Origin of the sequence: Anaeromusa acidaminophila DSM 3853, assembly GCF_000374545.1 — a bacterium.
Taxonomy (GTDB): Bacteria; Bacillota; Negativicutes; order Anaeromusales; family Anaeromusaceae; genus Anaeromusa; species Anaeromusa acidaminophila.
The window spans coordinates 1-115,343 of sequence record NZ_KB894589.1; the positions used below are offsets into that span (position 1 = coordinate 1).

Below are 115,343 nucleotides of genomic sequence, written 5' to 3' on the forward strand. Positions count from 1 at the left end.
GGGAATACTGAAGCGCGAGATGTACTATGGCCGGAAATTTACCAGTAGAATGGAATTGATACATGCAATCCGCAGCTATATCCACTACTACAACTTTGACCGATTACAACGAAAGCTGGGCGTTATGACACCTTATGAATACCACGAACACTACAGCGCTGCATAAGAAAAACAGCTCATCCAAACGGATGAGCTGTAAAGGAACTCTTTATATTGTTTGATTGTCCTATTGACGGGGAGCACACCAGCATTTCTATGCAGCGGGCTTTTTTGTTGGCAGGAAAAACGAAGGAAATGGCGAATTTCCATGATGTGGCATATAGATTGCTTTGAATTTAGCCGTAGAATCACCTATAATAAAGCGTATAGTGAATATTTCTGTAAAGAACAAAAGACAGGAGGGCTGTGCCATGGAAGAAGTTCAAGTCAATCAAGAACTGAAGCTCGATGAATTACAGATGGTGATCTTCCGTTTGGCCAATGAGGAATATGCTTTACCCATTACCAAAGTGCAAGAGATCAATCGTTTAGTGCCGATTACCAAAATGCCGCAGACTCCTTCCTTTGTGGAAGGAATCATTAATTTACGAGGACGCATTATTCCTGTTTTGGACATGCGCAAGCGATTTCAGTTGGAAGCAGGAGCCTATAATGACGATACTCGTATTATTATCGTGGAAGTATCCGGGCAGACTATTGGCGTAATTGTTGATGCGGTAGCCGAGGTAATTCGCCTGTCGCAATCGGAAATTGAACCGCCGCCGCCATCCTTTGTGTTAGATGCGAAATATATACAAGGCGTTGGCAAAGTGGATGGACGACTACTCATCTTACTGGAAATTGACAGCATCATTACCTCTGATGAAGAAATAATGCTGAAGCAAATTAACGCATGAGCGAAGCCATGATTCTTCACGGAAACGCCAAGATCAATCTTTCTCTTGATGTGTTGGGTAAGCGTCCGGACGGGTATCATGAAGTGTCTATGATTATGCAAAGTGTTAGTTTGGCGGATGAAATCATTTTGCAAGAAGCACAAGATATTTCACTGCAGGTAAACGTCCCCGGATTGGAAGCGGACTCAAGAAACTTGGCTTGGCGCGCGGCGGAGCTTGTGCGGCAGAAATGCGCTATTACGAAAGGCGTAGCTATTACCTTGAAAAAGAAAATCCCCTTAGCGGCTGGCTTGGCTGGAGGCAGCGCTGATGCGGCGTCTGTCTTGCGCGGTGTGAATAAGCTATGGCAAGCGGGGCTGACGCAGCAGGACCTTTTGGAATTAGGAGCTCAGTTGGGTTCGGATGTTCCCTTTTGTTTGCTAGGCGGCACACGTCTTGCAACTGGCAGAGGGACGGAACTCGAAGAATTGCCGGCAATGCCTGAATGCGGCGTCGTATTGGCAAAGCTGCCTGTGGCTGTTTCAACAGCTTGGGTGTACGGGCATTTTGCAGCGACGAAAGTAAAGAAAAGGCCGGATTTGACAGGCTTAAAAACAGCGCTGCAAAAGGGGAGCTTAGAAGGCATAGCTTCGCGATTGTGCAATGTTTTAGAATCGGTTACAATTAGCGAACACCCGGAGATTCAGAAACTGAAAGAGGATATGCTGCGCCAGGGTGCGATGGCTTCCTTAATGTCCGGCAGCGGACCTACAGTATTTGCTTTGACGGAAAATGAAGAGGCAGCGGGTGACGTAGCAGAGCGGCTCCGTCGTAGCTGGGGCGATAGAGTCTCGATTTTTACAGCAAAGACAGTGAGGAAAGTGGATGGTGAGTGATATGGAACGGAGATTGTTGCCGGTAAAATTAGACAGCTACCAACCTTTGCGGGAAGTGGTGTGTGAAACATTACGGGAAGCGATTATTAGCGGTGTATTGCGCCCGGGAGAACGTTTAATGGAAATTCAGTTGGCCGAGGAGCTGGGTGTAAGCCGGACTCCGGTTCGCGAAGCAATTCGTAAGCTGGAGCTGGAAGGTTTTGTGATTATGATTCCGCGCCGAGGCACCTATGTGGCGGATTTGTCCATTAAAGACATCAATGAAGTATTCGAAGTGCGTTCCGCGTTGGATTCGCTGGCCAATGGCTTGGCGGCGGAACGCATTACAGAAGAAGAACTAGAGCAGATGGAACGCTTGTTGGTGCAAATCAGCGCTTGCGTAGATAATGGCAATATGGAAAAAATCGTGGAACTAGACGGTCAGTTTCATGATATTTTGTACCGAGCCAGCCGCAATGACCGCCTAGTTGGCATTATCAACAACTTGCGAGAGCAGCTAACACGTTTCCGGACTATCTCCATGGCCTATCCGGGACGTTTGAAAAAAACAATCGAAGAACATACGCAGTTGGTGGAAGCCATTGCGGCGCGCGATGTCGATTTGGCTCAGCAATTGGCAGTGGAGCATATGGCTAACTCAGAGCAGACGCTGCTACAGGATATCAATGAGCGTCGGCAGCAGCAAAACAAAGATCGCTAAGTAGACTTGAAAAGCATGGCATTTTGATGCCATGCTTTTTTGATACACCATTATAAGTTTTGAGAGGCTAAGACAGGAGGAATAGAGCGGGTTTGTGAGAACGACAAATCAAATTTCGCGATTTTCGCGGTTGGATAATAAAATCGAGAAACGTTGCTAACGAATCACGAAATACACGAAAGACGCGAAAGGGGGGCAAGATTATGTGGTATGAACGGAGGCATAACTGTATTTGAGACAAGATTTTCGCGCGCCTCGCCAAAACAGGAGTCGACAGCAGTTCCGCGAACTCACTGGCGCTTAGACATACGGAACTTTTCTCCGCCGCCTCCTGCTTTTGCGTCCCGCGGACCGTCTTGCTTCCCAAAAGTCTCAAATACAATCACGGCCGCCGTGGCCTCATTCATTCCCACATGTTACTCCTTTGGCTTTTCTCTGTTGTTCTGTGTGTTCCCCCTTCTAAGAAAAATTTTCCCAAGACGATGAAAAAGCGTAAGATGAATGGTATAATTGAACTTAATATTCGGGAATAAATGCGAATGGGAGGAACCGTAGTGGAAAAAGTACGGAGGATTGAGAGGGTGGTGGCATTAACCAAGCTTCTCGTGGATATGCCAAGCCGTCTTTTCCCGTTAAGCTATTTTAGTGAACGCTTTGGCACCGCCAAATCAACGCTGAGCGAGGATATGGTGACGATCAAGCAGGCGTTGCAGCAGTTTGGTTTAGGAACGCTGGAAACCGTTGCTGGCGCAGCCGGAGGCGTGCGCTTCTTGCCTCGTCGCGAAGGCGAGCGAGAACAGGCTATTTTGCAGGAACTGGCTTTGCGTTTGAAAGAACCGGAACGCATTATTGCAGGCGGTTTTTTGTATATGACTGATTTGCTGTTTCAACCGGCTTTGATGGCGCAGATCGGCGAAGTTTTTATGACTAAGCTGGCTCATTTGCGGCCAGATTATATTATGACGGTAGAGACCAAGGGAATTCCGCTGGCTTTTATGACGGCTCGAGCATTTGATTTGCCCTTGGTCATTGTGCGTCAAGGAAGCAAAGTAACTGAAGGGCCTTCGGTGAGCATTAACTATGTCAGTGGCTCTACACGACGCATTCAGACTATGTCGCTGCCGAAGCGCGCTTTGCCTGTAGGAGCGCGCGTTCTTTTAATTGATGATTTTATGAAAGCTGGCGGTACGGCTAAAGGCATGGCTGATTTGGCGATGGAAGTAGGAGCGGAGGTAGTTGGCACTGGCGTGCTGATTGCCACAGCCGAGCCGCAGCGCAAGCTTGTGGAAGGCTATACAAGCTTACTTATGCTTCATGAAGTAGACGAGTGGAGCAAGAAAATAGATATTCGTCCTATTGAATGAAAGATGTAAAACGAAGCATCCTTGCCGAAAAAAAGAGATATTGCTACTAAAGAGCGAAGAATGCTTGTTTTTATTATAATATACGGGCGGCTTTGACTTGCTTTTTCCGCGAAATTCGTGTAGCTTTTTTACCATGGGCTTTTTTGCGCTGGAACTGGCGATACATAGAGAGACTAACATGGTTGTAAAACAAGTGTTGGTCGAGGAGAAATGGGGGTAAAACAATGGGGGAATTGGTAGCTGTAATTTTGGCAGCTGGCAAAGGGACCCGGATGAAATCCGCTTTACCAAAGGTTTTGCACGAAGTAGGCGGCAAACCTATGGTGCAGCATGTGCTGGATGCAGCTCGCAAGGCTGGGTGTTCACGCAGCGTAGCGATTATCGGGTTCGGCAGTGAAAAAGTGCAGACCTTACTGGAAGGTCAAGCGGAAACAGTGCTGCAAGAAGAACAATTGGGAACCGGTCACGCGGTATTGCAAGCGCAAGGGCTGTTGGAAGGGCATCGAGGTTCGGTACTTGTATTATGCGGCGACACGCCGTTGGTTACGGAAGAAATGCTGCAACAGCTTTGCGAAGCGCATGCTTCCGCAGGAGCAGCAGCGACGGTTTTGACGGCCATCATGCCGGACCCGACTGGTTATGGGCGGGTGATTCGCAATGCAGCTGGCGATGTGGTGAAAATTGTCGAGCAAAAAGATGCGAATGCAGACGAATTGGCAGTGAATGAAATTAATACAGGCATGTATTGCTTTGATAGCACGTCTTTATTTCAGGCGTTGCAGCAGGTAAATTGCCAGAATCAGCAAGGCGAGTATTACTTGACAGATGTCATTGGCATTTTAGGCGGTCAAGGAAAACGCGTTTGGGCCTATAGTACAGAGGATCATGAAGCGACGCTTGGTATTAATTCCCGGCAGCAACTAGCGCAAGCGGAAAAAATCCTGCGTCGGCGCAAAGTAAATGAGCTGATGGTTGCCGGTGTGACGGTGATGGATCCGGACAGCACCTTTGTGGATGCAGAGGTTAGCGTCGGCGCGGATACCGTATTGTACCCGTTTACCTGGTTGGAAGGAAAAACGGTCATCGGTGGCAACTGTACTATCGGCCCGAATACGCGGCTGACGGATGTACAAGTTGGCGATGGCAGTACGGTGCACTTCACCTACGCCCATGAATGTGCCATGGACGAAGGCGTGACAGTGGGGCCTTATGTGCATTTGCGGCCGCATACACAGTTGCAGGCAGGCGTCAAAGTAGGGAACTTTGTGGAAGTCAAAAATTCGGTGATAGGACCTGGCAGCAAGCTGCCGCATTTGAGCTATATTGGCGATACCGATATGGGCGGTGGCGTAAACATCGGCTGCGGTACGATTACAGTAAATTACGACGGTAAAAAGAAGCATCGTACGACCATTGAAGACGAGGCTTTTGTCGGCTGTAACAGCAATCTGGTGGCGCCAGTGACGGTGGGAGCCGGCGCTTATGTGGCGGCAGGCTCTACGATTACAAAAGACATTCCTGCCAGTGCTTTGGGCGTGGCCCGGGCGCGACAGGCGAATATTGACGGTTGGGCGGCAAAACGTAAATAGCGCAAAGACGCAGGAAAGGCAGGAAGAAAAAACATGGTATTGCAAGGCAGTGAAGACATTTGTTTGTTTGCGGGGAATTCCCATCCGGAGCTGGCTCATGAGATGGCCAGCTATATGGGGATTAAGGTAGGGGATGCCTTTGTCGGGCATTTTAACAATGGAGAAACGCAGGTTATGATTGACCAAAGCGTACGAGGTAAATCGGTTTTTATTGTACAACCTACTTGCGGACCCAACATTAACGATCATGTCATGGAACTGCTCATTATGGTAGATGCGGTGAAACGCGCCTCGGCTCGCTCTGTGACGGCCGTCGTGCCGTACTATGCATATGCGAGACAAGATCGCAAAACCAGAGGCCGGGAACCTATTTCGGCTAAATTGATGGCTAATTTGCTTACGACAGCCGGAGTAGATCGGGTCATTACCATGGATCTTCATGCTGGCCAAATTCAAGGGTTCTTTGATATCCCCTTGGATCATTTACCAGGTGTGCCGATTTTAGCAGACTACTTGAAAACAAAAAACCTACAGGATTTGGTAGTCGTTTCACCAGACTTGGGTGGCGTAACGAGGGCGCGCCAACTGGCGGATCGCTTGCATGCGCCGATCGCCATCATTGAAAAGCGCCGTCCGATGCCGGGCGTAGCGGAAGTAATGAATCTGATTGGCAATATTGACGGCAAAAATGCAGTCATGGTTGACGATATTGTCGATACAGCCGGCTCGCTGACGGAAGGCGCTAGAGCACTGCAGCGTTTGGGCGCTAAGTCGGTTTTGGCTTGCTGCACCCATGCCGTGCTGAGCCCCCCGGCGGTACAGCGTATTAAGGACTCTAACATTGAAGAATTAATTATTACTAATACAATTCCCTTGCCTCCGGAAAAGAAATTAGATAAAATCAAAGTATTATCGGTGGCGCCTATGTTTGGAGAGGCCATGATTCGTATTTACAAGCAGCTTTCAGTCAGTTCCTTGTTTGACTGAGAAAAAACTCTTTCAATAAGAGAAAACAGAGTTGGCAGAGGTGAAGCGGATCCTCTGTTTACTCTGTTTTCTCTATATCTTATTCAATTTCTATTTTGCGTATGGCGGCTAGTCATGCAGGAGGCAAGAGTGTGGACGGTTTTTTTTGGCGTATGGAAGATTTGGCCGGTTGGTTCACTGTGCTTATTGTGCTCGGCTTGGTCTTAGAGTATAAAGGGTGGGGGAAAAAGCGGCTGCGCCATGGCGGTCTAGTGCTGGCAGGGCTGGCATGCGTCGCTCTTATGGGGACGTTCGCTTGTACTATACTGCCGGAGGCAGACTTTTTTCATACGGTTTGCTCGCAAAAAGGAACATCCGATAAATTGGTGGCGTTGACCTTTGATGATGGGCCGGATGCGGTCTTTACGCCGCAAGTGTTGCAAATTTTACGCGAATATGGCGTAACGGCGACCTTTTTTCTTTTGGGGCAAAATGTAGAGCGCTACCCGGAACTAGCGGCTTCTTTAGTCCAAGATGGGCATCAACTGGGAAATCATACGTTTCGTCATTCGGACTTGCTAAAATCCAGCCGGGAAGAGTTGGCTGAGGAGCTGGATCATACCAACCAGGCTATTTTTGCGGCTACCGGGGTCAAACCGACAGTCTTTCGCCCGCCTCATGGTTTTCGCGATGCAGCGGTTCTGCATGCCGTCAATCAACGGGGCATGCGTATTATTGATTGGTCCGTTATGAGCTGGGATTGGGAGCGAATTAATGCGGAAACTATTGCCAGGCGTACCTTGGAGCAGGTCAAGCCGGGGGCGATTATTTTGCTTCATGACGGTGAAGGCTTGAGTAGTAAGGCAGACCGCTCGCAGACCATAGCGGCGCTGCGGCGTATTATTCCGGAGCTCCAGGCGCAGGGGTATCACTTTGTGACAGTAGAAACTTTATTAGCTCGATCGGGGGAAGCGCGTTGAAGTTGATTGTCGGCTTGGGAAATCCAGGCAGAGAATATAGCGAAACTAGGCATAACATTGGCTGGCTGGTATTGGATGAGCTGGCTAAGCGGTGGGAAGGAAACTGGCGGTTCAAGGACAATGCAGAGGTCTTGGAAGCGCGTTGCGATGGAGAGGCGCTGCTTCTCGTTAAACCGCAGACCTATATGAACCTCAGCGGCGAGGCGGTGGCGCCTTTGGCCCGTTTTTATAAAGTGGCGATGGAAGACATCATTGTAATCTATGATGATATGGATTTGCCTACCGGAAAGCTGCGTCTGCGGATGAAGGGCGGCAGCGGCGGACATCGAGGAATTGAATCGCTCTTGTGTCATTTGGGACAGGATGCGTTCAATCGAGTTCGTCTGGGCATAGGACGTCCCCCGGCTGGCTGGGCGGTGCCGGACTATGTATTGAGCCGCTTTCACCAAGAGGAACAAGAAGAGCTAAAAGCTGTATTGGAAAAAGCGGCGGATGCTGTAGAGGGAATTTTAAAATTGGGTATGTCGAACGCCATGAATCGATTCAATCGCTAAAAGCTGGGGTTAGCCCAGCTTTTTTTCATAGGCTTCGCCAGCGGCGGTAACGTGCGCTTGGGATAAATCCACTCCGGCAGGGTAGGGATTATCCTCCTCGTAGGTATAGATAACGCCTTCCAGATGCCCTTGCTTTTCTAAGTGCTTTAAGGCCATGGAGAAGATGCGAGGATCAAAGCCCAAGGCAGCGGCGGTTATGGCTGAAAAATCTTGCTGCTTTTGCTGAGCTTGGCAAAGGCGAATTAAAATGAGATCATGGGGGCCGGTGAGGGACACGTTTTCCCAAGGGCCGTCTTGGTTTTCTATATGAGTTTGTGTGAGCTTTAACAGTAAATCCGAACGCATAATTGATCCTCCTTAATTCCTCATGTAAATGTTTTGTAAAAAAATAGGCTTATTTTGCAATACTGCAGGAGATGACTGACCAAGGGCGAATCCAATGAAAAGACAGAAAAAACTGTCTGATTCTAAGTGCATAACCTGAAGGAGGGCATGACTGTGAAAAAGATTTTACTCTTGGCGGGAGATTGTGCGGAAGATTACGAAGTAAAAGTTCCGCAGCAGGCGCTGCAAATGCTGGGGTACGAAGTGGTTGTTGTGGCTCCTAATAAAAAAGTAGGCGAAACGCTGCAATTGGTTGTACATGATTTTATCGGGCTGGATACATACGTGGAACTGACTGGCCATCGTATTCCAGTTGACGCAGCCTTGGAAAGCGTAAAGGCTGCCGATTTTGTGGGCCTCGTAGTTCCTGGAGGACGCGCTCCTGAGTATGTGCGCATGTATCCTCAGGCTATTGCCATTGTGAAAGAATTTTTTGCGCAAGGTAAGCCTGTGGCTGCCATTTGTCACGGACCGCAGCTTTTGGCGGCTTGTGAAGTGATGAAGGGTAAAAAAGTAACGTCCTATCCGGCTTGCGCCGCAGAATGTCGCTTAGCAGGCGCTTCTTGGGAAGACGCTCCGGTTGTGACGGACGGGCAGTTGGTTACCGCCCAAGCTTGGCCTAACCATCCGGAATGGCTGCGCTCTTTTGTAGAACTTTTGGGCGCTAAAATCAGCATCTAATAGCAGTACTTGCTCAGCAGGCCGTCGGCATTTGCCGGCGGCCTGCTGTTTTAATCTGTACTTTTTTCGTTTTTCTTCTTAGATAAGGAGACCAATGGTTTCATGAACACTCCGGCAAAATGAAGAGTTTTTTCGTCAGGAGAGAAAGGAAACACAGGATAGCAGAGCTTTTCCGAGTCTTTCAGACGATGTATGGCAGAAAAAGAATCGTTTTGTCGAGAGATGTGAATGGACCGGTGGTTCCCTAAATTATTTTACGATAAGCACCGGGATCGGCGAATAGGTCACAAGCTTGTGGGCTACGCTGCCGAGCAGCAGGCCTTCAAAGCCGCCGGCGCCGCGGGTGCCGCTGATTAAAAAGGTAAAACCGCCTTCGCTGGCATGCTCAATTAAGGTATCGACAATATGTCCTTCCAAAAGAGCGGTAGTAGCCGTTTGGCCTCGTTCTTGGCAGTGGGCGGCTGCTTTTTCCAGCATAGTTTGGCCGTTTTTACGATTGACCTCCATCAGCGCGTACGTATCTGTCGGAAAATCGGCGAAGAGGCTGGGGAATGGAGGAATTACCGTGACGATTTCCAATTCGTACAGTAATTGCGCATTGAGGTCCAGCGCCCAATCTAACGCACGCTGGCTGTGTTCGGAACCGTCATAAGCTAACATCAATTTTTTGTTTGCCATGTGTATCCACCTCGCATTCAAAATTCCTTGCTTTATTTAATTGTAACGAATGCTATGAAAAAAGAAAAGGAAAAAGACGCAATACTCGGGCGGTAATTATGCAAGGCAAAGTCATGCTGCAACGAGTGGAACATGATATAATGGCTGCAGAACCAGATAAAGGAGAACGAAAGCATGCTTACAGCATTATATGCCGCTCCGGACGGGGAAATCTTTGATGCGCCGGGGCAGGCGGCGGTGGCTCGCCATGGTCAGCGGCAGCGATTACTCAGAGAAGACGAAGTCATGCCGCTGCCGGAGGGTGCGGAATTGTGCCTTTTGCCAGGACGGCGGGCGGTTACAATGAATGAGGCTGGTCAAGTGGAGCGCCTAGGTCCGGGCTTATTGGCGGTTGCCGCCATTTTGCCGATGGGCTATACGCGCACTCTTGTGCCCGCTTTTGAACGGGAGGAGAAGGCGCCGCTATTGCCGCTTTTTGGCTATGCGGCGGTAGCGCTAAAGGGCGAAGAACTGGTTGTGGCGGCGGTACCGGGCGACGATAATGAGAAATGGCATCCATATCGCTACAATACTAAAGACTTACGAAAAAAAGTAAAGACCGTTACGGCAGCGCTGCCGCAAAACCGAATTGTAAAACAATTAGGAGACTGCTCGCTGAAATGGCATTGCTGTACGGCGCAGAATTTGTTTTACCGCCGCTGGGAAGCGGGAATTCCCACTTCGCCCACGTGCAATGCGCAGTGTCTGGGATGCATCTCGCTGCAACCGGCGGAGTGCTGTCCTTCGCCGCAAAGTCGTATTGCTTTTGCTCCTACAGCAGAGGAGATTGCCCAGGTTGGTTTGTATCATTTGGAAACGGCGCCTGACGGGATTATCAGCTTTGGTCAAGGGTGCGAAGGCGAACCGGCTTTGGCCTATGAACGTATTGCGCCGGCTATGCGGCAGATTCGAGCGCAATGCAGCAAAGGTCAGATCAATATCAATACCAATGCCGGTTGTACGAAAGGCATTAAGGCGCTTGTCGACGCGGGCCTTGACAGTATGCGCGTCAGCATTATCAGCGCTCGCGAGGCGGTCTATCAGGCATACTATCGGGCGGAAAACTACACGCTGCAGGATGTGGAGGAATCTATCCTATATGCGAAAGCGCATGGCGTCTATGTATCTCTAAATATGCTGTTTTTTCCGGGCCTTAATGACAGACCCGAAGAAGTAGAGGCTTGGGAAGGATTTCTAGAACGAACCGGCGTGGACATGATTCAACTGCGCAACCTTAATATTGATCCGGACTGGTTATTGGAGACGCTGCCGCCGCAGCAAGCAGAGCCAATCGGCGTACCCGCCTTTTTACAACAAGTGGCGAAACGGTTTCCAGCCTTGGTATTGGGCAGCTTCAGCCATTATGTGAAAAGCGAAGAAGATTGACATGGAAAAATAGAGGGAAGGATCTTGCAGTTTCTCTATTGACTATGCTATACTAATCGGGTACAATCAGCTGATTTTTGTTTGGCGATGAGTCAATCCCTAGGGTAAAGAGAGGTGTATGCTTCGATGAAAGAACAAATTCATCCGGATTATCAGGAAGTGAAAGTGACCTGCGGTTGCGGGAACACCTTCATGACCGGCTCGGTGAAAAAAGAATTGCGCGTGGACGTTTGCTCCAAATGCCATCCCTTTTACACCGGTCAGCAGCGTAATATTACGGCTGGCGGTCGGATCGAAAAATTCAACAAGCGTTACGGAAAGTAATAGGACGCAATTCTGTAGCAGAGCAGCGATGCTCTGCTACAGTTATAAGTAGCACCTGTTTGCATAAAGGAGATTCCTATGAGCAAGAAGCCGACAATTGGCGGTCAGGCAGTCATTGAGGGCGTGATGATGCGCGGGCCGGGGTATCTGGCTACGGCAGTCCGGCGGCCTGACGGCGGTATTGAGTTAAAAAAAGAGCCTTTTTCTTCTATCAACGAGCGGTATCCAGTTTTAAAGCTTCCTTTTGTACGAGGCACGGTAGCGCTGGTGGAATCCTTGGTTTACGGGTTGCAGGCGTTGTCTTTTTCGGCGCAAGCTGCCGGTGAGGAAGAAGAACAACTGAGCACCAAAGAATTGGTGCTGACGATGCTGGTTTCCTTTGTACTGGCCATTGGCTTATTTGTCGTACTGCCAACCTTTGCGGCCAAATATATTCATGAAGCCGTGACTGATCCGGTTTGGCTTAATTTGCTGGAAGGCGCTTTGCGGTTGATTCTGTTTTTCGGCTATGTAGCGGCTATTTCTTCGATGAAAGACATTCAACGCGTGTTTCAATACCATGGTGCGGAGCATAAGACCATTTACGCCTATGAAGCAGGCGAAGAACTGACTGTAGAGAATGTGCGGAAACATAGCACGCTGCATCCGCGATGCGGAACGAATTTTCTTTTAATCGTTATGGTGGTCAGTATCTTGCTTTTTGCTTTCTTAGGCTGGCCGGATTTATGGCTGCGTATTACTTCGCGCATTGTGCTGCTGCCGGTGGTAGCTGGAATTGCTTATGAAATCATTCGCTATGCCGGGCGTCATGTGGGCGAACAGGCGCTGATGAGCGCCATTGTATTGCCAGGCATGTGGCTGCAAAAGCTGACTACTCGTCAGCCGGATGACTCGCAGATTGAAGTAGCCATTGCAGCGTTGCAAGCGGTGCTTCCGGAACAAGAACCGACAGTAAAAGAAAAAGAGAACGAGCCTGCGGCAGGCTGAAAAGCGCAGATTGCGTAAGAGTTAAGGAATAGAAGGAGCGAATGCAGGTTCATGCTGGAAAAATTGCAGGCAATTGAAGATAAATATCAGGAATTGGAAGCCATGATCAGCGATCCTAATGTGATGGCGGACATGCAGCGGTGGCAGCAGCACACTCGGGCCCATGCCCGACTGACTCCCTTGATTACGGCGTTTCGTACGTATAAGGAGACGTTGCAGGCGGTGACGGAAGCCCGGGAAATTTTGGCGGAAGAAAGCGATGCGGAAATGCGGGAGCTGGCCAAGGCTGAACTGGAGGAACACCAGGATAAGCTGCCGGAGATGGAGCAGGAACTCCGCGTACTGATGCTGCCCAAGGATCCCAATGACGAAAAGAGCGTTATTGTGGAAATTCGCGGCGGCGCTGGCGGGGATGAGGCAGCGCTCTTTGCGGGCGATCTGTTTCGCATGTATACACGCTATGCTGAAGGCCGGGGCTGGCGCACAGAGGTCTTGGACGGCAATCCCTCGGACTTGGGCGGCTACAAGGAAATCGTTTTTGTCATTGACGGCGACGGCGCTTACAGCCGCCTGAAGTTCGAGAGCGGCGTGCATCGGGTGCAGCGTGTGCCTGTGACCGAGTCTGGCGGTCGTATTCATACTTCAACTGTGACGGTGGCGGTTTTGCCGGAAGCGGAAGACGTAGATATCGATGTGAATCAAAACGATTTGAAAATTGACACCTATTGCGCCAGCGGCGCCGGCGGTCAGCACGTTAATAAGACGGAGTCGGCCATTCGAATTACCCATTTGCCTACGGGCGTAGTGGTTACCTGTCAGGACGAAAAGTCTCAGCTTAAAAATAAAGAAAAAGCGATGCGGGTGCTGCGCGCGAAACTGCTGGAACAGGCACAAGCAGAGCAGCATGCGGCGGTGGCGGCGGACCGGAAAAGCCAAGTTGGCACAGGTGACCGCAGCGAGCGCATTCGAACGTATAATTTCCCCCAAGGGCGCGTGACCGATCATCGCATCGGCCTGACGCTGCATAAGCTGGATTTTGTGCTCAACGGCGAGTTGGAAGAATTGATTGAGGCTCTCATTGCAACGGAGCAGAGCGAGAAATTGAAACAAATGGAGTGAGAATGGACGTGGACAAAGATCGCTGGACTATCGGCCGCGTTCTGTCCTGGACCAAGCAGTACTTTGCGGACAAAGGCGTCGAACAGGCGCGTTTGGATGCGGAAGTACTGCTTTCCCATGTCCTCGGCATGGACCGGTTACACTTATATGTGCGTTTTGATCAGCCTTTGCTGCCAGAGGAACTGGCTACTTTTAGGGCTATGGTGCTGCGCAGGGCGGCAAGAGAGCCTGTAGCGTACATTTTAGGTTGTAAGGAATTCATGGGCTTGGAATTTTTTGTTTCCCCTGATGTATTGGTGCCGCGACCGGATACGGAACTATTGGTAGAAGCTTGTGAGACTAGGCTGCAGGAAACGCAAGAAGCGAGCATTTTGGAGATTGGGCCTGGGAGCGGCGCAGTGGTGATCAGCTTATTGAAGCGACAACCTCAGTGGCAGGCTGCAGCGGTGGAGTTGTCGCCGCGAGCCGCGCAAATGGTGCGGAAAAATGCCAAGCGCCATGAAGTGGAAACAAGGCTGCAACTTTATGAGGGAGATCTATTCGCCCCTGTGGCAGGGCGGCAATTTGACGCGGTTGTTTCCAATCCGCCGTATATTCCCGAAGCGGACTTGGAGGGTTTGCAGCCGGAAGTGCATTGCGAGCCCCGAATGGCGTTGGCTGGCGGGATTGATGGGCTGGATTTTTATCGAAGGCTGGTGCAAGAAGGCGGCGACTATGTGCGCCCCGACGGCTGGCTGCTTCTGGAAGTCGGTATTGGACAAGCTAAAGAGGTAGCGCAACTGGGAGCGCGGTCCGGGTGGCTGGTCGAGGCTATTTTGTCTGATTACGCCGGTATCGAGAGGGTTGTGGCTTTGCGCAAGCAAGGGAGTTGAGCAGATATGGATAGCTTAAAAAAAGAAACAGTATGGTGGCGTGTGGATGCCGAAAAACCAGACGTGGAAATTATTAAGTCAGCTGCGAAACTGCTTCGAGAGGGAAAACTAGTGGCGTTTCCTACAGAGACTGTATATGGCTTAGGCGCTAACGGTTTGGATGCGGAGGCTTCCGCTTCGATTTACCAGGCAAAAGGGAGACCCTCGGATAATCCTTTGATTTTGCATATTGCCGATTTCGAAGCTTGGGAGCCATTAGTGCAGCAGATTCCGCCAGTAGCTAAAACACTAGCGGAGCGTTTTTGGCCGGGGCCGTTGACAATGATTTTACCGCGGAGCTTCCGCGTTCCTGATGTGGTTACAGGCGGCTTGGAAACAGTGGCAGTGCGTATGCCGGCTGCCGCTGTAACGCGCGAATTGATCCGCCAGGCGGGCGTGCCTGTGGCAGGTCCGAGCGCTAATACCTCCGGCAAGCCTAGTCCGACCACAGCGGAGGCTGTCTGGGAGGACTTACATGGTCGTATTGATGCCATTTTAGACTGCGGCCCCTGCGCGGTAGGATTGGAGTCTACGGTAGTGGATCTTAGCGGTGAGGCGCCGATGCTCCTGCGCCCGGGCGGTTTGACGGTGGAAGCGCTGCGCGAGGTCATTCCCAATCTGCAATTGGACCCGTCCTTGGCTGGAGCTAAGGTTGCGATTCCCAAGGCGCCGGGTATGAAGTATCGCCATTACGCGCCGAAAGCGGCTGTGGAGGTATGGGAAGGTCCGGAAGATCTGGTTGCTCAGGCCTTTTTGGAGGCTTGGAAGCAGGATATCGCTGGGGAAACTGGCTTTTTGGTAACGGAGGAGTTGGCGGAACGATTGCCGCCTTCGTCTAGAGTGATCATCTATGGGCAGCGCAGGCGGCCTCAGAGTTTGGCGGCAGGTTTATTTGCCGCGTTGCGGCGCTTTGACTCGTTGCCAGTTCGCAGCATTTTGGCGGAAGGCGTAGAGGAAGCTGGTTTAGGACAAGCCGTGATGAATCGGCTGCGCAAGGCCGCCGGTCAGCGCGTGCGCCGTTTTGCAAAAGGAGAGCAGAAATGCGAGTCTTGATGGTTTGTACGGGAAATACTTGTCGCAGCCCCATGGCGGCGGCGCTGTTGCAAGAAAAGATACGCCAAGCCGGAGCCGAAGGTTTAGTTACCGTGGCATCCGCCGGCTTAATGGCGGCGGCGGGAGAGCCTATGTCAGCGCCGGCGCAAGCTGTGTTGAGGCAAAAAGGCTTGTCTGGTCAAGAACATCAAGCGACGCTTTTGACTAGGCCGGAGCTCGCGTCTTATGATTTGATTTTAACCATGACCATGCAGCATAAGCGATTGTTGCTTGCTGCGCCGGAAGCAAAGCGGGAGCGTATTTATACGTTGCGCGAGTATGCGGGAGAAACTGGCGATATTAGCGATCCGTACGGCGGCGATGAAAGAGTATATGCTGCTTGCGCTTTGGAATTAGAACGGCTTTTAAACAAGGTGTGGGAGAAAATAAATTTTTTGGCAGGAAAAAAGCAAGTATTGGCGAAGAAAAACGAATGATTATTGGCAGAAGGAGGGAATGAATTTGAAAATTGCGATCGGCAGCGATCATGGCGGATTTCGGCTTAAAGAGGAGATTAAGGATTACCTGCGTCAGCAGGGGGTAGAGCATACGGATTTTGGGACGTATTCCACCGCCTCTGTGGATTATCCGGATATTGCCCAGACCGTGGGTGAAAAGGTGGCGGCCGGAGAATTTGAACGCGGTATTTTAATTTGCGGTACTGGGATTGGCATCTCCATTGCAGCTAATAAAGTTCCCGGCGTCCGTGCGGCTTTATGCGGCGATGTATTTTCCGCGCGCATGTCGCGGGAGCACAATGACGCAAACATCCTGGCTCTTGGCGAGCGGGTGCTCGGTTCCGGCTTGGCTCTGATGATCGTTCAGACCTGGCTGGAAACGGAATTTGCCGGCGGGCGTCATGCGCGGCGGGTGGAAAAAATCGGCGCTCTGGAGAAATAGTAGTTAGCGTTGTTTCAAAGCTTATAGGCAGGCGAGGATGTACAGGAGGCGGAGCATATGGAGGCGGCCATAGAGGAGCAGGCTGCAGCGGCGTTGCAGGAACTGATTGTCCAAGGAGAAGTGCGGCAAGGCTCACTGATTGTGATTGGCTGCAGTACCAGTGAGGTAATTGGCCGCACTATTGGGACTGCTGGTTCACAGCCGGCGGCGCAGGCACTACTGGCAGGGCTGCGCCGAGTAGCTGCAAGGGAAAAAATAGCGTTGGCAATTCAGTGCTGCGAACATTTGAATCGAGCTTTAGTGGTGGAACGGAAAATGTTGCAACAACTGGGTTTAACGGAGGTTTCCGTCTTTCCGGTACCCACAGCTGGCGGCGCTTTAGCGGCGCAGGCTATGCTTCAATTTGCAGAACCGGCTGTGGTGGAGGAACTCCAGGCGGATGCCGGATTGGATATCGGCAATACCTTGATTGGCATGCATTTAAAACGTGTAGCCGTACCCTTGCGGTTGCAGAACAACCGTATTGGCGAAGCAAATGTAGTGGCTGCCCGGACGCGGCCCAAACTGATTGGCGGCTGCCGGGCTGTATATAGCCGTCCTGTAGACGGAATGGACAAATAAAGGAGGCAAAAATCATGAACTATTTGCAGACAGTAGATCCGGAAATCGCCGCAGCCATTGCGCTAGAAAAAGGACGGCAGCAGAACAAACTGGAACTGATTGCTTCGGAAAACTTTGTTTCTCCGGCAGTGATGGAAGCCCAAGGATCCGTGCTGACTAACAAATATGCTGAAGGCTATCCGGGCAAGCGTTATTACGGGGGCTGTGAGCATGTAGATGTGGTGGAGCAGTTGGCGATTGACCGAGCTAAAGAGCTCTTTGGCGCTGAGTTTGCCAATGTGCAGCCGCATTCAGGGGCGCAGGCCAATACGGCTGTTTATTTCGCGCTGCTTAAGCATGGCGATACTATTTTGGGTATGAATTTGTCTCATGGCGGCCATTTAACCCATGGCAGCCCGGTGAATTTGTCGGGCGTGTATTTCAATGTAGTTCCGTATGGTGTTGATGCCGAGAACCATCGCATTGATTATAATGAACTGGAGAAGCTGGCAAAAGAGCATCGCCCTAAGATGGTTGTCGCTGGCGCCAGCGCATATCCTCGAATTATCGACTTTGAACGGATGGCGGCCATTGCTCACAGCGTAGATGCGCTGCTCATGGTGGACATGGCTCATATTGCCGGCTTGGTGGCGGCGGGTGAACATCCGTCTCCGGTGGGGCATGCCGATATTGTGACGACGACGACCCATAAAACACTGCGGGGACCGCGCGGCGGCCTAATTCTCTGCAGCGCCGCTATGGGGCCTGTCATTAACAAAGCCATTTTCCCTGGCATTCAGGGCGGCCCGCTGATGCATGTCATTGCGGCTAAAGCGGTGGCTTTCAAAGAAGCGATGAGCGACGAATTCAAGACGTATCAGAAGCAAATTGTAAAAAATGCTAAAGCGTTGGCGGCGGAACTGATGGCCCAAGGCTTTACCTTGGTATCTGGCGGCACGGACAACCATCTGATGCTGGTGGATGTGCGCGCGCAGAACCTGACTGGCAAGGTAGCGGAGCAGCTGTTGGACGATGTGGGAGTAACGGTGAATAAAAACACCATTCCTTTTGATCCGGCCAGTCCTTTTGTAACCAGCGGCGTACGGATCGGCACGCCAGCGTTGACCAGCCGCGGCCTGCTGGAAGCCGACTTCCGTGAAGTTGGCGCAATTATTGCGTTAGCCCTGCAAAATCCTGACTCCGAAGAGAGCAAGGACGAAGCGCGGCGGCGCGTTGCGGCGCTTTGCGCCAAATATCCTTTATATGCAGAGTAATAAGGAGGACCATTCATGCAAGTAAAAGTTATTGATCATCCCTTGATTCAGCACAAACTGACCCATATTCGCGACGTGACGACTGGAACTAAGGAATTCCGTGAGTTACTCGATGAAATTGCGATGCTAATGACCTATGAGCTGACACGCAATTTGAATCTGGAAGAAGTGGAAATACAGACGCCGGTGGCGAAATGCAAAGCCAAAGTGCTCGCAGGCAAAAAGATGGGGGTTATTCCGATTTTGCGTGCTGGCTTGGGCATGGTAAACGGCGTACTCAAAATCATTCCCGCCGCTCGCGTGGGCCATGTAGGCCTGTATCGCGACCCGCAGACGCTGCAGCCGGTGGAATACTACTGCAAGCTGCCTACGGATGTGCAGGACCGGGATATGATCGTGATTGATCCGATGCTGGCTACGGGCGGTTCGTGCGTGGCGGCAATTGATTTGGTGAAAAAACATGGCGCTCGTAACATCAAGCTCATGTGCTTGGTAGCTGCTCCAGAAGGCGTACAAGCTGTGAATGATGCGCATCCGGATGTGGAAATTTACGCCGCTTCCGTAGATGAATGCCTGAATGATCATGGCTATATTATTCCTGGTCTCGGCGATGCCGGGGATCGCATTTTCGGAACCAAATAAAATGACGGCTGCTTCTTATAGGAATACCTATAGGAGGCAGCTTTTTTCTGTTCCCCCTATTACGCTGGATTCCGTTCTCTATTCTTCTTCGTTTGAAAAGATGAGCGTAAAGTTGGCAGGAAAGAGCCGATGGTTTGGAGAATGTAAGGATGCTATAAGAGAATTGGAAAATAGGGGAAATACATAGTATGAAGCAATTACAAAGACCCAATTGGGATGAATATTTTTTAGAGATGGCTCAAGTGGCGGCTAAGCGGTCTACTTGCCTGCGCCGACAGGTAGGCGCCGTTTTGGTGAAGGATCGGCGCTTGCTGGCTACTGGTTACAATGGAGCGCCGCAAAAATTAAAGCATTGCGGCGAGATTGGCTGTTTGCGAGAAGCGATGGGCATTCCGTCGGGCGAGCGCCACGAGCTTTGCCGCGGTTTGCATGCCGAACAGAATGCGATCATTCAAGCGGCAGTACATGGCGTGGCTATTGAAGGCGCCACGTTATATTGTACCCATCATCCATGTTCTGCTTGTACGAAGATGCTGATCAATGCAGGAGTTTTAAGGATTGTTTATTTGGATGGCTATCCGGACGAACTGTCGGCAGCTTTGCTGACGGAAGCGCGAGTGCCAACCGAACAGGCAGTGAAGCAGGAAGAAAAATAAAGTATAGATAGGCATGGCCGGGGGACAGAAGAATCGGCCTGAATTTTCAAAGGAGGTGCAGGCATGTTTCTTTCCGCAACGTCATTACAACAATTATTGGCTTCCATGGGCGACGGGGTTTGCATGTTAGATATGGAAGGAATCTTAATTCACTGGAACAGCAGCGCGGAAATTTTGAGCGGCTATCAAGGTAATGAATTGTTGGGGCGGCCATGTCCGGGCCCGTTATTGCAGGGACTTTTGGGTATGGAACGCACGGTGGAATTATCGCGTTTAGCCGGGTTGTTGTTGCAGCGAAAAGAGAGCCGTGTGGTGCAAGGAACGCTGCCTCATAAAAAAGGACACTTGCTGGCAGTGGAAACAACCGCTTTTCCCCTTTACGATCCCTTGGGCTTGCAATTGGGGGCGTGTTTGTTATTTCGCCAGAAAAATCAAGGTTACAATAAGGAACAAGTAGTGCAATTAGCCAAAATGGCGTACTTTGACAGCGTGAGCAGCACCTTTAGCCGACCTTACGGGGAAATGAAACTCGGGGCGGCTTTGGCGGAGATGCAACAAACCAATGTGCCTGCAGGCATGCTGTTAGTGCAACTTCATAATCTAAAGGAAGTAAACGATTCATATGGACACATCGCAGGCGATCATCTTTTGCAGGTAGTAGGAAAAACGGTTTCGTCTTTACTGGAAGGAACCGATATTGTGGTTCGCTGGCAAAGCGCTACGTTCTTTATTCTTTGCTATAACGGCAAGAAGAGCCTGCTTCTGCTTTTGGCCGAACGGATCCGTACCTTGTTGGCTCAAATTCAGCCAACTTTTAATGGTCAAGAACTTCCGTTAGAAGTAATTGTTTGCGGGGCGGTGGCGGATGTGAACGACACAATAGAATCGTTGGTGGGGAAGGCGGAGCGAGCGTTGCTGCAAACAGACACCAATCGAGTGTTGGTGGCCGATGCCAAATAAGGAGGCGGCTATGGTAACTACAATTGCCTTGCCGAAGCTGGATGGGCTGCAGCCAACTCCGCATTCCACATTGCTGAAGCTGGTGGAGGAAGCTGGCGAACTTTCGCGGGCTATTTTGCAGTTAGGACAAAATCCGGATGACCCATCTTTGCTGACGGAAGTGGTAGGAGAACTGCTGGATGTAGCTCAAACCTGCGTGACTATGATTTTTGTGATGGAAGAATTGCAAGGCGTGTATATTGATTCGCTGATTGACGCTCATTTAGAAAAATTGGATGCGAAAGGCTATGCCTTTGATCATACCTTGAGCTATGCGATTTTTACAAAAGGACGTTTTAAGTACATGGCGTTGCCGCAGTTGGAGCTTCCGGAAGTGGATCTTTTGCGAACGGTTTGCAAGATTCAAGAAGAACTGGGAGAATTGACGCAATTCCTTGGTAAGCGCCAAGGGGCGTCAGGAGAAAACGCGGATCTGTCTGGAGTGGAAGCGGCGCGCGGCTGCGCCTTAGAACTTTTAGATGTGGCGCAATGCTGCTTTACCATGATGTATCTTTTAGCTGCGCGCTATCAAGTGGACCTAAAACAAGCTGTGGATCAGCATGTGCGCAAGCTTTGCCGCAAAGGCTATTGTCGCATGTAGAAGCTATTTGACAAGGTGCAGTGGCTGGGCTACAATAGAAAAAGATTGTGCAAGTGTAAGAAAAAGAGGTGCATATATTATGCCGACATATATGTTGGCTTTTGTGGTCGCTTTGTTTGTTACCTATCTCTTGACGCCTCAGGTAATGAAGCTGGCAGTGAAGGCGGGCGCTATGGATGCGCCGGATGCTCGTAAGGTGCACACAAGTCCGATTCCGCGGATGGGCGGCTTGGCCATTTTTGCGGGATTCGTATTTGCCGTGTTGGCTAGCATGCATGTGAGTCGTGAGATTTTAGGCTTATTAGTTGGCGGCACGGTGATCGTGATGGTTGGTATTGTCGATGACATGAAACCGCTTTCCGCTAGGGTTAAACTGATAGGGCAAATAGCGGCGGCTTTGGTTATGGTCGGCTTTAATGTGCGCATTGATTGGCTTAGTAATCCATTTGGCGAGGAAATGCTGTATTTGGAGATGTTTTCGGTTCCTTTTACGGTATTGTTTACCGTCAGCATGATCAATGTTGTGAATCTGATTGATGGCTTAGACGGACTGGCCGCTGGGGTTTCCAGTATTGCAGCGGTGACCATTCTGCTGGTGGCTTTGCAACAGAACATTTGGGTTGTTGCAATTTTAACAGCGGCTTTGGCGGGCAGCTCTCTTGGTTTTTTACATTATAATTTTAATCCGGCTCGGATTTTTATGGGCGATACAGGCAGTATGTTTTTGGGCTTCATGCTGGCGGGAATTTCTGTTCTGGGAACGGTAAAAAGCGCTGCTACGATTGCCTTGATTGTGCCGGTTGTGGCAATGGGTTTGCCTATATTGGATACTGCTTTTGCAATTATTCGTCGTTATACTAATGGCCAACCGATTTTTAAGCCGGACAAAGGACATTTGCATCATCGTCTTCTGGCGTTGGGGCTTAGCCAGCGGCAGGCGGTGCTACTGATGTATGCCATTAGCGGTTGCTTAGGCGTGAGCGCGATAGTCTTGACAGAAGTTAGTTATGTATTGGGTGTTGCAATTGTAGTTTCCTTGCTCGGAATCGCCTGCTACGGGGCTCGTCGCCTAGGGGTGCTTTCTTCGGGAGAGTCGTCGCACAGTCATTCCTAAAAATTGCATGGTTTTATTATTGTGACGGGCTTTCGAGCCCGTCTTCGTTTGTCGGATTGCGGCGGTAGGCGCGAAAAGCGTTGGTGCCGTCTAAACTGAGGTATAAGGAGCTGGACTATGTCACGCATCAAGGTAATGACCGTATTCGGCACGAGGCCGGAAGCCATAAAAATGGCGCCAGTAGTGTTGGAATTGCAAAAGCATTCGGAGCACATTGAGCCGGTGGTAGCGGTTACCGCTCAGCATCGGGAGATGCTGGATCAAGTTCTTGATTTATTTGCGATTAAGCCGGATTATGATTTGGATATTATGGCGCAAGGACAAACGCTTTTTGATATTACCGGGCGGGCATTACAGGGCTTAAATACAGTGCTGGCGGAAGCGAAGCCGGATTTGGTGCTTGTACATGGCGATACGACAACTACCTTTGTGGGGGCGTTGGCGTCGTTTTATCATCAAATTGCAGTCGGTCATGTGGAAGCGGGCCTGCGGACGCGCAATAAATATTCGCCGTATCCGGAGGAAATGAACCGCAAGCTGACCGGTTCGTTGGCGGATATGCATTTTGCTCCTACGAAAACGTCTGCAGCAAACTTGCAGGAAGAAGCAGTAGCAAAAGACGATATTTTTATTACCGGCAATACGGTCATTGACGCCTTGCTGAACACGGTGCAAGACGATTATGTCTTTGAGGATGAGCTGTTGTCTCAAATCGACTATCAACGTCGACGGATTGTGTTGCTGACGACGCATCGCCGAGAAAATTTGGGAGAGCCTATGCGGCATGTATATCAGGCGTTACGGCAGATTGTAGAAGAATTTCCGGATGTAGAAGTAGTATTTCCGGTGCATCGCAATCCTAAAGTGCGCGAAGTAGTAAGCCAAGAGCTAGGCGGAATTGCAAGAGTGCATTTAATTGATCCTTTGGAATACCAGCCTTTTGCTAATTTAATGGCTCGCTCCTACTTGGTGCTGACCGATTCCGGCGGTATTCAGGAAGAGGCTCCGTCCTTAGGCAAGCCTGTATTGGTACTGCGGGATACAACGGAACGTCCGGAGGCTGTGGAAGCGGGGACGGTCAAACTCATTGGTACGGAAAAAGATCGGGTGTACAGCGAGACGCATAGTTTGCTAGCGGATACGGAAGAATACCGGCGCATGGCGACGGCCTGTAATCCTTACGGAGACGGGTTTGCGGCGAAGCGGATTGTACAGACCATTCTTTGGAGACATGGGTGTTTCGCTCAGATGCCGACTATGTTTGGTCAAGACGGAAAAAACTGCAAATAGCGCCTTGGTAAGCTGTGAAAAATGGTTAAACCGTTTTTCACAGCTTTTTTATTCGTTTTTCTTAATTTTATTATTTTTGAAGTAATTTAGGCATTTAGCATAGCTAATTGTCATAAGAATACAAGGTAAACAGCAGGAGATCTTGGGGCTTTGGAGAATTACTTTACTTATGCGGTAGGAGGGATTCTGCATGGCCGGGAAACAAGAATGGTGGCAATTTTTGTCCTATGCGAGTTCGCTGGGGCTGCAAATGGCGGCTTGCGTAGTCGTTGGCGTCTTTAGCGGCAGGTTATGGGACGATTGGATGGAAACAGCGCCTTGGGGGACTGTTTTCGGTATTGTTCTTGGCTTTTTGGCGGGTATGTGGTCTATTTACCGTAAGATTGTCAACAGACAGGAGTGAGGCATGGAGACGGTTTTTTCCATTCGACGCACCTTGACCGGTATGTTTGTCTGGGGAACGTGCTTTACGGCGCTGACTTGGGTTGCTGGCGAGGAAGATTGGGCCAGAGGATTTTTGCTGGGCTGGCTGGGGAGTTTGGTATACTATCTGTTATTATGTCGCCGGGTGCAAAAAGCAGTGGATTTACCGGTGGCGCAGGCGGTGCGTTCCATGCGCGTAGGCTGGCTGGTTCGTTTGGCCTTCTTAGTGTTACTATTGCTGCTTTCGCTAAAAGTGCAGGGTGTTTCTTTTTGGGCTTCCGTTGTGGGGCTGTTTTCCTTGCAAGGAGTGCTGGTTCTTTTTTTTGTTTTCTTTGCAGTGAAACGAGGATCTTAGAGACCTATGCACAGGAGGAAGTGTTCGAAACCTATTGAGGTAGTCATAATGCTGCGCCGGAGTGGCGCAAAAGAAAGGAGGGAATACAATGGAACATGGCGGCGGCGCCCACGAGATTGGCGTGCATCAACTGGGAAGCTTCTTGGGAATGACCGTAAATATTGATACTCTGTATATGACTTGGCTGACCATGGGCCTAGTGTTGCTTTTAGCAGTTGCAGCGACACGAAGTTTGTCACTGGTGCCGCGGGGCTGGCAGAATCTGTTAGAATTGATAATCACAGCCTTGCTTGAGCAAATTGAAGCCAATATGGGCCCAAAAGGGAAAAAATTGGCTCCTTTGTTGATTTCACTTTTTCTTTTTATTTTGGTGTCAAACTGGCTGGGGCTGATTCCGGGCTTTACCTCGCCGACTAGTGATCTCAATACCACATTAGGCTTGGCATTGATGATTATTGTCCTAGTGCATGTCCTAGGAGTGATGAATCGAGGCCTCGGCTATTTTAAGCATTTCTTCGAACCGTATATTCCTTTTGTGATTATCAACGTTATCGAGGAATTGGCGAAGCCGATTACGCTTTCTTTCCGTCTATTCGGGAATATTCTTGCCGGTGAAGTGTTAATCATCATCTTGGGTCTGCTGGCTCCGTATGTTGTGCCGACAGCGTGGTTAACTTTTAGCGTCTTTGTAGGCGCGGTTCAGGCATTTATTTTTACCATGTTGTCCATGTCATACCTAGCTAACTCGATCAGCAATGATCATTAAAAAACAAAATACGAATTGATTTTGAGAGGAGAGTTTTGAATATGGAACATGCAATTATGGTTGCGGGAGCTTTTATTGGTGCAGGTTTAGCGATTGGTCTGGGGGCGGTCGGCGCAGGTATTGGTGACGGTTCGGTTACGGCGAAAGCGGTAGAAGGTATTGCGCGTCAGCCGGAAGCTAAAAACACGATTTTGATTAACATGCTGATTTCGGTTGGCTTGATCGAGTCGATCCCGATCATTGCGGCAGTTATTGCTATTGTATTGCTGTACGCAAATCCCTTCTTGAAATAATCCCGGCCTGTTGTTAAAAACAAAACCGTTACATCCGTTTGGCGGTGTGCGGAGTCATTTTGCAGATAGGAGGTGCCGGGATTGATTGATTTGAACGCGACGCTGCTAATACAGATTTTCAACTTTCTTTTGTTAGTGGCTTTGTTGACGAAATTTGCTTATAAACCGCTTATGTCCATGTTGGCGGAACGGGAGCAGCGCATTGCAGGCAGCTTGGAAGCAGCTGAGCAAGAACGTCAGGAAGCAGCTAAGCTGAAAGAAGAATACTTGAAAGAGCTGGCTGCAGCTAGAAATCAGGCCCAGCAGATTGTAGAGAAAGCCAACCGTTTAGCTGAGCAAAACAAAGAAGAACTGCTGCGTGCGGCTAAGGAAGAGCATGCGCGTCTTTTGAAAGCGACCCAGGAAGAATTGGCTCGGGAGCGGGAAAAGGCGCTGCAAGATTTGCGCAGCGAAGTAGTTGCGTTGTCGGTGGCTGCGGCGGGTAAGATTCTTTCGCAGCAGTTGGATGAAGCAGCTCATGCCCAATTGGTAGACGATTTCATCGGAAAATTGGATCGTGAAAAAACAGGTGGTTTGCCATGCTGAATGCAAGGCTAGCGCAAAAATATGCGCAGGCGCTGTATGAATTGGCGCAGGAACAAAACTGCCTGACGGAAACGTTGCAAGAATTGGAAAGTGTGGCCACTAGCGTGCAGGCGCAAAAAGAGCTTTCCGTATTTCTTTTTCACCCGCGTGTAGACGGGGCAATCAAAAAAGAGACGTTACAACAGGTGTTCGGTGAAGTAAGCGAGCTAGTGCATAAGTTTATCTCTTTGTTGATTGACAAGCGGAGAGAATCTTTGTTGCCAGCTATTGCCGCTGAATTTCGCCTGTTGGCGCATGCGGCGCAGAATATGGTAGAAGCGGACGTTGTGACGGCGGTTCCGTTGCAGGAAAAGCAAAAAGAAGCCTTGGCTGCGCGTTTGGGCCAATTGACGGGTAAAACGGTGCTGCTTCGTCAGCGCCAAGATGCATCACTGATTGGCGGTTTGATGGTATATATTGGCGGCAAACGCATTGACGGCAGCGTCAAAGGGCAATTGGAACGTCTGAAGCGCAACCTGGCCATTCAGGACGCGATGAAGAGTGGGGTGAGCGAACGGTTATGAAAATGAGACCCGAAGAAATAACATCAATAATTAAACAACAAATTGAAAAGTATCAAGTGGACCTTAATGTGGATGACGTCGGCAGCGTTATTGAAGTTGGCGACGGTATCGCCCGTATTCATGGCCTCAATCAGGCTATGGCCGGGGAATTGCTGGAATTTCCTCACGATGTGCAGGGAATGGTACTTAACCTAGAAGAAGACAATGTGGGCGCCGTACTGCTGGGCGGTGAAGGTTCCATCAAGGAAGGCGACACCGTACGTCGTACAGGCCGAATCATGGAAGTGCCTGTTGGCGAATGCATGCTGGGACGCGTTGTGAACGCTCTGGGCCATGCCATTGACGGTAAAGGAGAGATTCAGGCAACTGAGTTTCGTCCTGTAGAACGTCGGGCCCCTGGGATTGCAGACAGACAGTCTGTAAAAGAGCCGCTGCAAACCGGCATTAAGGCGATTGACGCCATGGTGCCCATTGGCCGCGGACAGCGCGAGCTGATCATCGGCGACCGCGGTACTGGAAAAACAGCTATTGCTGTTGACACCATTCTGAACCAAAAAGGCCAGGGCGTTATTTGTATTTATGTGGCCATTGGACAAAAAGCTTCTACCGTGGCTCGCGTAGTGCGTACATTAGAAGAAAATGGCGCTATGGAGTATACCATTGTTGTTGCGGCTTCCGCTTCGGATAGTGCGCCGCTGCAATATTTGGCCCCGTACTCCGGTGTAGCCATGGGTGAATACTTCATGGAAAAAGGCGGCCATGTGCTTTGCGTGTATGACGATTTGTCAAAACAAGCGCAGGCGTATCGTGCTATGTCCTTGCTGCTGCGGCGTCCGCCAGGTCGTGAAGCGTACCCTGGCGACGTTTTTTACTTGCATTCTCGCCTTTTGGAGCGGGCTGCAAAGGTTTCGGACGAATTGGGAGGCGGTTCTATTACGGCTCTGCCGATTATCGAAACGCTGGCCGGAGATTTGTCCGCCTATATTCCGACAAACGTTATCTCCATTACGGACGGTCAGATTTTCTTGGAGAGCGAGTTGTTTTATTCTGGTGTGCGTCCTGCCATTAACCCGGGCCTTTCTGTGTCGCGCGTAGGCGGTTCGGCACAGATCAAGGCGATGAAGCAGGTAGCCGGCCGGTTGCGCTTGGAGCTGGCTCAGTATCGTGAACTGGCGGCGTTTGCTCAGTTCGGCTCGGACTTGGATAAAGCGACCAAGGCGGTTCTGGACCGAGGGCAGCGAACCATGGAAGTGCTAAAACAGCCTCAATATCGGCCAGTGCCGGTAGAAGAACAGGTTATGGCTATCTACGTCGTTATCAACGGCTATGTAGATGATGTGGCGGTTGAACATGTGACTGCCTTTGAAGAAGACTTCCTCAAGTTTATGCGTACGAACTATGCGGAAGTAGGGAAAGCCATCGTCGAAAAGAAAATGCTGGACAAGGATACCGAGGCGGCATTGCAGAAAGCCATCAAGGATTTCAAGGACACGTTTGATCCCGGGGCGAGGTGAGTAGGGTATGGCTAGTGCACAAGATATTCGGCGCAGAATAAAAAGCGTACGGAGTATTGAACAAATCACCAAAGCCATGAAGATGGTGGCGGCCGCGCGGTTGCGCAAAGCCCAGGAACGGGCGTACGCCAGTCAGCCCTTTACGGAAAAGATTCAAGAAGTGCTTGCAACGGTAGCGAACAGCCGGCTGGACGTGACGCATCCGCTACTGGCTAAACGGGAAATTAAAAAAACGGCCTATCTTATTCTTAGCGCCGATAAAGGTTTGGCTGGCGCTTATTCGTCAAATTTGATGAAAGAAGCGCTGGCGGCTATGGAAGGCAAGGCCAAAGAAGAAATTTCCATAATAGCCGTAGGCCGCAAGGCTAAAGAATACTTTTCTCGCAGAAACTACCAGATTGAACGGGAATATCTCGGCTTTTCCGAGCGTCCCACGTATGAGCATGCGGCTCGTATTGCAGCTGAGGTTTCGGCAGATTTTACCGCCGAACTTTATGATGAAGTGTATTTAGTGTATACGTATTTTCATTCGCCGATCAATCAACAACCGACGCATTTGAAGCTGCTGCCGGCGCAGGCGCCAGCGGCAACGGAAGAGACGACGCGGGATTTTATTTTTGAGCCTTCGGCGGAATCCGTACTGACGGTACTGTTACCTCGTTATCTGGAAACGGTTATTTACGGCGGCCTGATGCAGGCTGCCGCCAGTGAACTGGGATCCAGAATGACGGCGATGGGATCGGCGACCGATAATGCGGAAGAACTGATTCATAAGCTTGTGCTTAACTATAACAAGGTGCGTCAGGCTACGATTACCCGCGAGATCAGTGAAATTGTGGGCGGGGCGGAAGCTCTGAAATAGCACAATGTAAAAGGAGGGGAATGGACCCCGTGAATACAGGAAATGTTATTCAAGTCATTGGCCCGGTGGTAGATATTGAATTTCCGCCGGGACAGTTGCCAAGCATTTTTAACGCCATTCATATTGACGGCAAAAGCGGCGACGTTACCATTCATTTGACCGTAGAAGTCATGCAGCATTTAGGGGATAATCTGGTTCGTTGTGTTGCTATGTCGTCTACAGACGGTCTCACAAGAGGCATGCAGGCTACTGATACGGGTAGCCCTATCAGCGTACCTGTAGGCGAGGGTACCTTGGGCCGCGTATTCAACGTATTAGGCGAAACTGTAGACAATAATCCGGAAGCTGTCAAGGCGGCGGATCATTGGCCTATTCATCGGCCGGCCCCTAAATTTGAAGAACAGGAAACCTCTACGCAGATTTTGGAAACCGGGATTAAGGTAGTCGACCTGATCGCTCCTTATTCTCGCGGCGGCAAAATCGGCTTGTTCGGCGGCGCTGGCGTAGGCAAGACCGTGTTGATCATGGAATTGATTCGTAATATCGCAACCGAGCACGGCGGTTATTCCGTTTTTGCCGGCGTGGGCGAGCGGACGCGTGAAGGCAACGACCTTTGGATGGAAATGCGCGAGTCTGGGGTTATTGAAAAAACGGCGCTGGTTTACGGTCAGATGAACGAGCCGCCGGGAGCGCGTATGCGCGTCGGTTTGACCGGCTTGACCATGGCGGAGTATTTCCGCGACGTGGGCGGCCAGAATGTGCTGCTTTTTGTTGATAATATCTTCCGCTTTATCCAGGCAGGTTCGGAAGTATCGGCCCTTTTGGGCCGCATGCCGTCAGCTGTTGGTTACCAGCCTACGCTGGCGAATGATGTTGGCGCCTTGCAGGAGCGGATTACCTCGACGAAAAAAGGTTCGATTACCTCGGTCCAAGCGGTATATGTACCTGCGGATGATTTGACCGATCCGGCGCCGGCGGCGACCTTTGCTCATTTGGATGCGACTACTGTATTGTCGCGGCAAATTTCCGAGCTGGGCATCTATCCGGCGGTCGATCCTTTGGATTCGACCTCGCGGATTGTGGACCCTAACATTATTGGCGAAGAGCATTATCAAGTAGCGCGGGGCGTGCAGGAGATTCTGCAGCGCTATAAAGAGCTCCAAGATATTATTGCGATTTTGGGTATGGAAGAATTGTCGGAAGATGACAAAACCATCGTTTCCAGAGCCCGGAAGATTCAGCGTTTCCTCAGTCAGCCTTTCTTTGTGGCGGAAACCTTCACAGGTACTCCTGGGAAATATGTTCCGCTCAAGGAAACCATTCGCGGCTTCAAAGAGATCCTCAGCGGCAAGCACGACGAACTGCCGGAAGGAGCTTTCTACATGGTAGGCACCATTGAAGAAGTGGTGGAAAAAGCCAAGAAAATGAAAGGGGAGTAACTCCATGGCGAAAACCATCCGCCTGGAAGTGGTCAGCCCCGAACGTCTGGTCTTCCAGGAAGACGTGCAAATGGTCATTGCCAGAACGACTGGCGGCGACATTGGTGTGCTTCCCGGCCATGCCCCGCTTTTGGCGGGCTTGGAAATCTGGCCTGTGCGTATCATGCGTGAAAGCGGGGAGTTTTCCCTTGCTGTTTGCGGCGGTATTATTGAGGTGCTGCCGGAACGCATTACGCTGTTGGCCCAGTGTGCCGAGCTTCCGGAAGAAATTGATTTGGCACGGGCGGAGGCGGCTAAAGAACGGGCTGTCTGCCGGATCCGGGAAACAGGAGCAGACATTGATCATGTACGTGCTGAACTGGCTTTGAAACGGGCCATTATGCGTATTCGCGTAGCCCAGCACAAATTATAACTCACACTTTTATACGTATTAAAAAGAGACTGCGGTTTAATTGGCCGCAGTCTCTTTATGCTTGTGTAACGGTTCTTTCTTGGTTGCAACCTATATCTCGGAACCCTATGATGTATCCTCGGTTTCTCCGCCTTTTGGCCTTATCTTCATTTGAAAACCAATTTTTTTCTGACAGATGCGCTGAGCCTCTTGCGAAGGAGGAAAGGAGGATGATAAACTATAGGATAGTCAGAAATAGATCGCACTACCATGAAAAGAAAGAATGCGCAGGCATTCCGGCTGGAGGAAAAAATGGAGAAACTGGTCATTCGCGGTGGTAATCCCTTGCGAGGTACTGTAAAGGTAAGCGGAGCAAAAAATGCAGTCCTGCCTTTGATTGCAGCTACTCTTTTGGGACAAACACCGAGTGTTATTGAAGAAGTGCCGAACCTAGAGGATGTGCGGACGTTTGCTTTGGTGTTGGAACGGTTGGGCGTTCCTGCGCATCGTGATGCGGAAGGACGGCTGGCAGTAGACAGCACAATCATAGGAAATCATGATGCGCCGTATGAGTTGGTGCGCAAAATGCGGGCGTCTTTTTTAATTATGGGACCCCTTTTAGCTCGTTTGGGAAAATCTCGCATTTCGCTGCCTGGCGGCTGCGCCATTGGCACGCGGCCGATTGATTTGCATTTAAAGGGTTTTGAAGCTCTTGGGGCGCAAGTGGAAATTGGACACGGGTATGTAGAAGCCACGGCTCCCCATGGTTTGAAAGGCGCTAGAATTTATTTGGATTTTCCCAGCGTAGGCGCGACGGAAAACATTCTAATGGCTGCTTGTATGGCAGAGGGGCAGACTATTTTAGAGAATCCGGCTCATGAGCCGGAAATTATCGACTTGGCCAACTACTTGAACATGATGGGGGCTAAGATTCGAGGCGCCGGAACGAATGTGATTAAAATCGAAGGCGTTCCGGCATTGAAGGGCTGTACCTATACGGTAATTCCGGATCGTATTGAAGCGGGAACCTATATGGTGGCGGCTGCTATGACCGGCGGCGACGTGTATGTAGAAGGCGCGTTAACGGAGCATTTGAAACCAGTGGTAGCGAAACTGAAAGAAGCCGGTGTTGGCATTGAAGAAGACGTGAATGGCATTCGCGTCTTTAGTACTGGCCGCGTAAAGGCTGTAGACGTTAAAACGCTGCCCTACCCTGGCTTTCCGACAGATATGCAGGCGCAGTTTATGGCTTTAATGACAGTGGCGGAAGGTACTGGCGTAATTACGGAGACTGTATTTGAAAACCGCTTTATGCATGTAGATGAGCTGAAGCGCATGGGCGCTAATATTAAAATCGAAGGGCGAAGCGCCATTGTCGAAGGGACCCCCTGTTTGACTGGCTGCCCGGTTAAGGCGACTGATTTGCGTGCTGGTGCGGCTTTAGTGCTGGCTGGCTTAGTGGCGGATGGACAGACGGAAGTCGGCTATTTGCACCACATTGACCGCGGCTACGAAGATTTGGTAGGCAAGCTGCGCAGCTTGGGAGCGCAAATTGATCGTGTTCCTTCGTGAGTTGAAAGCTTAAAAACAGAGTAACCGAGTGACCAGAGGGGAGTAGAGTCGGAAAGTTTCTAGAACCCCCTGATCACTTTGTTACTCTTGTTCCGTCATTGGGTCTTTTTCAGTGCCGGGATGGAACGCATCTGTTAATGGTCCTCGTTACCTAGGAGTCTTTTCTCTTGTTTTTCTTACAAGAAAAGCAGGATTTTTTCAAATTTTGTGGAACAAATTTATTTTAGTGTGTGCCTATTGAAAGGAGTATATCTATGTTTTTTGGAATGTCTACCGATATCGGTGTTGATTTGGGAACGGCCAATGTGCTGGTATATGTAAAAGGAAAAGGAATTGTACTGCGGGAGCCATCCGTAGTCGCTATTGATAAGGACAGTAATCGGGTTTTGGCGATTGGTGAAGAGGCGCGCCGCATGCTGGGACGTACGCCCGGGAATATTGTTGCCATCCGTCCCTTGCGGGAAGGCGTTATTGCCGACTATGACACGACGGAGAGCATGCTGCGTCATTTTATTCGTAAAGTGGCAGGGAAGAGCCTTTTCTTTAAACCTCGCATCATGGTCTGCATTCCGTCAGGCGTGACAACTGTGGAAAAGCGTGCTGTTTTAGAAGCCGCTATGCAGGCGGGGGCGCGAAAGACCTACCTTATTGAAGAACCTTTAGCGGCCGCTCTTGGCGCAGGACTCGATATCGCCGAACCTTGCGGAGCTATGGTGGTGGATATTGGCGGCGGTACTACTGATGTTGCCGTTTTGAGCTTGGGCGGGATTGTCGTAAGCGAGTCTTTGCGTATTGGCGGAGACCGTTTTGACGAATCGTTGGTGAGTTTTGTGAAAAAAGAATACAAAATTATGATCGGCGAGCGCACGGCCGAAGAAATGAAAGTGCAGATTGGCACGGCATTTCCGAATAGCCGCAATGAGACCATGGAAGTCCGCGGCCGGGATTTGTTATCTGGTTTGCCGAAAACCGTTCGGATTACTTCGGAAGAAACGAGAGAGGCGCTGGCGGAACCGGTGTCGCTGATTGTGCAGTGCGTTAAATCGGTGCTGGAGAATACGCCTCCCGAATTGGCGTCGGATATTATGGATCGTGGGATTGTCATGACTGGCGGCGGTTCGCTGTTGCACGGCTTGGATCGTTTAATCCAGGAAGAAACCGGCATTCCTACTTATTTGGCGGAAGATCCGCTGTCCTGCGTGGCTTTGGGGACGGGGAAAGCATTAGAGTCTTTGGAAAGCTTAGAAGAAAGTCTGCTGACGTTAAATAAAAACAGCGTTTTGCAGGAACGATGAGCTAAGTTGGGACTAATGGTCTGCCGAAGAAGCCACTATTCTCCCTGATGAAAAGAAAAAGTTTTCACGATATATATGAAGACGTAAAGTTTCATGATTAAAGGAGAGACGGTATGATTCGAGGGATCTATGCAGCAGCATCCGGCATGATTGCGGAAGGTCTGCGTACCGATGTTACAGCGAATAACCTGGCCAATGTCAGTACGATGGGATTTAAGAAAGAGATTGCCGTCAATAAAGACTTTGAAAAAATGCTATTGTGGCGCATTAACGATGGCATGGAGACGCCACAAATCGGTTCGGTCGGCGCTGGGGCGGCAGTCGATCAGATTGTGACCGACCATAGCCAAGGAGCGACGCGTAGTACGCAAGGCTCGTTGGATGTAGCCATTGAGGGGGACGGCTTTTTCGTTGTGCAAACTCCCCAAGGACAGCGATATACCAGGGCGGGAGCTTTTGCAATTGGACCGAACAATCAACTGGTGACAATGCAAGGGTATGCAGTATTAGGAACAGACGGACAGCCAATCACTATCGAAGGCCCCGGCGGAGCTAGCCGTATTAATATTACCAGTGATGGCATAGTAGAGCTGAATCCTACGGAAGCTGGCGGTGTTCCTACAGAAGCAGGACGGTTGCAGGTGGTTTCTTTTGCTGATGCTAAGCGCTTGGCGAAAGAGGGACAAAACTTGTTTACCGCTCCAGGAGGAGATCGCCCGCAGCCCATGGCAACGCCAGCGCTTCGGCAGGGATATTTGGAAATGTCTAATGTTAATGCGGTGCAGGAAATGGTGAATTTGATTACAGCGTACCGCGCTTATGAAATTGATTCCAAAGCAGTGCAATCAGAGGACTCATTGCTGGATAAAGCGGTCAATGAAATTGGCCGGGCGTAAAGAAGGGGGTAAACGCGTATGATGCGGGCACTTTGGACGGCAGGTACGGGCATGCGGGCCCAACAGAGTAATTTGGATGTAATCTCTAATAACTTGGCAAACGTGAATACTACCGGCTTTAAAAAACAGCGGGCGGAGTTTGAAGATTTAATGTATCAAACAGAGCGTCAGCCTGGCATGACAAGCAGCGGTAATAACAATATGCTGCCAACAGGCGTGCAACTCGGTCATGGTGTGCGTTTGACGGCAACGGCTCGTGATTTTTTTCAAGGGAACTTTCAGTCGACAAGCAATCCAATGGACATGGTTATAGAAGGAGACGGATTTTTCCAGATTACCATGCCGGATGGAACGTTGGCGTATACACGTAATGGCGCGTTTAAGCTAGACGGCAATGGCAATGTGGTTACTTCCGAAGGCTACCTGCTGGAACCGGCGATTCAAGTACCGGAAGGCTCTACTGACTTTGGCGTATCTCGTGACGGAATTGTAACGATTACGCCTGCTGGCCAAACAACACCGCAGGAAATCGGACAAATTACGATTGCTCGCTTTATCAATAATGCAGGTTTGAAGAGTATAGGCAAGAATTTGTATACCGAGACGGTCGCTTCTGGAGCGCCGGTAGTCGGCAATCCGGGAGATAATAATTCCGGCACGATTGTTACAAATTTTATTGAAATGTCCAACGTTCAGGTTGTAGATGAAATGGTGAATATGATTGTGGCGCAGCGCGCTTATGAAATGAATTCTAAAGCCGTGACCACTGCCGACTCTATGCTGGAAGTGGCCGCTGGGTTGAAACGCTAGGTAATAGGGCTATGAAACGCCTACTAAATTGGATGTTGGCAGGGGCTTTTTTTCTCCTGCCTTTTTGTTCCGTAGCAGAAGCTCGCATAATTGATGCGAGCGAAGTTGCAAGCGCAGCAGTGGGGGAAGTATATCGCCAGGCAGATGTACAACCGGGAGATGAACGCTTGCAGGTGCGTGTGGTTTCGTTGCCGGAACGATTGGAAGTTCCAGATGGCGAAATCAAACTGCAGGTGGATTTGCTCTATGGGCTGCGTTACAATGCGCCGACCGTGGCGCGGGTAGTAGCCATGCAAGATACGCAAAAAGTAGGTCAAACAATTTTGCGCTTGGATGTGCGGCAGTATCAAGAAGTGGTTGTGGCATCGCGTATGTTGCCGGGGAAAACCTTGTTGCAGTCGAGTGACTTGAAGCGGTTGCGCCTGGAAACGGGGCGCTTGCCGGACGGTTTTTTAGTAGATCCGGCAAAAGCCATTGGGCAGCAGTTGCAAAGGCCGCTGCGGAGCGGGGACATACTTATGGAGTCGATGTTGTTGCAGCCCATTATCATGCGGCGAGGAGCGGCTGTAACCCTTCAGGTTCGGCAGGGTGAAATGCTTATCAGTGTTGCTGGAGAAGCGTTGCAAGATGGGAGTATTGGGCAGCGCATACGTGTGAAAAACTTGTTGTCGAAGCGAATCGTTACAGCGAAAGTAATTGATGAGGCTACAGTGGAAGTAACTGCATCCAGGAGGTAAGGCAATGCGGAACACCAAAAAATGGTTGCCGGCAATGGTAGTAGTGCTATTGTCTTGCTGGCTGATTCCCGCGGTTCATGCGGATTCATTATGGAATGACCGTTCCATGTTTGCCGATCGGCGAGCGCAGGCGGTAGGGGACATTTTGACGATTGTTATCAGCGAAAATTTTAGCGCCACTCGTTCTGATTCCAACTCGAACGGCAAGAAGAGCAGTGGTTCGGCTAGTGCTGGAAGTGGCAGTTTTTTGAGCTGGATTACGGCGCATAGCTATGACATGAAAGATAGCTTTTCGGCAAATGGCAGTATTACGAATAAGAATGTTGTCACGGCCAGAATGACGGCAACGGTGACCGCAGTGCAGCCGAATGGCAATTTGGTCATCAAAGGGACGCAATCAATCAAGCAAAACAATGACGAACAGATCATTAGCTTGGTAGGGACTATTCGTCCAGATGATATTACGACAAGCAATACGGTTGCTTCCTCAGCCATGGCGGATGCGCAAATATTTGTGAATGGCAAAGGGCCGCTTGCGCAAAAGCAGAAACAGGGTATTTTGAGTTCCATATTTGATTTCCTGTTTTGAGTTCGATATAGGGGGAACGTTGATGAGACGATTAACGGCTCTGCTGCTTTGCTTTTGTTTTTTGTGTTCCTTGGCGCCATCCATGAGCGAGGCGGCTTGGGGCGGCAGCGCAGCGACACGAATTAAAGATGTGGCTAAAATCCAAGGCGTGCGCAATAATCAATTGGTAGGCTACGGCTTGGTTGTTGGTTTGGCTGGGACTGGTGATTCGGATAAAATCAGCCAGACGATCCAATCCATAAAGAATATGTTGATGGGTTTTGGCGTTATGCCTTCTACAACACAAATGAAACCGAAAAACGTGGCGGCAGTTATGGTAACGGCTACATTGCCGGCATTTGCTAAGCCTGGTGATACAATTGACGCGACCATCTCATCGATGGGGGATGCAAAAAGTCTGCAAGGCGGAGTGCTTTTGCAAACACCTTTGAAAGCGGCTAACGGGCAGGTCTATGCGGCTGCGCAGGGACCTGTTTCTACAGGCGGTTTTGTAGCTGGCGGCGGCGGCGCCAGCCAGCAAAAGAACTTTCCTACTGTCGGCATGACGCCCAATGGAGCGATTGTTGAAAAAGAAGTTGCCTTCAATTTAGGTGGGAATGGTACGTTGACTCTTTCCTTGGCTCAACCTGATTTTACAACGGCAAGCCGAATTGTAGAGGCTTTAGATGGACGGTTTGGTTCTATAAGCCGAGCGAGGGATGCTGGTACCATTCAGATTCAAGTCCCGCCATATTATGACAAAGATTTGGTTAGTTTTATTGCTTCGGTGGAGGAACTGCCCATTGTGCCGGATGCGATAGCTAAGGTCGTTATTAATGAGCGCACCGGAACGGTTGTTATGGGATCTAATATCACCGTTGACGAAGTTGCAGTAGCGCAGGGCGGCTTGAGTATAAAAATTACCAAGAGCGCTGGCGTATCTCAACCTCCGCCGTTTTCCGGCGGCAGTACTGTAGTGGTACCCAATACAACTGTGGATGTAAAAGAGGAAAATCGCAATATGCTGCTGTTGCCTGCAGCCTCTAGCGTGGGAGATGTGGTGAATGCCTTGAATTCCGTAGGGGCGACTCCGCGGGATGTAATTTCGATCTTGCAAGCTATGAAAGCATCCGGGGCGTTGCACGCAGACTTACAGATCATCTAAAGGAACCACTGATTTATTTACATCTCACACAGAAACAGATCTTTTTCTGTCAGGCTTTGTCAGAAAGCCTCGGCATAGGAGAGAAATTGGACGGAGGGTTACGGAACTTGTCTTTGAAGTCTGTTACTTTTCTAACTAGGAGGCTGGTCAAATGCGGATAGAACCAATTGGACAGAGCGGCGTTCAAGCGGGCCTGGGCGCTAATGCGCAGACGACGGCGGCTGTGGCTGGAGATGCGGTATTTGCCGATCAACTGCGGCAAGCGGAAAGCGCGGCAAAACTCAAAGGACAGTCAGGCGACGAGGCGAAGCTGAAACGCGTGTGTCAGGAAATGGAATCTGTGTTTTTGAATATGCTGCTGACAACGATGCGTTCGAGCGTGCCCAAAACCGGTTTGACTGGCGAAGATTCTCATGGAGAAGAGATTATGCAATCCATGTTGGATCAGGAATTGAGCAAGAACATGTCCCAGGCGGGGGGCATTGGCTTAGCAGATATGATGTATAGGCAATTAAGCATGACTAATAGCGCCAGTGTGAAAGCAAACAGCCAGCCATCCCGTTAGGGGAGGCTGGCTGCCACTTTTTCGTTGTTTGGGGAGGATTATCATGAAACAGATAGCTCGAATTTTTCTTATGCTGTGGCTGGGATTATGGGTGGCGACAGCGGCGGTTTGGGCTGGAGCGGCGCAGCCAGCGCCTGTTGTGAGCGGAGTTCGCTATAGTTCGGGAGCGGATTTGTTGCGAGTCGTTGTAGATGCAGATCGTCCCATGACGGCGGATTGGAAGGTAGACGAAGCCAATAACTTGCTGATTGTCTCGTTTCCAGGTCGCTTGGGGGCGAATGCGCCCAACAACGTAGATTTTAAAGATGATGTTGTGGGGGATTTGAAACTGACGGCTTTGGCTGGCAAGGTTGAATTAAGGCTGCCGTTGAATACGGCCACTGTCGAGAAGGTATTTTCGTTGCAGGGGCCGGATCGTTTGGTTATTGATATTCGTAAAGCCAAAGATACAAAACTTGAGCAAACGTTGCAGGACGGAGTAATCTATCGCTTTTGGCAGCGGGCGACAGCTAGAGGGCCGGTGAGTATTTATATGTTAGAGATGGATACTAAGAAGGCTAAGCTGCAAGCTGTTTTATCACAAGACCAAATTCCTGGGCTGGAAACGGTTTCTTCTATGACGGCACGAACCGGGGCATTGGCCGCCGTGAATGGCGGATATTTTGAACCGGATGGGGAAATTATTGGTTTGATGAAAATGAATCAAGAAATGGTCAGCCTTTCTTACATACCGAGGACGGCGGTAGGCCTTTATAATGATGGCATGGTGCGAATCGGTAAACCGGACGATTACGTCGGTACGGTGAAGCTGCCTAATGGCATGCTGGTGGCGGTTAGCGGCATTAATCAAGAGCGAACGGAAGATAGCTTAATTTTATATAATCATTTTAACGGCGATTCAACAGGAACCAATGATTTTGGAGCCGAATATGTGCTTGTCAAAGGGAAAATTGTAAAAATCAATAAAGATAAAGGCAATACGCCAATTCCTGAGGGCGGTGTCGTTTTGTCAGCTCATGGCAAGGCCATGGCAGCTTTTGGCGGCTTGAAAGTTGGAGACGCAGTGGAGTTAAAGCAGAGTTTAGGCAATCTGTGGGATCGGGCGGATGATGTGTTAGGAGCTGGACCGACGCTTGTTCAAGGCGGTCAAGTGTATGTTACAACCAAATTAGAGAAATTTGGAGATGACGTGGCGGCCGGCAGAGCGCCTCGGACAGCCATTGGCCGGACTAAACAGGGCAAGGTACTCTTGGTGGTAGTTGACGGCAGGCAGCAGAAAAGTATTGGTATGACATTAACTGAGATGGCAATCTTGATGCAGGAACTGGGAGCGGAGGATGCTATGAATTTAGATGGCGGCGGTTCCAGCGAAATGGTAGTAGGAAATGAAGTGATAAATCGGCCGTCGGATGGTCGGGAACGCTCTGTAGGGGCGGCATTGGCCATTTTTCCTAGAAAGTGAATGTTTTATAGGAACATTTGCAGATAAGCGGAAATAAGGTATAATACAGATAAGGTAACCGTAAACGGTTTTTAAGGCACAAGGAGGTGCGTGAAGTATGATAAAAAACAACAGAAAGTGGCTTTGCTGGACAACGTTGGCATTAGTGCTGTTATTGGCGGTAGGGACTGTTTTTGCAGCAGGTGTGGTAGATCATAAGGCCGTATTGTCGGGGCGCGTTTCAGGACAGGATTTAGCCAGCGCAGGACAGGATGTTCGCGAGGGAGATGTTCTGGTACGTGTTGAGACAGTGGCAGGTGCGCAGCCTGCTGTAAGGGCCGCTGTGAACGGGGTTGTCAGGGAGGTATTGGTGCGACCTGGCGATACGATTCAGGCCGGCAAAGTGGTTGTGCGAGTTGAACGCAGGTAAATAAAGAGAGTGAGAGGACTCAATTATGGTGATTACCTTTAAAAAAATGGGAGCGGCCCTGGCGGCCGCCTTTTTCTTCTGGAGCTTTTCCGCATTGGCGCTGGCCGCAGATATTATGCCTGTAGGCGATGTGCGTCCAGGTATGCAAGGCATTGCTAAAACAGTAGTGGCTGGGACGGATATTGAAGAATTCGGCGTAGAAGTTATCGGCGTACTGAAAGACAAGGGGCCGTCTGGAGATCTGATTTTAGTACGTACTTATGGCGATGTCATTGATCGCACCGGGGGCATTGTGCAAGGGATGAGCGGCAGTCCAGTCTATATTGACGGTAAGCTGGTTGGCGCTATTGCTTATGGATGGTCCTTGACGGATCATCGGGTTGGCATGCTGACTCCCATTGGGGACATGTTGAAATTGTGGGATTCGAAGCCGACTCCCCAAGTGAATCAGGCGACTACTGAAGAAAAAAAGAACAAATTGTCTGGAGAAACGGGCAAAGCGGGTGAAGAGCAAGCCTTGGCGATGAGCGGCTCCTTACGTCCTCTGGATACGCCGTTGATGGTAGCTGGCTTTACGCCGCAGGCGCTTAAATGGCTGGGTGAAAAGGTGAAGCCTTTGAACTTGGTTCCTTTTGCTGTCGGCGCTTCGCCTGAAAATGCCGCCTATGGCTCTTTGCAGCCTGGCAGCGCTTTAGCTGCGGAACTGGTGCGCGGCGATGTTAGCGTTGGCGCTATTGGTACGGTGACTTATGTAGAAGATGGAAAAATACTTGCTTTTGGCCATCCTTTTTTGCGCCGTGGCGGCAGCAGCTATTTTTTAAGTCAAGCTTACATTTTTACTACTGTTCCTAGCTTAGAAAGCGGTTTTAAACTGGGATCCGCCGGTCCGATGGTTGGGAAAATTGCTCAAGACAGAGGCGCTGGCATTGCGGGTGAGGTAGGGGCGTATCCCAATATTGTACCTGTACGCGTCCATGTATTGGATAAAGATTTGCAACGGCAGCAGGATGCTGGCTTGCAAGTCGTGCAGGATGAAAAGCTGACACCGCTTTTGACTACGGCTGCCGTGTACAATGTAGTGGATAAAACCTTGGACCGTCAAGGAGCGGGTACGGCTAAAGTGAAATTTGAAATTTCTGCGCCTGGGGTTCCAGGAGACGTAGTGGTGCGCGAGAACATGTTTTATAGTCCGGCTAATATTGGTGAAACCGCCATGGGAGAGCTCTTTGAAGGGTTGAATTTATTGGCTGGAAACTCATTTCAAGCATTGACTTTATTTGATGTAAACGTGCAAATTGAAGTGGAAGAAGAACGAAAAACAGCGGTGATTATGCAGGCTAAAGCTGTACAGCCTACGGTAAAGCCCGGAGAAAAAGCGCAGATTCAAATTACGTTAAAACCGTATCGAGGCGAAAATATTGTTCGTACCGTCAATTATGAAGTTCCTAAAACGCAGCCGGAAGGAAATTTGTCGTTGTTGGTGCGTGGAGGCGGTTCCATTCCGATCGCGAAGCTTATGGAGGGACAAGGGAACCTGTTGCTGGAACTCCTGCAGAAAAAGCGCACTCGCACTTTGGAAGAAGAAGTGAAACGTTTTACGGAAAGCGATCGAAATAACGATATTGTTGTGGAACCCGCTCCGTTGGAAGAAGACATGTCTAAACAGGGGCCCGGATCCATGCAGGCGAAGAAACCGCAAAACAAGGCAGCCAAAGCAGAAGAACCGATCGTGGAGAAAAAAGACAATAAATCCCAAGGAAAACCAGGCTTGCTCGGAGGGAAAGAGAAGAAAGACGACAAAGGCAAGTCTAAAACCATGACAGACTATATTATTGACGGCGATACTATGGTGACGTTGCAAGTTAAAAAATAATATCAGAGGCTCCTAGTGTGATCAGCAGATAGCTGGCTTGCGCTAGGAGCCTTTTGTATGGTCCGGAACGGAACGCCGAGAATAGAACAAAAGTCTTGAGTAGAAGCGGGGAGCATGAAATGGGGAGATTTTCGTATTTTCCTTTTCTCTTCCCTAAAAAATTCACCGTGTTGGCAGGGAAGTGCGCCTTCTATATGGAATTATAAAAAATTGGCAAGTAGGCAAAAAGGAGGCTGCGCATGGTCGAAGAATTTTTTGGGGCGGTTGGTCGGTCCGTGTTAAGCGCGTCCGCGCGTTGCGGCCGTTTTAGCCTATTGGCGCTGGATGCGTTTGGACAACTGGTAAAGCAGCGACCTAGCTTACGACATACGCTGCAGCAAATGGCGCATTTGGGAGTGAACTCTTTGCCGATTGTCATGTTGACGATGCTGTTTACGGGCATGGTTATGACGGTTCAGACGGCTAGTGAGTTTATTAAGTATGGAGCGCAATCGTCGGTTGGGGGCGTCATTGCCATTGCGATGGGACGCGAACTTTCACCGGTTTTGACCGGCGTAGTGGTAGCTGGTCGTGTTGGCGCGGCCATTACGGCGGAAATCGGCTCTATGAAGGTAACCGAGCAAATTGACGCTTTACGAGTGATGGCGACAAATCCAGTGGCTTACTTGGTCGTGCCCCGGCTATTGGCGATGGTTGTCATGCTGCCGATGCTTGTGGTATTTGCAGATTTGATTGGAACGATTGGCGGTTATTTAGTCGCTACTTTCTATGCGGGCATTGGTTCACAGACGTTTTTGAATTCTATCAAAGTTTTTGCAGTGGTAAATGATGTTACCGGCGGTTTGGTGAAAGCAGCTTTTTTTGGCGTGATTATCTCTTTGATGGGATGCTATAAGGGGTTGCATGCAAAAGCTGGCGCCGAAGGAGTCGGCAAGGCGACGACCGGTTCGGTTGTCAATTCGATTATCTTAATCTTTGTGAGCAATTATTTTCTTTCACTGCTTTTGTATCGCTGAAACGAGGTGGCCTGTGGGCGTAGGAGAACCTATAATTCGCATGGAAGATGTCAATGTCCAGTGGGATGGGCGACATATTTTGCGCGATGTTAACTTAGAAATTCATAAAGGTGAGATTTTTGTCATTATCGGCCCTAGCGGGTCCGGCAAAAGCACGCTGCTGCGTTTGATTATTGGCTTGGCTAAGCCGACGAGCGGTCGTATTTTTGTATTAGGAGAAGATGTAACGCAACTGGACGAAGAGGCTATGAATCAGGTTCGTTTGCGTATGGGGATGGTCTTTCAGTATTCAGCTCTATTTGACTCGATGACCGTTGGGGATAATGTAGCTTTTGGGTTGCGCCAGCATACGGATATGGGAGAAGAGGAAATTGCCAAGATCGTCAGCCGCAAGCTGCGCATGGTAGGCTTGGTTGGGCGGGAGGATCTGCTGCCAGGTCAACTGTCGGGGGGCATGAAGAAACGGGTTAGCTTGGCTAGGGCTATTGCCAATAATCCGGAAGTCGTTTTGTATGATGAACCGGCAGCAGGCCTGGACCCCGTGATGACGGAAAAGATAGATCGGCTCATTTTAGGGGCGCGGCGTATGACGGGGGTAACGTCGGTGGTTGTTACCCACTACATGAACAGCGCTATGAGGATTGCAGATCGAATTGCCATGTTGCATGAAGGAAAAGTTATTGCTATTGATACGAAAGAGCGTATACAGGAAACGACAGATCCTGTGGTATATCAGTTTATTCATGGAATGAAACGGCCAGGGACGGCCGCCATGAGGAGGATGTTGAGTGAAGGCAAGTACGAATAACACGGAAGTGAAAGTAGGGGCTGCTACGATAGCGGCCGCGGTATTGCTGGCCTTGATGATTATGTACTTGGGCGGCTTCAGTCTGACGACGAAAGGCTATCCGATTCAAGCCGTATTCAGCCAGGTTGGGGGTCTTAAGGACGGAGCTATTGTTCGGTATGCCGGCGTAGATGTAGGACGCGTGCAGTCAGTAGAAATGACAGCCACCGGCGTTACTGTCAATTTGCGTATTTTTGATCATGTGCGCATTCCCAGGGGATCCGTGTTTACCATTGCGTCGGAAGGGCTTCTGGGGGAAAAATACATAACCATTTTGCCGCCGAATCAGCCCAGCGAGCACAATTTACGCCCTGGTGAAGTGGTAGTGGGCGCTGAGGCCCAGGGGATTGATTCGGTTATGGCTTCCGCCGATAAAACGATGGCGGAAATGAGGACGTTGCTGGCCCATTTTAATGACTTAGTGGGGGATCCGGCGGTAAAAGATTCTTTAAAGCAAGCGCTTTTGCGTTCAAAGGCAATCGCTCAAAATATGGAAGAGCTTACTGCTGCGCTTGCTCGGATGGCGGTGCAGAATGAAAGTGATATTCGTACTATGGTTGGAAACCTACAGGTAATGTCGGAAAATCTTCGCAATTTGTCTGCCCGCGTAGATACCATGGTGGCTACGCTGGATAATAACGGTGAAACCGCTAGAGATGTACGAGAAATGCTGCACAATATGAAAAATGCCAGCGCGAGAATTGAAAGTATTGCCACCTCACTGGACGGGATTGCAAGTGATCCGGAAACAAGTCGTAATATCAAGGCAACCTTGCGTAATGCCAGAGAAGCCAGTGAAAAGGCTAATCGGATGCTAGGAAAATTTGACTCGATGAAGATTGGCGGGGATGTCGATTTCTTTTACAACCCGGAACAGCGGAAGTATCGCACCGATATTGATTTTCGCCTAGATACTTCGGAAAAGGATTTTGCTTTGCTTGGATTTTCCAATTTGGGAGAAGGAACGAAGACTACCTTGCAAATGGGACGGCGAAATGGCGAGCTTGATTTTCGGGCAGGTTTGATGGATAGTAAGATGGGAGTGGGTGTCGACAATCATTTGAGTAAAAACTGGATTGTTTCCGTGGATGCCTATGATCCTAATGACTTGCGCTGGAAGCTGCGTAGTCAATGGCGGATTGCGCCGCAGACTTGGCTGGTTGGGCAGACCGATAGCGCTGGTAAAAACACGAGAGAGAGCACCTATGTTGGCGTTAGGACTTCTTTTTAAAGAAGGTTCTTCCAGAGAGAGCATTGACAAGCACGGAAAAACCTTCATATAATGAGGAAGTTACATTTTGACTGGTCAGTCAAAATGTAAAAAATAAAGGAAATACAATTTGGTTTATAACGCGGCTTGGGATATAAAGGAGGATGCAAGGTGCAAAAAAGGAGAAAATGGAAAAAAGTTATGGCGGCAATAGTTATGAGCGGCTTGTTAAGCGGGCAATCGGTTTGGGCCGCTGATGTCGATTTGACACTGCAGGAAGCGATTGAAAAGGCGCTAGCTACAAATCCAACAGGACAAATGGCCTTAGCGGATCAGAAAAAGGCTGAAGGGTTGTTACGGCAGGCGAAAGCTGGGCGGATGCCGGTCTTGAGCTATACGCATCTTGATAGCCGCCGGGGCGGCAATTATAGCGCTGGTTATAATGAATACTTGTATGACAACACAGTTACCTTATCGTTACCTCTTTACACCGGCGGACAAGTGGAAGGATCTATTGATCAAGCGAAGGTGGGGGTGCATTCTGCGAATGTAGGCGTGGAACAGGCTTGGCAGCAGATGAAACTTGACGCAACAACTGGATACTATGATGTGTTGCAAGCCAGCAATATGGTTCAAGTGGATAAAGAATCGGTAGATCGTTTGGAAGCGCATTTGAAAAATGTGCAGGCCCAGTTTAATGTCGGTACTGTGGCTAAGTCTGATGTTTTGCGTTCTGAAGTAGAACTGGCTAATGCAAAGCAGACACTGATTAAAGCGGATAATACCTATGAGGTAGCTGTGTCCTCTTTGAATAATGTAATTGGCTTGCCATTGGAAACAAAAATAACGTTAAAAGAAGAACTGACCTATCAGAAGTATGAACAGTCTATGGTTGACTGCATCGACTATGCTTTAAAGAATCGCCCGGATGTACTGCAGGCTAAAGATTCCTTGACTTCAACTGTTAAGGGAGTGCAAATTGCGCAAAGCGGCAAGAAGCCTACGGTAACATTGTCTTCTTTATACGATTTTAACGATGAATCTTTCCCCGGGGACAACAATACCAATTGGCGCGTTTACTTTACGACGAACTGGAATGTATTTGATTCCGGCTTGACGGATGCAAAAATTAGTCAGGCTAAGGCGTCGGTAGAAAAAGCGCAAGAGCAACTGCGTAAGACGCGCGATGCCGCTCACTTGGAAGTGCGCCAGGCTTACTTAAATATGCAAGAAGCGGAAAAACGCATTGATACGACGAAGGTGGCAGTTGTACAAGCCGAAGAGGATTATAAAATTGCCCAAGTTCGTTATAGCGCAGGCGTAGGCACCAATTTGGATGTAATGGATTCACAGGTTGCGTTAACCCAGGCGAAAACTAACTATATTCAAGCTTTGTACGACTATAATACCAGTAAGGCGAAATTGGAAAAAGCCATGGGGATTCCAGTGGTTCGTAAATAAAGGCAACGATGTTGACTACGTCTGGCGGCAATTGAAATACCTAATGTCGGCGAAGATGTGGATAATATGATGATGTTTGGAAAGGAGGGGACGAGTGTGAACATACGTCGCTTGGCAAAAGGGGCGAGTGTTTTAGCTGCGGTGACCCTCCTCTTTTTTGGAGCAATATACCAGTGGAGTGCCGCCTGGCTAGAGGAGGCTCGCCCTGAAGTCGTGCAACAGCTCAATGCGTCATTAGGGGGAGAATTGTCGGTAGGTTCTATTTCCCTGGAAGCTCCATTCTCGGTGGTCTTGCGGGATGCCGAGTTGCGAGCGGCCCAAGGAGGGGCGGTTTTATTAACGGCCCAGAAGATTGAGGTCAAGATAAATCCGCTGCGAGCGTTGGGGCAGTTGGAGCCGATTAAAGCGGTTTCAGAGATAAAAGTAGTACAGCCTCTCGTGTTGATTGAACAAGACGCACAAGGGAAATGGCCATGGGAAGAGTTTTTGCGCCAACGTCCTGAAGGAAAAAGTCGGTTGGATGCCGATGTCTTCTTGGGAGAAGGGAATATACATATTTCATTGCCCCGAGGGGCATGGAATTTGGAGAACTTGGCTGGCTCGGTGCATATTGGCGAAGAATCCAAAACGGTATTGGATTTGAAGGCCGTCTTTGACGGACGGGAGCTGACGGCGCAAGGACGCTGGAATGATGAGGGACAGGGGCTGGTAAACCTCCAGGTCCCCCAACTGGCTCTTTCTCAATTGGCGCCGCTTCTGTCTGCGGAAGCTCAGGTGAAAAATCTTACCGGCAGTATTTCGCAGGTTGGTATTTTTCTGCGCCAGGAAGGCAGCGGCCGGCCCGCTGTCAATCTGAATGCGCAGCTGGAACATGTATCTGCCGAGATTGCCGGCGTGCCCGTGGAAGATGTAAGCGGCATGGTGACGTTGGCTTCTCTGCATAAAGAAAATGAGCACAAGGCTTATGTGGCTTTGCGAGGCAAAGCGGCAGGGCAATCGGCGTTGATACAAGGCTATCTTCATTTACCGCGAGGAGCTGCAGGGGAATTTGGCAAACTGGATCAGTTAACTTTTGAATTGCAAAGTAAAGCGGATCATGTGGATCTGGCAAGCGTGAAATCGTATATTCCGAAACTGCCGATAGAAGTAGCTGGCGATGCTGGTTTTGATTTGCAGCTGAGCGGTTCTCTCAATCAGCCTCAGATAGCAGGAACGGTGACAGTGCATACCGCAGATATTGGCGGAATCTCTATAGAACGCGCTGAAGCAAAGTTGCAAGCAGATGCAGAACAGCTAACCGTAGCGTCTTTTGAAGGGGATGTAGCAGGGGGCTTGCTGAAAGGAAGCGGCTGGCTGCAATGGAAGGATCAACGTTATCGACTGGCTTGCCAGGGACGAAATTTGTCTTTAAATTCGTTAGCTTCGCTGCTTCCTGAACTGGGCGAGCAAGGCGTACAAGGCATGCTCAGCGTAGATGGTTACCTGGAAGGGAAAGGGTGGCAGGCGCGCCCGAACGTACTGCAAGGAACGGTGGAAGTGCGTGAGGGAAGCTGGCAAGGTGTTGCGGCGGAAAGTCTTACTGTGGTGCTGGTTCAACGCGACGGCGGCCAAGATGTGCAATTGCAGGGAGAGATCGGGGGCGGCAGTCTAGCTGGCGCAGGGAAGCTTCGGGGTGAAGAAGGGGAACTGCAGCTTTTTGGCAGTCAACTGCCGCTGGAACGACTGCAACCGCTTCTGCAAGGGAAGGCGTTTTCAGGCCGAGCCGATATAGCCTTGCAGCTTGCTGGCAATTGGAGACAGCCACAGGGCGTATTGGAACTGAAAGCTAGCTCCGGCGAACTGGCTGGTATGCCTTATGATTCGGTATTTGCACAAGCTGATATTGTCGGCGACCGGCTGGAATTGCGGCAAGGTATGTTGCAGCGGGGCCAAGCGGAGCATGTACTGCGAGGAAGTTTGGAATGGAGAGGCCAACGCAGGCTAGCTTTGGAAGTGATAAGCAAGGAAGCTCGTCTTGAAGAAGTGTTGCCGATAACGGGTGTGTCCGCCTTGGTAACGGGGAAATTGGAAAACACTATGCAGCTTAGCGGCACTATTGCGGCGCCTATTGTGCGAGGACAGTTTGTTTTGCGTGATGGGTCTTTCCGGACGGAACCTGAGGCGGCGCCGTATTTCTTTTCACGCTTAAGCGGAAAATATGCTTTGCATGAAGATGGAAGCATAGACTTGGATGAGTTACTGCTAAACATTTTGCGCGCTCGACTTAGGGCAAAAGGGTCTATGGATGCACAGGGCAATTTAGCATTTCGAGTAGAAGCCAACGATTTGGAGCTGGCGCAAATTCAAGTGCATTATCCTTATGCGGTGAGCGGCTTAGTTAGCTTTAGCGGTACTATTGGCGGGACGAAAAATGAACCAACCTTTTACGGAGAACTGTCTGTACCGGAGTTAACCCTCAACGGACAAAAAGTTAAGAATGTGCAAAGCCATGTGGAGAGTATTGGATCTTATGTGAATATTCCCCGGTTTTCCGCGCAATTGGGAAAAGGGAATATTTCATTTAAGGGAGACACGAATTTAGAAAATGGCGTGATTGACGGTATTTTGGAAGTTAACCACGCTCAACTAGCACATTTGCTGCCTATTTTAAATGTTACCGATTCCGGTGTTGACGGTCGTTTAGACGGTGTTGTGCGCATTGGCGGCGAGGTTGGCGTGCCCAGCTTGGATTTATATGGTCGTTTGCAAGACGGATTGCTGAGAGGGTATCCGCTGGAAGCAGCAGATATTCATGTTAGCCAGATTGGCAGCTTGATCACGATTCATCGTTTCGAGGCCAAACAAGGCGTGAATGGCAAATTGGTGGCGCAAGGGACTGCTGACTTGCGCGGAGAATACCAATTGGAGGTTGGCGGAACCAATCTGGATGCAGGGCTTTTGACTACTTGGTTTTTTCCAAAACTGCCTGCGAAAGGGAGCTTGGATTTTGTCGCGCAGCTATCCGGTCCGGCGGACAAGCCCTTTGTGAACTTGTCGATAGGAGTTTCCAAGGGGGTACTTGGCGGCGTATCCTTTGATTCTGCTACGGCGCTTCTCTTGATCGATCAGAAGAAGATTGAAGTGGAACAGGCGGCGTTAGCCAGCGGACAGTATCGAGCGCGGGTTCGTGGGACGGTTCCAGTGGCGGCGCTGCGCGGCGATGGCGCCGATGGTCCTATGGATTTACGCTTAGATTTGAACGAAGCCAATTTGGGCATGTTGCCGTTAATGTTGAAACAAGTTGCCTGGGCGGAAGGGCCGATAAAGGGAGAAGTTCGTTTAGGCGGAACCTGGTCGCAGCCATTATTGTACGGCGAAGTGGAAGTTCCTAAAGGAGTTATAAAACTAAAAGGTCTCAAGGAACCCTTGGCTGATGCACATCTTAAAATGAGTCTTGAAGGAACGACGTTGTCTCTGGCCGATTTGCGCGGTAAATTGGGAAGTGGCACAGTTACAGCATCAGGGCAAGCTCGTTTGCAAGGGCGTGACCTTGTTGATTATCAAGTACTGTTGAATTTGGATAAATCCCAAATCGACAGTGAGTACTTTAAAGGACCGGTATCTGGAAAGTTGCAGTTGCTTCCGGATCATGGATCGCCTCAGTTGAAGGGGAATGTCAAAATAGGCAAAGGAAATAGCATTAACATTCCTCTTGTCGACAGCAATACTGCTTGGGACTGGGATTTAGGCTTAGATGTGGACTTTCAAATAGAGCGTGGCGCGCGGCTGTATAATCCGTTATTGTATGACATGGAACTAGAGGGAGCTGTCCATGCCGGAGGTACGCTGAAGGAGCCGTATCTGCAAGGCGAAGTGCATGCGACAAGAGGCACTGTGAAATATTTAAGAACGCCCTTTAAGGTGAACGTGGCCAAGGCCGAATTTGGGCGCCGAGGGACATTCTTGCCTGTGTTGCATTTGCGAGCTGCAACTGTTTATCAGCAAAATCTTGTGCTTTTGGGGATTACAGGACCGGCGGAGAATATGGAACTGCAGCTTCGGTCCGAACCAGCAATGAGTCAAGACGAAATCATCAAAATGCTGACGCTCCGAGGGCGTAATACCGGATTGGCCTCCGGGGGACGAGTTAACAGTTCTCTTGGTACGGAGCAGGTATATGATCTGTTCAGCACCGGCTTGGAAGTTCGGCTGGTCAGCGATGTGGAAGACTCACTCCGTGACTTACTGGGGCTGGATGAGTTCCGAATGGTACGAGGCTATGCGTTAGGAAATATCTGGCTGACTCGTAAAGAAACGACTGAAGAAGACATTGAAAAAAGTTATAATGTTCGTTTAGGCAAGTATTTAATGCCGCAGCTGTATGTAGCTTATACGACCAATCAAGATAGAAAGCTGTATACATGGGAGGCTAAATACGAATTAAATCGTCAAATCAGTTTTTTTGCTGCAACAAATGAAGAAAAACGTAAAATTGTTGGCATTGAGACAAAAATCCGATTTTAAGAGAATCGCAAAAATGATATACTAAATTGAATGTGGTAAAATAAAGAAAATTTGGCAGAGAGGAGGGATGACATGAAAGAGTACTTAGAGGCCTTGCAGCAAGTGCGTCTTTTGGAGCCGGAAGAAGAAAAACATTTATGGCGAAAATGGCGCGACGAGGACGATGAATCTAGCCGCAAAGTATTGATTGAAAGCTACCAACCCTTGGTTTTCAAGACGGCCATGTCATTTCAAGTCTCGGCTGAATTAAAGATGGACTTGATTCAGGAAGGAACGGTAGGCTTGATCGAAGCGGCGGAACGGTTTGATGCCAAGCGAGGAATAGCCTTTAGCTTGTTTGCAGTACACCGCATTCGAGGCCGCATGTTAAACTATTTGGAAAAAGAAGGGCGTCAAGTGGCTGCCTCCATTGATTTGCCCTGGGTGGATGCGGATGGAGCTACCTTGGCGGAGCAATTGCTGGATATCGGTCCGGCGGTGGCGGCGCAAGTGGAACAGCGATTTTTAGTCGGCCAAGTGCAACAGGCGTTAGGACGTCTTCCGGAAAAAGAACAACAAGTGGTCAGCGGGATTTTTTTACGGGATTGCGAAGCAAAAGAATTGGCGGAAGAATTAAATGTGACTCTTTCGCACATATATCGTTTGCAGAAGCAAGGGGTGCGGAGAATTCGAGGCATGCTTTCTCGTTTTATGCAGCACTGGTAAATGGAAAGCTGGAGGAAGAAAAGAAGTATAGAATCGAATAAAAATTGCCAATAACTACTGTTTTTGCTTGTTCAATCTGTTTTTTGCTTGTTTTTTAGAGATGAAAGAAGGATGCTTTTTGGGGACTATATAGTCGCATGTGAAGGCAGGTGGAAAAGATGCAATCGAAAACTCAGTTATGCCATCGCTTAGCAACCGCTAGACAGTGGTTGCATCAAGCGGAAGAATCCTTTGGAAAAAAGAAAGAAATGCAGGGAGAGTTAAACTTGCTTTTGGCACAGGCGGAATTGCAGCATGCGCGTGAAAGCAGAAAGCTTCCCTTTTGGTTGCAACCGCGCTGGGGATGGCAAGGATTGGCCATGGCTTTTGCCGTACTATTGTCTTTATCCGCAGGAGCTGGAATTTTTTTGGCGAAACAACATGCGACTGATTCTACAGTAGTAGGTACAGAGAGCATTGTTCCTTCGCGTACTAGTAATTTGGAAATAGGTAAAATACCAGAACACCTAGTTGTAGTTAGCGCGGCCCAACAACCTCGACTCAATGTGGAAACGGCTCCAGTAGTTTTGGCAAAGCCGAAAGAAGCAGCGGTTATTCAAGAAGAGAAGAAATCGGAGGAAGCGACTAAACCGGCTAAAGCCGAAAGCGTTTCTTCGGAAGAAATGCAAAAAGCGTTGCGAGCCGCCGGCAAGGCGCTACGCGGCGCGGGTCAATAGACGGATAGGGGGACATATATGAATAAAAAGCATAAATATAGTAAAATCCTTTTGGCGGCATGTTTGTCAGGAGGGCTGTGGATGGTTGATGGAGAGGTAGCACAGGCGGCTACCGAAGCGGTTGCTCCCGAGGCGACCGCGCCTGCGAAACCGGCGGATTATACCGGCAGAACAATTAGCGCTGTGAAAATTCATGGCAATCAAGTGGTAAAGGACAATGAATTGTTGCAGTACATTCAAGTGAAACCGGGAGATTCCTGGAAAGCGGCATCAATTCAAAATGACTTAAAAAGCTTGTATGAAAGCGGTTGGTTTGCAGATGTAACAGCAACCTTTGTAGAAGCGCCGGAAGGCGTACAGGTTGTCTATGTGTTGCGGGAAAATCCCGTGCTGAATAAGATTAACATAGTAGGTAATACCAAGATTGCTACAGACAAGCTGCGAGCTTTAATGACGGTGCCGGAAGGGAAAGTACTGAACGCGAAGCAATTGCAAGAGAATGCTGCGGCCATTGAGGAGTTGTATAAAACCGAAGGCTACATATTGGCAAAAGTCAGCGATCTGTCTTTAGATAAAGATGGCGTATTGAAAGTAAGCATTAATGAAGGTATCGTGGAAGATATTATTGTCAAAGGCAACGAAAAAACAAAAAGCTATGTAGTGACTCGGGAAATGAAGTTAAAGAAAAATGAGCCTTTTAACAGCAAATTGGCAAAACGAAGCCTGCAGCGCATTTATAATCTCGGCTTTTTCGAGGATGTGAATTTCAAGCTCAATCCTGGGCGTGAACCTAATGCGGTAATTATTGAAATTGATGTAGTGGAACAAAAAACAGGCGTTTTTACCATCGGTGCTGGTTACAGTAAAACAGACGGGACCATAGGAATTTTAGAAGTTGGCGACAATAACTTCCGAGGGACTGGAGATAAAATTAAGATTCACTGGGAAATTGGGGGCAAAGGAGCCAGCAATACTAACCGGAAAAATAAGAATTATGAATTCAGTTACACTCGTCCCTGGGTGGATGATAAAGAAACGTCTCTTAGCTTTACTTTATATGATATGACTAACGAGTATACGGATTACTATGATAATACCGATACGAAACGGTCTACGTATGATAAGCGGCGTAAAGGGGTAGAGGTGACGTTGGGACGTCCGGAAGGGGAATATGTTCGTAATTATGTGACTCTTAAGCATCGGACGGATACGTACATGGGGTATCAAGAAGGACCAGTTGATTATCAAGCTACGATTGGTTCGTCTACGTATGATCAAAACTTTAATGCCGACTACTTGGTGCGCAACTATGGGACGACTAACAGCGTAACTCTCCAACGCGTTTTTGATAATCGAGATAATATTTTCAACGCGACCGAAGGACGTCGTTTTTCGGTGTCAAGCGAATTTGCTGGCCTGGGAGGCGACTTTTCATTCAAAAAGTACAGATCGGAATTGCGCACCTATCGTAAGGTGGGACGCGACCATGTATTGGCCTTTCGTGGCATGGTTGGCTGGGCGAACGGAGAATTGCCGGATAGTCAGCGTTTTGCTCTTGGAGGTTCGGATACCCTGCGCGGTTATTTAGATGATCAGTTTAAGGGAAATAAGATGTGGGCGGCGACGTTGGAATATCGAGTGCCTATTGCCAAGAAAGTGTATGGCGTAGTCTTTGGAGATGCTGGCCGCGCGTGGTCCGGCGTTGGCGGAGATAATACATGGAAGAAGAGTGTTGGCGTGGGGCTTCGCGTGAATACACCGCTAGGCGCTGTGCGTTTAGATTATGGTAAAGGTGATGAAACAAGTAGATTTCACTTTAGCTTTGGCGGACAGTTCTAATGAAGCAGCGGCTGCTGAAACTGTGTTTGGGAGTGCTGGCGTTGCTGTGGATAGGAATTATCCCTGCTTGGGCGGCGGAACCAGTCATTTCTCAATCCATTGTTGTTGTCAGTGATGACAAGGGGCAGCCGCTGCCAGCCAGACTAGCCTTGCGTATTCAGGCCAGCGTGCAAGCGGTAGCGTCGCAAGTGCTGATGGGCCGACCGATAGCAATGATCGAACCGAAGCGAGCTGCTTACGAGCGCATGATTTGTGAAGTGTTTGATCGAATCTTAATTGGCTATTCCGTCGAAGCAGCTAGTATTTCTTTGGGAGAAGAAACAAAAATTTCTTTGCGTTTGACTCCTTGGGGCGATGTGGTAGAAAAAACGGATTTGACTTGGGACGATAGCGGATTTCCTTCTAGAGGGCGCGAAACATTGCGTTTTCAGGTAGAAACCTTAAAAAAGGTAGTAGATGAAGTGCTTCTAGGTATGCCGGTAGATGCAGCTGACTGGGGCGCAGGGCTGGTGCGTACGGTAGTGAGAGAATGGTTTGAAGATCAATTGCCTGAGTTTCGGCCGGAAGTAGAAGTTTCGGTTGCTAAAACGACACAAGTGAAACTGACAATGACTCCCAGAGCCCCGCTGGTACACGCATTGAAAGTTACCTTGCGATCACGCAGCTTGCCGAATGTATTGCTCTATACTGTGCAAAAAGATCTGGAGCAGGAGGGGCAAGGCTGGTTGCAACTGCCTGTTTCTTTTGTGGCTCGACAGGAGAAAGCGCTGGCTGAACAATTGCTGCTTAAGGCGGCAACCCATGCGTGGGTGAAACAGCTGGGCTTGCAAATGCGCTTGGTAGAAGTGCGAACCGGTCCGGTAACAGAAGTGGTGCTGGATGCGGAAAGTCGTTATTATCGCATGTTTGCTGAAGGCTATCTGGATATGGGAAAAAAAGATGAAGCAACGCGCGTGCGGCTTCATGCCGGCTGGAAGGCAACGCCGCAGGGCGAACTTTTTTTGGAAGGCGACTTTTTTCCTAACGATGTAAAGAATCGCTGGTATTCTGGTTTGGGTTGGCAAGTGTCCTCACAGACAGAAGCGGGAGTCAAATATAAGTTTCAAGACGGCGAGAAGATTTTCTGGATGCGCCAGCAATTGGGGGGACCTTGGAGTTTGCGCCTAGAGAGGTATGAAGATCAGCATGCCAGCGAACTAGGAGTGCGCTATCGGTTGCATGAATTCTTAAGTGCCGAATACGTTCTTACGAACGAGGAACGTTGGCTGCGTCTTATTGCGACTTTTTGATCAGGAGTCATTGCTTTACTCACATCTCCCGCCAATAGATTCTTTTTCCATTTAACTTTGTCAGAAAGCCTCGGCAGAGCGCCGCTATGCCTGCGTTTTCTTTCGCGTCTAACGAAAAAATTTCTCTATTTGCCGGAGCGTTCGTTAAAGCAGCGGCTCCTTAATTTTTGGAGTTACTGCATTAAGATCTCATTCGCACCCTCCTTCTACCCTTGTTAAATTGTCTCGTATCCCCTATCTTCTTTTCTTGAAAGCCGGCAGAGGCCCTGGTATAATAATGAATGAGTTCCGATTAAGAGAGGAGAAACTTAAAAATGATGAAATTGGAAAAACGTCAGATTCGTATGATTTCCCTGGCTATTGTAGCCTTCTTTGTACTCAGCGTAGTAGGCTTGGCGGTGTCGCAGTCCGGCAGCGTAAGTCATGCAGCGGCAGCTGGTTCGGGTAGTGTTGGGGTTGTCAATTATGACATGCTGGTATCGCAGCATCCCGATTATGCGGTAGCGCAAAAGTCCTTTGAAGACGAAGTCGCGCAAGCTAAAAAAGATTTCGACGCTAAAGCGGCTACCATGAACGACAAGGAAAAACAAGATTATTACATGCAGATCCAAGAACGTCTGCAATTGAAAAAAGCATCTCTGTTGGGAAGCGTCAACGACAAAGTAACCGCAGCGGTTAAGGCTGTGGCTGATGCTAAGGGCTTGGCCATTGTCATTGACAAAGGCAATGTTGTTTACGGCGGACAAGACATTACTGACGAAGTTATTAAAAAATTCAAATAAGATTTTTGACCGAGCCGATCCTTTGTTCGACTCGGTCCTTCCTTACTATGAAAAGTCCAACTGGAGGAACTGAATGATGTCCAAACAAAGCCGGCAGCAACGAGGAATTCTATTGGTATTTCTAATCCTGCTTGCGGTGGCAGTGAGCGCCTGCGGAAACCAATCGGCTTCCGAACAAGCAAAGGCGACGGTTTGGGCGGTGTTGGACGAAGAAAAAGTAATGAAGGCGCACCCCAAGTATCTGGCATGGCAAAGTAAAAAGACGGCGTGGCTGGCTGGAAAGCAGAAGCTGGAGTGGCTGAAGCAGTCTTTGATGATGCAAGCGGCGCACGACATACAGACTCTTGCTCTGCCGGCTCTGCCGGCTCTGCCGGCTGTAGCACAGGCAACACAGTCATTAAAAGAAGCGGAATTGCAGCAACAGCTCCAGGAACGGGCCAAAAATCTGCGAAAAGAGCTGGATCAGGAAATGAAGGCGTACGGGGAAGAGGTACATCGGGAGTTGGATCCGGAAGTGGTTTCCCTGCAACTAAAGCTGCGTATTGTATCGTTGCAGCCCCAAGAGGCGGAAACTCTTCGGTTGCAGTTAGCGCAAGTACAGCAACTGCAGCAGCAACGTCTGGCTCAAAAAGAGGCGGAGTTAGCGACGCGCTTTACTGTTGCGCTGGCGCCCTTGAGGGAAGCGATTCGGCAAGAGCAAGCCGTTGCCAGACAAACCCCTGTAGCGCAAGTAGAAGCTTCAAACGTATCAACGATAACGCCTAACGAGATACGTGTAGGGCAAATTCGGGACTTGGAAGAAACGTTGCAGCAGCAAGAAATAGAATGGCGAGAAATGCAACGTCTCATTCAAGAGGAAGTTCAGGATCGGGCGGGGCGCATCGCTAGTGCGCGCGGTGTGGATATTGTCTTGAAAAAACCGATTGCAGCCATGCAAGCGGTAGATATTACGGAATGGGTAGCACAAGCCTTACAGCATCCGTGAGAGCGGATGCTGTCTATTTTAGAGTGACGAGGAGTATGATGGACATGATGCAAAAGAAACGTACGATGGCACTGGTCTTGGCGCTATGCTTTGCAGTTTTGTTGATTGGCGGCTGCAGCAGCCAGCCTACAGTGGGCTTTGTGGATATGGAGAAAGTAGTTAAGGAAAGTCCTAAAGTCAAAACCTTGCAGGATCAATTGGACGCCAAAGAAAAAGAAATTATGGAAAAAATGCAAAAAGAACAAAGCGGCGACTCGGCGGAAGCGCAGCAGAAACAGCAGGCTTTAGCGGGAGAATATCGTCAATTGCAGAAGCAAGTTGGCGAACAGTTTGAAAGCGATTTAAAAAAGACGCTGGAGCAAATTGCTCAGGAAAAGAAACTGACTGTTATTTTGTATAAACGAGAAGTCGCCCAAGGCGGCATTGACGTTACGGACGAAGTTCTCAAACGTCTCCAATAACGGAGGCCAGGTAAAAATGAAAACATTAGCTGAAATTGCCAAGTTGGTAGATGGAATCATTGATGAAGCACATGCTGCATTAGCGATTAACAGTGTGACCAATATTGAAGAGGCGGGGCCGGAAGATATTACTTTTGCCGTAGCGCCTCATTTGGAAAAGGCTGCGGCGAGCCGCGCTGGCGCTGTTTTGGTAGCCAAAGATGTTGATGCTGATTTTCCTAAAGTTGTAGTACGAGTTGATAACCCGCGTGCTGCATTTGCAATCTTGTTGGAACTTTTTTCGCCGAGCTCTGCGGTGGAACGGGGGGTACATCCGTCAGCTGTAGTGGCGGAGAATGTGGTATTGGGCGATAATGTTGCGATCATGCCTTGTGCGGTAATTGATTCCGGTGCCTCGATTGGCGCTAATACCATCGTGTATCCTCATAGCTATGTTGGCGTTGGCAGTAGTGTGGGGAGTGACTGCATTCTGTATCCCAATGTAACGGTTCGCGAAGGCTGTGAACTAGGAGATCGGGTTATTGTACATAGTGGCGCTGTCATCGGCAGTGATGGCTTTGGGTTTGTGACGGTAGACGGCAGGCATCGCAAAGTTCCGCAAGTTGGAGGCGTGCGTATTGAAGACGATGTGGAAATCGGCGCTAATACCTGCTTGGATCGGGCGACAACGGGGTGGACTGTTGTGCGGCAAGGGACGAAAATTGATAATTTAGTGCATTTTGGGCATAACGTGGAAGTTGGAGAGCATTGTTTTTTTGTGGCGCAGACTGGTATCGCCGGCAGTACGAAAATTGGCAGTCGCGTTACGTTTGCTGGCCAATCCGGCAGTGCCGGTCATCTTACCATTGGTGACAATTGCGTTTTTGCGGCGCGTTCGGCTCCGATTGGCAATATTGCCAGCAATTCTTTTTGTGGCGGATTCCCGGCGCGCCCGTACAAAGAGTGGCTGAAAAATGAAGCGGCAGTTACTAAAGTTCCAGAACTGCTAAAACGAGTTCGGGAATTGGAAAAACAGTTAGCTCAGCTTAGGATTGGTGAGTCGAAAGCATGAACAGCCAAAAGCACAGACGTGACATGAGGCAGTGGAGTAGGATATTGTTGGCCTGTCTAACTGTGTTGTTTGCAGCACTTATTTTTAGCAAGGCAGAAGCGGCGCCGACCTTGCAGGGAAGCACCGGAGGGGCGAATGTAGTCAGCGCTGATGTGCTTACTGTAAACAGCTTCAGCATTGGTCGCTATAATCGGCCTGGAGAAAAAAGAGATGTAGTTGTTTTCGGTTTGGGGCAGGCGCTGGAAGTGGGTGCCTTGCATCGTACAGAGGGAAACCAGGGCGCTGCCGTGCAGTGGAATGTAAAATGGGCTTTGGCGCAAGAACAGATTTTGCGCCCCGGCATTGCGATTGGCATGGAGGATGTTGGCGCACAAGAGCAACGGACTGCTTATGTTGTTGCCAGCAAGGGATTGCCATTCGGGTTGCGCTTACACGCCGGTGTTGGCAATGGACGGTATCATGGCTTGTTCGGCGCTTTAGAAGCGCCTTTGTTGCCGCAGACTAAGTTGCTCTTAGAGCAAGACGGGAGACAATGGGGGGCTGGGGTTCGCGTTTCACTGGGGCCTGATTTTCGTTTAGATGCTGGGCACTACGCAGGCAAAAGCTATGTTGGCGGAAGCTATACGTACTAAAAAACATGGCGGCTTCGGCCGCCATGTTTTATGTTAAAAGGGCAGGGGTGGGAATGGGAATTTTAACAGGAGTCTCGGGAGAATCTGAGGGCACGAATGAGGATTGCGGATTTTTCGTTCGCAATGACAAAAGTTACTTAGCCCTCGTGCGTACCCTCACGTGACTCTGGTTCTCTTGTTCAATATTCTCTATCGTAGCCCTCCATCTACTCCCTTTACTCCTGTTAATTCAAACCTATTTTAATCGAGGAGTGTCCAATGTTATATTTTGCTGTAAAGCTTCTAAGCCGTTTAGCATGTTCCCTTTCTACAGTGACGGCTAAGCGATGGGGCGGCTATCTGGGAGAAATAGCCTGGAAACTAACGCCGCAAAAAAGAAAAAAAATGGCTATTGAAAACATTCAACTGAGTCTGGGAGTTGAGTTAGCGGAGGCGGAGCGCGTAGCTCGTGCCAGCGCCGCGCGTTTTGGGCCTATGTTTGTGGAAGTGCTGCGTGTGCCGCTTGTATTGAAGCAGCCTCTTGATAGCTGGATATCCTTCAGCGGTGTAGAATATCTGGAACAAGCCTTGGCTTTGGGTAGAGGCGTGGTTTTGGCGACGGCTCATAGCGGCAACTGGGAGCTATTGGGAGCCGCCTTGGCGAAGAGAGGCTTTCCGCTGGTGGCAGTGGTACAGAAGCAGACGAATGATGCGATGGACCGCTTTATTAATGAATATCGCCGTCAAAGCGGCATGCATGTGACGTATAAAACGGGTGTAAAGGAAATGATTCAACTTTTAAACGAAGGACGCATTATCGGGTTATTGGTAGATCAGGATGCAGGACCGGAAGGCGTGCGGACGCAGTTTTTTGGACGTGAAGCCTCCAGTCCATCCGGAGCGGCTCATTTGGCACGTATGCGCCAGATTCCAATTGTGCCTGCTTTTATTACGCAAGAGGCGGATGGACGGCATCATGCTTGGCTTTATCCGCCTGTATTTGTTGAAAAGACAGGAAATAAAAAAGAAGAAATTCAACAGACAACGCAAGTGTTGACGAAGTGCGTAGAAGAGCACATTAGGCAGTATCCGGAAGAGTGGTTTTGGCTGCATAATCGCTGGAAACATGGAGAGAAGACAGAAAGTCTTGCGTTGCACGCATAAATCCGCTAGAATAAACAAAGGCTTAATGCTTTTGGGAGGAATCATGGAACTACAAAATACCCTGGCAAAGGAAGTATCCTATAGCGGGATTGGCCTGCATTCTGGACGGGAAGTGAAGGTGCGGTTTTTGCCAGCCCCTGCAAATACGGGAATCATTTTTGAAAGGACGGACTTATCCGGCAGACCTCGCGTTCCGGCGAAGGCAGCCTGTGTAACGCAAACCATGAGGGCGACGACGTTGGAAGAGGGGGAAGCCAAGGTATTTACAGTAGAGCATATCTTGGCGGCATTTTCTGCGTTGAACATTGATAATTGTCTTATTGAAATTGATTCGTTGGAACCGCCTGTGGCGGATGGGAGCGCCTTGCCGTTTTTGGAGCTTTTAGCCGAAGCGGGGCGGGCTGAGCAGCAATCCTTACGTTCAGTTTACTCGATAGAAAAGGCGCTCATTGTGCGGGAAGAAAAACGATTTATTTCTATTTTGCCGTATGATGGGTTTCGTATTACTTTTACTTCGGTTAATCCGCACAAGGCGATTGGAATTCAATTTGCTGATGTTGAAATTACCAAGGAGTTGTTTTGGTGTGAGATTGCCCCAGCGAGGACGATTGGTTTTGTACATGAAATAGAAACGTTGCAGGCCCAAGGTTTGGCTTTGGGCGGCAGCATGGAAAACGCTGCAGTATATGATGAAAATGGCGCCGTTAACAAACTGCGTTTTACGGATGAATTAGTTCGGCATAAAGTACTGGATGTAGTTGGCGATTTAGCATTGGCCGGTCCAATCAGAGGCCATGTAGTGGCGGTATCATCCGGACATGCATTGAATACAAAGTTGTCGCAGTTAATTGCTGCGGCCAGACAGGGAGGTTGCGCATAGTGGTATTAACTATTGAAGAAATCAAGGAAATTATTCCCCATCGGTATCCGTTTTTACTGGTAGATCGCATTTTGGAGCTGGAGCCTCTCAAACGCGGCGTTGGCATAAAAAATGTGACTGCCAATGAGCCTTTTTTTCAGGGGCATTTTCCGAACAAGCCGGTTATGCCAGGGGTATTACTGCTGGAGGCTATGGCGCAGGTTGGCGGGGTTTCGCTATTGTATCCCGAAGAAAACCGAGGGAAGATTGCTTATTTTGCCGGTATGGAAGGCGTTAAGTTCCGTAAACCTGTTGTACCTGGCGATCAGGTTCGTATGGAAGCGGAGGTAACCCGTCTGCGCGGTTCCGTAGGCAAGGTGCGTGCAGAGGCTTTTGTCGAAGGCCAACTGGTAGCGGAAGCGGAATTTATGTTTGCGTTGTCGGAAAAACAAGAATAAAAAACATAAATAACAAGAAAAACAGTGATGTTGACTAGATATAGAAAACTAGAACGGTGTAGTTCATCGTAAAGGCTTTTTTTGCAAAAAATGATGACGTTTCTATTTGACTGAGCAGTCGGAATATAAGAGCAGAAAAACAGCCTGATAGTAATGTTGTAACAGTATTGGCAGAGACTCAGTCAGAAGGAGTTGTCACATTATGCAAACGGATAAAGTAGTACCTTTGCGTATGATTCACGAGATGGCAGTGGTTCATCCCAATGCGCGTCTTGGTAAAGATGTACAAATTGGCCCGTACGCTGTCATTGGTGAAAATGTAGTGATTGGCGATGGGACGAAAATAGGCCCCCACGTTGTGATTGACGGCTGGACCAGCATTGGCAAGGACTGCGTTATTTTTCCAAGCGCTTCCATTGGGGCGGAACCGCAGGATTTGAAATTCAAGGGCGAGAAAAGCTATGTATTTATTGGCGACCGGACGACCTTGCGCGAGTTTACCACAGTAAATAGGGCAACAGGCGAAGGCGAAGAAACACGCATTGGATCCGATTGCTTAATGATGGCCTATACGCATGTGGCGCATAACTGTATAGTAGGAAATCACGTAATCATGTCTAATGCAGCTACTTTGGCAGGACATATTATTGTGGAAGATCGCGTTGTAATCGGCGGCTTGTCAGGGGTGCATCAATTTGTCAAAATTGGTCGTAATGCCATGATTGGTGGAGCTTCCAAAGTGGTTCAAGATGTACCTCCCTTTATGATTGCTGATGGGCATCCGGCCAAGGTAGCGGGCTTGAATAGCGTAGGCATGTCTAGAGCGGGTGTACCGAAAGAAGCGCGGCGCGAATTGAAAAAAGCGTATCGGATTTTATACAAGAACGGCTTGTCTCTGGATCAAGCGATTGCGATGATGGAACAAGAACTGGAAGCTTACGAAGAAGTGGAACACTTTTTGCGCTTTTTGCGCAATGCGGAGCGAGGTATTTGCCGTACGCGCCGTGATAGCAGCGAATAAGTTGCAGCAGAGAAAGAGTTGCTGCAGAGTACAGGGTATTCTGTAGCAACTCTTTCTGTTGTTTTGGAGACACTAGTTTCTTTTTTGTACTAATTTGGATATGGGAGCGGTGAATATGCAGAAAATCGGTTTGCTTGCCGGCGTCGGACGACTGCCGGTTGATTTTGCGTTCTGTGCGCGGAATTTAGGGTTGGCGGTAGTGGCAATTGCTGTGTTGCCTACGGTAGAGAACGATTTGGCGGAAGCGGCCTCTGTATATTATCAGATTGGTGTTGGTCAACTGCAGCTTTTAGTGGATACCCTTCGTAAAGAAGAGGTTTCTCAGGTTACCATGCTTGGAAAAGTAACCAAGGAACTGCTTTTTTCCGGTGCCGTAGAGTTGGATGGCCGGTTTCAAAGGCTGTTGACGTCATTGCCAGATCAAAAGGATGATACCATTTTACTGGCGTTAGTGAAAGAATTGGCCCAAGAAGGCATTCAAGTGGCGGATCAAACCGCTTTGTTGAAAATGCTGCTGCCGCAGCCTGGCGTTTTGAGTAAACGACAACCTACCGAAAGCGAATTGGCGGATATGGAGTTTGGTTTGTCCATGGCTAGAGAAATAGGCGCACTGGACATCGGACAAACGGTCGTAGTAAAAGATAGAGCCGTCATGGCTGTAGAGGCTATAGAAGGAACCGACGCTTGCATTCGCCGGGGCGGCGTTTTAGCCGGCGGCGCCGGCGCTGTAGTGGCTAAAGCGGCTAAACCGCAGCAAGACCAACGATTTGATATGCCTGGCGCAGGTCCGGCAACCATTCGCTCTATGATTGAAGCCGGTGCGTCCGCGCTTGTGTTGGAAGCTGGAAAAACGTTGCTTGTAGACCGTGCAGAAGCCATCGCTTTGGCAGATGCGCACAATATCGCTATTGTGGTAAAATAATTGTGAATAAACACAGAGTAACAGAGGTTCAGAGGAGAAGCCGCCAGAATATATATTCTTTGGTTTTCTCTGTTCCTTCGTTACTCTGTGTTCCGTACTCTTTAAACGATTCTAGGAGGATGTTTCATGTGTAAAATCATGCTTTCCGCCGGTGAAGCCTCTGGTGATCTTCATGGCGCAGGCATTGCAGCGGCGTTGCGCGCCATGAATCCGGACGTGCGTTTATTTGGCATGGGCGGTGCGGCTATGCGCCGCGAAGGCGTGGACATTCTCTATGATATTGCCGACCTGGGCGTTATTGGCATAGTGGAAGTTATTAAAAATCTTCCCCGGTTGTTTCGCTTGCGCGATGAGTTAGCAGCGGCGATGGATCGGGAGAAACCGGATATTTTAGTTACGATTGATTATCCGGGTTTTAATATGCGCTTGGCAAAAATCGCGAAAGCCAAAGGCATTCGAGTGGTTTCCTATATAGCCCCTTCCGTATGGGCTTGGGGTGAGTGGCGGGCGAAGGGCGTTGTGCGCTCGGTTGATCATATTGCTTCTATTTTCCCCTTTGAGGCGGAACTGTACCGGCGCTACGGCGGCAATGTGACCTATGTGGGGCATCCTTTGCTCGATTTGGTGGGAACGAAACGCAATGTGGCAGAAGCAAGAGGTTTTCTGAAATTGCAACCGCAGGAGCGAGTCGTTTTGCTGTTGCCTGGGAGCCGGAAACAAGAAATCAAGGGATTGCTGCCTATGTTTTTGCAGGCAGCTAAGCAAGTGGCGGCGACGGTGCCGGAAGTGGTATTTGTGTTGCCTCTGGCTTCAACAGTAGCGGAAGACATGGTGCAGCCTGCGATTCAAGCAGCTGGCATTCATGTTCGTTTGGTGCGAGAGCATTTGTACGATTGGATGCAAGCAGCGGAAGCGGCCATGGCGGCTTCCGGTACGGTGACCTTGGAAGCGGCCTTGATGAATTTGCCCTGTGTTGTGACATATAAGGTGAATTCCTTGACCTATGGATTGGGAAAATTGTTGGTAAAATTGCCTTATATCAGCTTGCCCAACATTATTGCGGGTTGTCAGGTTGTACCGGAACTCGTCCAAAATGAAGCGCAGCCGCAGCGGTTGGCGGCGGAGGTAGTAAAGTATTTGCAGGATGCTGGGTATTATGCGGCTACGAAGCGCTCTTTGGAGGAAGTCCGACGCAAGTTGGGAGAAAATGGCGCCGTTCAGCGTGTAGCGGCTTTAATTTTAGCGGAAGCGTCCGACTGCAGGAGGAAAGCCCATGAATAGCTATATGCGGCTGTTAAAATATTTGCGACCTTATTTACCTAGGCTGGGAATGGCGATTTTTTGCATAGTCTTAGCTTCCGCGGCGAATTTATATGTTCCCTGGATTATTAAAGACGTGATTGATAGAGTCTTAGCCGAAAAAGATATGATGATGCTCAATCTAATTGCAGGCGGCATCGTCGTGGTTTTTTTGTTGCGCGGCATTTTCTTCTACGGGCAAAGTTATTTGATGGCCTATGTGGGACAAAGAATTGTCATTGATATACGCGAAGATATCTATCGCCATTTGCAAAGATTGTCACTTTCCTTTTACTCGCGTAATTCCACCGGGAATATAATGAGTCATGTTACGAATGACGTAGCGGCGGTACAAGGGGCGTTGGCGGATACGCTGATTGAACTGATTACGGAGAGTGTTATCCTGATCGGCTCCATTGGCGCTATGTTCTTTTTACACTGGAAGCTTGCTCTATTTACCTTCATCACGGTGCCCTTGGTGGGGCAAACTATCAATATATTTGGTAAAAAATTGCGCGCTTCCGGCAATGTGATGCAAGTGAAAGTGGCGGATATTACTTCAGTTTTGCAAGAAGCTATTTCTTCTATCCGCGTCATCAAGTCCTTCGCGCGGGAAGATTTTGAAATTGAACGCTTTCAAAAAGAAAATTTTTCTAATTTCCGGGCGCAGATGAAAAACGCTCAGCTTATGGCAACGCTGACTCCTCTCATTGAATTTTTGGCGGCGATCGGCGTAACTCTGATTATCTGGTATGGCGGCTGGGAAGTAATTCACGGGGATTTGACGGCAGGCGCGTTGATTGCCTTCTTGATTTATGCCGTTAATTTATCCAATCCGGTCAAACGAATCAGCAAATCCTACGGGGTAGTGCAGCGTGCTTTAGCTGCGGCGCAACGTGTTTTTGAAGTAATCGATACTCAACCGGAGGTTCAGGATGCAGAAGATGCAGTTATATTGCAAAACTCTCAAGGGCATTTAGTGTTTGAGGGAGTTGACTTTTCCTATAATCCGGGAGAACCGGCATTGCGCCAGGTGTTTTTTGAAGCGAATCCCGGGCAAATGATTGCCATTGTCGGTCCTTCTGGCGCGGGAAAAACGACCATTGCCGCCCTGATACCTCGTTTTTACGATCCGCAGCAAGGGACAATTTATCTGGATGGCGTTGACATTCGTACAGTAACGCAGAAGTCCTTGCGAGAACAAATGGCGATTGTGCCGCAAGAAACGGTATTATTTAATCGATCTGTATATGAAAATATTCGCTATGGTCGTTTAGAGGCAACGCAGGAAGAAGTCGTAGCCGCAGCTAAAGCGGCTAATGCGCATGATTTTATTACGGCTATGCCCCAAGGCTATGAGACTCCTATTGGCGAACGGGGTTGCATGCTTTCAGGCGGGCAGCGCCAGCGTATTGCGATTGCCCGGGCTATCTTGCGGGATCCGCGGTTGCTGATTTTGGATGAAGCAACTTCGGCGTTGGATGTGGAGAGTGAACAGTTGGTGCAAGAAGCCTTGGACAAGCTGATGGTGGGGCGTACTTCGGTGGTTATCGCTCATAGACTATCGACGATTGTCCGGGCGGATTGTATTTTGGTTATGGATCAGGGACGGATTGTAGAGATGGGCTCCCATGAAGCGTTGCTGCAGGCAGGCGGTTTGTATCAGAAGCTGTACCAGGTTCAGTTTCGCGATACTGGGGCAGAAAGCGGCGAGGTTTAGACGATGCGCTTTTTTTACAATCTCATGACTGTTATACTAGTGATAGCTGCTATGCCTGTATTTGCTTATCGGTGTATCCGACAAGACGGTTTTGGCGAACGTTTGCGACAGAGCTTCGGGTACTTACCTGCGCATGCGTTGGATAAGGTGGCGAACAAGAATTGCATTTGGCTGCATGCGGCGTCGGTGGGAGAAATTGTTGCTACCAGTCCTTTAGTGAAAGAACTGAAGCAGGCTATGCCGGAAACGCCGGTCTTAGTGTCGGTCGTTACGGCCAGCGGGTATTCTATGGCTAAACGCATTCTGACGGATGTGGATGGATTGATTTTTTTTCCTTTGGATTTACCATGGCTGCCGCGCAGGGTGCTGGCCCAAGTGAGGCCTCAAGCTTTTTTGCTGGTGGAGACGGAATTATGGCCGAACTTCTTGTATGCGGCTAAACAATATAAGATCCCTGTGATGATGGTAAACGGACGAATCAGTGATCGCAGTGTCAAGCGATATCATTATCTTAAAGGCATTTTACGGGATATGCTGGACACGGTGGAGCGTTTTTGTATGCAATCTGCCATTGATGAGCAGTATATTATTCAACTGGGCGCTGATCCCCATAGAGTGGTAGTGACAGGTAATACTAAGTTTGACCAAACCTACACGCACGTGTCGCCAGAGGAAAGAGAAATATTGAAGCAAGAGCTGACTCTTACTGGACACGCGCCGATTTTGGTTGCCGGCAGTACTCATGCAGGGGAAGAGGAAGTGCTTCTTAAGGCCTTTTTAAGAATAAGGGAAGAATATCCTCAGGCGGCTTTGATTTTAGCTCCGCGGGAAATTTTACGCGTAGATGAATTGGTGAAGCTGTGTTTGGCGAAGGGATTGCCTGTACGTCGTCGTACGCAACAAGCCAATCAGGGCGGGCAAGGCGGCGTGGTCATTCTGGATACTATCGGGGAATTAGGACGCATTTATAGTGTTGGTGATGTTGTTTTTGTCGGCGGTAGCCTGGTGGCACATGGAGGTCATAATATTTTAGAACCGGCGGCGCATGGCAAAGCAATTTTAATTGGTCCTCATATGTTTAACTTTAAAGAAACGTATGCTTTATTTTCTGGAAGACAGGCGTGTAGTACGGTCTGTGATGCGCAAGAGCTAACAGAAACCGTATTGCACTTGCTGCAAGACAGCGAGGAGCGCCAGCGCATGGAAGCGTTGACACTGGATATTGTCCGCGAAAATAAAGGGGCTTCCCAGAGAAGCATTTGCTATTTGCAGGAACTTTTGCAAAAATAGCGAAGCTCTTGAACAGAGCCAACTACGAGAGAAGGCGGGGCATGTATGCGCCAACGAGAAGCGATTCAGTCATATTTATATCAATTAGTGCACGGGAAAGAAACAGGAATACTAGGAAAGCTTATTTTGCTATTCTTGCGTGTTTCTTCCTGGCTTTACGGCGCTGGCCTGACTTTCAAGCTTAACCTGTATCGGTGGGGCTTGCGAAAACGGTACAAGCTTCCCTGTAAAGTCATTAGTTTAGGCAACGTCACTGTTGGCGGCACAGGCAAGACGCCGACGGCGCAACGGTTGGCGGCGATTATTCGCGATATGGGATATCGGGTTGTGCTTTTGAACCGAGGATACCGGGCAAAATGGAGAGGGACCGTAGGATTGGTTTCTGACGGGAAGCGAACTTTTATGACGGCCAGCGAAGCTGGAGATGAAGCTTTTTTATTAGCAAAAAATCTACCGGGAGTTCCGGTGGTAATTGGCAGGAATCGCGCTGTTACCGGCGAATATGCCGTTCGGGAGTTGAAGGCGCAGGTCGTCATTTTGGACGACGGCTACCAACATTGGCAGCTTATGCGGGATCTGGATATTGTTTTGATTGATACATTAAACGTATTCGGTAATCGCTATTTGTTGCCGCGAGGCACTTTAAGGGAGCCGTTAGCTCATTTGGACAGGGCTCATGCATGCTTATTGACCAAAGTAGACCAATCCAGCCCGGACACAAGGGATATCATACGCAGTACTGTGCACCAGTACAATGCAGATGCGGCTATTATTGAGAGCGTGCATCAACCTAGACATTGTATTGAAATAAGAGAATGGTATCAGGGACACCCTCCGCAAAAACTGCCTCTTTCTGAAATCGCAGGAGTCAAGATTATGGCGCTTTCGGCTATTGGCAACCCTTCTTCTTTTGAACAAACCATTTCCGATATCGGCGCCTGTGTGGTTGCGTCTGCTCGGTATGAGGACCACCATGACTATACGATGGTGGAAATGCAGCAGGTTATGCAAGAAGCGGTGGAAGCTGGAGTAAAAGCGATTATTACAACCGAAAAAGATGCCGTTAAGATACCGGCTGAATTTATTCACTCGGACCGTCCTTTGCCTGTCTATATTTTAGGGATTGAATTGCGTTTTATGGACGGCTGCTACGAACAGCTCTTGGAGCTCATTCGCCGCGTAGTGGAAGGAGAGAAACGAGAAGTATGAAAACCGTATGTGTGATTCCGGCGCGGTATGCATCCACAAGGCTGCCGGGAAAACCGCTGGCGTTGTTGGCGGGTAAGCCGATGATTCAGCATGTCTATGAGCAGGCTGTTCAAGCGCAAGGGATTCAGGAGGTTTTGGTCGCTACTGATGACGAACGCATTTTAAAAGCAGTGGAGGCTTTCGGCGGGCGGGCGGTACTTACTTCCAGCACTCATCCTACCGGAACGGATCGATTGGCGGAAGTCGCCCGCGAGCATACGGATGCAGATATTATTATCAATGTTCAAGGCGATGAGCCTCTCGTGGAGCCGCAAGTTATTGAAGCCTTGGCGGCGTCTTTTGTAGAGCGGCCCGGTTTGCAAATGGCTACTTTATGTACGCCGTTGCTGCCAGAGGAAGCGGTTCAGGACAGTGTGGTCAAGGTGGTCATGGATCAGCAAGGCTATGCTTTGTATTTCTCACGTTCGTTGATTCCTTTTCCACGTAAAGCAGGTTTGATTCAAGCCTATAAGCACTTGGGGCTTTACGGATACCGGCGGGATTTTTTACTAGAGTACGCGGCCCTGGAACCGACGCCCTTGGAGCAAACGGAATCTCTTGAACAGTTGCGGGCCTTGGAATACGGTCATAAAATTCTAGTTCTTCCGACGAAACACGCCTCTGTTGGCGTTGATACGCCGGAAGATCTCAAACGAGTGGAAGCAATCCTGCTGAGCAGGGGAAAATGATTGAATTTTAAACAGGAGTAGAGGGAGTAAAGGGAGGGCACGAACTGAATCGTTTCATACTCTTTTTTACAACTAATAGTTCATATTTTGGATAAACTGAAGTCGTATAGTATTTTTATGGAGCAGGGAGCCGATGCCTTAATGAGTGCTTCGGCAAGTTGAGGGATTTTTCCGGTAGACGCGAAAGAAAACACAGGAATAGCGGCGCTCTTCCGAGGCTTTCTTACAAAGTCTAACGAAAAAAGAGCTAATTTGGCGTAGCAATGAATAAGGCAGCGGAACTCTGAAAGAGGAGGTTGAATATGCATACTGTGAAAATTGGCTCCTTGGAGCTTGGCGCACAGCGCCCGATTGCGTTGATTGCAGGACCTTGCGTTATTGAAGACTACGAACGGACCCTTCGTATTGGTCGAGGCATTAAGGCTATTACAGAGAAACTGGGCATGCCGTATATCTTCAAAGCATCCTTTGATAAAGCCAACCGTTCTTCCTATCACTCTTTCCGCGGACCGGGACTGGAAGAAGGACTAGGCATGCTTCAAAAAATCAAAACCGAATTAGGCTTGCCGGTTTTGAGCGATATTCACGAAATTACCCAAGTGGAGCCAGCTTCTAAAGTGCTGGACGTCTTGCAGATTCCGGCCTTTCTTTCTCGGCAGACGGATCTACTCTTTGCAGCCGGTAAAAGCGGCGTCGCAGTTAATGTGAAAAAGGGACAGTTCTTGGCGCCGAATGATATGAAAAACGTGGTACGAAAGCTCGAAGAAGCTGGCTGTGAGAATATCTTGCTTACAGAACGGGGCTTTAGCTTGGGCTATAATAATTTGGTTGTCGATATGCGGGCCTTGCCGATTATGCGCTCTTTTGGCTATCCGGTTGTGTTTGACGCTACGCATAGCGTACAATTGCCAGGAGGGGCAGGCACCGCATCAGCGGGGCAACGAGAATATGTCGGACATTTAGCACGAGCCGCTGCTGCTGTCGGAGTGGATGCTTTGTTTTTAGAAGTGCATGACAATCCGGAAGAGGCGTTATGCGACGGACCGAACATGGTGTATCTGGATCAATTGGAAGAACTGCTTCGCGATATCCAGGCCATCGATAGCATTGCCAGAAAACATAAATAAAATTCGCGCCAAGGAGTGGTATAATAATATGGATATACCAATCAAGCAGACGGATGATGTAAAAGCCCGCGCTTCCAAGGTGCGTTTGGTAGTTTTTGATGTGGATGGCGTGCTGACGAGCGGTAAAATTGCCATTGGCAAAGACGGCGAAGTGATGAAAGAATTTTTTGTGCAAGATGGTTTAGGCATTGCGTTGACGCAACGAGCTGGCATCAAAACGGCTATCATTACAGGGCGAGAAAGTGAAATGGTTCGTCTACGCAGCGCGGAACTGAAAATTTGCGACGTGTATCAGGGAACACTAGACAAACAGACGGCTTTAAGGGAATTAATGGATAAGTACGGTCTGGGAGCAGAAGAAGTTGCTTATGTGGGCGATGATTTGAACGATCTACCTGCTTTACTACAGGTGGGTTTTGCTTGTGGCGTAGCAAATTCAGCAATGGAAGTAGTGCAATACTGTCACTATGTGTCGGCCTATAGAGGCGGTTGTGGCGGTGTACGCGACATACTGGAGTTTATCCTGCGTAGCCAAAACCTTTGGGATGGAATCGTTCAATCCTATATAGATGGCAGCGGCCAGCAGCATACTCGTCAATGATGAAAGAGTGTTACTTTATTAACAGAAGCAAAGGTTATATAGATTGCTGTGAAAGGAGGGCATGGCCATGAGCAATGAATGGCAATATCATTTTTTAAAAGCGCTGAGTCGGTTGGTTTGTTTACTACCGTATGCATGCGTTGTCAGGCTAGGGAGAGCCTTAGGCTTTTTGTATTGGTACATTGCCCCCAAACAGCGACGCCGAGGCATTCGGCAAATGAAAGAACGTCTTGGTTTATCCCAAGATGAAGCGGTAGCGGTAATGAGACGACTCTGCGGCAATCTAGGACAGACGTTTTTGGAAATTATGTTTACCCCAAAGTTGGATGCGCAACGAATTATTCAACTTGTAGAAATTGAAAACCGACAATATTTAGAAGAGGCCGTAGCCAGGGGGAATGGAGTGGTCTTTTTAACCGCTCATATCGGTAATTGGGAATGGTTAGGGGCCGCCTTGTCTATGACTGGTTTTCCGATGACGAGCGTAATTAAACGCCAACCGAATGATCAGCATACCCGGTTGCTCAATGAATATCGCGAGCGGGTAGGGATTGAGATTTTTGCTCGGGGAACAGCGGAGCTGGTCGGCGCGGCTAAAGCAATGAAAAAAGGGAAAATCTTAGGATTTTTGGCGGATCAAGATGCCGGCGTGGATGGTATTTTCCTGGAGTTTTTTGGAAAACCGGCTTCGACGCCGCTGGGGCCGGCAGTTTTCGCGCGCAAATTTAAAGCGCCTGTGATGCCTGTCTTTATCGTGCATAAACCGGATTATAGCGGTCACCGGGTGCTGATATATCCTCCGTTAGAATACGAAAACTCGGGAGACGAGAAAGAGAATTTGCGGCAGTTGACTTTAAAAATGACGCAACTGTTGGAAGAAGTCATACGAGAACATCCGGATGAATGGATATGGTTCCAAAAACGATGGAATACTAGGATGGATGGGAGCTGTGAAGAAGCATGAAAAAAGGCCGCTGGCTGTTATTGAGTTTGATGGCTTCGATCGTGCTTTTTGGCGCATATTATTTGTGGCGTGAAGAGTTTCCGGACCCGCCGAAGCAAGTGGTGCAAACAGAGGAAGAGCCAATTTTCATGGAAGGAAACACCATTTCGGAAAGCAAGGACGGCAAGGTAGTTTGGGAAGTTACGGCGCAGACCATGCGGGGCAGTAAAAATAGCCAGGAGATTACCCTGCAAAACGTTCGTGGCGTTTTTTACAGGCCGCAAGGGGGAACCGTGATTTTGACAGCACCGGTGGGAGTGTATGTTCCTAAAGAGCAAACCCTACGTTTTACAGGAGATGTCAAAGCGGTATCCAGTGATGGCGACACCTTTGTAGCAAAAGAAATGGGCTGGCTTGCGAAAGAAGAGCGTATTTACGGGCAAGGACAAGCGCAGCTTAACCGCAAGGAATCACAAGTCAGCGGCGATCGTATTGAAAGTGACTGTGATTTCCAAAAATCAAGGGTTATTGGCAACGCTCGCTATATAAAGCAATAAAGGGTAAAGCGATTTAAAGGAGGAACTGACCTATGAATTTATGGAGAAGCAAAAAAACGGCGCTTGCCTTGGCGTTAGCGGTGTTTTGCAGCAGTTCGCTTTTAGCGCTGGCGGCGCCGGGAGAAAAGACCGAAGTAACAGCCGATACCTTTGATTACGATTCGGCGACAGGCATGGTAGTAGCCCAGGGCGGCGTAAAAGTTGTACGCGGCCAGCAAACCATGACTGGGCAGACCATTGAATACAATAGCAAGACACAGGACGCTCATGTCAGCGGCGGCAATGGCGTACAGGTAACGGGGCCGGATTTGAATATGACGGCGGTAGAATTATGGGCGGTTGGCGGCAAGCAGCTCATTGCCCAAGGAAATGTTGTTGCTGTGAAAGGTGATAAACGCCTGAGTGGTCCTCGTGTGGAGTATTTTCAGGATAGCGAAGTTGCTATTACGCCCCAAGGAGGGACTATTGTTATGCCTGACGGCAATATGACAGCCGATCACATTCAGGCATTTTTAAAAGAGGATCGGGCGATAGGTACAGGTAATGTGCACATTGTCAGCGAGGTACGCAAGCTTGATGCTACGTCGGATCTAGCTACCTATTATGGGGAAAAGAGCGGGCAAGCACGCAGCAAGATCATCATGACCGGCAACGCCAGAGCGGTACAGGATGGCAATGTATTGGTCGGTAATACGCTGAACCTGTACTTGGACGACAAGGCCATGGAAGGAACCGGACGCGCTCGTCTAGTCATTACTAACCCGAATCCCAATACTGGCGCTCCGCAAACCAAACAGGCGGAATCGACTGATACAAATGAGTGACGTGAGAATCTGTTGAAGAAGAGAACTGGAGCCGCGTGAGGACCCGAATGAGAAATTGTTAATTTGTATTTTTGTCTGCCGTACCCCCAGATTTTCAGATTCTCCTGTTCAATCAATAACAGTAACCCTCGTACGTACCCTCCGGTCACTCTGATTCTCTTGTTCACTCCTATTTAATTCTTATCCATTGAAAGAGAGGCTTCTGCATGTATATCCAAGCCAATAAATTGGTAAAAAGCTATAAAGGACGCGCGGTAGTGGACGGCGTCAGCATTCGGGTAGACCAGGGATCGATAGTGGGATTACTGGGACCTAATGGCGCTGGTAAGACCACTACGTTTTATATGATTGTTGGCTTGGAAAAACCGGATCAAGGCAGCGTTGTAATTGACGGCGAAGATGTAGCGAAATTGCCTATGCATATACGATCCAGTTATGGATTGGGCTATTTGCCCCAGGAGGCCTCCATTTTTCGCAAGCTTTCAGTAGAAGACAATTTGATGGCTATTTTGGAAGTTACGCCTCTTAGTATAACGGAACGAAAAGCAAAACTGGAAAGTTTGCTGAAAGAGTTTCATGTGGAGCATGTACGGGATCGCTTGGGGTCGCAACTTTCTGGCGGTGAACGACGCCGGGTGGAGATTGCTAGGGCCTTAGCGACAGAGCCTAAATTTATTCTTCTAGATGAGCCTTTTGCTGGTGTTGATCCTATCGCCGTAGCTGACATCCAGGAAATTATTAGCTATCTTAAAGAGCGTGGCATTGGAATTTTAATTACTGATCACAATGTGAGGGAAACACTTAGCATTGTCGATCGGGCGTATATTTTGAATAATGGCCGAATTTTAATTGACGGTGATCGGGAAACCATCGCCAATAGCGATATTGCCCGCAAATTTTATTTGGGCGAAAATTTCAGTTTGTAACAATTCCCTTCATGTTCATAATCATATTTCTAAGAGCCGAACCTTGCATGCGTTACCCATTCAACAACGGCTCACGAATGAGGAGAGATTGTCTGGATGCGCATTTTAGATAAATATATTTTAAAGGAATTATTAGGCCCATTTGTATTCGGGGTTTGCTCGTTTTCCAGTATTTTTATCGGTACAAGCACGCTGTTTCGCATTGCTCAATATGTAACTAAATATGGAGCTAGCTTGTCGAGTGTAATAAAGCTATTTATTTACAGTTTGCCTAGTATTATTGTTTTAACGTTCCCCATGTCAATGTTGTTGGCAGCATTGCTGGCTTTTGGGCGTTTGTCAGCATCCAGCGAATTGACAGCGATGAAATCTGGAGGTATTAGCTTTGCCAGATTGGCAGCGCCTGTTTTTATTGTGGCTTTTTTTGTCAGCGTCTTTGCGGTAGCGTTTAATGAAAAAGTGGTACCGGCAGCTAATGAGGCGTATCGGTATACTGTGCAGAACGAAATTGAAAAGAATACGAAACCTAAGGCGCAAGAACATGTTATCATTAAAGATATCGAACAGGGAAAAATTTCCCGCTTAACCTATGCGCGCAAATTTGATGAAGAAACGAGCAGTATGAATGCGGTTACGGTGCAGGAATTTGAAAATGATCAAGTGGTACGCATTCAAAATGCAGACAAGGCGGTCTGGAATGGAGGCCGCTGGGAAATGGAACATGGCGTTATTCATGATTTGACTCCCGATGGAGGCTTAAACCGGACCATTCGCTTTGATAAACAAATTTTACCAATCGAAAAGGATCCTAAAGATATTTCGCGAGAGCAAAAAGAACCGGCAGAAATGACTATTCGTGAATTGAAATTGCATATTGACGCTTTGAAGAGAGAATATGTGAAGACAGGGACCTATGAAGTAGAGTTGCATCAACGCTTTACAATTCCGCTGGCCTCCTTTGTCTTTGCTTTAATTGGTACGCCATTGGGGCTGGCGCCGCATCGGTCCAGTTCCTCCATCGGTTTGGGTATCAGTATTGTTGTTATTTTCATCTACTATACGATCATGACGATTACGACTGCGCTGGGACAAGGTGGAGCTATTCCGGCCATGCTAGCGGCGTGGATTCCTAATCTCGTCGGCATCATTGCCGGCGCTTGGCTCATCTGGCGTAAATCCAGGTAAATACCAACAGGATTGAACAAGAGAACCGGCGACGTCGCTGGACGCGCCTGACGGTACGTGATGTACCTAATGCCGGATGCGCCAGGGATGGCGCATAGCATCCGGTCTCCTCTTCAAAAGCCATGGAAGGCATGGCAACCGACATCCATTGCGGGTACGCAGGAGAAGGACAAAAGACAAGGTCTGTTTAACAGGAGTAGAGTGAGTAAAGTGAGGGCTACGGGAGAAGTTTTATTATTTTTGTTTTGAAATAATAATCGATACCCTCATTAGTACCCTCTGATTACTCCCTTTACTCCTGTTCATTATTAAATTTTCTAAGGAAGGGGCTCGCCTTATGGACGGTATTATTTTGATTTTAGTGCTGATTTTGATGGGCGGAGCCATTGCTTTTATCGGAGATCGCCTAGGGTCGAAGGTTGGCAAGAAGAAGCTTACTTTGTTCGGGTTACGCCCTAAGCATACTTCAACAGTAGTGACAATTGTTACGGGGATTTTGATTGTTACCGCTACCTTTGGCATCTTGACGGCTGCGTCGCAGGACGTGCGTACGGCTCTTTTCGGAATGGAAAAACTGAAAGCGCAAATGGCGGAGCTACAGAATGAGGCGAAGGCCAGTCAGGAAGCATCCGATAAGGCAAAAGCAAGTTTGGCGGAAAAAAATGCAGAGTTTATTGCGATTAGCGATCAGGTAAACAAAATGAACCAACGTTTGACGGAGGTTCGACAAGAACTGCAGCAGGCGGTGGCCGAAAAAGATCGGGCAATGGAAGCACTGGCTACTTCTCGAGGGGAAGTGAATCGCCTGCAAGGACAGCAGCGAGAGCTGGAAGAGAAAATTATAACTCTGAACCGAAATAAAGAGCAGTTAGAAAACGATTTGAAGGAGCTGCAGGAATTTGCCGCTAAATTACAAACTGGTATTCGCGTAGTTCGTGAAGGGGCCATTGTCTTTCAAGCGGGAGAGGTACTGGCTTCACGTTCGGTCGACCCTCGCGAATCGGAAGAACAGTTGCGTCAAGAAATGGAGATGTTTTTGCGTGAAACCAATGCGCAGCTTCTGCAAAGATTAAATGTTGATAAAGACTTGGGGTTACTGGTGATAAGTCAGCGTGAGTTTGATACGACGATTGATGAAATACGGAAAGCTGACTCACCTCGTATTTTGCGTGTAGTGGCGGCAGGCAATACCGTTTACGGCGAGCCTGTTTTTGGGGCATTGCAATTGTATCAGAACCAGCTGATCTTCGCGAAAGGTACGACGCTTTTGCAAGAAGAAATGCAGGCGATCGCAGAAGACTCCGGGGCCAATGAAGGGGCTATTATTTTCTTTTTAAAACAAGTTAATGCTCTTTCCGTGCGCCAAGGAGTATTGCCAGACCCGATTTCCGGTATGGTAGGGTCAATGCCGGCGAATCATCTGTACGAAACCGCGGCTAAAATGAGCCGCCTTGGCGGCCGCGTGGAGCTTTCTGCGGTTACGGTAGAAGATGTGCATACCGCAGGCCCTGTGCGCATTGAACTTCGTGTCCGGGCGATAAAATGAAATGAGAACGTGGATTGAACAAGAGAACCGGAGAATCTGAGGGAACCGATGAGGGCTACGTGAGTGTATTTTTAAAAAAATCGAACCCTCATTTATTCCCTTCGGTCACTCCGGTTCTCTTGTTCGTTTTTCGGTTTCTTTTATGGAGGAGTAACGATGATTGTAGCAGTGGATCCGGGGCGGGAGAAATGCGGTGTAGCTGTAGTGGCTTTCGACGGCGCTATCGAGAAGCGGCTTGTTGTGCCGACCACGGTCTTACAAGAAGAGATATTCTCAATTTTAGCAACAGGAAAGATTCGAGTCCTCCTTTGCGGCGATGGTACCGGTTCAGCAGCACAAGCCGCTGTGATGCGAAAATTGGCAGCGCAGCATAAGGTGCAATTTCTCATCATCGATGAAAAGCATACTACAGAGCAAGCGCGCAAATTGTACTGGCAGCAGCAGCCTCCTAGAGGTTGGCGACGGCTATTTCCAACTTCTATGCAGACTCCGCCTGTGCCGGTAGACGACTACGTAGCCGTCCTCCTAGCATGGAAGTATTTAAATGAAGAGAGGACGTCACACAGAGTAACAGAGTAAATCAGAGAGTATAAGAGATTGTTCCCCTGCATTCGCAATGATACCGACCAGCTAGCTCATCTTGTCGTTTCGAAAAACATAGCGACATGGCAATTTTTTCATTATGCTCTTGCAAGTGAAACCGATGATATTTCTTTGGGTTTTTCCATTAAACTGTTTGAAACTATTTCTCTCTGGACTTTCTCTGTTACCTCAATTCCTCTGTGTAAATTGTAGTTTAATCTCTCGTTCTTTACTTTTGTTTTTCATTATGGTATACTACATCTAGTTCTTGGACCGCCTGGTCAAAGACTGAAAAATATTTGAAGAAATTTTTCAGTCCTGCAGGAGTTTTGAATCCGAGAGCGAATTAATTATGGCGTGATCGGATGAATACATATTTACTTGGAAGTGGAAAAAGCTGCTGAGGAAACGTGGATACTCATAAGCTATTTTCTCCGACTGAGGTTTATGTATTTGTCTGTGCGCAAATACAAAATTCTTAGGAGGAATGAACACATGAAAAAACGTCTTGTAACTGCTCTCGCTCTTATGTTCGGCCTCGGCGTCGGCGCTACCGCCTTCGCAGCTGCCAATCCTTTCGTCGATGTTCCGGCGAAACACTGGGCCTATGATGCTGTAAACAAACTGGCTAAAGCCGGTATTGTTGACGGCTATGGCGACGGCACCTTCCGTGGCGACCGTACCATGACCCGTTATGAAATGGCTCAGATCGTTGCTAAAGCTATGGCTCGCAGCGACAAAGCTGATGCTGAAACCAAAGCTACTATCGACAAGCTGGCTACTGAGTTCAGCGCTGAAATCGAAAACCTCGGCGTTCGCGTTGCTAAGTTGGAAAAGAAATCTGACAACCTGCGTTTTGACGGTAACTTGCGTACCCGTATTATTAGCAATAGCATGGATCATGGTGTTCAGAGCACCACTGATCGTGAAATTCGCTATCGTTTAGGTGCTCATGCAGAAGTGAATGACACCTGGAAAGTGCATGCGTTGTTTGAAGGCAACTTGAATGACAACAACTATGGTGCTGATGACAACAACCTGAAAGTGGACGAAATGTACGCTGAAGGCGCTTTGGGAGCTACGACGCTGTCCGTTGGTAAATTCATTCAAAAAGAAACCGGCGATTTGATTCTTGATGAAGTTTCCATCAAGGGTGCTCGTTTGGGCTTTGGTAATCAGTTGAAAGCGCAAGTTTTCTATGGTACGATGAACGCAAATCCTGCGACTAGTGATGATACCACAAATGCATATGGTACTTCTTTGAACTGGGCTGCAGCTAAAAACTTCAGCATGTTTGGTTCGTATACCCATTTGAAAGACCGCAATGATGCTAATAGTCTTTGGAATGGTGAAAACTCTGGAAACGCTTGGGATGCTGGTTTCAACTACAAATTCAATAATGATTGGCAATTTACTGGTGTGTATGGAGCTACTTCTGCAAACGAGCAGAACAAAGCATTTAAAGCTGAGTTCCAGTACAAAGCTATTGATCTTAATAAAGTTGGTACCTGGCAGGCTGCTGCTGGCTACTGGAAACATGAAGCTAACAGCCTTGTTGATACTGGCGCATGGGTTCCTTCCATTGCTGGCCAAGGTGCTAAAGGCTGGTATGTTGACGGTGCTTATGTACCGGCGAAAAACATCAAACTTCGCGGTATCTATGGTCAGTTCAAAACTACCACCGGTGATGATGTTAAAGACAAATTTACCCGTGTTCAAGCTGAATTCTTCTTCTAAACCGAAGAAAAACGGCAAAGAAGCCCTGCAATTGCAGGGCTTCTTTTTATTTACTTTTTTTTATGATTATGGTAAGATATCACTTGTGTCTGTCAAAAGACAGAAATACCGTGCTGAACTACGGACAAGGAAACAGGGGCACTTGTTTGGAAATAAAGCAGGAAAACTGTAAAGGCAGGCTTGATTATTACATAACAAGGAGAGAGACGAATGAAAGAGAAACTTTTAATGGCGGTTATCGCCGCTATGATCGCTATGCCGGCTACGGCGGCCTTGGCGGCCCCGGTGCAATTGGACGGAGAAATCGAAATGCAGTATAGCCAGGATAATGCAACGAAACAAGATGGTGGTCGTTTTACACTAAAATTGAATGCAAAAACCAATGTGGCGAAAAACTTGGATATGTATGGCCGGTTTGCAGCGCAAGGCATTACCCAAGAAAATTTTCGTAATGATTTCCGCAATACTGGTGCTGGTGCGTATTCGCAAGATACCAAGTCTATGATGGAAATCGATCAATTTGGTTTCTTGTATGAAAATGCAGGTGTAAACTATAAGTTGGGCCGTCAAGGCGGTACCATTGGTGGGACAGCCCTTCTTTACAGTACTGAAGGCTATGTAGGACGCGATATGATGGCAGATGGTATTATCATTAAGGGGAAATCTGGTGTAACTGATCTGTCGGTAACTGCATTGAAAGAAGTATATAAGGATAGCAATAAAGCCTATGCAGTTTCGGCTTCTTACAAGCCGGCTAAAGATTGGATTTTAGGAGCGACATTGGCTCGTTACGACGAAGTGCAGCGCGATCGTAACTATTGGGCTGTTAACACTGGCTATGAGACTGGAAAAGCTAATTTTACGGCGGAATACGCAAAATCTAATTCTAGTGATGCAAACAAGGCCTATGATTTAGGCGTGAGCTATGCTTTTGACAAAAAACTGTCTGCTTTTGCAGTGTACTATCGTGTAGAAAACAATGCCGATATGGGAGGATGGACTGATTTCGACCCGAATAACAAAGGGTTTTACTACGGACTTAACTACAAACCGGATTCTAAAACCGCATTTAAGCTCTTCTATAAAGATATCGAGAGCATCACTAACAGCTCTGAAAAATCAAAACAATTCCGCGGTACTGTTTCTTACTTATTTTAAGTGGACATCCGTCTTCTTCAAGGCCCTGCGATCGCAGGGCCTCTTTTCTTTTGAGAGAAGCCAGAAGGGAATGGAGATTGAACAAAAGTCGCGATGAGAACTGGAGGGGACGTAAGAATGGTATAATATTTGATATCATACGCGTTTTCGAGCTTTTCGTGCTTTTCGCGGTTAAATAGTATCTTTGGAAAACGTTGACAATAAACCGGGAACCACACGAAAGACGCGAAATGGTTTTATAATCAGGCTCATATTCAATATCTTCGTACTTCCACTTTAGTAACTCTATTTCTGTAAATAATAACCGTATCCTCTGGCTTTTCTCTGTTACTCTGATCCTCTGTGTTCCGTTTTTTTGTACTTCTTGACAGTTTTGTGAACAAGCAGGAATGCCATCGCTTTTGTCGAACCTATATTCCTATACAAAAGGTGCATGCAAGGAAAAGGAGGAACGATTATGGCAACAAAAAGAAAATTAATGGCGGCAGTTTTAGCTGGAGCGCTGGCAACGGGAATTGCTATGCCAGCAACACAGGCATTTAGTTTAGGCGATGTGTTGAAAGTAGGCGGAATTGGTTTTTTGGTAGACCGCTTTGCAGGGCCGCTGAATAGCTTCATTAATACCTTGACATTTAAGAATAAGGCAGGGAATGATTATGCCACCAAAGTGGTGCCCGTGCTTACCTTTGGCAGCGGCGGCTATGTGGGGGCTGTCCAGGTAACCGGCTCTCAGGAGTTAGTAGATCGGACACAGGCGGTGTTGCAGTTAGAGAGCGATTTCAATGGCGGGCAATTTCGCGTGAAGGCGCTTGTGCCGATTTCTAGCAAAAATCCGGTCAACTTTAGCCGTGTGCAAGGTGTGGGTGTTTCGGCAACCATTGACGTACGTATTTAGGAGGTACATAAGGATGAAGCGATTAATTATATTAGCAACGGTTATGCTGACTCTGATTTTAAGCAGCACATTAGCGTGTGCGCAAGAAACTACGGTAGTAGACAAATTGAATGCAATGGATCGGACTCTTTATGGCAGCGAACAAACAGGGGCGCTCTTGGAACGGGTGCAAAAAGTGGAAAATGATGTGACTGGTCAAATAAGCAAAGAAGCGATCATTCCACGCGTGGATTCGTTGTACGAAACAGTGTTTCATTCGACAGAAAATGCGCCGTCGCTACTCTTGAAAGTGAATGCCGTAGAGTGGGCATTGCAGCATCAGGTAAATGGAACGGTACCAGTAAAAAGCCGTATTGAAGGCTTAGAACGTACCGTAACAGGGAATTCTACGCCGGGAGCGTTTCAAGACCGGGTAACTAAGCTTTTAAGCTTGGCTTATGCCGATGGAAAGGCGCAAACGGCGCCATTGATTCTTCCGAAAGATTCTCTCATTAAAATCAGCTTTTTAACAGCGCTGGACAGTAAAACCGCTCGAGTGGGGGATGTAGTAGAATTCCAGGCAGCCGATGATGTTTTGGTAAATGGCATACTAGCAGTTGCTAAGGGAGGTCGCGGCATAGGCAAGGTGAGCAAAGTCGAGCGTGCCAGCAATTTTGGACGCGACGGTAAAATTGAAATCAATTTTGAAGATCTTGAGACCATTGATGAACTGAAATTACCTGTTTTTTTAGGAGAAAAAGCCAAGGAAGAAACTAAATCCTATGCTAAAGCAGCTGGGGCAACTGTAGCCGGCATGATTATCTTAGGGCCGGTTGGTGTGATCGGCGGCGCCTTTGTCCATGGCGATGAATTGAAAATCCCTGTTGGCGCGCAAATGTTTGTACAGACTAAAGCGGAAATATCCCTGGTGGGCGTTGTGCCTCCGGGAACTGTAACACAATAATACAGTGATCAATAAGCACAAAGCCGGCTCCTGCCGCTTTGTGCTTATTTTCTTGATATAAGAGAACGACGTACATGAGTATAGGTTTCACACAGAGTATCAGAGCAAGGTCAAAGAAAGGCCCGAGAAAAAAGTTAGGAGATTGCGGCAATGGCGTTCGCATTTAAGGTAATCACTAATCACTAATCACAATACTTATCTCTCTGGCGTTTCCTCTGGTCTTCTGTTACTCTGAGTATCGTTCTCTTCGCCTTTTTCTTTACAGTCTCAAGCCTTGCGTGTACAATAAAGGATAGAATATTTTGAGCAGGAGAATACATAATGAATACATCCTATAAATGGCTGGCTGTAGCGTTGTCTTGCATGCTTGGCATGGCTGTGTGCGCGGAAACCGGTGAAGCAGCTAAAAAGAAAAAAGAAGAAGCGCCCAAAGAGCAGCTGCCTGTAGTTGTTGAAGGGGACGAAATTTACTTTCAGGATACCAGCGGCGACCTGTATGTAAAAGGTAATGCGTTTGTGGAGCAGGGACTGGGGAAAATTGCAGCAGAATTTATTCGAGGCAATGCTAGGCAGGAAACTGTCTTTGTGGATGAAGAAGCAACATTATTACAGCCTGACACTCGGGTTGTAGGTGACCATGTCGCTTATAACTATGGGAAAAAGACAGGCAACATGGAACATATAAATGGAAAAATAGGAAATGAATATGTGATTGGCGGACGAATGGAAGTCTTTCCAGATCACTACGTCATTTATGATGCTACGATGACTCGCTGTAATGCTCATGTGCCGGATTATCGTCTTACAGCTAGTAAAATTATTATTTGGCCGAATCAGCAAATGATTTCCTATGATAATAAAGTATGGTTAAAAAATACTGTGATTTACTCGGTGGACAGGAATAAAAGATCTTTACGGCCAGAAGATCAAGATCAAAGTGAAATGCCGAAAGTAGGTATTAATTCCAATTCGGGATTTTATATTGAACACACCTTGCGATATCCTATTGATGAAAGGATAACTATAGGAATGCCGTTTAAGGCAGCAACGCATACGAAAGATAACCGTTTTGCCAGCTACTTGCAATATCAAGGGAATGGCTATAGTGCAGCAATAAATTATGGTGAATATGAAGACGGGGACGACAATTCTGTATGGAAACAGCCTGAATTTTCTTGGGGGACTAATGCTAAGAAAATAGGAACAAGCAATATTAGCTATACTTTATATGGCACATCAGGGATGTGGAAGGATAAGGAAAAGCGAAGTTGGCATCAAGTTTATGGGGTATATTTTAGTCATAGTCCTATTAAATTGAGTCAAGATAATACATTACAGTTGCACTTGGGAACTGGTTATGAACAAGTTCTCGAGAGCTATAATCATTCACGAGCAAATGTGATTCGTGAAGATATCGGAATAACAAAAAATTGGAGAAAAGCCAATGCATGGTTGTCGTGGCATAATCGTGAAAACCAAAGTGATTTGTTCTCTTATGATAGTGATAATATGAATAGGGAAATTGACTATGGGTTTCATGTTCAAGTTGGCAAAAAAGACGCTCTCGAATGGAATGAGCGTTGGGATGCTGTCAATAGTCGCGTGTATGACCGGGATATTAGCTGGATTCATAATTTGCATTGCTGGGAACTGCGAGTAATGTACAGAGCGGAACGTCATCAATTGAAATTTACGCTAGCCACTGCTCATTTTTAGAGAGGCCTAACGTTATGATAGAAAGATTAATTGAGAAACTGCAAGGCAAGAAGATGCTGCTTTTAGGCGACATGGTAGCCGATGTCTATGTAAAAGGGTATATTTCGCGTGTTTCTAGGGAAGCGCCGGTATTGGTACTGGAACATCGAGGTGAAACGATTGTGCCGGGAGGCGCAGCTAATGCTGTGCATAATGCGACGGCTCTGGGCGGTATTGTTCACGCGGTTGGCGTATGCGGCGAGGATAATACGGGAGAAAAACTAAAAGAGCTGTTGCAAAGTAAAGGAGTTATTGTTGATGGCCTTTTTCAGGATGCCAAGCGTCCTACAATAACTAAAACGCGAATTTTAGCTGGTGGCCAGGCAACAGTGCGACAGCAGGTGGTGCGGATTGATCAGGAATCAAAAGAAGCGCTTTCGAAAGAAACGGAAGAATCCTTGCTTCGCTATATAGAAAAAGTATTGCCTACTGTGGATGTAGCGGTGATTAGTGACTATGGCAGCCATACTGTTTCACCAAAGCTGAGGCAAAGGATGATTTTGTTGTGCCGCAACCAAGGCATACCGTGCATGGTGGATTCTCGTTATGATATTCAGCAATTTACGGGCGTGGAACTGATCAAACAGAATGAAGCGGAAGCGGCAGCAGCATTGGGGCTGGAGAGCTTGGATGAAATTGGCGCGACGAAAGCGGCGGAACAGATTGTGGAGATGATTCAAGCGGATGGGATTCTCTTGACCCAGGGCGGCGACGGTATGACACTGTATGTGCGCGGACAAGGTGCTAGGCATATTGCGGTGAGCAATCACAGCGAGGTTTATGACGTGACCGGTGCCGGCGATACGGCAGTTGTAACGATGATGCTGGCCTTGGCAGCCGGAGCGGATCATTATAGCGCAGCAAAGCTGGCTAATTATGCAGCAGGAGTTGTTGTGCGTAAGCATGGCACAGCGACGTTGACAGCATCAGAGCTGCTAGAAGCGGTACAGCAAGGAGAAAGCAAAAAAGAGGAGGAAAGGAAATAAGCAAGGTGAGCGGAGGGAGTGTATGCTTCCTCTGTTTTGCTTATTTTTTAGCGATAAAATGGAGAAAGTAATGAAGCGAGAAGAAATGGCTCAGGAAGTGGAGCGTTTGCAGGCCGAAGGACAGCGCGTAGTATTTACCAACGGTTGTTTTGACATTCTTCATGCAGGGCATGTGCGCTATCTGAATGCGGCAAAGGCAGCAGGAGATGTGCTGGTGCTGGGGCTGAACAGCGACGCCTCGGTGCGGCGACTTAAAGGTGAAGACAGACCTATCAACGAGGAAGAGGACCGCGCGGAAGTGTTGGCCGGCTTGGCGGCTGTCGATTATGTGGTTATATTTGACGAACCTACGGCAGGGCCGTTGGTGGAACTTCTCAAGCCGGACGTATATGTAAAAGGCGGGGATTATACGGTTGAGCGCCTGCCCGAAGCCCGCATTGTGGCTTCCTATGGCGGCGAAACTGTACTCATTCCCGAAGTTCCCGGCCGATCATCGACCAATATGATTAAAAAGATACGTGAGACCGGAAAAGCGTTATTATGAATATTTTAATTGTAAAGCTCAGTGCTATTGGCGATATCGTGCATGCGCTGCCCGTAGCGAAGGACTTGAAAGAATGCTTTCCTGGCTGTCGCATAACTTGGGTCGCCGAAGCAGCAGGCGCTTCGATTTTAAAGAACCATCCATATATTGACGAAGTGCTGCTCTTTGACAAGCCCCGCTTTAAGTCACTTGGCGGTTTGATCAAGCATGCGCCTAGCTTTGTTGCGGAACTGAAAAAACGACGCTTTGAACTGGCGCTGGATCTGCAGGGGCTCATGAAAAGCGCCTTGATTGCCTGGCTGAGCGGTGCCCCGAAGCGGCTGGTATACGAAAATGCCCGCGAGGGAAGTCACTTGTTAGGGGAGAAAGTAATCGGACCGAATCATGGCGGGCATGTAGTTGAGTTATACCGGGATGTGGTGCGCCATTTGGGATGTCAGTTGGGCTCGGCAGATTTCGGCCTCGGAGAGGCAGTAACCAGTGAAGCGGATAGAACTGCGGCTATTTTACGCCATGCCGGAGTGGGTGAGAGTGTTCCGTATGCCGTGCTGGCATTGGGGGCTAATTGGCCGAATAAGATCTGGCCGCCGCGTTATTTTGCAGCGCTGGCAGATAAATTAAGCGGCCAAGGGATTGTGTCGGTGACGATTGGCGCGGCTGGAGACCGTAAGTTGTATGAAGAAATGGCGGCATTTACAGAAGTGCCGCCGGTAGACTTGACAGGTAAAACGAACCTCCAGCAATTAGCTGCTGTAATCAAAGGGGCAGTTGCTTTTATAGGCGGCGATACCGGCCCTATGCATATGGCGGCGGCGCTGGGTGTAAAAACCATCTGCCTAATGGGGCCTACCGATGCGAATCGCAACGGCCCCTATGGACAGCCACAGCATGCGCTGGAAGTTGTGCGCGACTGCGCCGGCTGCTGGAAACGGGCCTGCCCTAAAGGTCTGGACTGCCTGGACGTACTTACGCCGGAGCAAGTCTGGGAGAGAATAAACAAACAGGAGTAAAGGGAGTAGAGGGAGTAAAGTGAGGGCACGGATGAATAATGGGATTAAATATGAAAAATTATCGAACCCTCCCTTTACTCCCTCTACTCCTGTTAATAGAGTCTTTTGCATAACTAGTATTTTTAAAAAACAACGCGACATAATACGCCGAAAGATGCTCCGCCAGGTAAACAACATAACGATGAAACGAATTTTGATTATTAATTTGGCTTTTATTGGCGATGTGCTTTTATCGACGCCTGTTGCCAGGGCGTTGCGCCAGGCCTATCCTCAGGCGCGCATTGACATGATGACTGTGCCTGTGGCTGCGCCGCTGGCGCAGCGCAATCCCTATGTCAATGAAGTTCTTGTATACGATAAAAAAGGACAGCATAAGAAATGGAAAGCGGTATGGCAATTGTTGCGGCAGGTACGGTCGCGGCACTATGACCTTGCTGTTTGTACCAATTTTGCGCTTCGAGGGGCGATGCTGGCCTTTTTCTGCGGTATACCCCGACGTATAGGCTATGCGGCGCAGCATGGGGAGTGGTTCCTGACAGAGGCTGTTTCGCCGGTGCGGCCTCCTTTGCGCCATGAGGCGGAAAACTATCTAGACGTGCTGAAACCATTGGGCTTGGAGGCAACCGATTTTTCTTTGGAACTTGCTTTGCAGGCGGAAGACTGTCTTTCGGCTGCCAAGGAAAAAGAAAAGGTTGAAAAACCGATTGTGGTCCTATGCCCGGCTGGGAGCTACCGCCGCAAGAGCTGGACTACTGATGGCTATGCGGAGTTGATTCGCAAATTATCCCCGCAGGTGTCCTGGTACTTGATTGGCGGCAAAGCTGAAGCGCCATATTTGCAGCGAATCGCAGCAAAGGCGGCAGTGCCTATTACGGTTTGGAGCGGGACGCATACACTGCCGGAGGTCGCTGGGCTCATGCAGCAGGCAGCCTTAGTTATCAGCGTTGATACGGCGGCATTGCATATGGCTCAAGCCGTCCATACGCCGGTTTTGGGCTTGTTTGGTCCTACGGATCCACGCATATGGGGCCCCCGCGGCGTTAAAGATCGTGTTTTATGGTTGCAAAACTGTCAGCCGTGCTGGGGGCGGGGCGAATGTGCCGATCAGCATTGCCTGCGCGATTTGCCGGCGGCAACCGTCATTCAAACTGCCAGAGAAATGCTGGCAGAGAAAAGCTGGATGGGTATGGGGATTGAACAAGAGTCGCGATGAGAATCGGAGGGTGCGAATGAGGGGACGGTTTATCATTTTCGTGCTTTTCGCGTTTTTCGCGGTTGGATAATAAATTGGAAGAACGTTGCTAACGAACCGCGAACCACACGAAAGACGCGAAAGAGTTTTTATAAATTGACTCTCCTTCGAGTCCTCCATCTACTCCCTCTACTCCTGTTCAAAAATTCGTAGCCCTCATTCGTACCCTCTCGTGACTCCGATTCTCTTGTTCAATCCATATTTTCATTACTTAGAAATGGGGTTCGTATATGCAGCCGCGTTTAGCGATATTGATTCTGACGTACAACGAAGAAAAAAATATAGGCTCTTGCATGGACAGCGCCGCTTTTGCCGACGAAATCGTCGTCGTAGATTCCGGCAGCGCCGATCAGACAACGGCCATTGCGGCAGAAAAAGGCGGCAACGTAGTTGTCCATCCTATGACGGAAGGCTTTGCGGGGCAGCGAAATTTTGCTTTGACCCAAACGCAAGCCGAGTGGGTGCTCTTTTTGGATGCGGACGAGCGGCTGGCACCGGAAGTGGCGGCAGAAGTACGGCGCATTATGGAGCGGGGCGATGCTTTCGCCTATGAGATTTTGCGCAAGAATATCGTCTTCGGCCAGCCTGTTTTTCACGGAGGACATGCGCCGGATTGGTCGCTGCGCTTTTATCCCCGAGCGGCCATTCGCTGGGAAGGAATTGTACATGAAGCGGCAAAAGTGACGTTGCCTGTCAAACGGCTGCAAGCATGCATGTTTCACCATACATACCAGGAATGGGAACGGTATTTCTTTAAATTCAACCAGTATACGACGTTGCTGGCGAAAAAAATGCGGGATGAAGGCAAAAAAGTGAGCTTTTTCGATTTGTTATTGCGGCCGCTTGCCGGATTTTTTAAATTTTACATATTGAAAGCCGGTTGGCGGGACGGCCGCATGGGGTTGGTGCTGGCGTTGCTGCATTTTTTCTATACCATGACCAAATATTTGAAAGTATATTATAACGCCCCAGAAGAAAGGAAGTAGGACGATGAAGTTTGCCATTATGGAATCGGTCATGAGCCCGGGCGGACATGAGATCGATTATGACCGCATTCTAGTGGAAGAGCTGCAGGCGTTAGGGCATGAAGTTGTTTTTTATGTGCCTGAGGGACATGCGTTTTGTCATGAATACGGTGTGCCGGTGCATACTCTTTCCGGTGCAGGCGTTAGCTATGGTTCGCTCCGGGGAATTCGCAAATGGGCCTTGGCCGTAAAGCGGGAATGGCGGCGGCGCGGCTGGTATCATCAATTGCTGGAAGCCGCTAAACGGCGTGAGTTTGACGCGGTCATTTTTCCTTCGGCGACTTATCGCTATCTGCGCGGGTTGCGTAAAAGCCGCTTGCTGCAAAGTCCTGTGCCCCTACTGTTTTTGATTCACGGTCTTACGCCGGACGAGGCAGGGAGACTGCAGGAGCAGGCGCGACAGGTAGCAGCATATCCCGAGGTGCGTATTGGGGTGCAGACCTTTGCTCCGGAGGATTTTGCCGGTAAAGGAGAAAGCAATATTTCGTACTTTCCGCCGCCTTCGTATTTGCCCCGCGATATCCAGCCAAAACCATTGCGCTTAGCGCCGGCAGAGCTGAAGCTGGGTTTTTTTGGTCAGTACCGCCGCGAAAAAAAGCTGGATGAATTTTTGGAACTGTACTTGTCATGCAAATTCTCCCGGCCGGTGAGTTTGTTGGTGCAGGGAGCGACCGCCAATGACGCCGATGCGGCCGATTTTGAACGCCTGATTGCGCAATACAAGGGTCAACCTGGTTTGGAATTTTTGCATCGGCCGCTGATCGGCAAGGACTGGCAGGCAGCCCTTGACAGTGTGGATGTGTTGATGATGCCTTATGGGGCAGCGAGGTATCGTTATCATACCTCGGCGATGCTCTCCAATGCGATCGGTCATCGCCGGACTGTGATTATTTCCGATATCGTCAATCCGGAAGTGTTGCGGCAATTTCCTATGGGTGAAGTCTTTCCAAACGGAAATTGGAAAGTGCTGCGTCAGGTTTTGGAGAGCTTTGTAAATGAATATGAAAGCAAAGCAGCCGGCTATGAGGCAGCCTTGGACGAGGCTTATGCCTGGTATGCGCCGCGCCGTTTGGCGGCAGCGATTGTAGAAATGGCGCAGAAAGGGGCGGCCGGGCGTGCCTAACTCAATTTTAGTCATCAATTTAATGCATATCGGCGATCTTCTGCTGGTCACGCCGATTCTGCGTACGCTGCGTACGCAGTTTCCGCAGGCCCATATTGCGCTGCTGGCGGATAAGAAGCTGCAAGATTTAGTGAAAAACAATCAAAATATCAACGAGCTGATTACGATCGATAAAAAGGGGCAAGATGACGGCCTTCTTCCGTACTTGCGTTTTGCCTGGAAGCTGCGGCAGCGCCGCTTTGACTGGGTGATCAATCTGCATCAAAATGAGCGGGCATCATTTCTCGCTGCTTTCAGCGGCGCTAAAACGATTGTTGGTTATGCTACGGCGGTGCTGCGGCATTGCTTTACTAAGTATATGCTCAACCGCAAGGCGGAAAAGCATCAGATTGAGTCTCATTTTGACGTGCTGCGCGAGCTTTTAGGCATTGTGGAACGCGACGACAAGGGTCTGGAAATTTGGCTGGACGAAGGCGCTAAAGAAGCAGCGGCCTCTGTTTGGAAGCGGGAAGTGCATCACGAGCGCCCGGTAGTGGGGCTGAATATCGGTGCCAGCTGGCCGACAAAACGCTGGCGGCATGAGTACTTTGCCAAGCTGGCGGATCAGCTCACTGAGCGAGGTTACGGGGTTGCTTTTTTCGGCGGTCCTATGGATGTGGAGCTTGTGCAGGAAACCATCGCCTTGATGCGGCATGGAAAGGAAGATGGGGTAAGCGTATTTACCGGCAAGCTGTCCCTGATGCAGCTTGCGGCGATGCTGCCCTTTTGTCGTGTGCTGGTAACCAATGACTCAGGGCCCATGCATGTGGCCGTTGCTATGGGGGTGCCGCTGGTGACCATGTTTGGAGCGTCCCCGGTTCCCGGCTTTTATCCTTACAGCAACACCAGTGTATTGATTCAAAGCAGTGAACCTTGTCATCCCTGCGGCAGTCATCATTGTGAGCATCATTCCTGCATGTGGAAGATCTCCGTGGAGCAGGTAGAAAAAGAAACTTTGCGGCTGCTGGAGGCGTCTTCGGAAGAACTCGCATTCGACAGGGAAAAACTTGGACCGCATGAATGCCGAATTATACGGTAGGAGGCCGACGATGTTCCGCGAAATTTGGGTGATTTACAACGAACAAGCCGGTTGGCATAAACGCAAAAAAGTGGAGGCGGTCATTGCCGCGCTGGAAAAAAAGAAAACCTTATTGCGCCTTTGCCGCACTACTTATGCCGGCCATGCGGAGCGATGGGCGGCGGAAGCTTGCCGTCAAGGCGTGGAGCTGCTGGTGGTAGCGGGCGGGGATGGTACGTTGAACGAAGCCGTAAATGGTCTCTATAAAGAGCCGTCCGGTACGTGGCCTTTGCTGGCGGTATACCCGTCCGGGACCATTAACCTGATTGCCGAAGAATTGGCAGTACCCAAAGAGGCGCAGGAATTTGTCGGGATGCTTTGGCAGCGCCAGACGGTATTGGTTTGGCCAGGCATTGTTAATGAACGCTATTTTCTAGCCAATGTCGGTGCCGGCTTTGATGGCTGGGTGGTTCATCGCGTCCCCAAAGGATTGAAACGGTGGATTTCCAAATGGGCCTATGCCTGGCAGCTTTTGCTGCTCCTCTTAAGGGCAGTATGGCGGCGCTCTTATCAGGTTACTGTCGATGGAGCCTGTATTGCGGATGATGCCAGCGCTGTGGTCGTTGCCAAAGGACGCTACTATGCGGGGGTTCACCACGTTGCCTATGAGGCTCGGCTGGACAGTAGGAAACTCTATATATGCGTCTTTCAAAAACGAAGCATCAAAACGATTTTTGAGTATATCTGCTGGCTGGCCCAAGATCGTCTGCCCCAGCATCCCGACGTATTAATTTGCGCTGCGGAGCGAGAGGTAATCATTCAGGGTGGCGGCAAAGGCGACCGACAAATGGACGGAGATGCCTTTGCGGATGAAGCATTGCATGTAACAATGGCGGACCAGTCCGTTCGGCTCATCGGCGGTGCTTTATGAAGCGAAGCGGCTATGATATAATCAAGGAAATCTGTTCAAATCTTCGTTTCTCCCTCAGTCATGCCCTCCGGTTCTCCGATTCTCCTGTTCAATTCCTGTTCTCGTGCGTACCCTCACTCTACTCCCTTTACTCCTGTTCCTAATTCCGTATCTCTCTAAGGGGGCTTTTTAATGCAACGAATTTTCGCCTGGGCCCGGTGGCCTATTTGGGCGCTGGCGCGGCTGCTGCTGCTGACGGCTAGCCCGTTCCAACTGCTGGTGGATCGCGGGCCGGTAACGCATCAGCTGATGATTGCCGAAGGCCTGCGGCGCATGGGCAAGACGCTTAACGCTTCTTTGCTGATTGCTACGGAAAAGGAATTGCTCGCAGGCGTTGCCTGGGCGGATAAGGGTTGGAAAAATATCACTCATTATTACCATCCACACAAGAAGAAGGGGCTTTTAATGTTCCCTTCCGCTTTTTTGTATTATAAAGAGTATCTGACAAAGGCCAAACGCCTGGCACAGCGCGGCAAGTGGGGCAAAGCGGCTTTTTATTTGGGGGCGGCGGCTCATCTGCTGCAGGATATGTGCGTACCGCACCATGCAACCGGCAACGTATTTTTCGGTCACCGGGAATTTGAAACTTGGGCTGCCCCCAAGGCGGCCAAATTAGTGAGGCAAGCGACAGAAATTCGCTTGCCTGCAGATGAGGAAGAGCTTTTTCAGCGGGTTGTGGAAGAATCTGCTGCCTTGTTTGAGTTGGTTAAAGACGAAACTGAAGCAGGCTATACACAGGCGGCCACATTGTTGCTTCCTCTGGCTGCCGAAGCAACAGGCAAGCTCTTTGTTGCTTTTGCCGCGAGTTTGCAAACTTCTGAAGCCAACCAGCCTCTGCGCCTGGCTAAGTAAAATAGAGAAATGGTTCACTCGATCGCTGTTTTTGCTTTCTATTATTCTCAGGCCTTTCCTTTTAGCGGAGACCGGATGCTATGCCACTCTTGGCATCGCCGGCATTAGGTACATCATGTACCGTCAAGCACTTTACTTTCCGCCGTAGTTACTCTGAATTCCGTCCTTTCTCTGTGTTCTGTAATCCTCGTGTTATGTACTCTTTAAGGAGGTCGTTATATGACATTACATGAAGCCATTCAAGAGCATCTGCAAATCATTCAGCAGCTCGAAGAAGTCTGTGGAGATGAAATCCGTCAGGCGGTCGATTTATGCAGTGATGCGCTGGGGGGAGGCAACAAAATTTTTCTCTGCGGCAATGGGGGATCAGCGGCTGATTGCCAACATTTAGCAGCAGAGCTGGTAGTGCGATTTACTCGAGAGCGTCAAGGTTTGCCGGCCATTGCCTTGACCACAGATACATCGATTCTGACTGCCTGTGGCAATGATTACGGGTATGACCGCGTTTTTTCTAGACAAGTGGAAGCCTTGGGAAGAATGGGAGATGTGCTGTTGGCATTTAGCACCTCTGGTAATAGTGTTAATGTGCTTGAAGCAGTTCGGCGGGCCCAGGAAGAAGGCATGTTTACGGTTGGTTTTACCGGAAGAAAGGGTGGGAAAATGGCAGATTTGTGTGAATTATGCATAAGCGTGCCATCAGACGTTACCGCTCGTATTCAAGAAGGCCATATCCTATTAGGGCATTGGCTATGTGATGAACTGGAACGGAGATGCGGAAATGTTTCGGCATAAAAAGAAAGTCCGCGATTTTGTGGCGCAGCAGACAAGGAAGGCTTCGGTATTAGTAGTGGGCGATGTCATGTTGGATCGTTATTATTTTGGAGAAGTGAAACGTATATCCCCCGAAGCGCCGGTTCCGGTTACGAGAGTGACCCGAAAAAAGGAAACCTTGGGCGGGGCGGCCAATGTGGCTCATAATCTGGCGCGTCTTGGGTGTCCTACACTGCTTGTTGGAGCGGTCGGCGATGACGAGAATCGGCGTTGTTTAGAGAAGATGCTGGATGAATTGGGCGTGGACTGCAACGGTTTATTTGTTACGCCTGGACCGACAACCGCCAAGTTGCGCATCATCGGCGGTCATCAGCAAATGCTGCGCTTGGATTTTGAAGAAACAGCTCCCTGGCCGCCAGAAACGGAAAATCGTGTCTTGGCATATGTCACTGCTAAAGTAGTGCAGCAGCAATGCAAAGCCATTATCGTGTCCGACTATGCCAAAGGAGTTTGCACACAAGGACTGTGTCAGGCGCTAATGAAGTTGCAAGAGCAATACGGTGTACCGGTTATTGTCGATCCTAAAGGAACGGATTGGGAACGTTACCAGGGAGCCTTTGCGGTAACCCCTAACCTTAAAGAGCTGGGTGAAGCGTTAGGAAACTCCATAACGAATGAAAACGAATCCGTGAGGCAGGCAGCGACGAGGCTGCGGCGGCGTTTTCGTCTGCAGTCTCTCTTGGCGACGCGCTCGGAAAAAGGATTGAGTTTTCTGGCGTCTCGTAAGGAAGTGCATATTCCTACCTTGGCGCAGGAGGTTTTTGACGTGTCCGGCGCTGGTGATACGGTTATAGCCGTTTTTGCTGCGGGTATCGCCGGCGGCTTGGAAGCGCCGGACTCTGCTAGACTGGCAAATGTAGCGGCGGGCTTTGTCGTGGGCAAACTTGGGACTTATGCCATAAGTCGGGAGGAATTACTCGCCACATTAGACAATAAATGTTAAAATAATGGATAGCTATTATAATAGCTATCCATTTGTTGTTGAAAAAGCACAGGTTTGAACAGGAGAAAAAGAGTCGCGTGAGGGCGCGCAGGAGGGCTAAGCTTGCGGTTTTAATCATAAATCTCACACCTCTTACGAACCCTTGGATTCTCCGATTCTTTTGTTCAATACCCCATGATTTTCAGGAGGTAGTTTCATGATTATCGTAACTGGTGGTGCTGGGTTTATCGGCAGTAATCTGGTCAAAGGCCTGAACGAACAAGGCATTGAAGATATTTTGGTTGTGGACAATCTGGGCAGCAGCCTAAAATTTCGCAACCTCAATGGCTTAAAATTCAAAGACTATCTGCATAAAGAAGACTTTTTAACTCGTCTGGAAACCGGCCGGTTTCATGGACAGGCCATTGAAGCCATTTTCCATAACGGCGCTTGTTCTAATACCATGGAGCTGGACGGTAACTATATGATGGCCAACAACTATGAATACAGCAAAATTATGCTGCATCATGCGTTGGAGCATCGCATTCCCTTTATTTATGCCTCATCCGCTTCTGTGTATGGGGATGGTGCGCAGGGGTTCCGTGAAGACCCTGGCTGCGAGGAAGCTCTTAACGTCTATGCTTATTCCAAGCTGCAGTTTGACCGCTATGTACGGCAGGTACTGCCGGCTGCAAGCAGCCAAGTAGTTGGTTTGCGCTATTTTAATGTGTTTGGGCCGCAGGAAAACCATAAGGGACGCATGGCTTCAGTTGCTTTCCATTTTCATAATCAACTGCTGAAAAACGGTGTGATTAAGTTGTTTGAAGGTACAGACGGCTATGCTAATGGTGAACAGCGGCGTGATTTTATCTATGTCAAAGACGTAGTGCGGGTGAACCTTCATTTTTGGAAAAATCCTCGAATTTCAGGCGTTTTTAACTGTGGTACTGGTATGGCGCACAGTTTCAATGATGTGGCGCTCGCATTGATTGCTCACTATGGAAAAGGGAACATCGAATATGTTTCTTTTCCAGAGGCATTGAAAGGTAAGTATCAAAGCTTCACCGAGAGCGACGCTTCTCAGTTGCGGCAGGCTGGGTTTACGGCGGCCTTTGCGCAGTTGGAGGAAGCTGTGGCCGATTACGCTGGCATTCTTGATACGCAAGGCGGCTATGTCTAATGGAAAAAAAAACAGCTCAAAAAGTATTGGTTCACTCTTTGGTCAACCTAGGAGATGTTGTGTTGGCCACCAGCGCGATCGCTTTGTTAAAACAGCACTTTCCACAGATGCGCATTTCCATGCTGGTTAAGCCTTCGGTGGCCGAAGTGTTGCAAGGGCATCCGCTGTTGGAAGAGGTTATTCCGTTAGTGTATCAGCCCAAAGAGCGCTCCTGGCGCCAAATGCTGCGCTTTGTCAAAGAACTGCAAAGCAGGAAGTTTGATCTTAGCATTTCTCTGGACCGTAAGCTGCGTCCGTCTATTTTGACGCTGCTGGCAGGCATTCCGGTGCGGATAGGTCCAGACCGGCTTTTTGACAACAAGCCAAGCCAGATGCGAAGATTGTGGTCACATGCGGTGCATACGTCCGATGACTTTCTCAACACGCATCAATCAGAGTTATTTCAGGATGTCATCCGAGGCGCTTTTAAGGTGCAGGGCAGTGCTAAGCCGGTTATAGGAGCTATTACTAGTAAGCATAGGGAAAAAGCAAGAGCCTTACTTGATTCATTGCCGCAAGGGAATAAGCGAGTCGCCCTTTGCGTAAAAGGGACCTATTATTTAAAAAATTGGCCGCAAGATTATTTTGTGGACTTGATTGACCTCTTGGCTTCGCAGGGGGGAATCAGCTGTCTGCTGGTTGGTGCGCCGGAGGACAAAGAATACGCGCAACAGATTGCTGACGCCTCGCAGGCGCCGGTTTTGAATTTGTGCGGTGAAACGAGCCTGTTGGAGTTTGCGGCACTTTGCAGGCAAATTGATCTTTTGATTACCATTGATACCGGAGGCATGCATATTGCTGCTACGACCGGAGTGCCGATTATTGGTATTTTTCGGTGCGTGTCGGCTAAGCGCTGGGCTCCTTTGTGTAAAAAAAAGTATGTAATAGAACATAATTTACTGGAGTGTCCAAGCGTTAGTACGCCAGAGCAGTGTCCGATGAAATACTGTGTTGAAAAAATTGGCATAGAAGAGGTTTTTAAAGCTGCATCGGAAGTGTTGGGATGTAGAGAGGCTAGACGATGAAAATCTTAGAGATATTGCCTATGGCCGGCTGGGCGGGAACTGCTCAATATATGGAAAATCTTATTAAAGGCATGCAGGAACGGGGGCATTGTGTTCATTTATTGACGCGAGATTTGCCTGTTACGAAAAGATTTGACTCATTGTGTCTAGTGCATCATTGGCCTTTAAAAAAAGATGCGTTATCCTATCGGCATATTTTTAAATTGCATCAGCTAATCATTGATAATAAATATGATATTGTGCATATTCATGGAGGGAAGGATGCATGGGTTGCGATTCTTAGCCGCTTTTTGTGGCGAGGAAATTATATTGTTTGCAGTACTCGGCATGACTTGAACCGAAAAATTCACAAGGATTGTTTTCATAAATGGTTTTATACTCAGTTGGATGCGTCTGTTTGCATTTCTCGCACCGTGCAGATGGATTTCTTACAAAAAAATCCATTTGTTGACGAAAAAAAGAGTCCCTTGGTATATAATGGAATAGATGTTTCAGAAGCCTACTTCGCAGAGGAAACGAGAGCGACAATTCGTAAAGAGTTAAATCTTGAAAACGATGAATTTGCAATTGGCGTTTTTTCGCGAATTTGCTATCAAAAAGGCATTCATTTGGCGGTGGAGGCCATTTCTATTTTGCGCAAAAACATGAAATCATGTGCACATTTGTATATATTTGGTGATGTTGTTGAAGAAAAGTATTTTGAAGAGATCGCAAAAAAAATCGAAAAGGAACAACTGCACGAGTATGTTCACGTTATGGGATTTGCCAAAGATGTATCGGACAAAATGATGGGGATGGATATTGTACTAGTTCCCAATGTTGAAAGAGAGTCCTTTGGCTTGACTGTTTGTGAGGCAATGAACTTGAAAAGGCCGGTTATTGTCACCGATTTGGGGGGGCCAGCAGAAATTGTTGTTGAAGCCTGCGGGCTGGTTGTTCAACCGAAGGCGCAGGATATTGCGGACGGATTGCAACAAATCGTAAACATGAAATCATCAGAGCGAGAGTGTATGGGTAGCCATGCACGTGAACGTGTTCTGAATTTATATACCAAAGAACATATGGCGGGCAAGATGGAAGAACTTTTTATGAGCTTGATAAAGAGGAGAAAGAATGAAGACAATTGTTTGGGGATTTGATAATTTTCTTAGTTGTGATGCTATAAAAAAATTGCAGAACGAGGGAAGTATTGACGTTTGTGAGTGGTTTGGAACGCCAGAAGGACCATACGCGACAAAACAGACCCTTGATTGGATGGATTTATTTCGCAGGCCGGAAGAATTTTCTTTTAAAAATTATAATGCAGAAATGGCTTCATACATACAGAAGCATATGGACGTTATTCTAGATCTGTTTTCTCGAAATTTTTTATTTCGTCACAGTCCGTATTATGAGTGTGTAAATGCGGCGCATTTTCTCTTGGCTTATTTCTATACCTTGGTTCAAAAAAATAAGATTGAATTAATTCTTATGGATGATATTCCTCATGGACCCGGCAATTATTTGCTTTATTTAGTAGCCAAAAAGCTCCAGGTGAAAGTTTTAATATTGCGGCAAACGCAGTTTGCTAATCGCTTTTTTTACCTGACAGATATTAATGATTTTGGTATTTTTTCTACCCTTCCTGAGTACCATGAGCAAGTAGGGAATGAAAAAATAGAAAACAAATTCGAGAAAAACTGGTTTTATTATGGGGTGGGGTGGGAAAAAAAGTATAGGCCTAAACAGTCCCTGCAGAAAAAGTTAAATAGACGAATTTTGAAAATGAAACAGTCTTGGGCGAAATATGAAGATTTACAGGAATTTCTATATCTGAGGTGTTCTCAGAATGGGATAGAGCGGCAGCGAAAGAGGGCGTATTTAAAAAGTCGTGAGCGTTTCTTTAATCAAGAAATAGATAATAACTGTAAATATGTGTATTTTCCTTTACATCTTCAACCGGAGATGACTACATCCATGCTTAGCAATGGGTATTCGAACCAATTATTAGCGTTAGAACATCTCGCTGAGTTTATTCCTGAAGAGTGGAAAATATATGTAAAAGAGTATCCGGGGCAGAACTATTTTATGCGTGATAAGTATTTTTTTCGACGCCTGGCTTTAAACCCTAAAGCCGTATTGTTGAAGGGGGACATAAATACGTATGATTTAATTCGTAAGTCACAATTTGTTGCTACTTTAGTAGGAACCGTAGGATGGGAGGCAATTAGCGGCGGGAAAAATGTTTTGACTTTTGGGCATGCTTGGTATAGAAAGCTTCCGGGGGTTTTTGAATATGACAATGGCGCTAATCTTCGAGAGATGCAAACATACAGCATAAAACATAGCGAGCTAGAAAATAAGTTAAATAAGCTATTTATGAAAACCGGAGACGCCATGGTTGCGCCGGAGTATCTACCGTTAGTAGGAGAAGACTTTAGTGTTGAAGAGAATAATGAAAACATTTATCGCTTTTTGAGCTGGGCATTGACTATACTATAAGCTGGTATTAAGAAAACCATTGGCCTTTGGAGTGGCTTACATGACGGTGAAACTCTTAAGTGAGGTGCAGATTATTCGTATGATGCTTAAAATGAAAAACTGGGCATTTTATAGTTTGGCTTTTTTTGCGGCGGTGTCTTCCATTTCTATCGCAGGTATTAATATTGCGCTGGGACTTACCTTTGTTTTTGTTTTAATGATGCTGTATCGAGGGGAACTTTCAAGTGCATTAATTAATAGACCAATCATTAAAGGGGCGGGGTTATTTATTATTACCGCATTGCTTTCTGCGGCTTTTTCTCAGCAACCTATAGCTGCGATTGATCGAGCAGGGGCGTATTTTGTAAGGATGGCTCCGTTTTTTTTCGTTGCATTAATTGCTACGAGCCAGCGAGATCTTTATGGATTGCTGGGTTTAGCTGGAATTTCTCTTTGTGTTGCCGAACTCGGCATTATTTGGCAAAAGGTTAATGGAGCTAGTCCCGATGGATTTTTTTCAAATGCAATGATGATGGCAGGGATTTTTTCTCAATGGATTCCACTTTTGACGATCCTAGCAATAAAAGCCTGGGGACGAGAGGAGAAAAACAAAGTTTTCTGCTGGGCTGCGTTGCTTGGGCTTTTTTTGGGGTTAGCGGCACTTGTGTTTAATCGTACGCGGGGAGCCTGGATTGCTGTTGCTGTCTCCGTTGGCTTGATAGTAATGACTAATTTTAAGGAAAATAAAAAAAATGTTCTAATTGGGTGCATCGCTGGTTCCGTTTTATTAATTATAGTAAATCAGTATTATGATATAATAAATAGATTGATGACGATTTTTATGTTGGATTACCAGTCTAACTCAGAGAGGCTCTTGTTGTGGAAAAGTGCATGGCAGATGTTTTTGGATTATCCTCTGACAGGTGTGGGAGCCGAAAACTTCGCTTTTCAATATCTTACTACCTATATATCGCCTTTAGCTAAAGAACGGCTGGGACATGCGCATAGTAATTTCTTTCAAATCCTGGCAGAGCAGGGGATGCTGGGAATTTTGGCGTTTATTTACATGTTTTGGGTGATACTTAAAGAAGCCTGGAAAGGTGTTGCTCGAAAAAGTATTTGGGGAGAGATGCTGTTTTATTTGACCATTGGTTTGCTTATACAAGGCATGACGGAGTATAATTTTGGAAATGCCGTAGTGATTCGTATGTATTGGTTTTTGGTTGGAATTTCGACGGTAGGGATGTATTTGGAACTAAAAGCAGAGAAGGCTCTACAAGAAGAATGAAATGAATAGATATAGTTTTCTTTTAAAAAGAGCGCTAGGGGGGCTATCGTTGAAACGGACTTTATTGATGATATTGTTAATAGTCTGCGATGCAGCTATTGTTGCTGCTACGCCCTGGCTTGGATTTTCGTTACGATTTGAGGATGGCCTGATTCCTATGGTGTTTTCAAGAAATTATGAACTCGTAGTGGGAGCGGTTGTTGGAATCAACATTGTCTGCTGCTACTTTCTTGGTTTGTATCGAATTCTTTGGCAGTATGCCAGCATTCATGAGTTGATTGTAATTGTGTGTGCGGTAAGCATAGGAAGTCTTTTGAGCGTGGCTTATTCTTTTTTTGCGGATTGCACACTCCCTCGAAGCGTCTATATCATTAGCTGGATTTTGAACATTGGGGGAATTGGGGTTAGCCGTTTATTCCTACGGGTCTATTATTATTTTAGGATTAGAGCGCAGCGCAAGAAAGCAGAGACATCAGTATTGATTATTGGAGCGGGTGACGCTGGGGCTGTTATCGCACGAGAATTAAAAGGCCAGGTAACTGAGGCAAAGAGATTGGTAGGCTTTCTTGATGATTCGGATTTTAAGAAGAAACAAAGTTTATTTGGCGTTCCGGTTCTAGGAGGCACGAAAGATTTGCTTCAAGTTGTTGTAGCAAATGAAATTGATGAAATTATCATTGCCATGCCTTCAGTCGGTGGTAAAAAAATTCGTGAAATTTCACAAAAATGCAAAGAGACAAATTGCCGGGTGCGAATTGTGCCTGGGATTTACGAACTAATTGATGGGCAGGTTTCGCTAAAGCAAGTGCGGGATTTGAATTTAGAAGATTTGTTGCGCAGAGAACCCGTGGAGTTAGAACAGACCGAAATTTCCGGGTATTTAACAGATAAGCGTGTTTTGGTTACAGGTGCAGGCGGCTCTATTGGCTCGGAACTGTGTCGCCAAATTATGGTGTTTCAGCCCCGAGAGCTGATCTTATTGGGACGAGGGGAGAACAGCATATATGAAACGCATTTAGCGTTAAAAGCAGACTTTCCAGATGGTGTATTCCGTACGGTTATTGCTGATGTGCGGGATGAGGGTCGAATGAACGAAGTCTTTTCTCAGATTCACCCTCAAGTTATTTTTCATGCGGCGGCGCACAAGCATGTGCCTTTGATGGAACTGCAGCCCAATGAAGCGATTCGTAATAATATCTTCGGAACATATTCCGTGGCTCGAACTGCTATGAAATACAATGTAGAACGGTTTATTTTGATTTCGACGGATAAAGCAGTCAATCCAACCAGCGTAATGGGGGCGACAAAGCGCGTTGCAGAATTGATTATTTGTTACTTCAATGGCCTGGCAGACAATACAACCTATGCGGCAGTTCGGTTTGGCAATGTTTTAGGAAGCAGAGGAAGCGTTGTTCCGTTGTTCCAACGGCAGATTAAGCAAGGCGGACCTTTGACAATTACCCACCCGGATATGAGTCGGTATTTTATGACTATTCCGGAAGCAGCTCAACTTGTGTTGCAGGCTGGCTCACAGTCGACAGGGGGCGAAGTATTTGTTTTAGATATGGGAGAACCTGTTAATATTTTGGATATGGCAAAGGATTTAATCGAGCTATCTGGCTTGAAACCATACGAGGACATTTCCATTGAATTTTGTGGACTCAGGCCAGGAGAAAAAATGTTTGAAGAATTATTGACTGCAGAAGAAGGAACAAAGGCAACGTGTCACGCCAAGGTGTTTATTGCCAATATTCGCTCTATTGAGGGTGAAATATTGAAAGATGCTCTGAAGAAATTAAGCGTGTGCAACTCATTGAAGGAGGTATTTGAAATTTTGCATGAACTAGTACCAGCGTATAAATGCCATGTAAAAACTTAAGCACTATACTTATGTAAAGTCGGAGGAAAAATGAAAAAGGCGATTATTACAGGTATAACGGGGCAAGATGGGGCATATTTGGCAGAACTATTATTGGACAAGGGCTATGAAGTTCACGGAATAAAGCGACGATCTTCCTTGTTTAATACGGATCGTATTGATCATTTATATCGGGATAAGCATGAAAGTGGAGTACACTTTTTTTTGCATTATGGAGATATGACGGACTCGACCAATCTGATTCGTATTATTCAACAAGTCCAGCCGGATGAAATCTACAATCTTGCCGCTCAAAGCCATGTGCAGGTGTCGTTTGATACGCCTGAGTACACGGCTAACGTGGATGCTCTTGGAACGTTACGCATTTTAGAAGCTATCCGTATTCTTGGCTTAGAGAAAAAGACGCGCTTTTATCAGGCGTCAACCAGTGAACTATACGGGCTGGTGCAGGAAACCCCGCAAAAAGAAACTACACCTTTTTATCCGCGCAGCCCGTATGCCGTTGCGAAATTATATGGTTACTGGATTACCGTTAACTATCGTGAAGCGTATGGTATCTATGCTTGCAACGGTATTTTGTTCAATCATGAATCGCCGATTCGAGGCGAAACCTTTGTGACGCGCAAGATTACCAGGGCGGTTGCTCGCATTCATTTGGGCTTGCAAAATAAGCTTTATCTGGGAAATTTGGATGCAAAAAGGGACTGGGGCTTTGCCAAAGACTATGTGGAAGCCATGTGGTTAATGCTGCAGCAGGATAAGGCGGAAGACTTTGTGATTGCAACCGGTGTTACGCAAACGGTGCGTTCATTTGTGGAAAAGGCGTTTGCTGAAGTGGGCATGGAACTTTTATGGCAGGGACAGGGCGTAAATGAACGCGGCATTGATAAAGCAACAGGAACTGTAGTAGTGGAAGTTGATCCGCGCTATTTTAGGCCGACAGAAGTAGAGCTGCTGCTAGGTGATGCAGCGAAAGCGAAAACAAAATTGGGGTGGCTTCCGAGTACCTCGCTTGATGAATTGGTGCATATGATGGTGAAGAAAGATTTAGTAGAGGCAAAAAGAGACTTGCTTTGCCAAAATAATGGCTTTGAAATTCACCAGTATCATGAATAAGGAGCGTAATTTATGAACAGTGATTCCAAGATATACGTGGCTGGCCATAATGGCCTAGTGGGTTCTGCATTAGTACGCCAATTAAAATCGCAAGGGTATCAAAATATAGTAACTGTTACAAGAAAAGAAGTTGGTTTGACTGAGCAAAATGCGGTGAAACAATTTTTTGAGCAGGAAAAGCCGGAGTATGTATTTTTGGCAGCGGCTAAAGTAGGCGGTATTTGGGCAAACTCTACAAGACCTGCTGAGTTTATTTATGAGAATCTCATGATTGAAAGCAACATTATTCACCAAGCATGGAAAACGGGAGTGAAAAAATTACTTTTTCTAGGAAGCTCATGTATCTATCCTAAGCTGGCTGAGCAGCCAATAAAAGAGGAAGCCCTTCTGACAGGACCGCTGGAGCCTACAAACGATGCATATGCAATCGCTAAGATTGCCGGCATAAAAATGTGCCAAGCCTATAATGCGCAATATGGGACAGCGTTTATTTCCGTAATGCCGACAAACCTGTATGGACCATTTGATAACTTTGACTTGGAAAACTCACATGTATTGCCGGCGTTAATCAGAAAGTTCCATGATGCCAAAAGAGACGGGGCTCAGCAGGTCGTGGTATGGGGAACCGGAACACCGATACGCGAATTTTTGTATGTAGATGATTTGGCTGAAGCCTGTGTCTTTTTAATGAAAAACTACCAAGAGAGTAAAATTGTTAATATTGGAACCGGAATAGGAACGAGCATTCGTGAGTTGGCCAACCTGGTGGCTACGGCTGTGGGGTATAATGGGGAAATTGTATTTGACACCTCTAAACCGGATGGGACGCCTGTGAAAGTAAATGATACAAACTATATTCATAGTCTTGGGTGGAAAGCTTCTATTTCGCTTGAAGATGGTTTGCAACAAACGTATAGATGGTATCAAGAGTATTACGAAAGAGGCGAGACGTTGTGAAGGTAGTCATCTTAGCAGGTGGTTTTGGGACACGTATTAGTGAAGAGTCGCATTTAAAGCCGAAACCAATGATTGAGATCGGTGGCAGGCCTATTTTGTGGCATATAATGAAAATTTATTCTCATTTTGGGTTTAATGAATTTATTATTTGCTTGGGGTATAAGGGGTATTACATTAAAGAGTATTTTGCACATTATTTTTTGCATGAATCAGATATAACCTTTGATTTTCGCGAAGGAAATCAGCAAGTTATACATAATCAAACCGCAGAACCGTGGATGGTCACATTGGTGAATACAGGCATGGAAACAATGACGGGCGGGAGAGTAAAACGCATTCAGAAGTATGTCGGCAATGAAACCTTTATGCTTACGTATGGTGATGGAGTCAGTGACATTGATTTACATAAATTATATGAATCCCATAAGCTGCATGGAAAAATAGGTACGGTGACCTCCATTCAACCAGCGGGACGATACGGATCATTGCAGATTGACGAGCAAAATCAAGTTGTGGGATTTCGTGAAAAACCGTTAGGGGATTGTGGTTATATCAGCGGGGGCTTTTTTGTCTTTGAGCCGGAGATCTTTGATTACATTGATGGAGACGAGACTTTTTTAGAAAAAGAACCATTGGAGAAATTAGCTAATAACAATCAGTTGCAAGCATATAAACATAGCGGATTTTGGCAGTCAATGGACACGATGCGTGATAAAACCTTGTTAGAAAACTTTTGGAAATCAGGCGAGGCTCCTTGGAAATTGTGGGGTTAGAAGGAGAATTTATGGATGAAATGAATTTCTGGAGGGGAAAACGCGTTCTTATAACCGGTCATACTGGATTTAAAGGTGCATGGCTTTCTTTATGGTTGTCTTCCTTGGGGGCTAATGTTGCAGGATATTCGCTTCGCCCCCCAACATCGCCTAGCTTATTTCAAGAATGCAAGACCTATGAATTGATGGAGTCTTTCATCGGGGATATTTGCGATTTAGAAAGATTGAAAGCTGTTATTTTCGAAATAAAGCCGGAAGTGGTGTTTCACTTGGCGGCACAGCCTATGGTTTTGGAAGGCTACCGAGATCCTGTGAACACATATAGCACTAATATTATGGGGACTATAAACTTACTTGAGAGTATAAGAGCAAGCGAGTCTGTTAAAGCAGTAGTTAATATTACCACAGACAAGTGTTACGAGAACAAAGAGTGGTTGTGGGGATACCGGGAAAATGAATCACTTGGCGGAAGAGACCCGTATTCCAATAGCAAGGCTTGCTCTGAATTAATAACTGCCGCTTATCGGGAGTCCTACTTTTCCTCAATGAATGATGATTATCCTCGAATTGCAACAGCTCGAGCAGGTAATGTAATTGGCGGAGGAGATTGGGGAAAAGACCGGCTTATTCCTGATTTCATTAGAGCGATTATGGCGAAGGAAAAATTGAAGATTCGATATCCGGACGCGGTGCGTCCCTGGCAACATGTGTTAGAGCCGCTGCGAGGATATTTATTATTAGCTAATCGCTTGTACAATAAGGAGGATAGTGCAATTGGTGCGTGGAACTTTGGTCCGTCTTACCACGGGGAATGGTCTGTAAGAAAAGTTATAAATCAAATTAAGCATTTATGGGGGGCGGACGCAGAGTGGGAACGTACCGGCACGCAATTATTTCATGAAGCTAATTATTTGAGGCTGGATTCAACCAAGGCAAAAGTGAACCTTGGTTGGGAAGCGGTTTTGTCAATGGAAGAGACAGTGATGATGACGGTGGAGTGGTATAAAATGTATTATAATAAAGAGAAAAGAGATGTGCGGGCAGCTACGTTGGCGCAGATTGAACAATACCTTACGAAAATAGGACAAGTGGGATGAGGAATATGAAAGAGAAAAAATGCCGTTTTTGTGGGAGTAAATTGCAACAGACTTTTGTTGACTTAGGGATGTCTCCATTGTCTAATGCATATATTAAACAAGAAGAACTGGTAAATGGAGAAACCTTTTATCCATTAAAAACCTATGTATGTAGTGAGTGCTTTTTAGTGCAACTCGAAGAATTTGCAAGCCCGGAAGCTATTTTTAGCGATTATGCTTACTTCAGTTCTTATTCGGAATCGTGGTTGGCCCATGCCAAAGAGTACACGCAAATGATGCAAAGAAGATTCTCGTTAAAACGGGAAAGTCAAATTGTCGAGATTGCAAGCAATGACGGGTACTTACTCCAGTACTTTAAGAATGATGGATTTTCGGTATTGGGAATTGAACCAGCCCAGAATGTTGCTAAAGAGGCAATTGCCAAGGGGATTGATTCCCATGTTGGCTTTTTTGGACGTGCATTAGCCAGGAAGCTAAAAGCAAAAGGCAAACAGGCAGATGTACTTTTAGGCAACAACGTATTAGCGCATGTACCAGACATTAATGATTTTGTCGCCGGAATGGAAATTTTACTTGCGGACGATGGGGTTATTACCATGGAGTTTCCTCATTTGCTGCAACTGATAAAGCAGCGGCAGTTTGACACGATTTATCACGAGCATTTTTCGTATTTATCCTTTTATACGGTAGAAAAAGTATTTGCAGCGCATGGATTGAAAATATTCGATGTAGAAGAACTGCAGACCCATGGCGGATCACTAAGAATTTTTGCGACCAAGAAAAATTCTCTGAGTCATGAAATAAATGCGCGTGTAAGTCTGATGAAAGTTCAAGAGCAGAAAGCCGGCATTGATTTGCTGGGAACATATAAAAATTTTGGTGAGGAAGTTTGTGCATCAAAGCGAGAATTGTTGCACCTGCTGATTTCTTTAAAGAGTCAAGGCAAATGTATTGTAGGATATGGGGCGCCTGCCAAGGGAAATACGTTGTTAAACTATTGCGGAGTGAGAACTGACTTTTTGGAGTATACCGTAGATCGAAATCCGTACAAGCAAGGACGGTTTTTGCCAGGAACAAGAATTCCTGTTTTTTCACCGGATAAAATCAAAGCAACAAAACCGGACTATGTACTGATTCTCCCCTGGAATTTAAAAGAGGAAATCGTTAAACAGATGGAAGGGATTCGCTCTTGGGGTGGAAAATTCATCGTACCAATTCCGCATGTTGAGGTGATCTGATGCGCATAACGGAAACCAGCATACCTGGAGCATTTATTGTAGAGCCGGAGCCTATCGCAGATGAACGAGGCTTTTTTGCAAGAACCTGGTGTGCGAAGGAGTTCGAAGAAAAAGGTCTGTGTTCAAGGTTTGTTCAAAACAGTATCTCTTTTAATGCGAAACGTGGAACGCTGAGGGGCATGCATTTTCAAAAAGCTCCTTATGAAGAGATAAAGTTGGTTTCGTGTACTACAGGAGCCATTTATGATGTGATTTTGGACGTGAGAGATAGTTCTCCTGCTTTTGGCAAATGGGAAGCAGTTGAGTTGACTAGCTCTAATCGGAAAATGCTGTACATTCCGGCTGGAGTGGCGCATGGCTTTCAAACCTTAGAAAATGAGACGATGGTTTTCTACCAGATAAGCGAATTTTATCATCCAGAAGCAGCACAAACGATATACTGGAACGATGAGGGAGTTTCTATTTCATGGCCGTTGAAACCAATTGTTATTTCGAAAAAAGATAAGGAATGCTATCAGAAATAGTGAAAGGTGTGTTTTGTTTTTGAGAGAACGTGTAATCGTAACTGGAGGCACAGGATTTATTGGGAAGTATATTTTAGATAAATTGTCTTCTCAAGATAAAGAAATACATGTGTTTTCTCGGAAAAAATATCAAACACCGGAAAGTAGTTCATATCAGTCAGTTGTGTGGCATAATATAGACTTATTATCTATGGATAAAGTTGTGGAGGAATTGAAAGACTTGCGTGCGGCCTATTTATTACATGGCGCATGGGATGTTGCTGGTTCACAGTATTGGGAATCAAGTAATAATTTAGAATGGTTAAGTGCGAGTATTGGCTTATTAAAAAACTTTGTGGAGTTTGGAGGAAAACGTGTTGTAGGTATAGGTACTTGCGCCGAATATTTATGGGATAATTCGATATTAATAGAGGGGCTATCACCATGTATTCCGGACACTCTATATGGATATTGTAAACTAACATATTCAAATTTGTTGCATTATTATTGCAATAAATTCGGTGTTAGCGCTGCATGGGGACGGTTATTTTATGTATATGGTCCTAATGAGGGGGGAAATAAGCTTATTACTAGTACGATAGAGAAACTTTGCAAAGAAGGCAAAGTAGCCTGCAGACAACCAAAGCGTGAGGTTGATTATATATATGTTAAGGACGCTGCAGAAGCACTTGCAAGGTTACTTTTTAGTTCAGTTGAAGGAAATATAAATATCGGATCAGGTAAACCAGTGAAAATTCAAAATATCATTGAGATGGTAATAAACAAGTTAAATATAGAGGAATACGAGTGTGATTTTTTTAGTGAAATTGTAAATTATAAAAATGTTGTTGCCGATATAACACGGCTAAATAGTGAATTGGGGTTTGGGTTAAATTATTCTTTAGAGCAAGGCATTGATGAAATGATTGCGTGGTGGAAAGCTAATGAAATTAGTAAATGAAATATGTCCTAGTTGCTGTGGAAGAGATCTGTATAATATTGTTTCGATGTCCAATGTTCCGATATACCAAAACGTACCATTTAAGACGCGGGAGGAAGCAAGGTGTGTGGACCGTGGGGATTTAGAAATATGTTTATGTATGCAATGCAATTTTATATTTAACGCGAGTTATGAGACTGAACGTTTAAGATACAACACTAGTTACGAGAATTCTCAAAATTATTCGCCGGAATTTGTTTCACATATTATGGGACTGGCTGAAGATGTCTCTGAGAGAGTTACTGGTGATGAAAGAATTTTGGAGATCGGCTGCGGACAAGGTGCATTCTTAAAAGCGTTAAGCAAAGAAATTAGTAATCCAAATGTTAGATTTTTTGGCTTTGATCCTGCCCATAAAAACGTAGCGGAAGAGAAAACAGGCTATAATAGAATTGTTTTTATTTCGGAATATTACAGCGAAATGAACTCTCGAGAGTATCCTGTAGATATAATAATTTGCAGGCATGTTATTGAACATATCGAAGACCCTGTTTCTTTTTTGGAAAATGTAAAGAGAACATGCGAGATAGGGAAAAGCGTTCGACTTTTTTTTGAAACTCCAGCTGTTGAATGGATTCTTAGAAATCAAGTTATTACAGATTTTTTTTATGAGCATTGTTCTTATTTTTCTAAACAAACGTTAAAGGAATTGTTTTTGAAACAAGGATTTGAAGTTTTAAAAATCTGTGAAGTATTTGAAGGACAGTATTTGTGGCTTGAGGCAGTATATTTTAGGGAAGATAAATTTGAGTCGATCCAAACATTCGAACTCAAAGAAACAGGGCTTTTTGAGTTAGCTAAGCAATATAAAATGAACCAAGACAAGTTGCTTGGACAATGGAAAGAAAAACTTTCGTTTTGGAAATCAAAGGAGAAGAAGGTTGCAATATGGGGAGCTGGAGCGAAAGGGGTTACTTTTGTAAATTTATTAGATCCCAATATGGAGTATATAGAGGCTGTTATTGATATTAATCCTAAAAAGCAGAGCAGTTTTATTTCGGGAACAGGGCATATTATTGTTAGCTTACAAGATGCTTTAGCGATGGGGGTAAATGAAATTATATTAATGAATCCTAACTATCATTCTGAAATAGAAGAAATGATACAAATCGACGATTGCAGGAATAAGTGTAATATTAATTTGTGGGATTTGTAAAGGCGTAGTGGACCGTATTGGATTACGCGGACACATTAAACGGCTGATTTCTCCGAATCTCATACATTAACGGAGAAATGCCTCCTAATGCGCTATGTCGTCTGCGTGTATTATAGTAATCCATCCAACTCCCAATACTTATAACCGCTTGGCTAATCGACGAAAAAGATCGTTTCTTGATGTGTTTTGCATTGAGCAACCGGAAAAAGGATTCCATCGGTGCATTATCGTAGGGATTTCCTCTCCGGCTCATGCTGCCAACAATTTGGTGTTCCCTAAGCAGAGCCTTATATTGGGAATTTAGAGTAAGGATTAGGAGTAAATATCTTGGGAGTGTATTGTGAATAAAATTCATAAGAATATTAGGTCAAATCTTGTTGGAAGTGTCTGGTCTGCAGTAATGGGAATGGCCTTTATTCCTTTATATATAAAGTATTTGGGGATAGAAGCATATGGCTTGATAGGAATTTTTGCATTACTGCAGGCTTGGGCTGTATTATTGGATATGGGGCTTTCACAAACATTGAATCGTGAAATGGCTCGGTTTTGTGGAGGTCGTTATAGTGTTTGCGATATAAGAAACCTATTATGCTCGATCGAACGAGTTTATATGGTTATTGCTGTATGTCTTGCAGCAATTGTAGTTGCTTTATCCGAGTGGCTTTCTGTCAATTGGTTGCACGTAGATTCATTGCCGATTAGTACAGTAAGTCAAGCTCTTTCACTTTCTGGTGTATTGCTTGCTGTTCGATGGTTAGGAGGGTTATATCGCAGCGGAATATTGGGACTGCAAAAACAAGTGATCTACAATTACTATGTTTTGTTTTTTTCAACAGTAAAAGGAGCTGGCGTTTTAGGAGTACTAATTTGGATTTCTCCTACTATAGAAGCTTTTTTTGTTTTTCAAAGTGTTGTTAGCATCATTGAAGCATGGGCTTTAAGAGCCGTTTTATATCGTAGTTTGCCGCCGAATGATACTACAGACAAATTTAGCTGGATGTCGTTGCGATCAGTTGCTTCTTTTGCGGGTGGTGTAATAGGAATAACATTTTCGGCAATGTTGTTGGCGCAGACGGATAAAGTGTTGCTTTCAAAATGGTTATCGTTGACCGAGTTTGGATACTATACATTAGCCGGCATTAGCGCTGGCGGGATACATTACATTCTTACACCTGTTGCTGCCGCTGTTTCGCCACGTATTGCAGAAGCTGTTGCTCGTGGAGAATATGAAGAAGTAAAGAAAACCTATCATATGTACACACAGTTATTAGTCTTTATTATTCTTCCTGTTGTTATGGTGTTAGTTTTTTTTAGTGATCATTTCTTGCTTGTTTGGACGCAAAATACAGAAATAGCAAATGCGGTTGCTCCAATACTGTCTATTCTTGCACTTGGCAACTTGTTTAATGGATTAATGTATATACCTTATTTGACACAATTGGCCTATGGGTGGACATCGTTTACACTCATTGTAAATTTAGTAGCAGTGTGCTTTTTGGTGCCTGCGATTTATTTTTTTGCACTTTGGAAAGGGGCACTAGGTGCTGCTGGAGCATGGCTAATTCTGAATCTTTTCTATGTTTTTTGTACCTTGCCAATAATGCATAGAAAACTATTGTCAGGAGAATTGGCTTCATGGTATTGGAAGGATGTATTGCCGGCGCTTCTGTGTATGTTCGCTCTAGGCGGACTGGGAAGATTTTTATTGCCGAACCCTATGTTAGAGACATGGGAGGTTAGTATAGCTATAATAGTTATTATGGGGGGGAGCTCACTGGCACTTGGTGGGGCTGTATTGCCAGAAGCAAGAGATGTGATGAAAAAGTTACTAATAATTCGAAAGAAGGAGTGATTTGAAGATGGAAATAGATGTGCATAAGAATCCGCCGCTTGTTAGTATTGGAGTTCCAACTTTTAATCGGCCAGAAAGATTAGAAAGAGCATTGATTTCATTACTTCAGCAAACATACAAGAATATTGAAATTATTATTTCTGACAATAATTCTTCCGATGAACGAGTGTTGGATGTGATAAAAAAATACTCGAGTGAAGATTCGCGAATACAGTATTATAGGCAAAATATAAATATAGGAGCTTATGCCAATTTTCAATTTGTATTAAAAAAGGCAACTGGGAAATATTTTATGTGGACCGCTGATGATGACGATAGGACTTTAGATTGTGTGGAATATTATTTGTCGCGAATTGAAAACAAAGGAGTGTTTTTTTCTAGTTATGCGGTTAAAGAGCTGAATACATTCAACGAAGAAGTGATTGATGTTCCTGTGTTTACGGGTGGGGACATTGCGATGGATATTTCTACCTTTTTAAGAGAGCTGTGCCCGTCGATGATATATGGATTGTTTTTGACCGAGGCAGCTCGAAAAGCTATGAATAAATTGAGTTTTGATTGGGGTGATTGTGCATTTGTGTTGCAAGTGATTGCAGAATATGGAGCTAAAACGGAGCGATCTTCTCCAAAGTATTTTGCAGGTGTGCAAGGGACATATAAGATTAAGCCGATGAATGGGCGTTTTCTCAACCCCATTCCATACTTTTTTTCAGTATTTCCTATTGCAATGAAGGGCGGAATTATAGCACTCTTATACCATCTTCGATTCTTAAGATCTGGTATAATGCTGAATCTTAGATTCTGGAGACAGAATGAATGAATCAAGAAGATAATGTAAAAAGAGAGTAAATTGGAAAGAGAAGCTCGTTGGAACGTATTGGATTACGCGGACACATTATAAGTGGCTGATTTCTCCGAATCCCATACTTTATCGGAGCAATGCCTCCTATCGTGCTATGTCGTCTGCGTGTATTATATACAACTCCCAATAATCATGGCCGTTTGGTTGATCTACGAAAAAGAGCGTTTTTTGACGTGCGCTCTTTTGAGCAATCGGAAAAGGATTCCATATATTCGTTGGATGTATATTGGCGATCCTGAACAGAATAGTGAATTAAGTCTTGGGCCAATTTGTCCTTCATCAGCGATATTTTAATCTTCTGGCAGGCCAAACTGGACGTAGGGTGTTGTAGTCAAACCATCTGTTTTTTTGCTACGCTAAGTCCAATACGGCTGCCACATGCGACCATTTACCACTTGCTTTGACATATCAACCATACCTTATTAACTCTTGTAACGTCAAAGGTTTGATTCAGCAAATTAAGGAAGGTTTTTGAAGTAGTAGTAGCTGCTTTGGGTTTTTGCGGTTTGAATTTGCTTTTTATCTGTGCTCTAATCCCGTTTTTAGGTGTAATCCGCTGAACCTTGCTGCGCTCATATGGAGATGTTTCTTTCTTTCTTTCTTTCTTTCTTTCCGGAGTTCTTCATACACTTTTTGAACCCCATGGTTCCCATCGTTTTCACGCTCAATTTTACGAATAGTCGTCACCAGCACAGTATCATTGGCATGCGGTTGGGGGCAGTCAGCTTTTACCCAGGTAGAATAACCGCTTATTGAAACTCCTTGAGCGCGGCGTACTTCCAGCACAGCAAATTTAAAACGCATATCATATATAATACCGACTGTTCTTTACGAAGTACACCGCTGCCTGCCTTAAAATAGCGATCTCATATTCCAATTCGTGGATGCGGCGATTGGCCTTTCTCAACTCGTCTTCATCCTGCTTCAGAATTTCTGAACCCGGAAGGGCTTGCTCTGGATCGGTATTATATATTCAAATCCATTTGCAAATTGAATTTGAATGGATACCTATCTCGTTAGCTTAACTTTCACAGCTCCGGCTTCTATTCAGGTATAACTTTACAAGGTCTTTATTTATTCTGTATCAAATTTTTTGCGTTTCATTGGACACCTCCTAGGACATCTCCTAGCTAGTATTTTACTAGCCATTCTTCCAGTCCGCAAAAAGAAATGCGATTTAAAATGGTGAAAAGGGAGTTAATAATAGAGGAAAAGAAATTTTGTTGACTTGATAAAATTACTAGTATTGATGATGAAAGAGGGGCTGTAAATAATGA

117 protein-coding genes (1 of these 117 running past the window's edge) are annotated in these 115,343 nt (G+C 47.5%); 113 read left to right on the forward strand and 4 right to left on the reverse strand.

Translation table 11 applies throughout. From position 1 onward, the window contains the following. The first annotated feature begins 7 nt into the window (after positions 1-7). The 9 genes from C508_RS20910 (at position 8) to pth (ending at position 7,924) form a co-directional block, all read left to right on the forward strand. Positions 8-166, forward strand: coding sequence for an IS3 family transposase (locus C508_RS20910; RefSeq protein WP_422664641.1), 159 nt, complete (start codon positions 8-10; stop codon positions 164-166). A gap of 244 nt (positions 167-410) precedes the next feature. Continuing rightward, the gene (locus C508_RS0107050; RefSeq protein ID WP_018702841.1) at positions 411-896 is read left to right on the forward strand and encodes a chemotaxis protein CheW; all 486 of its coding nucleotides are present in this window, start codon (positions 411-413) and stop codon (positions 894-896) included. An 8-nt stretch (positions 897-904) separates the two neighbouring features. Further along, positions 905-1,771 (forward strand): 4-(cytidine 5'-diphospho)-2-C-methyl-D-erythritol kinase, encoded by an 867-nt coding sequence (ispE, locus tag C508_RS0107055; RefSeq protein ID WP_039797047.1) that lies wholly within the window; start codon positions 905-907, stop codon positions 1,769-1,771. Between the two features lies 1 nt (position 1,772). Next, positions 1,773-2,471: a GntR family transcriptional regulator gene (locus tag C508_RS0107060; RefSeq protein WP_026319419.1), complete on the forward strand. Its 699-nt coding sequence runs from the start codon at positions 1,773-1,775 to the stop codon at positions 2,469-2,471. A 554-nt stretch (positions 2,472-3,025) separates the two neighbouring features. Continuing rightward, the gene (gene purR / locus C508_RS0107070; protein ID WP_018702845.1) at positions 3,026-3,835 is read left to right on the forward strand and encodes a pur operon repressor; all 810 of its coding nucleotides are present in this window, start codon (positions 3,026-3,028) and stop codon (positions 3,833-3,835) included. 224 nt (positions 3,836-4,059) lie between these two features. Beyond that, positions 4,060-5,424: a bifunctional UDP-N-acetylglucosamine diphosphorylase/glucosamine-1-phosphate N-acetyltransferase GlmU gene (gene glmU / locus C508_RS0107075; RefSeq protein WP_018702846.1), complete on the forward strand. Its 1,365-nt coding sequence runs from the start codon at positions 4,060-4,062 to the stop codon at positions 5,422-5,424. 33 nt (positions 5,425-5,457) lie between these two features. Then, complete coding sequence (locus C508_RS0107080; RefSeq protein ID WP_018702847.1) at positions 5,458-6,411, forward strand: ribose-phosphate diphosphokinase; 954 nt, start codon at positions 5,458-5,460, stop codon at positions 6,409-6,411. Between the two features lie 131 nt (positions 6,412-6,542). Then, entirely contained in the window at positions 6,543-7,370 is an 828-nt protein-coding gene (locus C508_RS0107085; RefSeq protein WP_018702848.1) for a polysaccharide deacetylase family protein, read from the forward strand. Continuing rightward, positions 7,367-7,924, forward strand: a complete 558-nt coding sequence (gene pth / locus C508_RS0107090) for an aminoacyl-tRNA hydrolase (RefSeq protein ID WP_018702849.1) — start codon at positions 7,367-7,369, stop codon at positions 7,922-7,924. The genes C508_RS0107085 and pth overlap by 4 nt, the downstream gene beginning before the upstream one ends. Positions 7,925-7,933: 9 nt before the next feature. On the opposite strand, the gene C508_RS0107095 is transcribed toward pth, so the two are convergent. After that, the gene (locus tag C508_RS0107095) at positions 7,934-8,269 is read right to left on the reverse strand and encodes a hypothetical protein (protein WP_018702850.1); all 336 of its coding nucleotides are present in this window, start codon (positions 8,267-8,269) and stop codon (positions 7,934-7,936) included. 147 nt (positions 8,270-8,416) lie between these two features. On the opposite strand from C508_RS0107095, the gene C508_RS0107100 reads away from it, so the two are divergent. Continuing rightward, positions 8,417-8,989 carry a DJ-1/PfpI family protein gene (locus C508_RS0107100; protein WP_026319421.1) on the forward strand — a complete coding sequence of 191 codons (573 nt, stop codon included), beginning with the start codon at positions 8,417-8,419 and terminating at the stop codon, positions 8,987-8,989. 249 nt (positions 8,990-9,238) lie between these two features. Here C508_RS0107100 and C508_RS0107105 read toward each other — a convergent pair whose 3' ends face one another. Beyond that, complete coding sequence (locus tag C508_RS0107105; RefSeq protein ID WP_018702852.1) at positions 9,239-9,667, reverse strand: universal stress protein; 429 nt, start codon at positions 9,665-9,667, stop codon at positions 9,239-9,241. Between the two features lie 174 nt (positions 9,668-9,841). Here C508_RS0107105 and C508_RS0107110 point away from each other — a divergent pair, with 174 nt between their 5' ends. The 100 genes from C508_RS0107110 (at position 9,842) to C508_RS18090 (ending at position 111,352) form a co-directional block, all read left to right on the forward strand. Next, positions 9,842-11,092: a radical SAM family protein gene (locus C508_RS0107110; protein ID WP_018702853.1), complete on the forward strand. Its 1,251-nt coding sequence runs from the start codon at positions 9,842-9,844 to the stop codon at positions 11,090-11,092. Between the two features lie 126 nt (positions 11,093-11,218). Further along, complete coding sequence (rpmE, locus tag C508_RS0107115; RefSeq protein ID WP_018702854.1) at positions 11,219-11,416, forward strand: 50S ribosomal protein L31; 198 nt, start codon at positions 11,219-11,221, stop codon at positions 11,414-11,416. Between the two features lie 78 nt (positions 11,417-11,494). Further along, the gene (locus C508_RS0107120; protein ID WP_018702855.1) at positions 11,495-12,403 is read left to right on the forward strand and encodes a DUF1385 domain-containing protein; all 909 of its coding nucleotides are present in this window, start codon (positions 11,495-11,497) and stop codon (positions 12,401-12,403) included. Between the two features lie 51 nt (positions 12,404-12,454). Then, positions 12,455-13,522, forward strand: a complete 1,068-nt coding sequence (gene prfA / locus C508_RS0107125) for a peptide chain release factor 1 (protein WP_018702856.1) — start codon at positions 12,455-12,457, stop codon at positions 13,520-13,522. 2 nt (positions 13,523-13,524) lie between these two features. Further along, positions 13,525-14,394, forward strand: coding sequence for a peptide chain release factor N(5)-glutamine methyltransferase (gene prmC / locus C508_RS0107130; RefSeq protein WP_018702857.1), 870 nt, complete (start codon positions 13,525-13,527; stop codon positions 14,392-14,394). A gap of 6 nt (positions 14,395-14,400) precedes the next feature. Beyond that, positions 14,401-15,486 (forward strand): L-threonylcarbamoyladenylate synthase, encoded by a 1,086-nt coding sequence (locus tag C508_RS18055; protein ID WP_018702858.1) that lies wholly within the window; start codon positions 14,401-14,403, stop codon positions 15,484-15,486. Continuing rightward, positions 15,474-15,962: a low molecular weight protein arginine phosphatase gene (locus C508_RS0107140; protein ID WP_018702859.1), complete on the forward strand. Its 489-nt coding sequence runs from the start codon at positions 15,474-15,476 to the stop codon at positions 15,960-15,962. Before C508_RS18055 ends, C508_RS0107140 begins: the two co-directional genes overlap by 13 nt. Before the next feature lie 25 nt (positions 15,963-15,987). Further along, positions 15,988-16,425 (forward strand): ribose 5-phosphate isomerase B, encoded by a 438-nt coding sequence (rpiB, locus tag C508_RS0107145; protein ID WP_018702860.1) that lies wholly within the window; start codon positions 15,988-15,990, stop codon positions 16,423-16,425. Between the two features lie 57 nt (positions 16,426-16,482). Then, complete coding sequence (locus C508_RS0107150) at positions 16,483-17,046, forward strand: TIGR01440 family protein (protein ID WP_018702861.1); 564 nt, start codon at positions 16,483-16,485, stop codon at positions 17,044-17,046. Between the two features lie 14 nt (positions 17,047-17,060). Beyond that, entirely contained in the window at positions 17,061-18,299 is a 1,239-nt protein-coding gene (gene glyA, locus C508_RS0107155) for a serine hydroxymethyltransferase (protein ID WP_018702862.1), read from the forward strand. Between the two features lie 15 nt (positions 18,300-18,314). Beyond that, complete coding sequence (gene upp, locus C508_RS0107160; protein ID WP_018702863.1) at positions 18,315-18,941, forward strand: uracil phosphoribosyltransferase; 627 nt, start codon at positions 18,315-18,317, stop codon at positions 18,939-18,941. A 188-nt stretch (positions 18,942-19,129) separates the two neighbouring features. Next, positions 19,130-19,597, forward strand: a complete 468-nt coding sequence (locus tag C508_RS0107165) for a deoxycytidylate deaminase (RefSeq protein ID WP_018702864.1) — start codon at positions 19,130-19,132, stop codon at positions 19,595-19,597. A 63-nt stretch (positions 19,598-19,660) separates the two neighbouring features. Further along, positions 19,661-20,557 carry a sensor domain-containing diguanylate cyclase gene (locus C508_RS0107170; protein WP_018702865.1) on the forward strand — a complete coding sequence of 299 codons (897 nt, stop codon included), beginning with the start codon at positions 19,661-19,663 and terminating at the stop codon, positions 20,555-20,557. A 10-nt stretch (positions 20,558-20,567) separates the two neighbouring features. Continuing rightward, positions 20,568-21,197: a MazG nucleotide pyrophosphohydrolase domain-containing protein gene (locus C508_RS0107175; protein ID WP_018702866.1), complete on the forward strand. Its 630-nt coding sequence runs from the start codon at positions 20,568-20,570 to the stop codon at positions 21,195-21,197. A 79-nt stretch (positions 21,198-21,276) separates the two neighbouring features. Beyond that, positions 21,277-22,311 carry a glycosyltransferase family 4 protein gene (locus C508_RS0107180; protein WP_018702867.1) on the forward strand — a complete coding sequence of 345 codons (1,035 nt, stop codon included), beginning with the start codon at positions 21,277-21,279 and terminating at the stop codon, positions 22,309-22,311. Positions 22,312-22,428: 117 nt separating this feature from the next. Beyond that, positions 22,429-23,601 (forward strand): non-hydrolyzing UDP-N-acetylglucosamine 2-epimerase, encoded by a 1,173-nt coding sequence (gene wecB, locus C508_RS0107185; RefSeq protein ID WP_018702868.1) that lies wholly within the window; start codon positions 22,429-22,431, stop codon positions 23,599-23,601. Between the two features lie 190 nt (positions 23,602-23,791). Further along, positions 23,792-24,004 carry an AtpZ/AtpI family protein gene (locus C508_RS0107190; RefSeq protein WP_018702869.1) on the forward strand — a complete coding sequence of 71 codons (213 nt, stop codon included), beginning with the start codon at positions 23,792-23,794 and terminating at the stop codon, positions 24,002-24,004. 3 nt (positions 24,005-24,007) lie between these two features. After that, positions 24,008-24,379, forward strand: coding sequence for an ATP synthase subunit I (locus tag C508_RS18060; RefSeq protein WP_018702870.1), 372 nt, complete (start codon positions 24,008-24,010; stop codon positions 24,377-24,379). A gap of 88 nt (positions 24,380-24,467) precedes the next feature. Then, entirely contained in the window at positions 24,468-25,145 is a 678-nt protein-coding gene (atpB, locus tag C508_RS0107200) for a F0F1 ATP synthase subunit A (RefSeq protein ID WP_018702871.1), read from the forward strand. A 41-nt stretch (positions 25,146-25,186) separates the two neighbouring features. Next, on the forward strand, positions 25,187-25,438 hold the full coding sequence (gene atpE, locus C508_RS0107205) for a F0F1 ATP synthase subunit C (protein ID WP_018702872.1): 252 nt from the start codon (positions 25,187-25,189) through the stop codon (positions 25,436-25,438). Positions 25,439-25,510: 72 nt separating this feature from the next. Continuing rightward, complete coding sequence (gene atpF / locus C508_RS0107210; RefSeq protein ID WP_245257878.1) at positions 25,511-26,023, forward strand: F0F1 ATP synthase subunit B; 513 nt, start codon at positions 25,511-25,513, stop codon at positions 26,021-26,023. Beyond that, complete coding sequence (locus tag C508_RS0107215) at positions 26,017-26,586, forward strand: F0F1 ATP synthase subunit delta (RefSeq protein ID WP_018702874.1); 570 nt, start codon at positions 26,017-26,019, stop codon at positions 26,584-26,586. The genes atpF and C508_RS0107215 overlap by 7 nt, the downstream gene beginning before the upstream one ends. Next, a complete protein-coding gene (atpA, locus tag C508_RS0107220) occupies positions 26,583-28,100 on the forward strand; it encodes a F0F1 ATP synthase subunit alpha (protein ID WP_018702875.1) in 1,518 nt (505 codons plus the stop codon). The genes C508_RS0107215 and atpA overlap by 4 nt, the downstream gene beginning before the upstream one ends. Before the next feature lie 7 nt (positions 28,101-28,107). Continuing rightward, positions 28,108-28,962: an ATP synthase F1 subunit gamma gene (gene atpG / locus C508_RS0107225; RefSeq protein ID WP_018702876.1), complete on the forward strand. Its 855-nt coding sequence runs from the start codon at positions 28,108-28,110 to the stop codon at positions 28,960-28,962. Between the two features lie 20 nt (positions 28,963-28,982). After that, on the forward strand, positions 28,983-30,401 hold the full coding sequence (gene atpD / locus C508_RS0107230; protein WP_018702877.1) for a F0F1 ATP synthase subunit beta: 1,419 nt from the start codon (positions 28,983-28,985) through the stop codon (positions 30,399-30,401). Between the two features lie 4 nt (positions 30,402-30,405). Continuing rightward, positions 30,406-30,813, forward strand: coding sequence for a F0F1 ATP synthase subunit epsilon (locus C508_RS0107235; RefSeq protein ID WP_018702878.1), 408 nt, complete (start codon positions 30,406-30,408; stop codon positions 30,811-30,813). A gap of 291 nt (positions 30,814-31,104) precedes the next feature. Continuing rightward, positions 31,105-32,364 carry a UDP-N-acetylglucosamine 1-carboxyvinyltransferase gene (murA, locus tag C508_RS0107240; protein WP_018702879.1) on the forward strand — a complete coding sequence of 420 codons (1,260 nt, stop codon included), beginning with the start codon at positions 31,105-31,107 and terminating at the stop codon, positions 32,362-32,364. Positions 32,365-32,618: 254 nt separating this feature from the next. Then, complete coding sequence (mreB, locus tag C508_RS0107245) at positions 32,619-33,659, forward strand: rod shape-determining protein (RefSeq protein WP_018702880.1); 1,041 nt, start codon at positions 32,619-32,621, stop codon at positions 33,657-33,659. Positions 33,660-33,772: 113 nt separating this feature from the next. Next, a complete protein-coding gene (gene flgF / locus C508_RS0107250; RefSeq protein WP_018702881.1) occupies positions 33,773-34,555 on the forward strand; it encodes a flagellar basal-body rod protein FlgF in 783 nt (260 codons plus the stop codon). An 18-nt stretch (positions 34,556-34,573) separates the two neighbouring features. Continuing rightward, positions 34,574-35,365 carry a flagellar basal-body rod protein FlgG gene (flgG, locus tag C508_RS0107255; RefSeq protein WP_018702882.1) on the forward strand — a complete coding sequence of 264 codons (792 nt, stop codon included), beginning with the start codon at positions 34,574-34,576 and terminating at the stop codon, positions 35,363-35,365. Between the two features lie 11 nt (positions 35,366-35,376). Next, complete coding sequence (gene flgA / locus C508_RS0107260) at positions 35,377-36,102, forward strand: flagellar basal body P-ring formation chaperone FlgA (protein WP_018702883.1); 726 nt, start codon at positions 35,377-35,379, stop codon at positions 36,100-36,102. Positions 36,103-36,106: 4 nt separating this feature from the next. Then, the gene (locus C508_RS0107265; RefSeq protein WP_018702884.1) at positions 36,107-36,691 is read left to right on the forward strand and encodes a flagellar basal body L-ring protein FlgH; all 585 of its coding nucleotides are present in this window, start codon (positions 36,107-36,109) and stop codon (positions 36,689-36,691) included. Positions 36,692-36,713: 22 nt separating this feature from the next. After that, positions 36,714-37,835 carry a flagellar basal body P-ring protein FlgI gene (locus C508_RS0107270; RefSeq protein ID WP_018702885.1) on the forward strand — a complete coding sequence of 374 codons (1,122 nt, stop codon included), beginning with the start codon at positions 36,714-36,716 and terminating at the stop codon, positions 37,833-37,835. 151 nt (positions 37,836-37,986) lie between these two features. Continuing rightward, entirely contained in the window at positions 37,987-38,400 is a 414-nt protein-coding gene (locus C508_RS0107275) for a rod-binding protein (protein ID WP_018702886.1), read from the forward strand. 43 nt (positions 38,401-38,443) lie between these two features. After that, positions 38,444-39,862 (forward strand): phosphodiester glycosidase family protein, encoded by a 1,419-nt coding sequence (locus tag C508_RS0107280; RefSeq protein ID WP_018702887.1) that lies wholly within the window; start codon positions 38,444-38,446, stop codon positions 39,860-39,862. A 97-nt stretch (positions 39,863-39,959) separates the two neighbouring features. Next, entirely contained in the window at positions 39,960-40,271 is a 312-nt protein-coding gene (locus C508_RS0107285) for a biotin/lipoyl-containing protein (RefSeq protein ID WP_018702888.1), read from the forward strand. 25 nt (positions 40,272-40,296) lie between these two features. After that, entirely contained in the window at positions 40,297-42,144 is a 1,848-nt protein-coding gene (locus C508_RS0107290; RefSeq protein ID WP_018702889.1) for a SpoIVB peptidase S55 domain-containing protein, read from the forward strand. A 239-nt stretch (positions 42,145-42,383) separates the two neighbouring features. Beyond that, a complete protein-coding gene (locus C508_RS0107295; protein ID WP_018702890.1) occupies positions 42,384-43,160 on the forward strand; it encodes an MlaE family ABC transporter permease in 777 nt (258 codons plus the stop codon). Between the two features lie 31 nt (positions 43,161-43,191). Next, the gene (locus C508_RS18065) at positions 43,192-43,968 is read left to right on the forward strand and encodes an ABC transporter ATP-binding protein (protein WP_051086800.1); all 777 of its coding nucleotides are present in this window, start codon (positions 43,192-43,194) and stop codon (positions 43,966-43,968) included. Beyond that, positions 43,949-45,238, forward strand: a complete 1,290-nt coding sequence (locus tag C508_RS0107305) for an MlaD family protein (RefSeq protein WP_018702892.1) — start codon at positions 43,949-43,951, stop codon at positions 45,236-45,238. Before C508_RS18065 ends, C508_RS0107305 begins: the two co-directional genes overlap by 20 nt. Before the next feature lie 150 nt (positions 45,239-45,388). Next, a complete protein-coding gene (locus C508_RS0107310) occupies positions 45,389-46,678 on the forward strand; it encodes a TolC family protein (protein WP_018702893.1) in 1,290 nt (429 codons plus the stop codon). Between the two features lie 96 nt (positions 46,679-46,774). After that, a complete protein-coding gene (locus C508_RS0107315; protein WP_018702894.1) occupies positions 46,775-51,181 on the forward strand; it encodes a translocation/assembly module TamB domain-containing protein in 4,407 nt (1,468 codons plus the stop codon). Between the two features lie 72 nt (positions 51,182-51,253). After that, a complete protein-coding gene (locus C508_RS0107320) occupies positions 51,254-51,886 on the forward strand; it encodes a sigma-70 family RNA polymerase sigma factor (protein WP_018702895.1) in 633 nt (210 codons plus the stop codon). 158 nt (positions 51,887-52,044) lie between these two features. After that, positions 52,045-52,602 carry a hypothetical protein gene (locus C508_RS0107325; RefSeq protein WP_018702896.1) on the forward strand — a complete coding sequence of 186 codons (558 nt, stop codon included), beginning with the start codon at positions 52,045-52,047 and terminating at the stop codon, positions 52,600-52,602. An 18-nt stretch (positions 52,603-52,620) separates the two neighbouring features. Next, positions 52,621-54,441, forward strand: a complete 1,821-nt coding sequence (locus C508_RS0107330) for a BamA/OMP85 family outer membrane protein (protein WP_039797037.1) — start codon at positions 52,621-52,623, stop codon at positions 54,439-54,441. Further along, on the forward strand, positions 54,441-55,730 hold the full coding sequence (locus C508_RS0107335; RefSeq protein ID WP_018702898.1) for a hypothetical protein: 1,290 nt from the start codon (positions 54,441-54,443) through the stop codon (positions 55,728-55,730). The genes C508_RS0107330 and C508_RS0107335 overlap by 1 nt, the downstream gene beginning before the upstream one ends. 314 nt (positions 55,731-56,044) lie before the next feature. Further along, entirely contained in the window at positions 56,045-56,512 is a 468-nt protein-coding gene (locus C508_RS0107340; protein ID WP_018702899.1) for an OmpH/Skp family outer membrane protein, read from the forward strand. A gap of 73 nt (positions 56,513-56,585) precedes the next feature. Beyond that, entirely contained in the window at positions 56,586-57,497 is a 912-nt protein-coding gene (locus C508_RS0107345; protein WP_018702900.1) for a hypothetical protein, read from the forward strand. Positions 57,498-57,541: 44 nt separating this feature from the next. After that, the gene (locus C508_RS0107350) at positions 57,542-57,958 is read left to right on the forward strand and encodes an OmpH/Skp family outer membrane protein (protein ID WP_018702901.1); all 417 of its coding nucleotides are present in this window, start codon (positions 57,542-57,544) and stop codon (positions 57,956-57,958) included. A 16-nt stretch (positions 57,959-57,974) separates the two neighbouring features. Next, positions 57,975-59,009, forward strand: coding sequence for a UDP-3-O-(3-hydroxymyristoyl)glucosamine N-acyltransferase (gene lpxD, locus C508_RS0107355; protein ID WP_018702902.1), 1,035 nt, complete (start codon positions 57,975-57,977; stop codon positions 59,007-59,009). Between the two features lie 47 nt (positions 59,010-59,056). Continuing rightward, on the forward strand, positions 59,057-59,641 hold the full coding sequence (locus tag C508_RS0107360; protein WP_169342520.1) for a YjbH domain-containing protein: 585 nt from the start codon (positions 59,057-59,059) through the stop codon (positions 59,639-59,641). Positions 59,642-59,899: 258 nt separating this feature from the next. After that, positions 59,900-60,784, forward strand: coding sequence for a lysophospholipid acyltransferase family protein (locus C508_RS0107365; RefSeq protein ID WP_018702904.1), 885 nt, complete (start codon positions 59,900-59,902; stop codon positions 60,782-60,784). 43 nt (positions 60,785-60,827) lie between these two features. Then, entirely contained in the window at positions 60,828-61,664 is an 837-nt protein-coding gene (gene lpxC, locus C508_RS0107370) for a UDP-3-O-acyl-N-acetylglucosamine deacetylase (protein ID WP_018702905.1), read from the forward strand. Continuing rightward, positions 61,664-62,101: a 3-hydroxyacyl-ACP dehydratase FabZ gene (fabZ, locus tag C508_RS0107375; protein ID WP_018702906.1), complete on the forward strand. Its 438-nt coding sequence runs from the start codon at positions 61,664-61,666 to the stop codon at positions 62,099-62,101. The genes lpxC and fabZ overlap by 1 nt, the downstream gene beginning before the upstream one ends. A 202-nt stretch (positions 62,102-62,303) precedes the next feature. After that, entirely contained in the window at positions 62,304-63,122 is an 819-nt protein-coding gene (gene lpxA / locus C508_RS0107380; protein ID WP_018702907.1) for an acyl-ACP--UDP-N-acetylglucosamine O-acyltransferase, read from the forward strand. 115 nt (positions 63,123-63,237) lie between these two features. Further along, on the forward strand, positions 63,238-64,044 hold the full coding sequence (locus tag C508_RS0107385; protein ID WP_018702908.1) for an LpxI family protein: 807 nt from the start codon (positions 63,238-63,240) through the stop codon (positions 64,042-64,044). A gap of 126 nt (positions 64,045-64,170) precedes the next feature. Then, positions 64,171-65,325 (forward strand): lipid-A-disaccharide synthase, encoded by a 1,155-nt coding sequence (gene lpxB, locus C508_RS0107390; protein WP_018702909.1) that lies wholly within the window; start codon positions 64,171-64,173, stop codon positions 65,323-65,325. Beyond that, complete coding sequence (locus tag C508_RS0107395; RefSeq protein ID WP_018702910.1) at positions 65,318-67,063, forward strand: ABC transporter ATP-binding protein; 1,746 nt, start codon at positions 65,318-65,320, stop codon at positions 67,061-67,063. Before lpxB ends, C508_RS0107395 begins: the two co-directional genes overlap by 8 nt. A gap of 3 nt (positions 67,064-67,066) precedes the next feature. Next, entirely contained in the window at positions 67,067-68,353 is a 1,287-nt protein-coding gene (locus tag C508_RS0107400; protein WP_018702911.1) for a 3-deoxy-D-manno-octulosonic acid transferase, read from the forward strand. Between the two features lie 45 nt (positions 68,354-68,398). Then, the gene (gene lpxK / locus C508_RS0107405; protein WP_018702912.1) at positions 68,399-69,562 is read left to right on the forward strand and encodes a tetraacyldisaccharide 4'-kinase; all 1,164 of its coding nucleotides are present in this window, start codon (positions 68,399-68,401) and stop codon (positions 69,560-69,562) included. Next, positions 69,559-70,290, forward strand: coding sequence for a 3-deoxy-manno-octulosonate cytidylyltransferase (gene kdsB, locus C508_RS0107410; protein WP_018702913.1), 732 nt, complete (start codon positions 69,559-69,561; stop codon positions 70,288-70,290). The genes lpxK and kdsB overlap by 4 nt, the downstream gene beginning before the upstream one ends. 302 nt (positions 70,291-70,592) lie before the next feature. Then, positions 70,593-71,417, forward strand: coding sequence for a 3-deoxy-8-phosphooctulonate synthase (gene kdsA / locus C508_RS0107415; protein WP_018702914.1), 825 nt, complete (start codon positions 70,593-70,595; stop codon positions 71,415-71,417). Between the two features lie 28 nt (positions 71,418-71,445). Then, positions 71,446-72,018 carry a KdsC family phosphatase gene (locus C508_RS0107420; RefSeq protein ID WP_018702915.1) on the forward strand — a complete coding sequence of 191 codons (573 nt, stop codon included), beginning with the start codon at positions 71,446-71,448 and terminating at the stop codon, positions 72,016-72,018. Positions 72,019-72,085: 67 nt separating this feature from the next. Further along, the gene (locus C508_RS0107425; RefSeq protein ID WP_018702916.1) at positions 72,086-72,982 is read left to right on the forward strand and encodes a lysophospholipid acyltransferase family protein; all 897 of its coding nucleotides are present in this window, start codon (positions 72,086-72,088) and stop codon (positions 72,980-72,982) included. Then, positions 72,979-73,518: an LPS export ABC transporter periplasmic protein LptC gene (lptC, locus tag C508_RS0107430; protein ID WP_018702917.1), complete on the forward strand. Its 540-nt coding sequence runs from the start codon at positions 72,979-72,981 to the stop codon at positions 73,516-73,518. The genes C508_RS0107425 and lptC overlap by 4 nt, the downstream gene beginning before the upstream one ends. A 32-nt stretch (positions 73,519-73,550) precedes the next feature. Then, positions 73,551-74,342 carry an LptA/OstA family protein gene (locus tag C508_RS18070; protein WP_018702918.1) on the forward strand — a complete coding sequence of 264 codons (792 nt, stop codon included), beginning with the start codon at positions 73,551-73,553 and terminating at the stop codon, positions 74,340-74,342. A 206-nt stretch (positions 74,343-74,548) separates the two neighbouring features. Beyond that, on the forward strand, positions 74,549-75,268 hold the full coding sequence (lptB, locus tag C508_RS0107440) for an LPS export ABC transporter ATP-binding protein (protein ID WP_018702919.1): 720 nt from the start codon (positions 74,549-74,551) through the stop codon (positions 75,266-75,268). A gap of 96 nt (positions 75,269-75,364) precedes the next feature. Then, positions 75,365-76,453, forward strand: a complete 1,089-nt coding sequence (locus C508_RS0107445) for an LptF/LptG family permease (RefSeq protein WP_018702920.1) — start codon at positions 75,365-75,367, stop codon at positions 76,451-76,453. A 337-nt stretch (positions 76,454-76,790) separates the two neighbouring features. Next, positions 76,791-77,999, forward strand: coding sequence for a DUF3084 domain-containing protein (locus tag C508_RS0107450; RefSeq protein ID WP_018702921.1), 1,209 nt, complete (start codon positions 76,791-76,793; stop codon positions 77,997-77,999). A 156-nt stretch (positions 78,000-78,155) separates the two neighbouring features. Beyond that, positions 78,156-78,578, forward strand: coding sequence for a RuvC family protein (locus tag C508_RS0107455; RefSeq protein ID WP_018702922.1), 423 nt, complete (start codon positions 78,156-78,158; stop codon positions 78,576-78,578). A 498-nt stretch (positions 78,579-79,076) separates the two neighbouring features. Then, complete coding sequence (locus C508_RS0107460; RefSeq protein ID WP_018702923.1) at positions 79,077-80,318, forward strand: S-layer homology domain-containing protein; 1,242 nt, start codon at positions 79,077-79,079, stop codon at positions 80,316-80,318. A gap of 210 nt (positions 80,319-80,528) precedes the next feature. Further along, positions 80,529-81,476, forward strand: a complete 948-nt coding sequence (locus C508_RS0107465) for a porin family protein (protein WP_018702924.1) — start codon at positions 80,529-80,531, stop codon at positions 81,474-81,476. A 457-nt stretch (positions 81,477-81,933) separates the two neighbouring features. Next, positions 81,934-82,371 carry a hypothetical protein gene (locus C508_RS0107470; protein WP_018702925.1) on the forward strand — a complete coding sequence of 146 codons (438 nt, stop codon included), beginning with the start codon at positions 81,934-81,936 and terminating at the stop codon, positions 82,369-82,371. A gap of 13 nt (positions 82,372-82,384) precedes the next feature. Then, positions 82,385-83,314, forward strand: a complete 930-nt coding sequence (locus tag C508_RS0107475) for a hypothetical protein (RefSeq protein WP_018702926.1) — start codon at positions 82,385-82,387, stop codon at positions 83,312-83,314. A 321-nt stretch (positions 83,315-83,635) separates the two neighbouring features. Beyond that, on the forward strand, positions 83,636-85,030 hold the full coding sequence (locus C508_RS0107480; protein WP_018702928.1) for an LPS-assembly protein LptD: 1,395 nt from the start codon (positions 83,636-83,638) through the stop codon (positions 85,028-85,030). 14 nt (positions 85,031-85,044) lie between these two features. Then, positions 85,045-86,055: a bifunctional heptose 7-phosphate kinase/heptose 1-phosphate adenyltransferase gene (locus C508_RS0107485; RefSeq protein WP_018702929.1), complete on the forward strand. Its 1,011-nt coding sequence runs from the start codon at positions 85,045-85,047 to the stop codon at positions 86,053-86,055. Between the two features lie 70 nt (positions 86,056-86,125). Continuing rightward, positions 86,126-86,599, forward strand: a complete 474-nt coding sequence (gene rfaE2, locus C508_RS0107490) for a D-glycero-beta-D-manno-heptose 1-phosphate adenylyltransferase (RefSeq protein WP_169342521.1) — start codon at positions 86,126-86,128, stop codon at positions 86,597-86,599. Continuing rightward, complete coding sequence (locus tag C508_RS0107495; protein ID WP_018702931.1) at positions 86,596-87,609, forward strand: glycosyltransferase family 9 protein; 1,014 nt, start codon at positions 86,596-86,598, stop codon at positions 87,607-87,609. The genes rfaE2 and C508_RS0107495 overlap by 4 nt, the downstream gene beginning before the upstream one ends. Positions 87,610-87,790: 181 nt before the next feature. Then, positions 87,791-88,822: a lipopolysaccharide heptosyltransferase II gene (waaF, locus tag C508_RS18075; protein ID WP_018702932.1), complete on the forward strand. Its 1,032-nt coding sequence runs from the start codon at positions 87,791-87,793 to the stop codon at positions 88,820-88,822. A gap of 269 nt (positions 88,823-89,091) precedes the next feature. Then, a complete protein-coding gene (locus C508_RS0107505) occupies positions 89,092-89,847 on the forward strand; it encodes a glycosyltransferase family 2 protein (RefSeq protein ID WP_018702933.1) in 756 nt (251 codons plus the stop codon). Positions 89,848-89,851: 4 nt separating this feature from the next. Continuing rightward, on the forward strand, positions 89,852-91,009 hold the full coding sequence (locus C508_RS0107510; protein WP_018702934.1) for a glycosyltransferase: 1,158 nt from the start codon (positions 89,852-89,854) through the stop codon (positions 91,007-91,009). After that, entirely contained in the window at positions 91,002-92,087 is a 1,086-nt protein-coding gene (gene waaF / locus C508_RS0107515; RefSeq protein WP_018702935.1) for a lipopolysaccharide heptosyltransferase II, read from the forward strand. Before C508_RS0107510 ends, waaF (C508_RS0107515) begins: the two co-directional genes overlap by 8 nt. 10 nt (positions 92,088-92,097) lie before the next feature. Then, positions 92,098-92,997, forward strand: a complete 900-nt coding sequence (locus C508_RS0107520) for a diacylglycerol/lipid kinase family protein (RefSeq protein WP_018702936.1) — start codon at positions 92,098-92,100, stop codon at positions 92,995-92,997. A 171-nt stretch (positions 92,998-93,168) separates the two neighbouring features. Continuing rightward, positions 93,169-93,888 carry a zinc dependent phospholipase C family protein gene (locus C508_RS19425; RefSeq protein WP_018702937.1) on the forward strand — a complete coding sequence of 240 codons (720 nt, stop codon included), beginning with the start codon at positions 93,169-93,171 and terminating at the stop codon, positions 93,886-93,888. Between the two features lie 219 nt (positions 93,889-94,107). After that, entirely contained in the window at positions 94,108-94,680 is a 573-nt protein-coding gene (locus tag C508_RS0107530; protein WP_018702938.1) for a D-sedoheptulose-7-phosphate isomerase, read from the forward strand. After that, positions 94,667-95,662 (forward strand): D-glycero-beta-D-manno-heptose-7-phosphate kinase, encoded by a 996-nt coding sequence (gene rfaE1 / locus C508_RS0107535; RefSeq protein ID WP_018702939.1) that lies wholly within the window; start codon positions 94,667-94,669, stop codon positions 95,660-95,662. Before C508_RS0107530 ends, rfaE1 begins: the two co-directional genes overlap by 14 nt. A 196-nt stretch (positions 95,663-95,858) precedes the next feature. Then, the gene (gene rfaD, locus C508_RS0107540; RefSeq protein WP_018702940.1) at positions 95,859-96,821 is read left to right on the forward strand and encodes an ADP-glyceromanno-heptose 6-epimerase; all 963 of its coding nucleotides are present in this window, start codon (positions 95,859-95,861) and stop codon (positions 96,819-96,821) included. Then, the gene (locus C508_RS18085; protein WP_018702941.1) at positions 96,821-97,885 is read left to right on the forward strand and encodes a glycosyltransferase family 9 protein; all 1,065 of its coding nucleotides are present in this window, start codon (positions 96,821-96,823) and stop codon (positions 97,883-97,885) included. The genes rfaD and C508_RS18085 overlap by 1 nt, the downstream gene beginning before the upstream one ends. Before the next feature lie 20 nt (positions 97,886-97,905). Beyond that, positions 97,906-99,024: a glycosyltransferase family 4 protein gene (locus C508_RS0107550; RefSeq protein WP_281167282.1), complete on the forward strand. Its 1,119-nt coding sequence runs from the start codon at positions 97,906-97,908 to the stop codon at positions 99,022-99,024. Further along, positions 98,999-100,366 (forward strand): capsular polysaccharide export protein, LipB/KpsS family, encoded by a 1,368-nt coding sequence (locus C508_RS0107555; RefSeq protein ID WP_018702943.1) that lies wholly within the window; start codon positions 98,999-99,001, stop codon positions 100,364-100,366. Before C508_RS0107550 ends, C508_RS0107555 begins: the two co-directional genes overlap by 26 nt. Positions 100,367-100,406: 40 nt before the next feature. Beyond that, positions 100,407-101,633: an O-antigen ligase family protein gene (locus C508_RS0107560; RefSeq protein WP_018702944.1), complete on the forward strand. Its 1,227-nt coding sequence runs from the start codon at positions 100,407-100,409 to the stop codon at positions 101,631-101,633. A gap of 67 nt (positions 101,634-101,700) precedes the next feature. Continuing rightward, the gene (locus C508_RS0107565; RefSeq protein ID WP_039797062.1) at positions 101,701-103,512 is read left to right on the forward strand and encodes a polysaccharide biosynthesis protein; all 1,812 of its coding nucleotides are present in this window, start codon (positions 101,701-101,703) and stop codon (positions 103,510-103,512) included. A 30-nt stretch (positions 103,513-103,542) separates the two neighbouring features. Beyond that, complete coding sequence (gene gmd, locus C508_RS0107570; RefSeq protein ID WP_018702946.1) at positions 103,543-104,628, forward strand: GDP-mannose 4,6-dehydratase; 1,086 nt, start codon at positions 103,543-103,545, stop codon at positions 104,626-104,628. Between the two features lie 12 nt (positions 104,629-104,640). Next, positions 104,641-105,585 (forward strand): GDP-L-fucose synthase, encoded by a 945-nt coding sequence (gene fcl / locus C508_RS0107575; RefSeq protein WP_018702947.1) that lies wholly within the window; start codon positions 104,641-104,643, stop codon positions 105,583-105,585. Continuing rightward, positions 105,582-106,358 (forward strand): glucose-1-phosphate cytidylyltransferase, encoded by a 777-nt coding sequence (gene rfbF, locus C508_RS0107580; RefSeq protein WP_018702948.1) that lies wholly within the window; start codon positions 105,582-105,584, stop codon positions 106,356-106,358. The genes fcl and rfbF overlap by 4 nt, the downstream gene beginning before the upstream one ends. A gap of 11 nt (positions 106,359-106,369) precedes the next feature. Beyond that, positions 106,370-107,455 (forward strand): CDP-glucose 4,6-dehydratase, encoded by a 1,086-nt coding sequence (rfbG, locus tag C508_RS0107585; protein WP_018702949.1) that lies wholly within the window; start codon positions 106,370-106,372, stop codon positions 107,453-107,455. Between the two features lie 5 nt (positions 107,456-107,460). Next, positions 107,461-108,693, forward strand: a complete 1,233-nt coding sequence (locus C508_RS0107590; RefSeq protein ID WP_018702950.1) for a class I SAM-dependent methyltransferase — start codon at positions 107,461-107,463, stop codon at positions 108,691-108,693. Then, complete coding sequence (rfbC, locus tag C508_RS0107595; protein ID WP_018702951.1) at positions 108,693-109,217, forward strand: dTDP-4-dehydrorhamnose 3,5-epimerase; 525 nt, start codon at positions 108,693-108,695, stop codon at positions 109,215-109,217. Before C508_RS0107590 ends, rfbC begins: the two co-directional genes overlap by 1 nt. 19 nt (positions 109,218-109,236) lie before the next feature. Then, positions 109,237-110,157: an NAD-dependent epimerase/dehydratase family protein gene (locus C508_RS0107600; RefSeq protein ID WP_018702952.1), complete on the forward strand. Its 921-nt coding sequence runs from the start codon at positions 109,237-109,239 to the stop codon at positions 110,155-110,157. Between the two features lie 106 nt (positions 110,158-110,263). Further along, entirely contained in the window at positions 110,264-111,352 is a 1,089-nt protein-coding gene (locus C508_RS18090) for a class I SAM-dependent methyltransferase (protein WP_018702953.1), read from the forward strand. Between the two features lie 22 nt (positions 111,353-111,374). On the opposite strand, the gene C508_RS20915 is transcribed toward C508_RS18090, so the two are convergent. Further along, entirely contained in the window at positions 111,375-111,707 is a 333-nt protein-coding gene (locus C508_RS20915) for an integrase core domain-containing protein (protein ID WP_071595778.1), read from the reverse strand. Here C508_RS20915 and C508_RS18095 point away from each other — a divergent pair. Then, on the forward strand, positions 111,693-113,204 hold the full coding sequence (locus C508_RS18095) for an MATE family efflux transporter (protein WP_018702954.1): 1,512 nt from the start codon (positions 111,693-111,695) through the stop codon (positions 113,202-113,204). The genes C508_RS20915 and C508_RS18095 overlap by 15 nt on opposite strands. A gap of 7 nt (positions 113,205-113,211) precedes the next feature. Further along, positions 113,212-114,024: a glycosyltransferase family 2 protein gene (locus C508_RS19430; protein WP_018702955.1), complete on the forward strand. Its 813-nt coding sequence runs from the start codon at positions 113,212-113,214 to the stop codon at positions 114,022-114,024. A 561-nt stretch (positions 114,025-114,585) separates the two neighbouring features. Here C508_RS19430 and C508_RS20285 read toward each other — a convergent pair. Further along, the gene (locus C508_RS20285; RefSeq protein ID WP_156817592.1) at positions 114,586-114,870 is read right to left on the reverse strand and encodes a hypothetical protein; all 285 of its coding nucleotides are present in this window, start codon (positions 114,868-114,870) and stop codon (positions 114,586-114,588) included. A 469-nt stretch (positions 114,871-115,339) separates the two neighbouring features. On the opposite strand from C508_RS20285, the gene C508_RS0107620 reads away from it, so the two are divergent. Continuing rightward, positions 115,340-115,343 carry the start of a class I SAM-dependent methyltransferase gene (locus C508_RS0107620; protein ID WP_018702956.1) on the forward strand. It continues 824 nt past the right edge of the window, so only the first 4 of its 828 coding nucleotides appear in the window; its start codon is at positions 115,340-115,342; its stop codon lies beyond the right edge, outside the window.

What these genes read in the sequence shown, in the direction of transcription:
- C508_RS0107050 (WP_018702841.1), top strand. Translation starts at nt 411, where the DNA reads ATGGAAGAAGTTCAAGTCAATCAAGAACTGAAGCTCGATGAATTACAG.
- ispE (WP_039797047.1), top strand. Translation starts at nt 905, where the DNA reads ATGATTCTTCACGGAAACGCCAAGATCAATCTTTCTCTTGATGTGTTG.
- C508_RS0107060 (WP_026319419.1), top strand. Translation starts at nt 1,773, where the DNA reads ATGGAACGGAGATTGTTGCCGGTAAAATTAGACAGCTACCAACCTTTG.
- glmU (WP_018702846.1), top strand. Translation starts at nt 4,060, where the DNA reads ATGGGGGAATTGGTAGCTGTAATTTTGGCAGCTGGCAAAGGGACCCGG.
- C508_RS0107080 (WP_018702847.1), top strand. Translation starts at nt 5,458, where the DNA reads ATGGTATTGCAAGGCAGTGAAGACATTTGTTTGTTTGCGGGGAATTCC.
- C508_RS0107095 (WP_018702850.1), bottom strand. Translation starts at nt 8,269, where the DNA reads ATGCGTTCGGATTTACTGTTAAAGCTCACACAAACTCATATAGAAAAC.
- C508_RS0107100 (WP_026319421.1), top strand. Translation starts at nt 8,417, where the DNA reads ATGACTGTGAAAAAGATTTTACTCTTGGCGGGAGATTGTGCGGAAGAT.
- C508_RS0107105 (WP_018702852.1), bottom strand. Translation starts at nt 9,667, where the DNA reads ATGGCAAACAAAAAATTGATGTTAGCTTATGACGGTTCCGAACACAGC.
- C508_RS0107110 (WP_018702853.1), top strand. Translation starts at nt 9,842, where the DNA reads ATGCTTACAGCATTATATGCCGCTCCGGACGGGGAAATCTTTGATGCG.
- rpmE (WP_018702854.1), top strand. Translation starts at nt 11,219, where the DNA reads ATGAAAGAACAAATTCATCCGGATTATCAGGAAGTGAAAGTGACCTGC.
- C508_RS0107120 (WP_018702855.1), top strand. Translation starts at nt 11,495, where the DNA reads ATGAGCAAGAAGCCGACAATTGGCGGTCAGGCAGTCATTGAGGGCGTG.
- prfA (WP_018702856.1), top strand. Translation starts at nt 12,455, where the DNA reads ATGCTGGAAAAATTGCAGGCAATTGAAGATAAATATCAGGAATTGGAA.
- prmC (WP_018702857.1), top strand. Translation starts at nt 13,525, where the DNA reads ATGGACGTGGACAAAGATCGCTGGACTATCGGCCGCGTTCTGTCCTGG.
- C508_RS18055 (WP_018702858.1), top strand. Translation starts at nt 14,401, where the DNA reads ATGGATAGCTTAAAAAAAGAAACAGTATGGTGGCGTGTGGATGCCGAA.
- C508_RS0107140 (WP_018702859.1), top strand. Translation starts at nt 15,474, where the DNA reads ATGCGAGTCTTGATGGTTTGTACGGGAAATACTTGTCGCAGCCCCATG.
- C508_RS0107150 (WP_018702861.1), top strand. Translation starts at nt 16,483, where the DNA reads ATGGAGGCGGCCATAGAGGAGCAGGCTGCAGCGGCGTTGCAGGAACTG.
- glyA (WP_018702862.1), top strand. Translation starts at nt 17,061, where the DNA reads ATGAACTATTTGCAGACAGTAGATCCGGAAATCGCCGCAGCCATTGCG.
- upp (WP_018702863.1), top strand. Translation starts at nt 18,315, where the DNA reads ATGCAAGTAAAAGTTATTGATCATCCCTTGATTCAGCACAAACTGACC.
- C508_RS0107165 (WP_018702864.1), top strand. Translation starts at nt 19,130, where the DNA reads ATGAAGCAATTACAAAGACCCAATTGGGATGAATATTTTTTAGAGATG.
- C508_RS0107170 (WP_018702865.1), top strand. Translation starts at nt 19,661, where the DNA reads ATGTTTCTTTCCGCAACGTCATTACAACAATTATTGGCTTCCATGGGC.
- C508_RS0107175 (WP_018702866.1), top strand. Translation starts at nt 20,568, where the DNA reads ATGGTAACTACAATTGCCTTGCCGAAGCTGGATGGGCTGCAGCCAACT.
- C508_RS0107180 (WP_018702867.1), top strand. Translation starts at nt 21,277, where the DNA reads ATGCCGACATATATGTTGGCTTTTGTGGTCGCTTTGTTTGTTACCTAT.
- wecB (WP_018702868.1), top strand. Translation starts at nt 22,429, where the DNA reads ATGTCACGCATCAAGGTAATGACCGTATTCGGCACGAGGCCGGAAGCC.
- C508_RS0107190 (WP_018702869.1), top strand. Translation starts at nt 23,792, where the DNA reads ATGGCCGGGAAACAAGAATGGTGGCAATTTTTGTCCTATGCGAGTTCG.
- C508_RS18060 (WP_018702870.1), top strand. Translation starts at nt 24,008, where the DNA reads ATGGAGACGGTTTTTTCCATTCGACGCACCTTGACCGGTATGTTTGTC.
- atpB (WP_018702871.1), top strand. Translation starts at nt 24,468, where the DNA reads ATGGAACATGGCGGCGGCGCCCACGAGATTGGCGTGCATCAACTGGGA.
- atpE (WP_018702872.1), top strand. Translation starts at nt 25,187, where the DNA reads ATGGAACATGCAATTATGGTTGCGGGAGCTTTTATTGGTGCAGGTTTA.
- C508_RS0107215 (WP_018702874.1), top strand. Translation starts at nt 26,017, where the DNA reads ATGCTGAATGCAAGGCTAGCGCAAAAATATGCGCAGGCGCTGTATGAA.
- atpA (WP_018702875.1), top strand. Translation starts at nt 26,583, where the DNA reads ATGAAAATGAGACCCGAAGAAATAACATCAATAATTAAACAACAAATT.
- atpG (WP_018702876.1), top strand. Translation starts at nt 28,108, where the DNA reads ATGGCTAGTGCACAAGATATTCGGCGCAGAATAAAAAGCGTACGGAGT.
- atpD (WP_018702877.1), top strand. Translation starts at nt 28,983, where the DNA reads ATGGACCCCGTGAATACAGGAAATGTTATTCAAGTCATTGGCCCGGTG.
- C508_RS0107235 (WP_018702878.1), top strand. Translation starts at nt 30,406, where the DNA reads ATGGCGAAAACCATCCGCCTGGAAGTGGTCAGCCCCGAACGTCTGGTC.
- murA (WP_018702879.1), top strand. Translation starts at nt 31,105, where the DNA reads ATGGAGAAACTGGTCATTCGCGGTGGTAATCCCTTGCGAGGTACTGTA.
- mreB (WP_018702880.1), top strand. Translation starts at nt 32,619, where the DNA reads ATGTTTTTTGGAATGTCTACCGATATCGGTGTTGATTTGGGAACGGCC.
- flgF (WP_018702881.1), top strand. Translation starts at nt 33,773, where the DNA reads ATGATTCGAGGGATCTATGCAGCAGCATCCGGCATGATTGCGGAAGGT.
- flgG (WP_018702882.1), top strand. Translation starts at nt 34,574, where the DNA reads ATGATGCGGGCACTTTGGACGGCAGGTACGGGCATGCGGGCCCAACAG.
- flgA (WP_018702883.1), top strand. Translation starts at nt 35,377, where the DNA reads ATGAAACGCCTACTAAATTGGATGTTGGCAGGGGCTTTTTTTCTCCTG.
- C508_RS0107265 (WP_018702884.1), top strand. Translation starts at nt 36,107, where the DNA reads ATGCGGAACACCAAAAAATGGTTGCCGGCAATGGTAGTAGTGCTATTG.
- C508_RS0107270 (WP_018702885.1), top strand. Translation starts at nt 36,714, where the DNA reads ATGAGACGATTAACGGCTCTGCTGCTTTGCTTTTGTTTTTTGTGTTCC.
- C508_RS0107275 (WP_018702886.1), top strand. Translation starts at nt 37,987, where the DNA reads ATGCGGATAGAACCAATTGGACAGAGCGGCGTTCAAGCGGGCCTGGGC.
- C508_RS0107280 (WP_018702887.1), top strand. Translation starts at nt 38,444, where the DNA reads ATGAAACAGATAGCTCGAATTTTTCTTATGCTGTGGCTGGGATTATGG.
- C508_RS0107285 (WP_018702888.1), top strand. Translation starts at nt 39,960, where the DNA reads ATGATAAAAAACAACAGAAAGTGGCTTTGCTGGACAACGTTGGCATTA.
- C508_RS0107290 (WP_018702889.1), top strand. Translation starts at nt 40,297, where the DNA reads ATGGTGATTACCTTTAAAAAAATGGGAGCGGCCCTGGCGGCCGCCTTT.
- C508_RS0107295 (WP_018702890.1), top strand. Translation starts at nt 42,384, where the DNA reads ATGGTCGAAGAATTTTTTGGGGCGGTTGGTCGGTCCGTGTTAAGCGCG.
- C508_RS0107320 (WP_018702895.1), top strand. Translation starts at nt 51,254, where the DNA reads ATGAAAGAGTACTTAGAGGCCTTGCAGCAAGTGCGTCTTTTGGAGCCG.
- C508_RS0107325 (WP_018702896.1), top strand. Translation starts at nt 52,045, where the DNA reads ATGCAATCGAAAACTCAGTTATGCCATCGCTTAGCAACCGCTAGACAG.
- C508_RS0107330 (WP_039797037.1), top strand. Translation starts at nt 52,621, where the DNA reads ATGAATAAAAAGCATAAATATAGTAAAATCCTTTTGGCGGCATGTTTG.
- C508_RS0107335 (WP_018702898.1), top strand. Translation starts at nt 54,441, where the DNA reads ATGAAGCAGCGGCTGCTGAAACTGTGTTTGGGAGTGCTGGCGTTGCTG.
- C508_RS0107340 (WP_018702899.1), top strand. Translation starts at nt 56,045, where the DNA reads ATGATGAAATTGGAAAAACGTCAGATTCGTATGATTTCCCTGGCTATT.
- C508_RS0107345 (WP_018702900.1), top strand. Translation starts at nt 56,586, where the DNA reads ATGATGTCCAAACAAAGCCGGCAGCAACGAGGAATTCTATTGGTATTT.
- C508_RS0107350 (WP_018702901.1), top strand. Translation starts at nt 57,542, where the DNA reads ATGATGCAAAAGAAACGTACGATGGCACTGGTCTTGGCGCTATGCTTT.
- lpxD (WP_018702902.1), top strand. Translation starts at nt 57,975, where the DNA reads ATGAAAACATTAGCTGAAATTGCCAAGTTGGTAGATGGAATCATTGAT.
- C508_RS0107365 (WP_018702904.1), top strand. Translation starts at nt 59,900, where the DNA reads ATGTTATATTTTGCTGTAAAGCTTCTAAGCCGTTTAGCATGTTCCCTT.
- lpxC (WP_018702905.1), top strand. Translation starts at nt 60,828, where the DNA reads ATGGAACTACAAAATACCCTGGCAAAGGAAGTATCCTATAGCGGGATT.
- lpxA (WP_018702907.1), top strand. Translation starts at nt 62,304, where the DNA reads ATGCAAACGGATAAAGTAGTACCTTTGCGTATGATTCACGAGATGGCA.
- C508_RS0107385 (WP_018702908.1), top strand. Translation starts at nt 63,238, where the DNA reads ATGCAGAAAATCGGTTTGCTTGCCGGCGTCGGACGACTGCCGGTTGAT.
- lpxB (WP_018702909.1), top strand. Translation starts at nt 64,171, where the DNA reads ATGTGTAAAATCATGCTTTCCGCCGGTGAAGCCTCTGGTGATCTTCAT.
- C508_RS0107395 (WP_018702910.1), top strand. Translation starts at nt 65,318, where the DNA reads ATGAATAGCTATATGCGGCTGTTAAAATATTTGCGACCTTATTTACCT.
- C508_RS0107400 (WP_018702911.1), top strand. Translation starts at nt 67,067, where the DNA reads ATGCGCTTTTTTTACAATCTCATGACTGTTATACTAGTGATAGCTGCT.
- lpxK (WP_018702912.1), top strand. Translation starts at nt 68,399, where the DNA reads ATGCGCCAACGAGAAGCGATTCAGTCATATTTATATCAATTAGTGCAC.
- kdsB (WP_018702913.1), top strand. Translation starts at nt 69,559, where the DNA reads ATGAAAACCGTATGTGTGATTCCGGCGCGGTATGCATCCACAAGGCTG.
- kdsA (WP_018702914.1), top strand. Translation starts at nt 70,593, where the DNA reads ATGCATACTGTGAAAATTGGCTCCTTGGAGCTTGGCGCACAGCGCCCG.
- C508_RS0107420 (WP_018702915.1), top strand. Translation starts at nt 71,446, where the DNA reads ATGGATATACCAATCAAGCAGACGGATGATGTAAAAGCCCGCGCTTCC.
- C508_RS0107425 (WP_018702916.1), top strand. Translation starts at nt 72,086, where the DNA reads ATGAGCAATGAATGGCAATATCATTTTTTAAAAGCGCTGAGTCGGTTG.
- lptC (WP_018702917.1), top strand. Translation starts at nt 72,979, where the DNA reads ATGAAAAAAGGCCGCTGGCTGTTATTGAGTTTGATGGCTTCGATCGTG.
- C508_RS18070 (WP_018702918.1), top strand. Translation starts at nt 73,551, where the DNA reads ATGAATTTATGGAGAAGCAAAAAAACGGCGCTTGCCTTGGCGTTAGCG.
- lptB (WP_018702919.1), top strand. Translation starts at nt 74,549, where the DNA reads ATGTATATCCAAGCCAATAAATTGGTAAAAAGCTATAAAGGACGCGCG.
- C508_RS0107445 (WP_018702920.1), top strand. Translation starts at nt 75,365, where the DNA reads ATGCGCATTTTAGATAAATATATTTTAAAGGAATTATTAGGCCCATTT.
- C508_RS0107450 (WP_018702921.1), top strand. Translation starts at nt 76,791, where the DNA reads ATGGACGGTATTATTTTGATTTTAGTGCTGATTTTGATGGGCGGAGCC.
- C508_RS0107455 (WP_018702922.1), top strand. Translation starts at nt 78,156, where the DNA reads ATGATTGTAGCAGTGGATCCGGGGCGGGAGAAATGCGGTGTAGCTGTA.
- C508_RS0107460 (WP_018702923.1), top strand. Translation starts at nt 79,077, where the DNA reads ATGAAAAAACGTCTTGTAACTGCTCTCGCTCTTATGTTCGGCCTCGGC.
- C508_RS0107465 (WP_018702924.1), top strand. Translation starts at nt 80,529, where the DNA reads ATGAAAGAGAAACTTTTAATGGCGGTTATCGCCGCTATGATCGCTATG.
- C508_RS0107470 (WP_018702925.1), top strand. Translation starts at nt 81,934, where the DNA reads ATGGCAACAAAAAGAAAATTAATGGCGGCAGTTTTAGCTGGAGCGCTG.
- C508_RS0107475 (WP_018702926.1), top strand. Translation starts at nt 82,385, where the DNA reads ATGAAGCGATTAATTATATTAGCAACGGTTATGCTGACTCTGATTTTA.
- C508_RS0107480 (WP_018702928.1), top strand. Translation starts at nt 83,636, where the DNA reads ATGAATACATCCTATAAATGGCTGGCTGTAGCGTTGTCTTGCATGCTT.
- C508_RS0107485 (WP_018702929.1), top strand. Translation starts at nt 85,045, where the DNA reads ATGATAGAAAGATTAATTGAGAAACTGCAAGGCAAGAAGATGCTGCTT.
- rfaE2 (WP_169342521.1), top strand. Translation starts at nt 86,126, where the DNA reads ATGAAGCGAGAAGAAATGGCTCAGGAAGTGGAGCGTTTGCAGGCCGAA.
- C508_RS0107495 (WP_018702931.1), top strand. Translation starts at nt 86,596, where the DNA reads ATGAATATTTTAATTGTAAAGCTCAGTGCTATTGGCGATATCGTGCAT.
- waaF (WP_018702932.1), top strand. Translation starts at nt 87,791, where the DNA reads ATGAAACGAATTTTGATTATTAATTTGGCTTTTATTGGCGATGTGCTT.
- C508_RS0107505 (WP_018702933.1), top strand. Translation starts at nt 89,092, where the DNA reads ATGCAGCCGCGTTTAGCGATATTGATTCTGACGTACAACGAAGAAAAA.
- C508_RS0107510 (WP_018702934.1), top strand. Translation starts at nt 89,852, where the DNA reads ATGAAGTTTGCCATTATGGAATCGGTCATGAGCCCGGGCGGACATGAG.
- C508_RS0107520 (WP_018702936.1), top strand. Translation starts at nt 92,098, where the DNA reads ATGTTCCGCGAAATTTGGGTGATTTACAACGAACAAGCCGGTTGGCAT.
- C508_RS19425 (WP_018702937.1), top strand. Translation starts at nt 93,169, where the DNA reads ATGCAACGAATTTTCGCCTGGGCCCGGTGGCCTATTTGGGCGCTGGCG.
- C508_RS0107530 (WP_018702938.1), top strand. Translation starts at nt 94,108, where the DNA reads ATGACATTACATGAAGCCATTCAAGAGCATCTGCAAATCATTCAGCAG.
- rfaE1 (WP_018702939.1), top strand. Translation starts at nt 94,667, where the DNA reads ATGTTTCGGCATAAAAAGAAAGTCCGCGATTTTGTGGCGCAGCAGACA.
- rfaD (WP_018702940.1), top strand. Translation starts at nt 95,859, where the DNA reads ATGATTATCGTAACTGGTGGTGCTGGGTTTATCGGCAGTAATCTGGTC.
- C508_RS18085 (WP_018702941.1), top strand. Translation starts at nt 96,821, where the DNA reads ATGGAAAAAAAAACAGCTCAAAAAGTATTGGTTCACTCTTTGGTCAAC.
- C508_RS0107550 (WP_281167282.1), top strand. Translation starts at nt 97,906, where the DNA reads ATGGCCGGCTGGGCGGGAACTGCTCAATATATGGAAAATCTTATTAAA.
- C508_RS0107555 (WP_018702943.1), top strand. Translation starts at nt 98,999, where the DNA reads ATGAAGACAATTGTTTGGGGATTTGATAATTTTCTTAGTTGTGATGCT.
- C508_RS0107560 (WP_018702944.1), top strand. Translation starts at nt 100,407, where the DNA reads ATGACGGTGAAACTCTTAAGTGAGGTGCAGATTATTCGTATGATGCTT.
- C508_RS0107565 (WP_039797062.1), top strand. Translation starts at nt 101,701, where the DNA reads ATGATATTGTTAATAGTCTGCGATGCAGCTATTGTTGCTGCTACGCCC.
- gmd (WP_018702946.1), top strand. Translation starts at nt 103,543, where the DNA reads ATGAAAAAGGCGATTATTACAGGTATAACGGGGCAAGATGGGGCATAT.
- fcl (WP_018702947.1), top strand. Translation starts at nt 104,641, where the DNA reads ATGAACAGTGATTCCAAGATATACGTGGCTGGCCATAATGGCCTAGTG.
- rfbG (WP_018702949.1), top strand. Translation starts at nt 106,370, where the DNA reads ATGGATGAAATGAATTTCTGGAGGGGAAAACGCGTTCTTATAACCGGT.
- C508_RS0107590 (WP_018702950.1), top strand. Translation starts at nt 107,461, where the DNA reads ATGAAAGAGAAAAAATGCCGTTTTTGTGGGAGTAAATTGCAACAGACT.
- rfbC (WP_018702951.1), top strand. Translation starts at nt 108,693, where the DNA reads ATGCGCATAACGGAAACCAGCATACCTGGAGCATTTATTGTAGAGCCG.
- C508_RS20915 (WP_071595778.1), bottom strand. Translation starts at nt 111,707, where the DNA reads ATGAATTTTATTCACAATACACTCCCAAGATATTTACTCCTAATCCTT.
- C508_RS19430 (WP_018702955.1), top strand. Translation starts at nt 113,212, where the DNA reads ATGGAAATAGATGTGCATAAGAATCCGCCGCTTGTTAGTATTGGAGTT.
- C508_RS20285 (WP_156817592.1), bottom strand. Translation starts at nt 114,870, where the DNA reads ATGCGTTTTAAATTTGCTGTGCTGGAAGTACGCCGCGCTCAAGGAGTT.